Consider the following 101,214-nt stretch of genomic DNA (forward strand, 5'->3'; position numbering starts at 1 on the left):
CGCGGCGTGCGGTCGCGCGAGGGGGACTGACCGCCGTCAGGACCCCGTGCTGGCCTCCTCGAACGGGGTGAGCAACGTGCTGAGCTCCTTCTGGTACTGCGACTCGCAGGTGCTCGTCGCGCTGATCGTCAGAGCCCCCTCGAGGCACTTCTGCTGCGCCAGCAGTGCGGGCCAGGTGTAGGCCATCACGCCCAGGGCGGTGGTCCACAGCAGCGCGACCACCACACCGGCCGCGAGCAGGGGCACGAGCCCACGCGTCCGGGCACGGGCGGCCACGCCCAGCGCCCTGACGCCCACGACGAGCGCAGGCAGGGCGAACAGGAGCGCGGGCGCCTGCCAGGGCAGCGGCAGGGTGGCCACCAGCACGGACGCCAGGACGAGGACGCCGAACAGCCGTGTGAGGCCCGCAGCGCGCGCGGTGAGCACCGGGTCCGGCGGCTGGGGCTCGGGTTCGAGCGCGACCGGCGTCCGGGGCACGGGCATGGGCATCGGTGGCGGCCACGAGGGTCCGTCCTGGGGGGCCGGCGCGTCCGCCCTGTCGCCGTCCGGCGTGCGCGGACGGTCCTCCGGGGGCGCGTAGGGGTTGCTCACGGGAGCCATTCTCGCCCACGGAGCCGTGACGGCGACCGCACACCGGGCGCCGGTAGGGTCGGCCCGTGACGCACGAGACACCTCACCGCCCCACCCCGGCCACGCGCGACTCGGGCCGGCTCGTGGTCCTCGTCTCGGGCACCGGCTCGAACCTGGCGGCCCTGCTCGCCGCGCACGACGACCCCGCCTACGGGGCGCGCGTCGTCGCGGTGGTGGCGGACCGCAGCGGGATCCGGGCCCTGGACATCGCGCGCGAGGCCGGCATCCCGACCGCGGTCGTCTCGCTCAAGGACTTCGACGACCGCGCCTCGTGGGACGCCGCGGTCACCGAGACCGTCGGCGTCTTCTCGCCGGACCTCGTCGTCTGCGCCGGGTTCATGAAGCTCTTCGGGGCGACGTTCCTCGGCCGGTTCGGCGGGCGGATCGTCAACACCCACCCCGCGCTGCTGCCGTCGTTCCCCGGTGCGCACGGCGTGCGGGACGCGCTCGCCCACGGCGTCAAGGTGACCGGGTGCACGGTGATGGTGGTCGACGACGGCGTCGACACGGGCCCGATCCTCGCGCAGGCCGCCGTCGCGGTGGAGCCCGGCGACGACGAGGCCACGCTGCACGAGCGGATCAAGGCAGTCGAGCAGGGGCTGCTGGTCGAGTGGGTCGGCCGCATCGCGCGCGAAGGGCTGCGCGTCGAGGGTCGGCACGCGATCGTCGGCTGACGCTCGGCTAGACTCGGCCACGGTCGTGACTGGCGCAGGTGGGTGCAACCACCGGGGAGCGACCGCAGTGCCCCGCCACGCACCGCCCGCCTGGGTGCATGGGTCCGCCTAGCCGACCCTGCATCACGGGAGCCGTCATGCCAGCCACCGATACCCAGCGACCTGTTCGCCGCGCGCTCGTCAGCGTCTACGACAAGACGGGCCTGACCGAGCTCGCCGCAGCCCTGCACGACGCCGGCGTCGAGATCGTCTCCACCGGCTCGACCGCCTCGACGATCGCGGCCACCGGCGTGCCTGTCACCCGCGTCGAGGACCTCACCGGCTTCCCGGAGTGCCTCGACGGGCGCGTGAAGACGCTGCACCCGCGCGTGCACGCGGGCGTGCTGGCCGACACCCGGCTCCCCGCCCACCTCGCGCAGCTGGAGGAGCTCGGCATCGAGCCGTTCGAGCTGGTCGTCGTCAACCTGTACCCGTTCACCGCGACGGTCGCGTCCGGCGCCGGTCCCGACGAGTGCGTCGAGCAGATCGACATCGGCGGACCGTCGATGGTCCGCGCCGCGGCGAAGAACCACCCGAGCGTGGCCGTCGTGGTGGATCCGGCGCGGTACGACGAGGTGGTCGCGGCCGTCGGAGCCGGCGGGTTCACGCTCGCCGCGCGACGCCTGCTCGCGGCCGACGCGTTCGCCCACACCGCCGCCTACGACGCCGCGGTGGCCAGCTGGTTCGCCGCCGAGTACGCGCCCGACGAGCAGGCCGCCGACTCCGGCTTCCCAGCGTTCACCGGGACCACGTGGGTGCGCGGAGAGGTGCTGCGCTACGGCGAGAACCCGCACCAGCAGGCCGCGCTGTACCTGACGCCCGACGGCGCCGCGGGCCGCGGTCTGGCCGGTGCCGAGCAGCTGCACGGCAAGGCGATGAGCTACAACAACTACGTCGACGCGGACGCTGCCTGGCGCGCCGCGCACGACCACACCGACCCGGCCGTCGCCATCATCAAGCACGCCAACCCGTGCGGGATCGCGGTCGGCTCGGACGTGGCCGACGCGCACGCGAAGGCCCACGCGTGCGACCCGGTGTCGGCGTTCGGCGGTGTCATCGCCACCAACCGGACCCTCACGGCGGCGGCCGCGGAGCAGATCGCGCCGGTGTTCACCGAGGTGGTCGTCGCGCCCGCGTTCGAGCCCGAGGCCCTCGAGATCCTCGGCCGCAAGAAGAACATCCGCCTGCTGCGGGTCGCCCCCGTGGACGGCGTGCGCACGGAGCGTCGCGCGATCAGCGGAGGCCTGCTGGTCCAGGAGCTCGACCAGGTGGACGCCCCCGGCGACGACCCCACCACGTGGACGCTCGCGGCCGGTGCGCCGGCCGACGACGCCACGCTCGCCGACCTGGCGTTCGCCTGGCGGGCCGTGCGCGCCGTGAAGTCCAACGCGATCCTGCTGGCCGACGCCGGCGCCTCCGTGGGCGTCGGGATGGGCCAGGTCAACCGCGTCGACTCGTGCCGGCTCGCGGTCGAGCGCGCCAACTCCGGGGACGCCGAGCGCGCCCGCGGGGCGGTGGCCGCCTCGGACGCGTTCTTCCCGTTCGCCGACGGCGCCCAGGTGCTCATCGACGCCGGGGTGCGCGCCATCGTGCAGCCGGGCGGGTCCGTCCGCGACGAGGAGGTCGTCGCCGCGGCGCAGGCCGCCGGGGTGACGCTCTACCTGACCGGGACGCGCCACTTCGCCCACTGATCAGGCGAGCTGATCAGCCGAGCTGATCAGACGAGTGCAGCGGACCGCAGGGGACGCCCCGGGTCGCCCGCCGCCGCGCGGTCGAGCCGGGGCAGCGCCGCGCCGGTGAACAGCCGGCGCGCGGCCCCGACGTCGCGCGGGCGGTCGACGGTGAGGATCGCGGAGACCTCGTCGGAGCCGCGCCGGAACCAGAGCGCCGCCCAGCCCTGGCCGGCCGGGTCGCCGCGGAGCACCACCTCGTCCGGCGTGCGCGGGTGCCCGAACAGGGCCAGCTCGTGCCCCAGCTGGGTGGAGAAGACGTAGGGCGCGATGTCGGCCGGGGTGTCGTCGGGGGTGCCCAGCAGGTCGGCGACGAGCCCGGCGGGTCCGCGTAGCGCACCGTCCCAGTGCCCACCGGGGATCCACCCGTGCCGCGGGGAGCGCCGGAGCGCGACGTCGCCCACCGCGCGGACCGATCGCGGCGCGCCGAGCACCGCGTGGTGCTCGTCGACCCGCAGCGAGCCGTCGTCCTCGCGGGGGAGCGCCCCGGCGAGCCAGTCGGTGGTCGGGCGCGCGCCCACGGCTGCCAGGACGACGTCGGCGGCGATCAGCTTGCCGTCGGCCAGGCCCACGCCGTTGGCGCCCACCTCGACCACGTGCTCGCCCGTCAGCAGCCGCACGCCGGCCGCGGCGTACCACGGGGTGGTCAGCTCGCCGACGGCCTGGCCGAGCGCCGCGGCGAGCGGCGCGCCCGTCGCCTCGACCACCACCACCTCGACGCCGGCAGCGGCGGCGACCCCTGCCACCTCCGCGCCGATCCAGCCCGCGCCGATCACGACGAGGCGCGCCCCCGGGACCAGCGCCGCGCGCAGCCGGTCCGCGTCTGCCGCGGTGTGCAGGGTCAGCGCGGTCTCCCACCCGGCCGGGCGCACCGCGTGCGCGCCGCTGGCGACGACGAGCGCGTCGGCCGACATCGGGCCGTCGTCGGTCAGCACCTCGGGGCGCGCGCCCGAGAGGGACAGCGCGCGGGCGGGGGTGCTCAGGTGGACCTCGTCGGCGAGGGCGAGCAGGTCGACGCCGATCTCGTCCGTGAGCCAGGTGGGCGTCGGCCGGTCGAGCAGGTGCTTGGACAGCGGGGGGCGGTCGTACGGGGCGATGCCCTCGGCGCCGAGCACGACGACCCGCCCGCCGAACCCGCGTTCGCGCAGGCCGGCGACGGTCTGGGTGGCCGCGAGTCCCGCGCCGACCACCAGCACGTCCCGCGGTACGGAGGGGTCCAGGTGCTCGTCGTCGGTCCGGGCGCTCACCTCGCAACGGTAGTCTCCCGTCGGTAGGCACGAGCGAGATGGTGAGGGAGCGCATGAGCGGGGGAGCCGGGGTGCATCGCGCGGCTCCCGCTCACCCCGGATCCGCGAAGCGCTCCGAGCCCGCGGTGCCGGACGTGCCGGATGTGCCGCCCGCGCGACCGGCCGACCCGACGCCCCCGTCGACCGGTCCGATCCCCGTCGAGCAGGCACCGCTGGACCCTCGGGCCATCGCGCGCGCGTCGCTCGACGCCGCCCGCAACGTGTCCCTCTGGTGGACCTGCTCGGGCATCGTCGTCGCCACGCTGGTGGCCCTCGTCGTCGGCACCCGTGAGGGCGCGTGGGTGCTCGCCGGGGTCGCCCTCGTCGGCGCGCTCGTCCGGGCGGTCCTGCCGTCGCCGGGTCCCGTCGCGCTCAGCGTGCGCGCCAAGGCCATCGACGTCGTCGTCCTGGTCCTGTTCGGCACCGGCATCGCGCTGCTCGCCCAGATCCTGCCCCGCTGACGCACGGACGCCCGGCACCACGAGGGTGCCGGGCGTCCGGGCGTGCAGGGGTCAGGCGGAGGTCAGCGCTCCGTGACCACGAGGACGTCGTCCGTGGTGACGTACGCGTCGTCCTCCTCGAGCAGGTTGTCCTCGACCGGCTCCGCGGCGAACGCGCGGTAGACCAGGCCGGCCAGCGCGGCACCGACCAGCGGGGCCACCCAGAACAGCCAGAGCTGGCCCAGGGCCCAGCTCTCCGAGAAGACTGCGGCGGCCGTCGAGCGGGCCGGGTTGAGCGACGCGTTCGTCACGGGCATCGCGACGAAGATCAGCACGGCGAGCGACAGGCCGATGGCGAACGGCGCCTGCACGTTGGCCGACCGGCGGTCGGTGGCGCCCAGGATGATGCCGACGAACACGGCGGTGACGACGATCTCGACGAGCAGGCCGATGACCAGCGAGAACTCCACCGTGCCCTGCGAGGCGGTGGACAGCGGCGAGTGCTCACCGAAGCCGTTGGCGACGCTGCTGAAGAAGGACTTCGCCGTGGACGCGGGGTCCTGCGTGATGGCGCTGGGGAGAGCCGACGGGACGGTGATGAACAGGACCGCGGCCGCGAGGATGCCGCCGACCAGCTGCGCGAGCCAGTAGGGCAGGACGTCCTTCCACGGGGTACGCCCGCCGATGGCCGCACCGAGCGTCACGGCCGGGTTGAAGTGGCCGCCCGACACGTGGCCGACGGCGATGATCGCCGCGACGACCGCGATGCCGAAGCCGAGACCGACGGCGAGCGCGCCGAGCTGGCTGATGCCGTTGTAGAGCGCGATGCCCAGGCCCACGAGCACGAGCGCGAAGGTGCCGAACGCCTCGGCGCCGAGCCGGGAGACCAGGCTCGGCCCGGTCACGACGACGGTGCCGGCGGGGACGACGTACGCGTCGAGCTCCTCGACGACGACGTCCTCGTCCGCGGGCTCCGCTGCGACGACGGGCTCCTCGACGACGGGCTGCTCGACGACCGGGTCGGCCGCGGCGGCGGCCGTCGTCTCCTCCGGGGCCGGAGCCGGTGCGGCGGCGGGGGTCGTGTCCGGCTCCGGGGAGCCGGCGGCCTTCTCGGGGTTGTCCTGTGACATGTCGATCCTGTCGTGAGTCATCGTCGATGGGCGATCTGGTGCGCGGGGAGCCTGCCACGCCCGGCTGTGCGGTCGTGACGACGCGGTGCTCGGCGTCGTTCCCCTGACGTGGGCCAGCATGCCAGTCCCGCGCGGTCCGGTCACGGCAAACGCGGGGTTCGGCTTCTGCCGCCACACATGGATCTCTCGACGTCGAGTAATCTTGTCCGCGGACCCGCGCCGGCAGACGCTCCATCGTGCCGTGCCCCCACCCGTCCCCAGCATCAGGAGATCCCCGCATGGCGAAGATCAAGGTAGTCGGACCGGTCGTCGAGCTCGACGGTGACGAGATGACCCGCATCATCTGGCAGTTCATCAAGGACCGCCTGATCCACCCGTACCTCGACATCGACCTGCGCTACTACGACCTGTCGATCCAGAACCGGGACGCCACGGACGACCAGGTGACCGTCGACGCGGCGAACGCGATCAAGGAGCACGGCGTCGGCGTCAAGTGCGCCACGATCACGCCCGACGAGGCCCGCGTCGAGGAGTTCGGCCTGAAGAAGATGTGGGTGTCGCCCAACGGGACCATCCGCAACATCCTGGGCGGTGTCGTCTTCCGCGAGCCGATCATCATCAGCAACATCCCGCGCCTGGTGCCGGGCTGGAACAAGCCGATCATCATCGGCCGTCACGCGTTCGGCGACCAGTACCGCGCGACCAACTTCAAGGTCCCCGGCGCCGGCACGCTGACCATGACGTTCACGCCCGCCGACGGCTCCGAGCCGATCCACCAGCAGGTCGTCACGTACCCCGACGGCGGCGGCGTGGCCATGGGCATGTACAACTTCAACGACTCGATCCGGGACTTCGCGCGCGCCTCGTTCGCCTACGGCCTGCAGCGCGGCTACCCCGTGTACCTGTCGACGAAGAACACGATCCTCAAGGCTTACGACGGCTCGTTCAAGGACATCTTCCAGGAGGTGTTCGACGCCGAGTACGCGGCGGACTTCGCGGCCGCCGGGCTCACCTACGAGCACCGCCTCATCGACGACATGGTCGCCGCGGCCATGAAGTGGGAGGGCGGCTACGTCTGGGCGTGCAAGAACTACGACGGCGACGTCCAGTCCGACACGGTCGCGCAGGGCTTCGGCTCGCTCGGCCTGATGACGTCCGTGCTCATGACACCCGACGGCAAGACGGTCGAGGCCGAGGCCGCGCACGGCACCGTGACACGCCACTACCGCCAGCACCAGGCCGGCAAGCCGACGTCGACCAACCCGATCGCGTCGATCTACGCCTGGACCGGTGGCCTGAAGCACCGCGGCAAGCTCGACAGCACCCCTGAGGTCACGCAGTTCGCGGAGACGCTCGAGCAGGTCGTCGTCGAGACGGTCGAGTCGGGCGCGATGACCAAGGACCTCGCGTCGCTGGTCGGCCCGGACCAGGCGTGGCAGACCACCGAGGAGTTCCTCGCGACGCTCGACGCCAACCTGGCGGCCAAGCTCGCCTGACCTCGAACGTCACGGACGGCGTCCACCCTCGGGTGGGCGCCGTCCGTCGTCTGCGGGGTAGCGTGAGGGCGCCGTCGTCGTCGATCGAAGGAGCCCGTTCCGTGGCCAGCTCGCCCGTCACCGTGACCGTCACCGGAGCCGCCGGCCAGATCGGCTACGCGCTGCTCTTCCGCATCGCGTCCGGTCAGCTGCTCGGCCCCGACACCCCGGTCCGGCTGCGTCTCCTGGAGATCCCGCAGGCGGTCAAGGCGGCCGAGGGCACCGCGATGGAGCTGGACGACTGCGCGTTCACCACGCTGGACAGCGTCGAGATCTACGACGACGCCACCGCCGCGTTCGACGGGGTCAACGTGGCGCTGCTCGTCGGCGCCCGGCCGCGCACCGCCGGCATGGAGCGCGGGGACCTGCTCTCGGCCAACGGCGGCATCTTCAAGCCCCAGGGCGAGGCGATCAACGCCGGTGCCGCCGACGACGTGCGCGTGCTGGTCGTGGGCAACCCGGCCAACACCAACGCGTTCATCGCGGCCTCGCACGCCCCCGACGTGCCCAGCGAGCGGTTCACCGCGATGACCCGCCTGGACCACAACCGCGCGCTCTCCCAGCTGGCGACGAAGACGGGGTCGACGGTCGGCGACATCGCGCGGCTGACCATCTGGGGCAACCACTCCGCCACCCAGTACCCGGACCTCTCGCACGCGACGGTGGGCGGTCGGCCCGCGCTCGAGGTCGTGGGCGACGACGCCTGGGTGCGCGACACCTTCATCCCGACGGTCGCCAAGCGTGGCGCCGCGATCATCGAGGCGCGCGGCGCGTCGTCGGCTGCGTCGGCGGCGAACGCGGCCATCGACCACGTGCACACCTGGGTGCACGGCACGCCCGCGGGCGACTGGACCTCGGCGGGCATCGTCTCCGACGGCTCGTACGGCGTGCCCGAGGGGCTGATCTCGTCGTTCCCCGTCACCTCCGTCGACGGTCGCTGGCAGATCGTGCCGGACCTGTCGGTCGACGAGTTCTCGCGGACGCGGATCGACGCGTCGGTCGCGGAGCTGGTCGAGGAGCGCGACGCGGTGCGGGCGCTGGGCCTGCTCTGAGCCGGGTGCACTGACCGTGTGGGCCGAGGAGGTCGCGGTCGCACGCCCGGGCACGGGGGTGGGGGCGTTCCTCGGGTGGGCGCTGCTCGGCGCGGGGATCGGGGTCGGCTTCGGGCTCGGTCGTGACGTCGGGACCGTCGGGCTCTTCGGCGCGCTCGGGCTCCTGCTCGTGGTCGGCGTGCTCGTCGTGCGCCAGGGTCCTCGCCCCGCACAGCTCGGCATCGTCACGGGGCTCGGCGCGCTGCCCCTGTCCATCGGCTGGCTCAACCGGTTCGGTCCCGGCGAGTTCTGCACCGGTGGTGTGACCGGGGCGTCGGAGTGCATCGCCCAGGCGAACCCGTGGCCGTTCGTCCTGGTCGGGGTCGTCGTCGCCGTCGTCGGCGTGGTGCTGTTCGCGCGCGCCCGCCGCGCACCAGGCCGGCTCGTCGCGCCGCCGCGGGCCTGACGTGCGGGTCGCCATCCGGGTCCGGCCCGGCGCGTCCCGCACCAAGGTCGGCGGCACGCGCGCCGACCGGCTGGTGGTCGCCGTGAGCGCCCGGGCGGTCGACGGCGCCGCCACGCAGGCCGCGCTCGATGCCCTCGCCAAGGCGTTCGGCGTGCGGCCGCGGCAGGTCCGGCTGGTGTCGGGGGCGACCAGCCGCGACAAGCTGGTGGAGGTCGACGCCGACGAGGTGGAGCTCGCCGGGCGTCTCGCGGAGCTCCGCGGCTAGAGGACCGACCGGATCGCCTCGACCAGCGCCCCCGGGTTGTCGTGCTGGACGAAGTGCCCCGTCGCGGGCAGCACCCTGACCTCGACGCCCAGCCGGTCGTGCAGTGCCCACGCCGCCTGGTGCCGCGCTGGCGGGGACAGCTCACCGACGGTGACGAGGACGCGGCCCTGTCCGGGGCTCGGCGCGGACGGCTCGAACCGGCGGAACATCGCGAGGTCGCGGCCGACGGCTCCCGGATCGGCAGGGGCCATCGTCGGGTCCCAGGACGGTCCGTAGAGCGCGGCACCGAACCCGGGCACACCGTCGGCCGCGTACCCGGCCACGACGTGGTCCAGCAGGCCCGGGACCAGGGAGCCGACGGCCGGCTCGTGCAGGACGGCAGCCGCCAGCATCCGGTCGGACGCCGCGAGGGCGAGCCCGAGGGTGGCGCCCCCGCTCACCCCGACGACGATCGCGCCCGCGGCGTCGTCGGCCAGGGCGGCGAGCTCGACGGCGAGGTCGCCGCTGCTCGCGCGGTCGGGGGCGACGACGTCGAGCTCGTCGGCGCGCAGGAGCTCGGTCACCGGGTCCCAGATCCGCGCCGTCGTCGCTGCGCCGTGCACGAGGAGCACGCGGGTCCGGGGCATGGCGCGAGCGTAGGTGGAGCGTCGAGCACCGGCGCGCCGCAGACACGCAAGCGTTACGTGTGCCGCGAATGCCCGAAACATCACGCTCCTAGTCTCCCCGCATGGATACACGAGCGGATACCGCTGTGGATACTGTCGCTCGGCCGAGCCGGCCATGAGCACCGACGCCGTCGCCCGCGCACGCGGCCGGGTCGGCAAGCCGGCCGCGCTCCTCGAGGTGCGCAGCCTGTCCAAGCGCTTCGGCGAGGTGCAGGCCAACTGGGACGTCGACCTCACCGTCCTGCCGGGCACGGTGCACGGGCTGATCGGCGAGAACGGCGCCGGCAAGAGCACGTTGCTGAAGATGATCTACGGCGTCTACACGCCCGACGAGGGCCGGATGTTCGTCGACGGCGCCCCGGTGGCGCCGGGCAGCCCGGCCGACGCGCGTGCCCTCGGCATCGGCATGGTGTTCCAGGACCTGCGGCTGGTGCCCGCCCTCACGGTCGCCGAGAACATCGCGCTCGCGCTCCCGGAGGGCCCGAGGCTGCGCCTGACGCAGCTGGCGGCGCGCATCACGGAGGCGTCGGAGGCGTACGGGCTGGCGGTCGACCCGTCCGCGCAGGTCCGCCACCTGTCCATCGGCGAGCGGCAGCGCGCGGAGATCCTCAAGGTCCTCATGACCGGTGCGCGGCTGGTCATCCTCGACGAGCCGACGAGCGTGCTCGCGCCGCAGGAGGTCGAGGCGCTGTTCGGCGTCGTGGCGCAGCTGCGCGACCGCGGGCTGGGAGTCGTCCTGGTGACGCACAAGCTGGGGGAGGTCCGCGCGATCGCCGATCAGGTGACCGTGCTGCGCGGCGGGCAGGTGATCCTCAACGCGGAGGACCCCGGCAACTTCTCGGACGCCGAGCTGGTCGAGGCGATGGTCGGGCGGCGGGTGCCGCCGCTCGCGGTGGAGCGTGCCGCGGTCCCGCCGCGGGATCACCCGGTGCTCACGTTGGCGGGCGCCACGGCCCTCGGCGACCGCGGGCACGTGGCGCTCAAGGGCGTCGACCTCGCCGTCTACCCCGGGGAGCTCGTCGGCGTGGCGGGTGTCGCGGGGAGCGGCCAGAAGGAGCTGTGCGAGGTCGCGCTCGGGCTCCGGCCGGTCACGTCGGGGTCGGTCGACGCCGGCGACGGTGCCGCGGTCGCGGTGCCGGAGGACCCCGTGGCGGACTCGGTCGTGCCGGGGCTGACGGTGCTGGAGCACATGGTGCTCGACGGCCGCGCGGTGCCCCGACGGGGGCTCGGCGTCGACTGGCCGGCCGTCGGTGCGCGCACCGCGGTGCTGGACGAGCGCGTCGGTCTGCACATGGCGCCGACCAGGCGCACGCTCTCGTCGCTGTCCGGAGGGAACATCCAGCGCGTCCTGCTCACGCGCGAGCTGGGTCAGGACGCCGCTCTGGTGGTCGCGGCCTACCCGAGCCGCGGCCTCGACGTCGCGAACACCCGCCGGACGCAGGAGCTGCTGCTCGAGCACCGGGCCCGCGGGGCCGGCGTGCTCATGGTCTCGGAGGACCTGGACGAGCTCATCGCCGTCGCCGACCGGATCGCCGTGATGCACGACGGCCACGTGGTCGGGGTCGTCGACACCGCCGGCGCCGACCGGATGTCGATCGGACGACTGATGCTCGGAGGTGTCGCATGAGCCAGGAGGTGACCAAGGAGGCCCCCGCGTCCGCTGCGGCCGCGCCGCCCGCCGAACCCCCTCGGCGCGTGCGGGTCCGGGGTGCCGCGCTCCTGCGCTGGGTGGGTGCCCTGATCGCCGGTCTCGTGGTCTTCGGGGCGTTCGTGCTGGCCAACGGCGCGGACCCGTTCGCGGTCTACGCCGACATCTGGACCTCGACCCTGACGCAGCCCGGGCAGTTCCAGCAGATCGTGCTGCGCGCGGCGCCCATCGCGCTGGCGGGTCTCGCGGTCGTCGTGCCGGCGCGCGCGGGGCTGGTGAACGTGGGCGGCGAGGGGCAGCTGATCATCGGGGGCGTGGCCGCGGCGGGCGTCGCGCTGTGGCTCACGCCGGTCGCCTCGCCGTGGCTGATCATGCTGCTGATGATCCTGGCCGCGATGGCCGCAGGTGCGGCGTGGGCCGGCATCGCCGCCGCCATGCGCCTCGTCGTCAAGGTCAACGAGGCCGTGACCACGCTGCTGCTCAACTACGTCGCGCTCTACTCGATGCTCTTCCTCATCCTCGGCCCGTGGAAGGACCCGGCGGCGCTCGGGCAGTCCACCAGCGTCGAGCTCAACGACGCGATGAAGCTGCCGGTCTTCGCCGGGACCGCCATCCACGTCGGGGTGGCGCTGGCGGTGGTCGCCGCCGGTGCCGTCTGGTTCGCGCTGACCCGCACCACGTGGGGCTTCCGGCTCTCCGTGGTCGGCGGCAACGCGGAGGCCGCCCGCCGCGCCGGACTGCCGGTGGTCACGCTGCTGCTCACCGCGCTGCTGCTCGGCGGCGCGCTGGCCGGGCTCGCCGGGTTCATCCAGTTCGCGGGGATGGAGTACAAGCTGCGGCCGACGTTCGGTCTGACCATCGGCTACGTCGCGTTCCTGGCCAGCTGGCTCTCCCGGCACAAGCCGCTGCCGCTGCTGCTCGCGTCGCTGGTGCTGGCCGCGATCGCGGTCTCCGGCAACAGCCTCCAGATCGGCTCGGGCCTGCCGGCGGCGAGCGTCAACATCCTCATGGGGCTGGTCCTGCTGGCCGTCCTCGGCTGGACCGGCCCGCGGAAGGTGCGCTCGTGATCATCGACATCCTGGCGGGGGCGGTCCGCGGCGGCACGTCCATCATGTACGCGGGCCTCGGGGAGACGATCTCCGAGCGGGGCGGCGTCATCAACCTCGGCACCGAGGGCGCGATGCTGCTCGGTGCCCTCGGTGGGTACGCGGTGACGGCGGAGACCGGGAACCCGTGGCTCGGCGTCCTGGGCGGCGCGCTCGCGGGTGCCCTGCTCAGCCTGGTGCACGCGGTCCTCGTGGTCAGCCGGCGCGCCAACCAGTTCGCCAGCGGGCTCACCCTCTACTTCCTGGCGCTCGGCGTCACGTCACTGTTCGGCGTCTCCTACGTCAGCCGCCAGATCAACGCGTTCACACCGGTCCCCGTGCCGGGGCTGAGCGAGATCCCCGGGCTCGGCCCGATCCTGTTCGACCACGACCCGCTGGTCTACGTCGCCTACGTCGCGGCGCCGGTCATCTGGTGGGTGCTGTTCCGCACGCGCGTCGGGCTGCTGGTGCGGACGGCGGGCGAGCGGTCGGAGGCGCTCGAGGTGAACGGGTACTCCGTCCGGGCCGTGCGGTACTGCGCGACCGTCGCGGGTGGTGCGCTGGCGGGGATCGGCGGCGCCCACATCTCCATCGCCTACGCCAACAGCTGGTTCGAGAACATGATCGCCGGCCGCGGGTTCATCGCGGTGGCCCTGGTGATCTTCGCGATGTGGAACCCCGTCCGCATCATGGCCGGCGCGTACCTGTTCGGCGCGGCGCTGTCGCTCGCCTCCGTCCTGCAGACCTCCGGCATCGCCGTCAACCAGTTCGCGCTGAACGCCGTGCCGTTCGTCCTCACGCTCGTCGTCCTGGCGATCCTGGGCCGCCGCACGATGCTGGCCGCCCCGGACGAGCTGCTCAAGGTGTTCGACAACAGCCGCACCACCTGACCCCCTCCTGTCCCGTCCCGGAAGGATCACCATGCGCCTCACCCGAACAGCACGCGTGTGTCTCGTCGCGGCGGTGGTCGCGGTCCTCGCCGCGTGCAGCCCCGCCGTCAGCACCCCGGAGGCCGACGGTTCCGCTCCGGCCGGCGACTCCGCACCCGGGGCGGACGCCACGAAGGTCGGAGTCATCGCCGTCGGGCCGAAGGACGACTTCGGCTACAACCAGGCGGTCTTCCAGGGCGTCGAGGCGCTGCGCGGCGAGTTCCCCGACCTCGAGGTCCTCGAGGCGTACAACATCCCCGAGGACGACACGGCCGCGACGACGATGGAGAGCATGGTCGCGCAGGGGGCGACGATCATCTTCGCCACCAGCTACGGCCACCTGGACGCGGCCAAGCAGGTGGCCGACGCCCACCCCGAGGTCGTCGTGGTCCACCAGGGCGGCCTGCTCGACCCGGCGCCGGCGAACATGGGGACCTACTTCGGCAGCGTGTTCGAGCCGGTCTACCTGGCCGGCATCGCCGCGGGGGCCGCGACGCAGACCGGGAAGCTGGGCTACATCTACGCCATCCCGATCCCGCAGACGCTGGCCAACATCAACGCGTTCACGCTCGGTGCGCAGTCGGTGCGGCCGGACGTCGAGGTGACCGCGGTGTCGACCACGAGCTGGTGCGACCCGGCCACGCAGGCCGACCGCGTGGCGTCGCTGCTCAGCTCCGGCGTCGACGTGATGACGCAGCACCAGGACTGCACCAAGACGATCATCGAGGCGACCGAGGCCGCCGGTGCCTTCACCGTCGGCTACCACGCGGACGCGTCGTCGCTGGCACCCGAGGGCTGGCTCACCGGTTCCGAGTGGAACTGGGGCCCGCTGTACACGGACATCGTGCAGACGGCGATCGGCGGCGGCTTCACCGGCAGCGAGTACAACGGCAACTACCGCGCGAACATGGCCAGCGGCGAGAACCCGTTCGTCGCCTCCGCGTTCGGGCCGAGCGTGTCCGACGAGACGAAGGCCCTCATCGCCGCGGCTGCCGAGGAGCTGGAGGCTGGTGGCAGCCCCTTCACCGGACCTGTCACCGCGCAGGACGGGACCGTGACGGTGGCCGACGGCGAGACCCCGCCGATCGAGACCATCGAGCAGATGGACTACTTCGTCCAGGGCGTGACCGGCACCGTCTCCTGACCGTCCCCGGGGCCGGCTCGTGCGAGCCGGCCCCGGGCTTCCACCCGAGGGGACCCCATGCACGTCACCGGCACCACGCCCTACCCGTGGCCGTTCGACGGCGACCTCGACGGCACCCGCACCGCGCTGCTCGTCGTCCTGCCGGCGGGGGACTGCGTGCTCGCCGCGCCGGTCGAGCCCCTCGCCTCGGCGGTACGGGCGGCGGGAGGCAGGGTCATCGTCGTCCGCACGACGGCGCCGGCTCCGGACTCGGATGCGGGCCCCCACCCGCACGGGCTCCCGGCCGACCTCGAGATGCAGGCCGGTGGGATCGACGGCTTCTACGCCAGCGACCTCGACCTGGTCCTGCGCACCGGCCGCACCCGACGGCTCGTCGTCGTCGGCGTCGGCCTGGAGACCTGCGTGCACTCGACCCTGCGCGATGCGAACGACCGCGGCTACGAGTGCCTGCTCGTCGTCGACGCCTGCGTGCCGATCGACCCGTCCCTGGTGGCCGCGTCGATCTCCAGCATCGAGATGTCCGGCGGGATCTTCGGCGCGGTGGGGTACTCCACCGACGTCGTCGAAGCGCTCGCACCCCAGCCCGCCCTGCGCTGACCCGAGGAGAGCACGATGACCGACCAGCTCACGACGACGACGGTGGCGTACGGGCCTGTCGTCGCGGACCCCTACTCCTGGCCCTACGACGGCACGTTCACCGCCGAGACGACGGCCGTCCTCAACATCGACTGGCAGCAGGACTTCTGCGGCCCCGGGGGATACGTCGCCGCGATGGGCTACGACCTGGAGCTGACCCGGGCGGGCCTGGCGCCCACGGCGGCGATGCTCGAGGTGGCACGTGAGCTGGGCTTCCACATCATCCACACGCGTGAGGGCCACCGTCCCGACCTGTCCGACCTGCCCGCCAACAAGCTGTGGCGCTCGCGGCGGATCGACGCCGGCATCGGGGACCTGGGCCCGTGCGGCCGGATCCTCACCCGCGGCGAGCCCGGGTGGGAGATCGTCCCGGAGGTGGCGCCCCTGCCTGGCGAGGTGGTCATCGACAAGCCGGGGAAGGGCTCGTTCTACGCGACGGACCTGGACCTGATCCTGCGCAACCGGGGGATCACGCACATCATCCTCACGGGCATCACCACCGACGTCTGCGTGCACACCACCATGCGCGACGCCAACGACCGCGGGTACGAGTGCCTGCTCCTGTCCGACTGCACGGGCGCCACGGACTACGGCAACTACCTGGCCGCGCTGAAGATGGTGACGATGCAGGGCGGCGTGTTCGGCGCGGTCGCGGACTCGGCGGCCCTGCTGGCCGCACTGGCGAACCCGGTGACCGTCTAGCCCGAACCATCCCAAGACTGCGGAATCGCCCGTATCTCTTGCTGCAAGTTGCTGCAAGCGGATACGGTCGGCGACACCTGCCTCGCACATCGACGTGCGGGGAGACGAAGGAGTCGCCATGTCGCCCGCCGACGCCCCCGTCCGCCCCCTGTCTCGAGCCTTCGCCGCGCTGACTGCCCTCGCGGTCGCGGGCATCGGGCTCGTCGCCGCCGTCGGAACCCCCGCCGCAGCCGCCGACCGCACCGTCGCCCTCGTCGGCAGCCTGCAGAGCGAGCTCGGCTGCCCGGGGGACTGGCAGCCCGACTGCAACGCCACGGACCTCGCCCCCACCACTACGGCGGGGGTGTACGCCGCGGACTTCACCGTGCCGGCCGGTGAGTACGAGTACAAGGTCGCGATCAACGACAGCTGGGACGAGGCGTACGGCAAGAACGGGACAACGGGAGACAACAACAACATCCCGCTCGTGATCGCCGGCCCGTCGACGCTGCGGTTCACCTACGACGACACCACGCACCGGATCGCGCTGACCCCGCTGGACCTGGGCGCGGGCTACACGCCGGCGGACGACGCGCTCGTCGCGACCCCCGTGCGCGACCCTGGAGCGAACCAGCAGTTCTACTTCGTGATGACCGACCGGTTCGCCGACGGCGACGACGCGAACGACACCGGCGGGCTCACGGGCGACCGGCTGACCACGGGGTTCGACCCCGCGGACAAGGGCTTCTACGAGGGCGGTGACCTGGCAGGCCTGCACAGCAAGCTGGACTACATCGAGGGCCTGGGCACCACGGCCATCTGGCTGACCCCGTCGTTCAAGAACCGCGCGGTGCAGGGCACGGGCGCGAACGCGTCCGCCGGGTACCACGGGTACTGGATCACCGACTTCACGCAGATCGACCCGCACCTGGGCACCAACGCCGAGTTGGAGGCGCTGATCGCCGACGCCCACGCGCGCGGCATCAAGGTCTACTTCGACATCATCACCAACCACACGGCCGACGTCATCGACTACACCGAGGGCCAGTACGGCTACATCGACCAGGCCACCAGCCCGTACACGGACGCCGGCGGCACGGAGTTCGACCCCGCGACCTACGCGGGCACCGACTCGTTCCCGACGATGGACGCCGCGACGAGCTTCCCGTACACGCCGGTGATCGCGCCCGAGGACGAGAACGTCAAGGTTCCCGGCTGGCTGAACGACCCCACCCTCTACCACAACCGAGGCGACTCGACCTGGGTCGGGGAGTCCGTCACGTACGGCGACTTCACCGGGCTCGACGACCTCATGACCGAGCACCCCGCGGTCGTCGACGGATTCGTGGACGTCTACAACGACTGGGTGGACCTGGGCGTCGACGGCTTCCGCATCGACACCGCCAAGCACGTGAACTTCGAGTTCTGGGAGAAGTTCACGACCGCGGTGCGCGACCACGCGACCTCGGTCGGCAACCCCGACTTCTTCATGTTCGGCGAGGTGTACGACGCCGACCCCGCCAAGCTCTCCCCGTACCTGCGCGACAGCGACATGAACGCGGTCCTCGACTTCACGTTCCAGTCGGCTGCCGCCAACTACGCCAAGGGCTTCTCGGCGGGCGGCCTCAAGGCGCTCTACGCGGGCGACGACATGTACACCACCCCGACGACGAACGCGCAGGCGCTGCCCACCTTCCTGGGCAACCACGACATGGGCCGCATCGGCTACGTCGTCAAGGACGCCGGCAACCCGGAGCAGCGCTCCGAGCTGGCGCACTCCCTCATGTACCTCACGCGCGGGCAGCCGGTCGTGTACTACGGCGACGAGCAGGGCTTCGCGGGGGTCGGCACCGGCGGCGACAAGGACGCGCGGCAGTCGCTGTTCGCGACGCAGGTGCCCGAGTACGCCAACCAGACGCTGCTCGACGGCACGACCGTCGGCTCCGTGGACCGGTACGGCACCGACACCGCGCTGTACGACCACATCGCCGAGCTGGCCGCCCTGCGGTCCGCGCACCCGGCGCTCCAGGACGGTGCCCAGATCGAGCGGTACGCCGACGGCGCGGTCTACGCGTTCTCCCGCGTCGACGCCGACGACAAGGTCGAGCACCTCGTGGCGACGAACAACGGGACGACCCCGGCGACGGTCACGATCGACACCCTGACGCCCGGCGCGACGTTCGCCCCGCTGTACGGCACGTCGACGAGCCTGACGGCTGCCGCTGACGGCACTGTGTCGGTGACGGTCCCCGCCCTGAGCGCGGTCGTGCTCCAGGCCGGGACGACCGTGGCTGCGCCCGCCACGGCGGGACCGATCACGCTCACCGCCCCCACCCCGGGCGCCGGGCTGACGGGGCAGGCCGCCGTCGGCGCGGACGTGGCCGACGACGTCTGGAGCCAGACGTCCTTCGCGTACCGCGTGCTCGGTGACGACGCGTGGACGCCGCTCGGCACGTCGGAGACGACGTCGCCGCGGGTGTTCCACACGGTCTCCGGCCTGCCGGACGGTGCCGTGGTGGAGTACCGAGCGGTGACCGTGGACGCCGCCGGGAACGCGTCCGCCGCGTCCACCTACGCGAGCGTCGGCGTCGCCATCGACGGCGTGGTCCCCGACACGGGGCCGGTCAGCCCGACGTCGGTGTCCGTGCCCGGCAGCCACAACAGCGAGATGGGCTGCGCGGGCGACTGGGAGCCCGCCTGCGAGGTGGACCAGCTGACCAAGCGCGCGGACGGCGTGTGGTCCGGCACGTTCGACCTGCCCGTCGGCACCTACGAGTACAAGGTCGCCATCAACGGCTCCTGGGACGAGAACTACGGCGCCGGCGGCGCACCGGGCGGCGCGAACGTGACGTACAGCGTCACGACGGCCGGACCCGTGACGTTCTACTACGACGAGACGACGCACTACTTCTCGTCCACCGCGCAGGGCCCCATCCTCACGGTGCCGGGCTCGTTCAACAGCGAGGTGGGCTGCGACGAGGACTGGGCCCCGTGGTGCATGGCGACGTGGCTGCAGGACCTGGACGGTGACGGGACCTTCACCTACACCGAGCCGGACCTCCCGGCCGGCTCGTACGAGGCCAAGGCGGCGCACAACCTCAGCTGGGACGAGAGCTACGGCGCCGGCGGTTCGCCGACAGGGGGGAACATCCCGTTCTCGGCGCCGGGCGGCAAGCCCGTCACGTTCTCCTACGTGCTGGCCACGCACGTCCTGACCATCACGGTCACCGACCCGCCGCTGCCCGGTACCGGGCTGGCGCAGGCGCAGTGGATCGACCGCGACACGATCGCGTGGCCCGCGGCCTGGGCGCCCGACGCCGCCGCGAGCACCTTCGCGCTGCACGCCTCGCCCACCGGCGGCTTGAAGGTCCAGGACGGCGCAGTGGTGGGCGGCGACGGCGACCCCGTCCCGCTGACCTACGACCCGGCCGGGCTCACGGCGGAGCAGCTCGCGAGGTTCCCCGCGCTGACCGGCTACCTCGCGCTGCACCTGCCCGACGGCGCGCCGACGTCCGACCTGCTGCGCGGTGCGCTCCTGGTCACCCAGGCGGCGTCCGACGGCACCTACGAGGCGGCCACGGGGGTGCAGATCCCGGGCGTGCTCGACGACGTGTACGCCGGTGACGCCCAGGAGCGGACCCTCGGCGTCACCTGGAAGAAGGGCGTCCCGTCGCTGGCCGTCTGGGCGCCGACGGCACAGGAGGTCGCGCTGCTGGTCTGGCCGGGGACCTCGTCGACCGAGCAGCGCGTGGCCGCCACGCGTCAGGCGGACGGCACCTGGACCGTGCCCGGGAAGAAGTCCTGGACCGGTGCGCGCTACCTCTGGGAGGTCACGGTGTACGCGCCGACGACCGACCAGGTGGAGGTCAACCGCGTGACGGACCCGTACTCGGTGGCGCTCACGCTCAACTCGACGCACTCGGTGCTGGTGGACCTGGCCGACAAGGCCTTCCGCCCGACCCAGTGGGAGAAGGCGAAGCAGCCGGTCGTGCGGCCCGTGGACCAGACGATCTACGAGCTGCACGTGCGGGACTTCTCCATCAGCGACCTGACCGTCCCGGCGGCCAAGCGCGGCACGTACCTGGCGTTCGCCACCAACGGCGCCGGACGCACGCACCTGCGTGAGCTCGAGAAGGCGGGCCTGACGACGATCCACCTGCTGCCGACGTTCGACATCGCCTCTATCCAGGAGGACAAGGCGCTCCAGGAGACCCCGGACTGCGACCTCGCGTCGTACGCACCGGACTCCGACCAGCAGCAGGCCTGCGTGACCGCCGTGGCCGACGCCGACGGGTTCAACTGGGGCTACGACCCGCTGCACTGGACGGCCCCCGAGGGCTCGTACGCGGTGAACGCCGACGGTGGCGCACGCGTCGCCGAGTTCCGCACGATGGTCGGGGCGCTGCACGCCGACGGCCTGCAGGTGGTGCTCGACCAGGTGTTCAACCACACGACGGCCAGCGGTCAGTCGCCGCAGTCCGTGCTCGACCGCGTGGTGCCCGGCTACTACCAGCGGCTCAACGCGATCGGGAACGTGGAGACCTCGACCTGCTGCCAGAACATCGCCACCGAGCACCAGATGGCGCAGAAGGCGATGGTCGACTCCGTGGTGACCTGGGCCCGTGACTACAAGGTCGACGGCTTCCGGTTCGACCTCATGGGCCACCACTCGGTGGAGAACATGGAGGCCATCCGGACCGCTCTCGACAGGCTGACCCCGAAGAAGGACGGCGTCGACGGCAAGAAGGTCTACCTGTACGGCGAGGGCTGGAACTTCGGCGAGGTGGCCGACAACGCGCTGTTCACGCAGGCCACGCAGGGTCAGCTGGGCGGCACGGGCATCGGCACGTTCTCCGACCGCCTGCGCGACGCCGTGCGCGGAGGGGGACCGTTCGACGAGAACCCCCGCATCCAGGGCTTCGGTTCCGGTGGCGGTACCGACCCCAACGGTGACGCCATCAACGGCTCGGAGGCCGTCCAGCTGGCCCGGGCGGCGCACGATGCCGACCTGGTCCGCCTCGGCATGGCCGGCAACCTGCGCGACTACGCGTTCCTGACGAGCGCGGGGACGGTGCAGACCGGCGCGGAGCTCGACTACAACGGCCAGCCGGCCGGGTACGCCGACTCCCCGGAGGAGGTCATCACCTACGTCGACGCCCACGACAACGAGACGCTGTGGGACTCGCTCACGTACAAGCTGCCCACGGACACCCCGATGGCGGACCGCGTGCGCATGAACACCGTCTCGCTGGCGACGACGGCCCTGGCCCAGACGCCCTCGTTCTGGCACGCGGGCGCCGACCTGCTGCGGAGCAAGTCGCTCGACCGGAACAGCTACAACTCCGGCGACTGGTTCAACCTGCTCGACCTGTCCGGCCAGGACAACGGCTTCGGCCGCGGTCTGCCCCCGGCGGCCGACAACTCCGCGAAGTGGCCCATCCAGCAGCCGCTGCTGGCCGACCCGGCGCTCAAGCCGACGCCGGCCGACATCGCCACGGCCTCCAAGGCCGCGGACGACCTGCTGCGGCTGAGGTTCTCCACGCCGCTGTTCCGGCTCGGCTCGGCGGACCTGATCGAGCAGAAGGTCAGCTTCCCGGGCTCCGGCCCGGACGCCGACCCGGGTGTCGTGGTCATGGCCATCGACGACGCGCCCGGCTGGGACCCGACGACCCGGCGCTGGACCAAGGACGTGGACCGCACGCTCGACGGCGTCCTGGTCGTGGTCAACGGGTCCGACGAGGCGACGACGCAGACGGTGCCCGACCTGTCCGGCCACCGGTTGACACTGTCGTCGGTCCAGGCCAAGGGGAGCGACCCCGTGGTCAAGGGCACCACCTGGGACAAGGCCACCGGCACGGTGACCGTCCCGCCGCGCACGGTCGCGGTGCTCGTCGAGAAGGCGGGCCACGGCCACGGTGGGTGGCACTGGGGGCGGTGACCGCCTGAGGTGACGACGGGGCGGGGCCGGGTGCCGGTCCTGCCCCGTCGTCGTGCGGACCCGCCGGACCTCCCCCTACGGTGAGCTCGTGTGCGGATGCCGCACGCGCGGCCCGGCAGCCCGCGACCACGCCGGCTCGGCCCTCAAGGAGGAGGCACATCGTGGCAGCCCTCGACGACCTGACAGCGGCGATCCCGATCGACCAGCTCGCCGCCAAGCTGGGGGTGGACACCGCGACCGCCCAGAGCGCCGTCGCCGCCGCCCTCCCGGCCCTGCTGGGCGGGATCGAGGCGAACGCGCAGGACCCGGCCGGCGCCGCGTCCCTCTCGAAGGCGCTCGGCACCAAGGACCCGGCGCTCGTCGAGGGCGGCGTCGACCTGGACCAGGTGGACACCGACGACGGCGCCAAGATCGTGCGCAACGTGTTCGGCTCGAACCAGGACCAGGTGGTGGCGGCGCTCGGCTCCGACTCGCGCACGCCCGACCAGTCCATCATCGCCAAGGTGCTCCCGATGCTCGCCCCGATCGTCATGGCGTTCCTGGCCAAGCAGCTGGCCGGGCGGTCGGGCTCGACGACCAGCGGCGCGGCCGAGGGCGGTGGGTCCGGCGGCGGCGGGCTCGGCGACGTGCTCGGGGGAGTGCTCGGTGGGGGTGGCTCGGGCGGCGGCCTCGGGGACGTCCTCGGCGGACTGCTCGGCGGGTCCTCGGGCGGGATCGGGGACGTCCTCGGCGGTCTGCTCGGCGGCGGCAAGCGCTGACCCCCAGGCACACGAAGGGCCCGCGACCAGTGACTGTCGCGGGCCCTTCGTCTGTGCCGGGTTGCGGAGACCGCGGCGGGTGGTCACGCCAGGGGCGTCAGCCCTTGACCGACCCGGACATGAGGCCGCCGATGAAGTACTTCCCGAGCAGGATGTACACCAGCAGCGTCGGCAGCGACGCGAGCAGGGCGCCCGCCATCGAGATGCCGTAGTTGGTGAGCAGCGCACCGTTGGCCAGGTTGTTGAGCGCCAGGGTCACCGGGCCGTTCTGGCTGGAGGAGAAGAAGACCGCGAACAGGAAGTCGTTCCACGCCGAGGTGAACTGCCAGATGAGGACGACCACGAAGCTCGGGATCGAGATGGGCAGCACGACGGACCAGTAGGTCCGCAGCATCCCGGCACCGTCCACGCGGGCGGCCTCGACCAGCTCCTCGGGGATGGACATGTAGTAGTTGCGGAAGATCAGCGTCGTGATCGGCAGCCCGTAGATCACGTGCAGGATGATCAGCGACGGGACGCCCGAGGGGATGCCGGCGCCCAGGATGAGCTGGAGCAGCGGGATCATCACGGCCTGGTAGGGGATGAACATCCCGAACAGGATCAGGGTGAAGACGATGTCCGCACCCTTGAAGCGCCAGCGCGCCAGGACGAAGCCGTTCATCGACCCCAGGAACGAGGAGATGATCGCGGCCGGGATCACCATCTGGAAGGTGCGCCACAGCGACGGCGACAGCGCCGTCCAGGCGGCGGTCCAGTTCTCCGTGGTCCACACCTGCGGCAGGTTCCAGGCGCGCGCCGGGGTGGCGTCGCCCAGGCCCTTGAAGCTGGTCACGATCAGCACGTAGACCGGGATCAGGACGAGGAGCGTGAAGAAGATGAGCAGCGCGTACTTGGCCGTGCGGCCCCTCGAGAACCTGCTGCGGGTCACCGCGGCGGTGGGGCCGGCCGGGCGGCCGAGGGGAGCGGTGAGCTCCGCGGGGGTGACGGTGGTCATCAGTGCTTCTCCGTCCGGTTGAGGTGCACCAGGTACGGGATGATGAGCACCGCGACGATGACCAGCAGGATCGCGCCGACGGCCGCGGCGTTCGAGTAGTCGAAGCTCGACTTGAACACGTACATGTCGATCGCCGGCACCTTCGTCTGGTAGTTGGCCGGCTTCGAGATCGACATGATCAGGTCGAACGCCTTGAGGGACATGTGGCCGACGATGATCACCGCGGACAGGGCGACGGGGCTCAGCTGCGGGAAGATCACGTGGCGGTACGTCTGCCAGCTGCTGGCACCGTCGATCTGCGACGCCTCGCGCAGCTCCTCCGGGATGCCGCGGAAGCCGGCGAGGAACAGGGCCATGACGTAGCCGGACAGCTGCCAGATGGCGGGGATCGCGATGGCCGCGATGCCCACGTCGACGTTGTTCCACCAGTTGTTCTGGAGGAACGGCAGGCCGATCATCTGGAACAGCCGGTTGAGGCCGGAGGCGTTCTCACCCTGGTTGGAGTTGAGCAGCCAGCGCCACACCACGCCCGAGGCGACGAACGAGACCGCCATGGGGAACAGGTAGATGGAGCGGAAGACGCCCTCGAAGCGCACGGGCCGGTCCAGCAGCCAGGCCCAGACGAACCCGAAGAACATCGTGCCCGCCAGGAAGACGACGGTGTACAGGACCAGGTTGCGCAGCGAGTGCTGGAACGAGTCGGACCCGAACAGCGTGAAGTAGTTCTCGAGGCCGACGAAGCTCACGGGCGCCTTGCCGTTGGCCTGCGCGGCGTTGTGGATGTCCCGGAACGACGTGTTCGCGTTGACCGCGAGGAGGCCGTACACGAAGACACCGAGCAGGATCAGGGTCGGCGAGATGAGCAGGAGGGGAGGCCCCCACTTACGGATCTGTCGGGGCACGCGTGCCTCCTGGAGTCGTGACGAGCGTTCGGACGGGTCGGGCGGTCGGATCAGCCGACCCGGGTCGAGCAGGCGCTGCACGCGGCCCCGCCCCGGCCCTGGGATCGCCAGGGCCGGGGACGGGACCGTGTCATGCGGTGAGCCGGATCAGCCGGCGTTCGCCTCGGCGGCCGCGACCAGGTCGGCCTGGAAGCCGGCGAGGTCGCCACCACCGGTGGTGAACTTGCTGGTGGCGTCCGAGATCGCGTTGGCCCAGGCGGCCGGGGCCGCTGCGCCGTGCGCCAGCGAGGAGACGATGGTGTCCTGACCGAAGGACGTCATCGCGGACTGCTGGTACTCCGAGAAGTCCTCGGGCTTGGCGTCGTTGCGGGCCGGGATGGAGCCCTTCGCCTTGTTGAACGCGACCTGGCCGTCGAGCGACCCGATCGTCTTCAGCCACGCCTTGGCGCCGGCCGGGTGCGGGGCACCGACGGGCAGCGTGAAGGAGTCGGCGAGGAAGTCGAAGACGCCGTCGGTGCCGGGGACCGGCATGTAGACGTAGTCGGCAGGAGCCTTCTTGCCGGCCTCCTCGAACGCGGCCACGGCCCAGTCGCCCATGACGTTGAACGCGGCGTTGCCGTCGATGACCTGCTGCGTCGCGTCGGGCCAGTCGAGACCGTCGCGGTCCTCGTTCGTGTAGCTCATGAGCTTCTCGAAGTCGGTGAGCGCGTCGGTGACCTCGGGGCTGGCCCAGTCGGTCGACCCGTCCCAGAGACCGTTGTAGCCGTCGGCGCCCAGGCTGGACAGGAGGATCGTCTCGAACAGGTTGACCTGGGTCCACGTGGTCGCCACCGAGAGCGGCGTGCGGCCCGTCTTCTCCTTGACGGCGTCGAGCGCGACGAACCAGTCGTCGAGCGACGCGTACGTCGCGGCCGGGTCGAGGCCCGAGTCCGTGAGGAGCTGGGTGTTGGCCCAGACGACGTTGGCGCGGTGGATGTTCGACGGGATGGAGTAGATCTTGCCGTCGACGGTGAGGCGCTCGACCAGGTCGGCCGGGAAGGCGTCGCGCAGACCGAACTCGTCGTACAGGGCCGAGACGTCCTCGACCTGGCCGGCGTTGATGTAGTCGGTCAGCTCCGCGCCCGCGTGGGCCTGGAACGTGTCCGGCGGGTCGTTGGCCTGCAGGCGGGACTGGAGCAGGTCCTTGGCCGCGGAGCCGGCGCCACCGGCGACCGCGCCGTTGATGAACGTGACGTCGGGGTTCTGGGTCTCGAACACGCCGACGAGGGCATCGAGGCCGAGCTTCTCGGACCCGCTGGCCCACCAGGTGAAGACCTCCACCTCGTCGCCGCTGCCGGTGCCGCCGGTCTCGTCATCGCTGCCGCTGCCGGTGCTGCACGCGGCCAGCGCGAGGCTGGCGACGGCGAGACCTGCGGCCATGGCGGTGAACTTGCGTGCTGTACGCATGTGACTCCTACGCCTTCTTTGCCGTGGATATGGGTGCTGCTGGCCGGGGGTGGGGTCCCGCGGCCCGTGTGCTCGCCCGGCGGAGCGGGAGCGTCTGCCGGACGATCGGTCGGAGGCCCTGCGTTGCGCCTCGCCCCGATCCGGGTCACATCACATAGCCGGGGCGACTTTGAAGTCAAGAAGTGAACACATGAGTGGCCAAATCGTGATCTGGTGTTCACCCGCTGGAGACGTCACGTCGTCCGGGTCGCCGCAGACCTCCTGGTCTGCGGCATTTCTGCGCCGTCGCCGCAGGTCGGGGCCGGGAGCGGCACGGTCGCGGCGGTCGGCCCGCCGGTACGCGCGCAGGTCCACCCGAGGTGCGGCGGACGGCTGTGTATCCTGCGCCGGTGGGCAATGACCGGGTCACACCGGGCTCGCAGACTTCACTGCGTGAAGCCAACCGGGCGCGGATCGTCAGCGCCGTCCAGCAGCGTGGCTCGCTCACGCAGGTCGAGCTGGCCGGCGTCACCGGCCTGTCCCCAGCCACCGTGTCCAACATCGTCAAAGAGCTGACGAGCGCCGGCGTCCTGCACACGGCCCCCACGTCGCGCAGCGGCCGACGGGCCCAGCAGGTGACGCTCGCCCGCAACCTCGGGCTCGTCGCCGGGATGCACTTCGGCACGCGATCGCTGCGCGTGGCCCTCTCGGACGTGGCGCACCGCATCGTCGCCGAGCAGCGCATGCCGCTGCCGCCCGACCACCGCGCCGACCAGGGCCTCGAGCGGGCCGCCATGCTGCTCACCGAGATGGTCGACTCGGTCGACGCCACCCTGGCCGAGGTGCTGGCCGTCGGGGTCGGCGTGCCCGCGCCCGTCGACGTGCGGACCGGCCAGCTCTCCTCCCTGGGCATGCTGCGCGGCTGGGACGGTGCACCGGTGCCCCAGATGCTCGGCCAGCTCCTCGGCCTGCCCGTGTACATCGACAACGACGCCAACCTGGGCGCGCTCGCGGAGGTCCGCCTCGGCGCCGCACGCGGGAAGCAGCACGTGGTCTACGTGCGCGCGTCCCACGGGGTCGGCGGCGGTCTGGTGCTCGGCGGCGAGGTGTTCCACGGTCGCGTGGGCGCCGCGGGCGAGATCGGGCACACGACGATCGACGACCAGGGACCCGTCTGCCGCTGCGGCAACCGCGGCTGCCTCGAGATGTACGTGGGCGCCCCCGTGCTGCTGGAGATGCTGCGGCCGAGCCACGGCAACCTCACGCTGCGCGACGTGATCGCCCGCGCGCAGGCCGGCGACACCGGGTGCCGGCGCGTGATCGCCGACGCCGGGCACCACCTCGGTGTCGCCGCCGCGAGCGTGTGCAACCTGTTCGACCCCGAGCTCCTGGTGGTCGGCGGGGAGCTGGCGGACGCGGGCGAGCTGCTGCTCGAGCCCCTGCGCGTCGCGCTCGCCCAGCGCACCATCCCCAGCACCGCCGGTCCGGTCCCCGTGGTCGGCGCGGAGCTGGGCGCCGCGGCCGAGGTGCGCGGCGCGCTCGCGGTGGCGCTCGACACGGTGACGATCGCCGGCGCCGGGGCGGTGGTCGTGTGACCCGCGCGCTGACGGCGTCGCTGGCCGTGGTGCTCGCCCTCGCGGGGTGTGCGGCCGCGCCGACGGTCGCTGCTCCCTCCGACCAGGTCATCGCCCTGCTGCTCCCGGAGTCGAAGACTGCCCGGTACGAGGCGGTGGACCGCCCCGAGTTCGAGAAGGTGGTCCGCGACCGGTGCCCCGAGTGCACGGTGGTGTACGCCAACGCCGCCCAGGACGCGGCCACCCAGCAGCAGCAGGCCGAGTCGGCGCTCACGCAGGGCGCGGGCGTGCTGGTGCTCGACGCCGTCGACGCCGCCGCGGCCGTGAGCATCGTCGGTCAGGCGCACCGCCGAGGCGTGCCGGTCATCGCGTACGACCGGTTCATCTCCGACGCCGACCTCGACTACTACGTCTCCTTCGACAGCCGTCGGATCGGCCGGTACCAGGGCGAGGCGCTGGTCCGAGAGCTCGCCGCCGGCCGGACCGGTCCCGACGACCCGCCCCAGGGCGTCCTCATGGTCAACGGTGCGGCGACCGACCCGAACTCGGCGGCGCTCGAAGCCGGCGTCGCCGACGCGTTCGCCGACGCGCCCATCGAGATCCTCGCCTCGTACGACACCCCCGACTGGAGCCCGGACAAGGCGCAGGAGTGGGTGACCGGGCAGCTCACGCAGTACGCGGGCCGGGTCGATGCCGTGTACGCCGCCAACGACGGGACCGCCGGCGGCTCGATCTCGGCCATGAAGGCGGCCGGGCTGGACCCCGTGCCTCCCGTGACCGGGCAGGACGCGGAGCTCGCGGCGATCCAGCGGATCGTCACCGGCGACCAGTCGATGACCGTCTACAAGGCGATCAGCGAGCAGGCGCGCACCGCCGCCGAGCTGGCCGTCCGCGTGCTGCGCGGCGAGGTGCCGGTCACGACCGCCCGCGTGGCGGGTGTGCCCTCCTTGCTGCTCAGCCCCGTGCCCGTGACCCTGGACAACCTGCACCGCGTCATCGTCGACGGCGGCGTCTACACCACCGAGGAGATCTGCGTGGATCCCTACACCGACGCCTGCGCCGCTGCGGGCCTGCTCGACGGAGGTGCGCCGTGAGCGAGCCGATCCTCGCCCTGCGCGCGGTGTCCAAGAGCTACGGAGCGGCGCGCGCCCTCGTCGACGTCGACCTGCAGGTGCACGCCCACGAGGTGGTCGCCGTCATCGGGGACAACGGTGCGGGCAAGTCGACGCTCGTCGGCGCCCTCACCGGCGCGCTCGCCCCGGACACGGGCGAGGTCCTGGTCGACGGGCAGCCCGTGACGCTCTCGGACCCGTCGGTCGCGCGCGGGCTGGGCATCGCGGCGGTGTTCCAGGACCTGGCCCTGTGCGCCAACCTCGACGTCGTCGAGAACCTGTACCTCGGGCACGAGGCCGAGCGCGGGATGCTGCTCGACGAGGTCACCATGGAGAAGCACGCGTGGGAGCTGCTCAACCAGCTCGCCGCGCGCGTGCCGTCCGTGCGGGTGCCCGTCGCCGCGCTCTCCGGCGGTCAGCGGCAGGCGGTCGCCATCGCGCGCTCGTTGCTGGGGGAGCCGCGGGTGATCGTCCTCGACGAGCCGACCGCCGCCCTGGGGCTGCGCCAGACGGCGGAGTTCCTCACGCTCGTCGAGCGGCTGCGCGAGCGCGGGCACGGGGTGGTGCTGACCAGCCACTCGCTGGCCGACGTGCAGGCCGTGGCGGACCGGATCGTGGTCCTGCGGCTGGGTCGCGTCAACGGCGTGTTCGACGCCGCGCGCACCAGCTACGAGGAGCTGCTGGCGGCCGTGACGGGGATCGCGAGATGACGGCCGTGGTCGCGGACTCGGGCCTCGTCGCCACCACCTGGCAGCGCCTGCGCACGGGTGACCTCGGCGTGCTGCCCGTCGCGGTGGTGCTCGTCCTGATCGGTCTCGTGTTCCAGCTGCTCAACCCGCACTTCCTGTCCAGCGACAACCTGGTCAACCTCACGCAGCAGTCGGCCGCCACCGGGGTGATCGCGCTCGGCGTGGTGCTCACGCTGCACGTCGGGCAGATCGACCTGTCGGTCGGGGCCGTGTCCGGGCTGGCCGCGGCCGTCGTCGCCGTCGGCTCCGTGCAGCTGGGCTGGCCGCTGTGGCTCTCGGTCCTGGCCGCCGTCGCCGTCGGTGTCCTCGTCGGGTCCATCTACGCCGCCCTGCACACCCGGCTGGCAGTGCCGAGCTTCGTGTTCACGCTGGCCGGTCTGCTGGTGGTCACGGGTCTCCAGATGCGGGTGCTCGGGCCCACCGGGTCCGTCAACCTGCCGTTCGAGTGGTGGCTGGTGCGGTTCTGCCAGACCGCCTTCCTGGCCCCGGCGACCTCGTGGGTGATCGTCGCGCTCGTCGTCCTGGGATACGCGGCGGGTCGGGCGACCGACCGGGTGCGCCGCCTGCGGGTGGAGCTGCCGGTGGCGCCCCTGTGGCAGGTCGTGGCCAGGGTGGTCGCGCTCGCGGCCGTGCTGTCCGTCGTCGTGGCCTATCTCGGCACCAACCGCGGGGTGGGGGCGGTCTTCGCGCTGTTCGTCGGGCTCGTCGCCCTCACCGACCTGCTGCTGCGCCGGACGCGCTGGGGCCGGTTCGTCCGGGCCGTCGGCGGTGACGCGGAGGCTGCCCGCAAGGCCGGTGTGCCCGTCCGTCGCGTGTTCGTGTCCGTGTTCGTCGCGTGCTCCACGCTCGCCGCGCTCGGTGGCGTGCTCGCGGTCGGTCGCCTCGCGGCGGCGAACCAGGGCAGCGGCGCCGGGGACACCAACCTCACCGCGATCGCCGCGGCCGTCATCGGCGGGACCAGCCTGTTCGGGGGGCGCGGATCGGCGTGGTCGGCGCTCGTGGGCATCCTCGTCGTGCAGTCGATCTCCACGGGGCTGACCCTGCTGAACCTGGACCAGTCGGCACGGCTGGTGGTGACCGGCCTGGTGCTGGCCGTCGCGGTCACCATCGACGCCCTCCAGCGCCGCGCCCGCGAGTCCTGACTCGCTCGACGCGCCGTGGGCCACCACCGGCCCCCGGTCCGCGTGAAGACCTCGTTCCGCTGAACGCGACAACGTCTTCACGCGAACCGCCGGAGGGGGGCCGCACCGCGCGCCGCACGCGGTCGCGATCGTGGTCGCTCGCGTGAAGACCTCGTTCCGCGGAACGCAACGAGGTCTTCACGCGAACCGTGCGCTGGGCCGAGTGTGAGGTTGCGGGCTGTGGATGGCCCGGTTCGTCCGTCCCGCTTCTGCGGGACGCTCGAGCGTGAGCGACGTCCGACACGATGCGCCGCGTCCGGCGCGGCTCCCGCATCGGCTAAGTGCCGCAGCGCGGGACACCGTCGTGCGGCAGGAGGCCGTGGTGACGTCCGCGCAGCTCCATGCGTGGGGAGTGGGTCGTGCGGTCGTGTCACGACGAGTGGCCCGCGGTGACTGGCAGCAGCTGTGGCGCGGCGTCGTCGCCCTGCACTCGGGCACGCTCACCTGGCGGCAGCGCGCGCGTGGCGCCCTGCTCTACGCCGGTGACGGTGCCGCACTCTCGCACGCCTCGGCCGCGTTCGTGCACGGGATCGTCTCGACACCCGGACCGCGGATCGTCGTCAGCATCCCGGTCCGCCGCGCAGTCTCCCCGCAGCCGGGCCTCGAGATCCGACGCCGGCGGACGATGCCGTATGCAGGTGGGCGAGTCCGTGCCCTCGGCGTCGACGACACGGTGCTGGATCTCGTGCACGAGCTCGAGTCCGAGGATGACGTCGTCGGCCTCGTCTGCGAGGCGGTCCGCGTCGGCGTCCTGCCGGGCCGCCTCCTGCTCCAGGCGGGCGATCGGCGGTTCCTCCGGCACCGCGGTCTCGTCGTGAGCCTGCTCGGGGAGGAGGGGACGGGAGTCGAGTCCCCGCTCGAGCACCGGTACGTGCGGGACGTCGAACGGCGCCACCGGTTGCCGGTCGCGCGCCCACAGGTCCGCGAGCGGACGGGCGGTCGCTGGATCCGCGCCGACCGCGTGCACGTCGGGCTCGGAGTGCGGATCGAGCTGGACGGGCAGCTCGCGCACCCGTCCGGCCGCACAGCCCTCGACACGTGGCGCGACAACGCCGTGCTGATCGAGCGATCCGAGATCACCTTGCGCTACCGATGGCAGCACGTGGTGGCCGAGCCCTGCCAGACGGCCGGTCAGGTGGCGACCGCACTGCGCTCCCGGGGGTGGGAGGGCCGAGCCACGCCGTGCTCGCCGACCTGCCCCGTTCTCGCGTAACGAGCTGTCCCGTTCTCGCGTGAGGACTTCGTTCCGCCGAGCGCAACGAAGTCTTCACGCGAACGCGAACTCGAACGCCAGCGGCTGCCGCCGGCCGGGGGCGTCAGGCCCGCGTGCAGATGGTGCCGTTGAGCGCGAAGTTCGTCGGGGCCGTGTTGGTGCCCGAGTAGGCGCCGTTGAGGCCGAACTGGGTGGAGCCGCCCGCGGGGATCGCGCCGTTCCAGGCGGCGTTCTTCGCGGTCACCACCGACCCGGACTGCGTCGTGACCGAGCTCCACGCCTGCGTGACGGTCTGACCCGACGGGTAGGTCCAGGTCAGCGTCCACCCGTTGAGCGCCACCGCCGACCTGACCGTGATGTTCGCCGTGAAGCCGGTGTTCCACTGGTTCACGGAGTAGGTGACGGTGCAGGCACCCGAGGACGTCGGCGTCGGTGCGGGTGTGGTGGGTGCGGGGGTGGTGGGAACCGGGGTGGTGGGAGCCGGCGTGGTGGGCGACGGGATGCTCGTCGTGTCCAGGCCGAAGAAGTGGATCGCCCCGGCCGCGTCCACGGGCAGGTTGTGGCCGACGCCCTGGAGGCTGATCGCCTCGAGCGGCGCCCGGTCCCCGGTCGCGCCGTACCGGGTGCGGGTCTGGCCGCTGGCGGGGGAGTCGGTCGACGCCGGCGTCGCGCTCACGCCCAGCACGTTGGTCCACTGCTTGATCGCCTCGCCGAAGTTCACGTAGCTGAGAGTGGTGTCCTCGGACCCGTGCCACAGCTGGACCCGCGGTCGGGCGCCGGTGTAGCCGGGGTAGGCGGCGCGCGCCAGGTCGCCCCACTGCTGGGCGGTCAGCACGCGGCGACCTCCCGAGCAGTCGCTGTTCCAGGGTGCCTGCGAGGCGGTTCCCGGCGGGGGCGAGGTCGTCGAGAAGCAGGTGGCGGGGACGCCCGCGAAGGCCGACCCCGCGGCGAACACGTCCGGGTAGGTGGCCAGCAGCACCTCGGTCATCATCGCGCCCGACGAGACACCGGTGACGAACACCCTGCTGGTGTCGGTCACGTACCGCTGCTGGACGTGCTGGACCATCGACACGATGCTCGCTGGATCGCTGGCGCCGCCGTGCGTGAGGGCCTGCGCCGAGCTGACGTCGAAGCAGCTGCCGCTCCTGTTGGCCTGCGGGTAGATGACGATGTAGCCGTAGCGGGTGGCCAGCTCGTCGAACTGCGCGCCGTCGTACATCGCCTGCGCGGTTCCGGTGCAGTAGTGCACCACCACGAGCACGGCGGGCTTGGCGGGCAGCGAGTCCGGCACGAACAGGCTCATGCCCAGCTGCCCGGGGTTGCTGCCGAAGCTGGCGACGTTCACCAGCGAGGCGGCCTGCGCGGCGGGCGCGGTGGTCAGTGCGGCGACCGCGAGGCCGACGACGCCGAGGGCGAGGGTGGTGGCGGCCGCGACGGCGCGACGCAGGGACGGCTTCATCGGTGTCCTCCGGAAGGTGCGACCGATAGTTGCGAGAGCTCTATCGGAATCGTCCCTCGGAGCATGTCGAACCGTGCCGCCGCAGGTCAGGGCGCGAAGCGTTTCAGCGGAAGACGATCGTGCGGTGCCCGTCGAGGAGCACCCGGTGCTCCGCGTGCCACCGCACTGCCCGCGCCAGTGCACGGCGTTCGACGTCCTGGCCCAGGGCGACCAGGTCCTCGACGTGGCGGGAGTGGTCGACGCGTTCCACGTCCTGCTCGATGATCGGGCCCTCGTCGAGGTCGCCGGTCACGTAGTGCGCGGTGGCGCCGATGAGCTTGACGCCGCGGTCGTGGGCCTGCGCGTAGGGGCGCGCGCCCTTGAACGACGGCAGGAACGAGTGGTGGATGTTGATCACCCGGCCCTGGAGTGCCCGGCACAGGTCGTCGGACAGGATCTGCATGTAGCGCGCCAGCACGACCAGCTCGACGTCCAGCTCCTCGACCAGCTCGAGCAGCCGCGCCTCGGACTGCTGCTTGGTCGCGGCGGTCACGGGCACGTGGTGGAACGGGATGCCGTAGAAGTCGGCCAGCGGCTCGAGGACGGTGTGGTTGGACACCACGGCGACCAGCTCGATCGGCAGGTTCTCGGACCGCTGGCGGAACGCGAGGTCGTTCAGGCAGTGCGCGGCGGTCGAGCCCATGACGAGCGTCCGGACCGGTCGGCCCACCACGTCGAGCGACCAGTCCATGGCGAACTGCCGCGCGACCGGCGCGAACGCGGCCTCCAGCTCCTCGCGCGGGGTGCTCGCGGTGACCTGCACCCGCATGAAGAACAGCCCCGACAGCGGGTCCCCGAACTGCTGCGACTCGGTGATGTTCCCCCCGTGCTCGGCCAGCAGCCCGGCGACCGCGTGCACGATCCCGGGGCGGTCGGGGCAGGAGAGGGTGAGGACCCAATGGGTGCCGCCAGGCAGATCGGGCTGGGTGGAGTCGAGTGAGTCGGAGGACACGAGGTCCGAGAGTAGTGGTCGTGCGGATCGGCTGACACGATGGGCCGCATGACGCAGCCCGACCTCGAGATCCGTTCGGTCACCGTCGACGACGCCGGCGAGCTGCTCACGCTGCGCCGCGCGGCGTTCGTCACGGAGGCTCAGCAGTACGGCGACCCGCACATCCCGCCGCTCACGCAGACGCTCGAGGAGCTCGAGGCGGACCTGCAGCGCGAGGGCGTCATCACGCTCGGCGGCTGGTACGGGCACCGCCTGGTCGGCTCGATCCGGATGCTCATCGAGGGTACGAAGGCCACGCTCGGCCGGTTCGCCGTGGCCCCCGACCTGCAGGGACAGGGCTTCGGCACGCAGATGCTCATGGCGATCCTGCCGCACCTGCCCGAGGGCATCGAGGAGGTCTGGGTGTTCACCGGCCGGGACTCGGTGCAGAACCTCGCGCTCTACGCCAAGCACGGGTACGAGCACCAGCACGACCAGACCGCGGGCGACCTCACGTACGCGTACCTGCGCAAGATCCTGGGCGACGGCGAACCGACCGACTGACGGCGCCGATCTCCGGGTTCACTCGCCGGGGAGCTCCACCGAGTCGTCGGGATCGGTCACGCGTCCTCCTCGGGCAGGCGGGCGACCGGGTGCCGTCGGGGCGGGACGCTGGAGAGATCGGGGTGCCGATCGTCGAGGCTGTGCACAGGCCGGAGCCGCCCACAGCACCTGCCGCACGCCGGTGGTGAGGCTTGCTATGGTGTGCCCGTCGCGACTGGCGAAACGGGTGGGTCACCACCGGGGAGCGACGCAGCAGCAGACCAATGGGTCGGACGCCTGGGCCCCCGGTCACCACACACGAGTGTGCGGGTGCCGGACGCGCGTACACGCTGACTGCCGACAGGAGTGCCACATGAGCGCCGACCAGATCCCTCTGATGGATCAGAACATCTCCCAGCTGGACCCGGAGATCGCTGCCGTCCTCGACGGTGAGCTCGCCCGCCAGCAGGGCACGCTCGAGATGATCGCGAGCGAGAACTTCGTGCCGCGCGCCGTCCTGCAGGCGCAGGGCTCCGTGCTCACCAACAAGTACGCCGAGGGCTACCCCGGCCGCCGCTACTACGGCGGCTGCGAGCAGGTCGACATCGCCGAGAACATCGCGATCGCCCGCGCCAAGTCCCTGTTCGGTGCGGAGCACGCCAACGTCCAGCCGCACTCGGGCGCCACGGCCAACGCCGCCGTGCTGCACGCGCTGATCAACGCGGGCGACAAGATCCTCGGCCTCGAGCTGGCGCACGGTGGCCACCTCACGCACGGCATGAAGATCAACTTCTCCGGCAAGCTGTACGAGGTCGGCGCCTACGGCGTGGACCCGCAGACCTTCCTGGTGGACATGGACGTCGTCCGTGAGAAGGCGCTCGAGCAGCGGCCCGACGTGATCATCGGCGGCTGGTCCGCGTACCCGCGCCAGCTGGACTTCGCGGCGTTCCGGTCCATCGCCGACGAGGTCGGCGCCAAGCTCTGGGTCGACATGGCGCACTTCGCGGGCCTGGTGGCCGCCGGCCTGCACCCGAACCCCGTGCCGCACTCCGACGTGGTGTCCTCGACGGTGCACAAGACGATCGGCGGCCCCCGCTCGGGCTTCATCCTGAGCCGCGAGGAGTACGCCAAGAAGATCGACTCCGCCGTGTTCCCGGGTCAGCAGGGCGGCCCGCTCATGCACGTGATCGCCGCCAAGGCCGTCGCGTTCAAGGTCGCGGCCACCGAGGACTTCAAGGACCGCCAGCAGCGCACGCTCGACGGCGCCCGCCTCATCGCCGAGCGGCTGTCGGCGCCGGACGTCGCGAAGGCCGGCGTCTCGGTGCTCACCGGCGGCACGGACGTGCACCTGGTGCTCGTCGACCTGCGGCACTCCGACCTGGACGGCCAGCAGGCCGAGGACCTCCTGCACTCGGCCGGCATCACCGTGAACCGCAACGCGGTGCCCTTCGACCCGCGCCCCCCGCGCGTGACCTCGGGCCTGCGCATCGGCACGCCGGCGCTGGCCACCCGGGGCTTCGGCGACGCCGAGTTCACGGAGGTCGCCGACATCATCGCGAACGCCCTGATCAACGGCGCGTCGACCGACCTCGAGGCGCTCAAGGCCCGCGTGCTGAAGCTCACCGACGCGTTCCCGCTGTACTCCGACCTGCAGCAGTACTGATGACGGCGCAGCTCCTCGACGGGACCGCCACCGCGGCCCGGATCAAGGCCGAGCTGACCGAACGCGTCGCTGCGCTCGCGGCGCGCTCGGTCCGGCCCGGGCTGGGCACGCTGCTCGTCGGCGACGACCCCGGGTCGCGCTGGTACGTGGCCGGCAAGCACAAGGACTGCGCCGAGGTGGGCATCGCCTCGATCCGGGAGGACCTGCCGGCCACGGCCACGCAGGACGAGATCGAGGCGGCCGTCCGGCGGCTCAACGAGGACCCGGAGTGCACCGGGTTCATCGTCCAGCTGCCGCTGCCCAAGGGCATCGACACCAACCGGGTGCTGGAGCTCGTCGACCCCGAGAAGGACGCCGACGGGCTGCACCCGACCAACCTCGGCCGCCTGGTGCTGCGCGTCAACGAGCCGGTCACGTCCCCGCTGCCGTGCACGCCGCGGGGCATCATCGACCTGCTGCTGCGGCACGACATCGACCTGCGCGGGGCGGACGTCGTCATCGTCGGGCGCGGTGTCACCGTGGGTCGGTCGATCGGGCTGCTGCTCACGCGCCGGGAGATCAACGCGACGGTCACCCTCACGCACACGGGTACTGAGGACCTCGCGGAGCACACCCGGAACGCCGACGTGGTCATCGCGGCCGCCGGGGTGCCGGGGATCATCACGGCGGACATCATCAAGCCGGGCGCGGTCGTCATCGACGTCGGCGTCTCCCGGTCCACCGACCCGGAGACCGGCAAGAGCCGGGTCGTCGGCGACGTCGATCCCGGCGTGCGCGAGGTCGCCTCGTGGGTGTCGCCGAACCCGGGCGGAGTCGGGCCGATGACGCGCGCGATGCTGCTGACCAACGTCGTCGAGACCGCCGAGCGGCTCCTGGGCTGACACCGCCACCCGGTCGGGGCCAGGCTGTCCGTGAGGACGGTCGGCCCCGACCGTCGGAGGGGAGCTCAGTCATGGGTGTCGTCCGTCCGCACCTCTGGTTCGACGACCAGGCCGTCCAGGCCGCCCGGTTCTACGCCGACGTCATCCCGCGCACGACGATCCACTCGGTCGTCACGGCCCCGCCGGGCACGCCGGACGTCGCCGAAGGGGCGGAGTTCATCGTCGAGCTGACCCTCGACGGCCTGCGCGCCACGTTCCTCAACGGGGGCCCGCACTTCGCGCTCGACGAGGCCTTCTCGTTCGTCCTGGACTGCCAGGACCAGGCCGAGGTCGACCACTTCTGGGAGGTCCTGACCGCCGACGGCGGCCGACCGAGCCAGTGCGGCTGGTTGGTCGACAAGTTCGGCGTCTCGTGGCAGGTCACACCCGTCCAGCTGGAGGACATCATGTCCCGCCCCGACGCCGAGGGGGTCGCCCGGGCCATGGCCGCGATGCTGACGATGGGCAAGCTCGACGTCGACCTGCTCGAGCGCGCGTACCGCGGGGAGTAGGTCCGGACCTGTCGGTGACGTGCTGTTGGATGGTCCGGTGCTGACCATCGCGAGCGTGAACGTCAACGGCATCCGGGCCGCCTACAAGCGGGGCATGGGTGCCTGGCTGGAGGCCCGCACGCCGGACGTCGTGCTCCTGCAGGAGGTGCGGGCGTCGGACGAGATCCTTGCCGACCACCTGCCGGCGGGGGAGTGGCACCTGGCGCACGAGGCGAGCGAGACCAAGGGTCGCGCCGGCGTCGCCATCGCGAGCCGGCTGCCGATGACTGCCGTCCGGATCGGCCTGAAGACCGGTGTCACCGGCGACTCCGGCCGCTGGGTCGAGGCCGACCTGGAGCTCCCGGCGCACGAGGGCGCACCCGCCAGGAGCATCACTGTGGTGTCCACCTACCTGCACTCCGCCACGGTGGGCACCCCGTCGATGGAGGACAAGTACGCGTTCCTCGACCACGTCACCGGGCGCCTGGCGGACATCGCCGAGCAGGGTGGCTACGCGGTCGTCGCGGGCGACGTGAACATCGCGCACCGCGAGGCCGACCTCAGGAACTGGAAGGGCAACCTCAAGTCCGCGGGCTTCCTCCCGCGCGAACGTGCGTACCTGGACCGCTGGTTCGACGACCTCGGCTGGCACGACCTCGGCCGCGAGCTCGGCGGCGAGGGACCCGGTCCGTTCACGTGGTGGTCCTGGCGGGGGAAGGCGTTCGACAACGACGCCGGCTGGCGCATCGACTACCAGCTGGCCACGCCGGACCTGGCCGACGCCGCGGTGCGGGCGACCGTGGACCGCGCGGCCACCTACGCCGAGCGGTTCTCCGACCACGCGCCCGTGGTGGTCGAGTACGACCTCTGACCTCGGGCGGCGCATCCACGGTCCCCTCGGTAGCGTGTGGGAATCCGTGGGACGGGGGTCGGCATGGGGCGCGGGGCGGTGGCGTGGCGGGTACCCCGTCGCGCGTCTGCGCTGCTCGTGCTCCTGCTCGCCGTGGTCGTCCTGGGCCCCACGACCGCCGTGCGGGCCGACTTCGCAACGCAGTGTGCGACCCCTGACCGGACGGTCGCCGCGGGCGACACCTCGATCGCCGTGGCGCCGGGAGAGACGGTTCTCGTCGCGACCGGGTTCACCGGCGGGATCGACGCCCTGCCGGCGGGCGGCACCCTCTGCGTGGCACCGGGCGCCACCCTGACGGGCCTGTACCTGAACAACGCTGCGGGCGCTGTCGTCGTGGCCGCAGGCGGCGCGCTCGAGCTGCCGTCCGTCGCGGTCTCAGCCGGCTTCTCGCTCGAGCTCGAGGGCACCGCGTCGTTCGCGGGCCTGAACGTGAACGGGGCGGCCTTCGTCCATGTGGCCGCCGGTGCGGAACTGACGGTCCTCGGCTCGTTCAGCCCGGCAGCAGGGACCTTCCTGAACGAGGGGACGTTCCAGGTCGAGGGGGCGATCATCCTCAACGGCCCTGTCGCGTTCGAGAACACGGGGACGCTGTCCGTGCTCGGCTCGGCCACGGTGAACGGGCCGCTGGTGAACGCCGGCCTGGCCACGTTCGCGGGTGGACTGACGGTCAACGGCAGCGGCGCCCTGCACAACACGTGCACGGTCGAGGTCACCGGCGACCTGGCGCACAACGGCACCGGTTCCACGAACGGCGGGCTGGTCGAGGTGAGCGGGAATCTCGCCAACAACGGCACCTGGTCCCAGACGCACGACGGGCTGGTCGGTGCGGTGGGGCTCACCGACGACGGAGCCGTCACCGGGTACGGCGGGTTCCGGTTCTCGGGCTCCACCAGCGTGCAGGGGAGCTTCGTCGGTGACTCGCCCGACGACCCCGTGCGGGTGCAGTCCGTCGCGCCGCCGGGTCAGGTCTTCGACGTGCAGACCGGCACGGTCGCGAACGCCTCCCGGTCCACGGTCGACCTGCCCTCCTCGCTGCCGGCGTGCGCGGCGCTCCCAGGACCGGGGGAGTCCGCGGACGTCGAGGTGAGCAAGAGCGGACCGGCGACCGTGCTCGAGGGTGGTGTGGTGACGTACGCCGTGACCGTGCGCAACGGCGGCCGGGCGGCGGCGGCCGACGTCGTCGTGACCGATCCTCTGCCGGCGGGCTTCGCGCTGGACCCGGCATCGACCACCGGCTCCTTGGTCGGCGGGTCGCTCGTGTGGCAGCTGGGCACGCTCGCGGCGGACCAGGTGGTCACGCTGACGTTCTCGGGCGCGGCCACGGCGGCGGCCGGCTCGACCCTGCTGAACGTCGTGAGCTCGACGTCGACCACTGTCGACCCCACGCCCGCCAACAACGACGGGTCGTCCGGGTCGAGCCGGGTGAGCACCGAGGTCGTCGCCGCGCCACCCCCGCCCAACCAGCCGCCGGTGGCGGACGACCTCACGCGTGACACGACGACGGGCGTGCTCGTCGTCGGCGCGGTGACCGCGTCCGACCCGGACCCGGGTCAGACCCTCCGGTTCACACTGGCCACCGCACCGGCGAACGGCACTGTCTACCTGAGCCCGAGCGGCGGGCTCGTCTACGTCTCGGACCGCGACTTCGCCGGCATCGAGACGTTCATGTTCGAGGCGTGCGACAACGCGTCGCCGACGCCGGCGTGCGACACCGCCACGGTGACGGTCAACGTCCGACCGCGTGCCACCGACGACGTCGCCGTGACATCCGCGGACACCCCGGTCGTCGTGCCCGTCGTCTCCAACGACACGGCCGGCGCACCGCTCGACCCCGTCGTCGTCACCTCGCCGGCCAACGGGTCCGTCACGCTCGACCCCGCCAGCGGCGCGGCCGTCTACACCCCGACCGCGGGCTTCACCGGCACGGACACCTTCGTCTACCGGATCTGCTCGCCGACCGAGCCCACGTTCTGCGACACCGCCACCGTGGTCGTCGACGTGCTCCCGCCGAACCTCCCGCCGACCGTGGCCCCGCTGACTCTGACCACGACCGTGGGGGCGCCGGTCGCGGGGACGCTCGACGTCGCGGACTCGAACGCCGGCGACGTCGTCACCACGTTCGTCGGGGTCCCGCCCCGCACCGGGACGGCCAGCGTGGGTCCGGACGGGTCGACCGTCTACCGGCCGCGCGCGGGCTTCGCCGGCCGGGACTTCTACGGCGACGTCGTGTGCGACGACGGGATCCCGCAGCTCTGCACGACGGGCAGGGTGACTGTCGAGGTGCTGCCGGTGGCCGTGGCGGACGCGGCGACCACCCCCGAGGGGACCCCCGTGGACGTCGAGATCGGTGCCAACGACCAGGGCGCGGTCGTCCGGCCGACCTGGCCGCGAGCCCGGCCCACGGGACGGTCACCTTCTCCGGGAGCACGGCGCGGTACGTGCCCGCCGCGGGGTTCTCCGGCACGGACACGTTCGAGTACGCGATCTGCGCGGCGACCGCACCGGACCTCTGCGCGACCACGAGCGTGACGATCACCGTGTCAGCCGCGCCGCCGCCGCCCGACCCCGTCCCGGCACCGGACACCGACGACGTCCTCGCGGTCACGGGCGCCGACCCCGCGCCCGTGCTGGTGCTCGGGCTCGCTCTCGTCCTGGGCGGCGTCGTGGTGGTTCTCACGGCCCGGCGACGACGGCGGTAGTCCCCCGGGAGCGGGCGCGGCGCTCCGTACGGACCACGCGGCGGGCGTTGCCCGCTGGCTACGGTGGGCGGGTGACGAGCGCGCCGTGGACCGGGCCACCCTGGGGGCGCGGTCGACCGGGCTGGATCGTCGTCCCGGCGACGTTCCTGGCGATGGTCACGGTCCTCGGCTGCGCGGCAGCCAGCCGGTGGCATCCGCAGGTCAGGGAGTTCGACCTGCTCGCCGTGGTGCTCCTCCTGCTCGCTCCCGCCGGGCTCGTCGCCGTGGTGCAACGTGGACCGGTCGCGGCGTTCGGCGCGGCGCTCGCGGTCGCCGGTCCGCTGACCTACCTGGCGCTCGGCTACGAGCCGGGACCGGTGCTCGTGCCCCTGGCCGTGGTCGTGGTGGCTCTCGGTGCGACGCGGCAGCGGTGGCTCTCCTGGGGCGCAGGCACGGCCGGGTCGCTCGGTGTCGCGTTGCTCGCGGCGGCGACCGAGTCGCCGCGGCCGGTCTACGCCACGCTCGCGGTCACCGGGCTCGTCGTCGCGATGCTGGTGGGGGAGGGCGCGCGTGGCCGTGGGGAGCGGATGCAGGCGCTGCGGGCTGCGCGGCTGTCCCGGGAGGAGTCGGCGGTCGCCGCCGAGCGGCTGCGGATCGCCCGGGAGCTGCACGACGTGCTGGCGCACTCGCTGTCCGGGATCACCGTGCAGGCGGGGGTCGGGCTGCACCTGATGGACCGCGAGCCGGACGCAGCCCGCCGCGCGCTCGTGGAGATCCGCGAGGCCAGCCGGGACGCGCTCGACGAGGTCCGGGACGTGCTGGGCATCCTGCGTGCGGACGGTGAGGCGCCGCGCGAGCCCGCGCGCACCAGGAGCCTGCAGGGTCTGGTGGAGCGGGCGCGCGACGACGGTCTGCGCATCGAGGCGCACGGGCTCGACGCGCAGGTCGGCGACCAGGTCGGCACCGTGGTGCTCCGCACCCTCCAGGAGGCGCTCACCAACGTCCGGCGGCACGCTCCGGGCGCATCCGTGCAGGTCAGCCTGGCTGTCGGTGAGACGGTGGTGCTCGACGTCCGGGACGACGGACCCCCGGTCGGCACGCTCGTGGAGGGACACGGCCTGCGCGGCATGCGCGAGCGGGCGGAGGCCCTCGGCGGCACGGTGACCGTCGCGTCCGGGCCGACCGGCTTCCACGTCCGGCTGGAGGTCCCGCGGTGATCCGGGTGCTGCTGGCCGACGACCAAGGTCTGGTCCGGGGCGGTTTCCGTGCCCTCATCGATGCCGAGCCGGACCTGACGGTGGTCGGTGAGGCGTCGACCGGGGACGACGCCGTCCGGCTTGCGCTCGAGCTCCTGCCCGACGTCGTGCTCATGGACATCGGGATGCCGGGCACGGACGGCCTGACGGCGACGCGCCGCATCGTCGACGACCCGCGCGCAGCCGCGGTGCGGGTGGTGGTGGTGACCACCTTCGAGCTCGACGAGTACGTCGCGGAGGCGATCCGCGGGGGAGCATCGGGCTTCCTGGTCAAGGACACCGAGCCGGCCGACCTGCTGCGCGCCGTCCGGGTGGTGGCGGCCGGCGACGCTCTCCTGTCGCCGACGGTCACCCGACGGCTGCTGGCCACTGTCGCGCGCGCGACGCGGGAGGTCGCGGAGCCGGCCGCGCTCTCCGACCTCACGCCGCGCGAGCGCGAGGTGCTGGTGCTGGTGGCCGAGGGGCTGTCCAACGACGAGATCGGCGCGCGGCTGTTCCTCAGCCCGCTCACCGTCAAGACGCACGTGCTCCGGGCGGGCACGAAGCTCGGCGCCCGCGACCGGGCCCAGCTGGTCGTCGTGGCCTACGAGTCCGGGCTGGTGCGTCCCGGCTGGTCCGGCTGACTCCGGCCGGAGCGACCGGGACGCTCCGGGTGGACGACGACGGGCGGCAGGCCGTCGGGAGACGGTGGCGTGGCGGTCGACGGTCGGCCGCCACGTCCTCGGAGGTCGTCATGCTCGCCACGCTCGTGTCCCACCCGGTCGGCTACGGCTGGGGTTGGGGACCTGGACCCTGGTTCCTGCTCGTCCCGTTGTTCTGGTTCGGGTTGATCGCCCTGCTCTTCGCCCTGGGTGGCCGCCGACGCCGGCGCTACTGGGCGGCCTGGGACGGACAGCGCGACGGGGGAGGCGCCCGGACCGTGCTCGCCGAGCGCTACGCCCGCGGGGAGATCGACGAGACCGAGTACCGGGCGCGCCTCGAGGTGCTGCTGCGGCCGGACGATCGGGAGGGCTGATCAGCCGGCGTCGAGGGCGTATGCCTCCACGAGCGCCTCGAGCTCCTCGCGGTGGGCGTCGACGAACTCCTGCTCCATGACGTGCTGCGCCGCGAGCATCGAGGTCTGGTAGTCGGTCTCGATCTGACACGTGAGGTCGGCGACCGCGGTGTCGATCTCCCTCTTCTGGACCTCCGGGGTGATGATCACGCCCGAGCTGCCCCCCGACAGGCTCTCCTGGGCGTCGCTCGGCGTGGCCACGTCGTACCCGGCGTCCGCCATGCACGCGGACCACTCGGTGGCTGCCTCGGTCATCCGGGGGTCCTCGAGCATCGCGAACAGCCAGGTCTCGTACTGCGCGTGCAGCTCGGCGAACGCCGGGTCCTCCTCCCATCGCCCGTCCTGGTACACGGTGGTCTGCGCGTCGCCTGCACACCCGCCGGGGTTCTCCGGGTCGCTGAAGTCCCACATCGCCTGGTCGTACGCGGTCCTGGCGCTCGACGAGAGCGACTCCAGGTACTCCTCGTTGGGGTCGGCGGGCTCCGTCGTGTCCGGGGGTGGGACGGTGGTGGTCGAGCCGTACCCGTACTGCTGGGCGTACTCGAGGGTGAACTGCTCCCACTCGTCCCACTCGGGGGCAGGCCCGCGCGGCCAGTACTCGAAGCCCTCGTCGGCCATGCAGGCGGCGACGAGCTCCTCGACGCGCTTCTCCCGCTCGACGCGGTCGGCCTCCCCGTCGGCGCCGACCTGCTGGAGGTAGCTGAACAGCGGTCCGGGGGGACGGGGGCCCTGGGCGGCGGTCCTGGTGGTGGGGGACACGGACGGCCCAGCGGTCTCGGCGGTGTCGGGCTGGGGAGAGCAGGCGCCGACGAGCACCGCGAGCATCGCCGCGAGGACTCCGGCTCGTGCGCGGTGCGGCATGTGGCGTCCTCGGTGGATCGTCGGCGAGCGGGTGCCGTCCGAAACTAGCGGGAGTCGGCCTGGCCCGTCCGGCGCTTCACGCGTCGAGCACAGGGGAGCCCGGCAGGTCGCGCATCCCCAGCAGCGGCGAGACGACCACGGGCACCGCGGCGAGCGCCATGATCCCGACCGACACCCAGAGCGTCGGCAGGACGCCGAGGTGCGTGCCGAGCCCGCCGCCGAGCAGCCCGCCGATCGGCACCGTGCCCCACACGATGAATCGCACCGACGCGTTCATCCGTCCGAGCAGCGGTGGCGGGCACACGCGCTGCCGGAAGCTCACCTGACCGACGTTGTAGACGATCACGGCGAAGCCGAACGCGGCGCCGCCGGCGATGAGCAGCACCGGGGCGGGGACCACGCCGGTGGACGCGAGGGGCATCAGGGCGGAGGCCGGCGCCATGACGAGCGCGGACAGCGGGATGATCCGGCCCTCGCCGATCCACTGCGCGAGCCTTCCCGCGGCGACGGCGCCGAGCAGCCCACCGATCGCTCCGGCCGACACGATCGCGCCCCACGTGGCGGTGCCCAGGTTGAGCGTGCGCAGCACGTAGATGACGGTCACGGCGCCGGCCATCGCGCCCGCGAAGTTGCCGAGCGCCGTGCACGCGACGATCCGGCGCAGGTACGGCTCGTGCACGACGAACCGCAGCCCCTCGGCGATCTCGACCCGCAGCGGCCGGCGGGTGTCGGGGTGCGGCGGGGTCTCGACGTGCCGGATGCGGCCCACGGCGAAGGCGGAGACGAGGTAGGTGACCACCGTGACGGCGATGAGGGCGGGGGCCGCGATCACCCGCAGGAGCAGGCCACCGATCGCCGGGGCCGCGACCTGCGCCACCGACGCGGTCGCCTGGAGCTTCGAGTTCCCCTCGACCAGGTGCTCGAGCCCGACGAGGCCGGGGATGTAGCTCTGGTGCGAGACGTCGAAGAACACGGTGGCGGCGCTGACCACCAGGGCGGCGACGACGAGCAGCGGGATCGACGCGTGCCCGGTGGCGGCGGTCACGACGACCGCGGCGAGCACGGCGGAGCGCACCAGGTCCGCGACGATGAGTACGCGGCGCTTGCGCATCCGGTCCACCCAGGCGCCCGCGGGGAGGCCGATCACCAGGAACGCGGCGAACTCCGCGGCGGTGAGCACCCCCATCTCCCACTCGGTCGCGGCCAGCTGCTGCACCGCGAAGATCGGCAGCGCCAGTGCGGTCAGCTGCGCTCCGAGCTGGCCGAGAGCGTCGCCGGTCCAGAGCCGACGGAAGTCAGGGTGGTGCACCAGGGAGCGGGGTCGCCCGGGTGCCAGAGTGGGAGGGTCGGTGCTCACGGGCCCAGGATGGATCGACTGATTGGGAAATGTCAATCACTATGGGAGGATGAGCGCATGCCCGACCACGCAGCCGACGACGCAGCGACCGCGGACGTCGACGCCGATGCCAGGGCCCTCGCGAGCACGTTGCGCATGCGGATCCTTCGCCTGTGCCTCGACGAGGCGCTCACCAACCGGGAGATCGCCCAGAGGCTCGACCGCAACCCGGCGACCGTCCTGCACCACGTGCGTACGCTGGTCGACCGGGGGTTCCTCGTCGCCGGACCGACGCGCAGGGGCGCCCGCGGGTCACGCGAGGTGCCGTACCGGGCCACCGGGAAGTCGTGGCGGACGCGGCGCGTCCCGGGCATGAGCCGGATCCTCATCGACACGTTCCTCGAGGAGGTGGCCCTCGTCGACCCGCAAGAGGTGCTGACCACCCGCCTCGGCCTGCGGCTCGACCCAGCGGGCCTCGAGGAGCTGGTGTCGCGCGTGCAGGCTGTCTTCGAGGACTTCGCCGCACGCGCGGCCACTCCGGACGGGACGCCGTACTCGGTCTTCTGGGCGCTGCACGAGGACGTGACGCGTCAGACGCCCCCGCGCAGCGCGGCGATGGGCTCGATCGACGCAGCCTTGAGTGACGGGTAGAGCCCCGCGAGCAGTCCGATGACACCGCCCGCCAGCGCCGCGACGCCGACCATCCGCAGGTCGAGGATCGGGGTCCACTCCTGCGCGGCGCTGACACCGACGACGACGGCCACCCCCAGGGCGGCGCCCAGCATGCCGCCGAGCAGCCCGACCACCACCGACTCGACCATGAACTGCGCGCCGATGTCCCGCCGGGTTGCCCCGAGCGCCCGCCGCAGACCGATCTCCCCGACGCGTTCCAGCACGGACAGCAGGGTCACGTTCGCGATGCCGACGCCACCGATGAGCAGCGCCACGCCGCCGAGCGCCAGGAAGATCGTGTTCACGTCCGCCTGCACGCTCTGCCGCACCTTCGAGGTGGCCGGCGGGGTCTGGACGTCGATCGTCTCGGGCGCGTTCGGGTCCAGCGCGGTCGCCAGCTGGCTGCCCACCACCGGTCCGGCGCCGACGGCGAGGTGCAGGTGGAGCTCGCCGGGAGCCGCCAGCGCGAAGTCCGCGCGCGCCGTCCCCTCGGGCATCAGCACGCCACCCAGGACGTCGGAGCGCCGCACCACGTCGTCGACGATGCCGATGACCTGGTAGGCGCGGTCGCCGATGAAGATCGACGGCTGGCGGTCCACCCGGACCACGCCCAGCCGCCGCGCGGCGTCCACGCCGAGCACCACCACGCGGTCCGCGCGAGCGTCGTGACCGGCGTCGAAGTAGCGGCCCTGCACGACCCGGCCGCCGACGGCGTCGAGTGCCCCCGGCGAGGTCGCGATCACGTCGGGAGCGGCCGTACGGGCGGCGGACGGGTCGTGCACCGGCACCGCGGTGATCTCCGCGTCACCGACGTCCACGGTGGAGAAGGTCCCCGCAGCCTCGACACCCGCGAGGCGCTCGGCGCGGGCGGGTGCGTCCCAGGGGAGCGTGCCGATCGCGCGCTCGGAGCCGTCCCAGCCGCTGCTGGTCTCCGGCTCGGCCACCGCCTGCGTCGCGGCGACCGCGTCGAACTGCTTGTTGATCTGGCCGGACGCGGTCTGCGCCAGGCCCACGGTGACCACCACGGACGCGATGCCCAGCACGGTGCCGAGGATGGTCAGCAGCAGCCGGCCCGGGCGGGCGCCGATGCCCGCGGCGGCCTCCGCGAGCAGGTCTCGCAGCCCGAACCGGTCGGTGCGCGCCACCCGCTCCGTCACGGCGGTCACGGGATCTCCCGCAGGTAGCCGTCGGCGATCCGCACCCGGCGCTGCGCACGCGCCGAGACCTCGTCGTCGTGCGTGATGACCAGCAGCGTCAGCCCGCCCGCGTGCAGCTCGTCGAACAGGTCGAGCACGCTGGCCGAGCTCTCGGAGTCGAGGTTCCCCGTCGGCTCGTCGGCCAGGAGCACCCGCGGCTGCGCGACGACCGCCCGCGCGACGGCTGCCCGCTGCCGTTCGCCACCGGACAGGACGGTGGGGAGGAAGTCGACGCGGTGGCTCAGCCCGACCCGGTCGAGTGCGGCCAGCGCCCGGTCGCGGCGCTCGGACCGCGGCACCCCGCTGTACAGGGTGGCGAGCAGGACGTTCTCGAGCACGGTCCGGTGCGGCATGAGGTGGAACGCCTGGAACACGAAACCGATGTGACCCGCCCGCAGCGCCGCCCGGTCGCGCTCCCCGGCGCCGGCGGTCGGGATCCCGTCCAGCAGGTACTCGCCCTCGGTCGGCTTGTCGAGCAGGCCGAGGAGGTTGAGCAGCGTGGACTTGCCCGAGCCCGAGGGGCCGACCACCGACAGGTACTCGCCCGACGCCACCGCGAGATCCGCCGGGTGCAGGGCGTGCACCGGCGGGTCGCCGGGGAACTGGCGCGCGGCTCCCCGCAGCTCGAGCACCGGGGCGGGAGGCTCGAGGCGCTCGGGGGCGTCGAGCAGGTCGAGGACGGTCACCCGTCGCCCTCCGCGTCGGCCGTCTCCTTCTCCTCGGTGTCGGCGACGCCCACGACGACCAGATCACCCGCCACGAGGGGGCGCTCGGCCTTCGAGATCTCCACGTAGCCGTCGGCCGCCAGCCCGGTGGTGACCGTCACCAGCGAGCTGGCCTTCCCGTCGGCACCGGCGAGCTCGACCCGCGACTCCCCGCCCGGACCGGCGGTCAGCGCGGCGAGCGGCACGGCCAGCACCTCGCCCTGCGTGGAGCTCACGGGCACCCGCACGCGCACGTTGGTGTTCTGGAGCGCGAGCACCTGCTCCTGCGTGAGGCTCCCCAGCGTGAACACGACCGCCCGGCGGTCACCCTTCGGTGCCGAGGGCTCCTCGGGCTCCTCGCCCCCCGGCGTCCCCGGGTCCGCGGGCGTCTCGACGGAGTCCTTGACGGCCGCGACGGTGACCGGGAGCTCCTGGTCGTCGAGAGTGATCGTCCCGGCGGTGCCGACCGCCAGCAGCTCCGCGTCCGCGCGCGTCGCGCTCCCCGTGATCTGGATGGTGGCGCCGGACACGCTCATGAACTCGCCGGTCACGGTGCCGCCGCGGGTGGCGCTGACGACGTCCACCCGGCGGGGGAGCGTCGGCACGAACACGACCTCGCTGGCGGGCAGGGGGGTGAGGGTGGCCGCCTGCGCCTGCGCCTGGGACTCGCGCGCCGACGTCAGCTGGGTCTGCGCCGACGTCACCGCGGCGCGCTCCGACGCGACGTCCTTCGCCGCGCCGGCCTCCGCGCGCTCCGCCTCGGCCTGGGCGAGCGTGCCCTGGGCCTGGACCACCGCGGCCTGGCTGCACGGTGCCTCCTCGGTCGGGGCCGCGCACCGCGCCTGCTCGTCGGCGAGCGTCTGCCGGGCGACCGCCACGGCGGTGTCCAGCCCGATGATCACCGACCGCGCCGGGCCGGTCGCTGCGCCGGCCAGCTCGCGCTGCGCGGCTGCGAGGGAGTCCTGGGCCGACCGGACACCCTCGCGTGCCGCGGCCGCCGCGTCCTGGAGGTCCTTGCCGGCGGCGGGCGGCTCGTAGCCGACCCTCTGGTACAGGGCGCGGACGCCGGCCGCGGTGGCCGAGTCGTACGTGTCGGTGGCCGGGTCGCCGCCGTCGATGCCCAGCGAGGCCAGCGCGGCCTTGAGCTGGCGGACGTCCGGGCCGGAGACCCCGGCCCGCAGGGACCGGTAGGTGGGCAGGTCGCCCGGCAGCACGATGAGGGGCCGACCGACGATCTCGAGGACGACGGACGCCGCACCGATCTCGGCGCCCACCTGGGGCACCTGGCCCGTGACGACCGCGGGACCGCCGAGGTCGCCCGTCTCGACCCGCAGGGCCACCGGGTCGTCGTACCCGACGTCGCCGCGGATGACCAGCTCGTTGGCGATGACCCGGCTCTCGACGGGCACCGTGATGGGCCCTGCCGTCGGGGGCGCGGCGTCGGCGGCGGCCTTGCCCGGCGACACGATGAACTGGCTCAGCAGCAGCCCGGCTGCGAGGCAGACGACGGCGACGACGGCCATCACGACGATCGTGCGTCGCCCGCCGGTGACCTGGGTGCTCACGACTTGTCCGCCTGCGCCGCCTTCTCGACCATCGCGTCGAGCTCGTCCTTGTGGGCGTCGATGAAGTCCTGCTCGACGGCGAACTGCGCCTCGAGGACCTTGCGCGCCGCCCCGGTGCTGTCCTGGCACGTGCGGTCCGCCGTGGCGGTGGCGATCTCGTCGTCGCGGAGCTCGGCCAGCGCGGCCGGGTCCTGCGAGCCGTCCTCCTCGTTGTACGGGATCTCGTTGACCGCCTCGTAGATGCTGTTCTGCGCCTCCTGCGGGTTGGCGAAGTCGTAGCCGGCCTCCGCCATGCACTCCGCCCAGTCGCGGTACGCGGCGATGGTCCGCTCGTCCTTCTCCATGTCCGTGTAGAGCTCGGACATGCCCTCCATCAGGTCCTTGAACTCCGGGTCGTCGTAGACCTGACCGTCCTCGTAGACCTCGTGCTGGGCCTTGCCCTGGCAGCCGGCGGTCGTCCAGTCGTACTCCTGCTCGACAGGCGTCTCCTCGTCGGTGGGCTCCTCGGACATCGTCTGCTTGCCGTACAGCGCCTCGTAGAACGCCGTCTGCTCGCTCTCGCTCATGGTCGCCAGGTAGTCGGCGTTCGGGTCGACGAACTCCTCGCCGGCCTTGTTCATCGGCATCTCGGACGACGTGGTGGCGCCGTACCCGTACTGCTCGGCGAACTCCAGGGAGTCCCAGGCGGGCATGTCCTCGTCCTCGAAGCTCTGTGTCATGGTCGAGGTGTCCTGCGGGGTGTACTCGAAGCCCTCGTCCTGCATGCAGGCAGCGACGATCTCCTCCGACCTGACCATCTGCGCGTCGGCGTCCTCGGGATCCTGGGACCCGCCCAGCTGCTCCCAGTACGCGGCGAGGGGGCTGTCCTCGTACGTCAGGGTGCCGTCGTCCGTGGGACCGCTCCCGCCACCGGAACACCCGGCCAGCAGCGTCAACGCGACCACTGCGGAGGCGATCGCGGTGGTGGTGCGTGTGGTTCTCATCGTGTCGGCCCCTTCGGCGGGTGGAGTCACAGTCGGTCTCACCGGTGTGTGCGCGACGACCATAGCGGCCCAAACCGACGCAAAGATCCACCACAAGGGTGATCTCCGGACGGGGTTCCGACCGACGCCGGGCCTCCGCCCCTCCGCGGATGCCCGGCGTCGTGGTGTCGCGCACCCGACGCTAGGGAGTCGGGGTGCCGGGCACATCCACCGCAGGTCGCACAACCTTTTCGTCGTGTCAGACGTCAGTAGCGGATGGCGTCGATCACCTTGACCCGGACGGCGACGATCGCGGGGATGAGTCCGGCGAGCGCGCCGACGCAGACCGCCGCCGCCATCCCGACGAGTGCGGCGCTGACCGGGAACGGCGGCATGTCCTGGATCCCGCCGCCGAACACCCGCTCGACCGGGATGTTCTTGATGATCGCGACCGCGAGCACGACGCCCACGAGCCCCGCCACGACGGTCGCGACGACCGACTCGAGCATGACCCCGAAGAACACGCGCCCGGACGTGGCGCCGAACGAGCGCCGGATCCCGATCTCCCGGATCCGGTAGCGCACGGTCACCAGCGCGATGTTCACCAGGCCGAGCCCGCCGAGCAGCAGCGCGAACGCTCCGACGCCGATGCCCACCCACTTGGTCGCCCGGTCGAGCCCGCCGGTGTTGTAGTTGTTGTCCTGCACATCCACCTGCCAGCCGGGGGCGACCGCCTGCATGTCGCGCTTGATCTGGTCGCCGAGGTCCGTCGACAGCTCCGTGGGCACCCACAGGTACATCGACGGCACCTGCGCTGACATCGGGCCCTGCACCGCGGGACCGGAGCCCCCGGACTGCATGCCGGAGCCGTCCGGGCCGATCCACCGGTGGAACTGGTCGTACAGCACGTAGGCGACGGGCTCGGCGTCCGCCCACTCGTCGCGCAGCACGCCCACGACGGCCGCCCTGACCGGCGCGCGGTCGCCCAGCTGCACGGTCGGGTGCGACGAGAGGTCGGACAGCCCCTGCGCCTCCAGGAACGCCTCGTTGACGACCAGCGTCGGCGCCATGGCCTCCTCGTCGGCGTCGGTGAACCAGCGGCCCTGCTCGGGCACGATCCGGTTGATCGTGCCGAGGTCGGCGTCGACGGCCTGCACCTGCGTGGTCCGGGTGCCGTCGGGGTAGCGGATCATCGCCTGCGTCCACTCGTTGCGGCTGGCGTAGGTGATGTCGTAGCGCTCGAGCACGCGCTCGAACTCGGCGTCCCACCCGGTCGGCGGGGTCGCGTTCTCGCCCATCGACCACGCGTTGACGTTGAGCGTGACCACCCGGCCCGACTGGCGCTCGGTCTGCTCCTTGAACGACTGGTTGAGCATGGAGACCAGGGCGGTGACGCCGGTGATGGCGGTGACCGCGCAGGCCACGCCGATGAGGGCGAGCAGCACGCGGAGCTTGTGGATCCGCAGCTCTCCCCACGCCTCGACGATCGCGCCGACGACGCCGGTCATGCCGGCACCCCCGCCTCGTCCGTGGGCTCCGGCAGGCGTCGCTCGGTGCGGGCCGACCGGTCCGCCACCAGCGTCGGCACGTCGCCCACCCAGTCGGAGGTGGTGTCCAGGCTGATCGGCACCAGCACCCCCTCCGTCAGCCGGTACTGCCGCTCGGCGCGCGCCGCCACCGCGAGGTCGTGCGTGATGGTCACCAGGGCCGCGCCGGTCTGCGACGCGATCTCGTCGAGCAGGTCCATGACCTCCCCGCCGGTCTCCACGTCGAGCGCCCCGGTCGGCTCGTCGGCCAGGATCACCCGCGGCCCGCGCACGAGCGCCCGGGCGATGGCGACCCGCTGCTGCTCGCCGCCGGACAGCTTGTCGGGCATGGTGTCCACCCGGTCGCCCAGCCCGACGCGCTCGAGCATCTCCGCGGCCAGGCGCGTGCGCGACCAGAACTGCCGGCCCCGCGCGTAGAGCAGGGGGGCGGACACGTTCTCCAGCGCCGTGCGGCCGGGCAGCAGGTTGAACTGCTGGAACACGAACCCGAAGTCCCGCCCGCGGCGCTTGGTCCGCGTGCCGTTCGAGAGCTTGCCGATGGGCACGCCCTCCAGCAGGTACTGGCCGGTGGTGGGGGCGTCGAGCAGGCCGAGGATGTTGAGCAGCGTCGACTTGCCGGTGCCGGAGCGGCCGACGATCGCGACGTGCTCGCCCGCGTCGACCGCCAGGGTCACGCCCTGGAGGATGTGCAGGATGCGATCGTCGGGCAGCCGGACCGACCGCGTGACGTCGGTGAGCTCGAGGAGGCTCATCCGCCGCACACAGCCGGGTCGTAGTTGAGGCTGCAGTCCACGGGCTTGCCGGCGCCGCCGGGCACCGGGATGAACTCCAGGATGGTGTCGCCGGCGACCAGGCCTTCGGTGACCTGCACGTTCTCACCGTCCGTCAGGCCCAGGCCGACCGGCCGCTTCTCGTTGGTGCCGTCCGCGGCCACCACCCAGACGTTGCCCTTCTGGACGGTGCCCTGCACCGCCGTGATCGGGACCACGACGACGTCCGCGGCGGTGCCGTTGGTGATCTCGACGTTCGCACCCAGCCCGGGGAACGCGGTGACGCCCGCCGGGATGGCGCAGGTGACCGTGCCGGACGTGCTGGTGGTGCCGGTCTCGGGCTCCGTGCCGGTGGCGGGGGCGGCGCCGACGCGCAGGCCGGTGCAGTCGAACGGGGCCGGTCCGCCGTTGAGCGTCACGGTCGCCTGCGTCGGGGCGCCGACGAGCCGGTACTGCTGGTCGGGCGTCAGCGTGCCGGTGACGGAGAGCGTGCCGGGTGCGACCTTGCCCACCTCGTCGCCGACCGAGACCACCTGGTCCTTGAGCGTCGGCAGCGACAGGGTCCCGGCGACCGGCGCCTTGACGGTCTCCACCACGACCTTCGGCTTGCGCTCCGTGGTGGTCACCTCCCCGGTCTCCGGGTTCGTCTTGACGATCGGGTCCTGCGGGGTCTCCTGCCGGATCTCGAGGATCGGCGTCCCCGCGGCGACGGCCGCGCCGTCCGCGGCGAGCAGCTTGGACACGGTGCCGGCCAGGGTGGCCCGCACGACGACGGCTGCGTCGGACGTGACCGACGCCTGCACCGTCACGGCGTTGGTCACCGTGCCGGTGGCCACCTCGACGGTCGGCTCGACGATCGCCCCCGTGGGCTGGAGCGACGTGTCGACCGTGCTGACGTCCGCACCGGCGAACGCGATCTTCACCAGGGCGGCCGCGATGACCGCCCAGAGGATCAGGCGGATGGTCGGGAAGATGATCCGGCGGGTGACCCCCACGGTCGGGCTCCTCGTTGTCGTCGGGACGTGCGACGGGAACGTATCGACCTCGCGGCGCCCGGAGGATCCGTCCCGAGGATGATGTGTCCCTGATACTGCGGGGCAGACACTACTGCGCGATGCGTACTAGAGGTCAAGGACTGCTCCGGCGTGTCACGACGACGGAGACGGTGCGGGCAAGGTCAGCTCCCACGCGTCGAGCTCGTCGGGGTGCTCGTCGACGAACGTGCGCTGCGCCGAGGCGACCAGCCTGTCGCGGGTGCGGGTCAGGCCGACCTCGTCGTCGCACTCGCGCTCGGCGGTGGCCAGCTCGATCTCCCGCGCCAGGAGCCGCGGCTCCTGAGCGGCGGGGGGGGCAGCCGTCGACCTCGGCGAGCGGGTCGTCAGCTGCCGCGCCGAAGAGGAGCGCGCCGCCCTCCGGGGTGGCGTTCGTGCCCGTGCACCCTACGAGCAGGAGGAGGCCGCCCACTGCCACCGCCCGACCACCGCGCATGTCGCAGGACGCCCCGAGCCCCGTGCCCACGACCGCATCCGGTGCAGGGCGGACAACGAGACCCGTCCGCCGGTCGTCAGGTCAGGACGCTGGGCCAGACGCGGTCGCGACCAGGAACGCCGGTGCCCCCAGACCCTCGGCCGCGAACGCGTCCGCGACGGCCTGCGCCACCCGGTCCACCTCGTCCGCGCCGACCAGCGCGATCGCGGACCCGCCGAACCCCCCGCCGGTCATCCGCGCACCCGTGGCGCCCGCGGCCCGAGCGGTGTCGACGACGAGGTCCAGCTCCCGGCAGGACACCTCGTAGTCGTCGCGCAGGGAGGCGTGCGACTGGTTCATCAAGGTCCCGACCAGACCGACCTCGCCGGCGTCGAGCAGGGCGACGAACCAGGTGACGCGATCGATCTCGTTCACCACGTGCCGGACGCGGCGCACCTGGACGTCGTCGTCGAGCTTGTCGAGCGCCCACTCCAGGCCGCGGGGGTCGTCGGAGATCTCGCGCAGCGTGCCGACGCCGAGTCGCTGTGCCGCCGCCTCGCACGAGGCCCGGCGTGCCGCGTACTGACCGTCCACCAGCGCGTGCTCGGCGCGGGTGTCCACCACCAGGAGCGCCAGGCCGTGCGCGGAGAGGTCGAACGGGACGTGCCGGACGGAGCCGTCGAGGCAGTCGAGCAGCAGGGCGTTCCCCGCCTGCGCGCGCAGGGCGGCCGCCTGGTCCATCCCGCCCGTGGGCGCCCCGGCGATCTCGTTCTCGGCGCGCACGCACAGCGCCGCCAGCGTCGCGCGTCCGTCGTCGGACCCCGCCAGGTCGAGCGCGAACGCCGCGTCGAGCGCGACGGCCACCGACGCCTCCAGGGCGGCCGACGACGAGAGCCCGGCGCCGTAGGGCACGCAGGAGTCGACCGCGACGTCGAACCCGGAGACGGTGTGCCCGGCCTGCCGGAGCGCCCACGCGACACCGACGACGTAGCCCGCCCAGCCGTCGACCGTGCCGGGTGCGACGTCACCGAGCTCGATCGTCCGCATTCCGGCGGGCTCCTGGGCGGACACGAGCCGCACCGTGTCGTCGTCGCGCCGCCGCAGTGCCACGTAGGTGCGGTGGGGGAGCGCGATCGGCAGGCAGAGGCCGCCGTTGTAGTCGGTGTGCTCACCGATCAGGTTCACGCGACCGGGCGCGGACCAGGTGCCGTCCGGGTCCGCCTCGAACCGCGCCCGGAACTGCGCGGCGGCACGGTCGGCGCCCTCGGTGGGGGTCCAGGCCTGAAGCCACTCGGGGGTCATGCCAGCTCCTGCAGACGGGTCGCGATGCGCTCGGGGGTGGTGTCGCTGATCCAGGCGCCCATGCCGGACTCGACGCCGGCCAGGTACTTGAGCTTGCCCGGCGCGCGCAGCACCGAGAACAGCTGGAGGTGCAGGCGGGAGTCGTCGCGCCCGTCGCGCACGGGGGCCTGGTGCCAGCCGGAGATGTACGGCAGCGGGATCGCCTCGCCGTCCGGGCCGACGAAGAACCGGTCCAGCCGCTGCAGCAGCGACAGGTACACGGTGGACAGGTCCTCCCGCTCCGCGTCGGTCAGGGCCGGCAGGTCGGGCACGTCGCGTCGCGGCGCCAGGTGCACCTCGACGGGCCAGCGCGCCGCGAACGGCACGTATGCCACCCAGTGCTCGGACTCCAGCACGATCCGCTCGCCGTGGGCCAGCTCGGCGTCCAGCACGTCGCGGCCCAGCAGGCGGCCGGTCTTCTCCCGGTGCGCGCGGGCCTGCGCGAGCATCGCGGTCGTCTTCGGGGTGAGGTACGGGAACGCGTAGATCTGCCCGTGCGGGTGGTGCAGCGTGACGCCGATCTCCTTGCCGCGGTTCTCGAACACGAACACCTGCTCGATGCCGGGGAGCGCGTGCAGGGCCTCGGTCCGCTGCGCCCAGGCCTCGACGATCGTGCGCAGCCGGCGCGGCGTCACCGTGCTCAGCGACGCGGTGGAGTCCGACGAGAAGCAGATGACCTCGCAGCGGCCCGCCGCCGGGCGAACCGTCCAGAGGGGCTCGCCGTCGCGCTGCACGGGGACGTCCGGGAGCCCCGGCACGGCGAGCAGCGACGGGAACCGGTTCTCGAACACCACGACGTCGTAGTCCTCCGCCGGGATCTCACCGTCCTGGTAGACGGCGCCGGGCTTGGCGGGGGCCAGCGGGTTGGCGTCCGCGGGCGGCAGGAACGTGCGGTTCATGCGCTGCGCCGCCATGGGGATCCACTCGCCCGTGAGGGGGTCGCGGCGCAGCTCCGGGCCGGTGACGGGCTGCGGGACCCCGTCGGCGTCGGGGACGGGCGCGAACCGGTCGACCAGGGGGCGTGCGTCCTCGAGCGTGCGCGTGGCGGCGCCGGACACGTACGGCTCGGAGTCGTCGAAGTAGAGCAGCTCCCGGCCGTCGGCGAGCGTGGTGGTGGTCAGGCGGACGGTCACGGGGTTGCTCCAGAGGTGTCGACCGTGACCAGGGCGGTCTCGGTCAGGTGTCGTCGGGCGTCGGCGGGCAGGGCGTCGTCGGTGAGCAGGGTGTCGACGTCCTCGAGCGGGGCGATGCGGGCCAGGCCCACCACCCCCCACTTCGTGTGGTCGGCGAGGACGGTGGTCGCCGCGGCGCAGGCCATCAGCGCGCGGTCGGTAGCGGCCTCCGCGAGATTCGGGGTGGTCAGGCCCTGAGCGTCCAGCCCGTGCACCCCGAGGAAGGTGCGGTCGACGCGCAGGCCGGCCAGCGTGGCGTCGGCGACGGGTCCGACGAGCGCGTCCGACGGCGTGCGCACCCCGCCGGTGAGGATCACCTCGATGCCGACGACCCCGTACAGGGCGTCCGCGATGCGCAGCCCGTTCGTCACGACCGTCAGCGGGCCGATGCCCGCGCCGGCGAGCAGCTCGGCGAGCAGGAACGTGGTGGTGCCCGCCGAGAGAGCGATGGCCTGCCCCGGCTCGATCGTCGCCAGCGCCGCGCGGGCGATCGCCGCCTTCTCAGGGCCCGCCCAGGAGCGCTTGGCCTCGAAGCCCGGCTCGTCGGTGGGCCGTCCGGGTGCGTCGGGGGCGACGGCGCCGCCGTGCACCCGCCGGACCAGGCCGGCCCGGGCCAGCTCGGCGATGTCGCGCCGGACGGTCATGTCCGAGACGTCGAGGCGCTCCACCAGGTCGGCCACGCGCGCGGCGCCCTCGGAGCGCACGGCGGCGAGGATCCGTTCCTGGCGCTGGGAGGCGAGCACCCGAACAGCATCGCACCAAAACAAACAAAGTTCAACATCTGCCGCTGCCCCCCCTGTGGCGCCGGAATGCTCCTCCGTACGGACGCCGGAGCCGTGACGTGCTGTTGTCAGCGGCCTGCCGGCGTGAGGCCCAGCGAGCGGCCCGCGAGGCCCCGGCGGCGGGCGGCCAGGGAGCGGGCTACCTCGCGCAGGGCCTGTGCGGCGGGGGAGTCCGGGGCGCTCAGCACCACCGGGGTCCCGTCGTCGCCGGCCTCGCGCAGCCGCACGTCGAGCGGCACCTGACCGAGCAGCGGGACGTCGCCGCCCGTGATCCGGGTCAGGTTGTCCGCGACCCTCTGGCCGCCGCCGGAGCCGAAGATCTCCAGTCGTGAGCCGTCGGGCTGCTCCAGCCACGACATGTTCTCCACCACGCCGACCACGTGCTGGCGGGTCTGCACGGCGACGGACCCGGCGCGCTCGGCGACCTCGGCGGCGGCGACCTGCGGGGTGGTGACCACGACCAGCTCGGAGCTCGGCAGCAGCTGCGCGACCGAGATCGCGATGTCGCCCGTACCGGGGGGCAGGTCGAGCAGGAGCACGTCGAGGTCGCCCCAGAACACGTCGGCGAGGAACTGCTGGAGCGCGCGGTGCAGCATCGGGCCGCGCCAGACGACCGGCTGACCGGGCGGCACGAACATGCCGATCGAGACCACGAGCACGCCGAAGGCCTCGGGTGGCAGGAGCATGTCGTCGACGCGCGTCGGCTGCCGCGTGACGCCGAGCATGCGGGGGATCGAGAAGCCGTAGATGTCGGCGTCGACGATGCCCACCTTCAGCCCGTCGGCCGCCATCGCGACCGCGAGGTTGGCCGTGACCGACGACTTGCCGACGCCGCCCTTGCCCGACGCGATCGCGTACACCTTGGTCAGCGAGCCCGGCTGCGCGAACGGGATGACCGGCTCGGTGTCCGTGCCGCGCAGCAGCGTCCGGAGCGCGGCCCGCTGCTCGGCGGACATCACGCCGAACACCACCGCCACCTCGTCGACCCCGTCGACGGCGGCCGCCGCGGCGCTGACGTCGCGCGTGAGCGTGTCCTTCAGCGGGCAGCCCGGGGTCGTCAGGTCGATCCCGACGGTCGCGCGCGTGCCGTCGACCTCGACGGAGCGCACCATGCCGAGCTCGGTGATGGGGCGCTTGATCTCCGGGTCGAGCACGCGGGAGAGCGCGTCGCGGATGGCATCGAGCAGCGGGTCGGTGGGGTCCGGCATGCGGCCCATCGTAGGCGTCGCGCGGACTAGCCCCGGGGGGCCTTCCGTCCCCGCTCGGTCGGCTCCGGGTGCTTCTCGGCCTCGGCCTCGCGCTCCGCGGTGAGGTCCTCGAGCATGTTGCGCAGCTCGGAGCGGACGAAGTCGCGCGTGGCCACCTCGGACAGGGCGATGCGCAGCGCCGCCATCTCGCGCGCCAGGAACTCGGTGTCCGCGAGGTTGCGCTCGGACCGCTGCCGGTCCTGCTCGGCCTGGACGCGGTCGCGGTCGGTCTGCCGGTTCTGCGCGAGCAGGATCAGCGGGGCCGCGTACGACGCCTGGAGCGAGAGCATGAGGGTCAGCGCGGTGAACCCGTTGACCGCCTTGTCGAACCGCAGGTCGGCGGGCGCCCACACGTTCCAGGCGATCCAGACCAGGCAGAACAGCGTCAGGTAGATGATGAACCGCGGCGTGCCCAGGAACCGGGCGATGCTCTCCGAGATCTTGCCGGACGCGTCCTCGTCCAGCTGCGGCTTCCGGATGAACCGGCGCCGCGTCTCCAGCGGGGTGTCGAGGCGCTCAGCCACGGGTCACCCCCGGTCGTGGGCTGCCGAGCACGCCCGTGCCCGAGAAGTTGCCCTCGTCGTCGGTCTCGCGCCAGTCCTCGGGCAGCAGGTGGTCGAGGACGTCGTCGACCGAGACCACGCCCAGCAGGCGCTTCTCGGAGTCGACGACCGGCAGGGCGAGCAGGTTGTAGGTGGCCAGGTTGCGGGTGACCGCGAGCAGCGGCGCATCCACGGGGATGGACTCGATGTCGGTGTCCACGATCGAGCCGATGGCCTCGTGCGGGGGCTCGCGCAGCAGCCGCTGCAGGTGCACGACGCCGATGAACCGGCCGGTCGGCGTCTCCAGCGGCGGGCGCGCGACGAACACCATCGACGCCAGCGCGGGGGTGAGGTCCTGCCGGCGCACGTGGGCCAGCGCGGCGGCGATGGGGGTCTCCGGGCCGAGGATCACGGGCTCGGTGGTCATCAGACCGCCCGCGGTGTTGTCCTCGTAGGCGAGCAGGCGGCGGACGTCCTTGGCCTCGTCGGGCTCCATGAGCTCGAGCAGCTCGGCGGCCTGCTCGTCGGGCAGCTCACCCAGCAGGTCGGCGGCGTCGTCGGGCTGCATGGCCTCGAGCACGTCGGCGGCGCGCGTGCGGGCCAGGCCCTGCAGGATGCCCACCTGGTCGTCCTCGGGCAGCTCCTCGAGCACGTCGGCGAGCCGCTCGTTGTCCAGCGCGCTGGCCACCTCGAGGCGGCGGGTGAGGCCGAGGTCGTGCAGGACGTCCGCGAGGTCGGCGGGCTTGAGGTCCTCCCACTGCGCGAGCAGCAGCTCGGCGCCCTGGGCGGCGCTCGCCTGACCCAGACCGGTCACCTCGTCGACGGACACGAGCAGCGTCTCGCCGCGGCGGCGCAGGAGGCCCCGGCCACCCGCGGGCTGGCGTCGGACGAAGATCTTGGAGATCACCCAGTCGCCGTTGCGCTGGAGCTCGATGGCCACGTCCTCGATGGTGGCCGGACCGGATCCGTCGACGAACTCGACCGTGCGGTCCAGCAGCTCGCTCACGGCGAGGGTCTCGAACGCGCGCTGCTCGAACCGGCGCATGTTCACCAGGCCGGTCGAGATGACCTGACCGGAGTCGATCGACGTCACGCGCGTCAGCGGCAGGAACACGCGGCGGCGGGCGGCCACCTCGACCACCAGCCCGACGGCGCGAGGCATGCCTTTGGGGCGCACCAGCACGACGACGTCGCGCACCCGTCCCACCTGGTCACCGAGGGGGTCGAACACGTTGGTCCCGGCAAGGCGCGCGACGAACACCCTGGTCCCGACGCTGCTCACGTCGGTCAGCCTAGACCGGCACCTGCCCCGCGGCGGTCGCCCCGCCGGTGGACCGGGCCTGGCGATCCGCACGGCGCTGGGGGAGGATCGCCGCATGTCGTTCTCCGGTAACGCTCGTGCCCCGCGCACCCCCACGCCGCCGCAGGGTGAGACCGTCGCGTCCTACGCCACCTATCTCGAGGCGCAGAAGGCCGTCGACCACCTCGCGGACAAGGCCTTCGCCGTGCAGCTGGTGACCATCGTCGGCGCCGACCTGAAGATGGTCGAGCGCGTCACCGGGCGCCTGTCCTACCCGCGGGTGGCGCTCGGCGGCTTCCTGTCCGGCGCCTGGTTCGGACTCTTCGTCGGCCTGCTGCTCAGCCTGTTCACCACGCCAGGGACGCAGAGCCCGCTGGTGCCCGCGATCTTCATCGGTGGCGCCTTCGGCCTGCTCTTCGCGATCCTCACGTACTCGTTCTCGCGCGGGAAGCGGGACTTCACGTCGACCAGCCAGATCGTCGCGTCGTCCTACGCCGTGCTGTGCCGGGCGGAGCAGGCGCACAAGGCCCGGGAGCTGCTGCGGGAGATCGGCGGCGTCCAGTCCGGCTGGCCCGCGCGGCCGGCCGCGCCGCTCACCACCACCAGCCCGTCGGATCCGTCGGCTGCGTACCCGCCGGCTGCGGCCCCCGCCGACCCGTGGGGCTCTCCGACCGTGCCGCCGGTCGCGCCGCCCGGACCACCCGCTCCGCCGACCGGACCGCCGTCCGACCAGCCCGCTGCGCCGCACGCGCCGAGCGGGCCTCCGCCCGCGCCCTGAGCCGAGCGGCCCGGCGCTCGCGGAAGGTCGGCTCGGGGTCGACCTGCGGGGCGTCGGGGAAGCCGCTGCGGGCCTCCCGGAGCGTCGCCGCCTTCGAGAACAGCAGTGCGAGGTGGGCGCCGTCCATGTCTGCCTCCTGTGTCGGGGGATGTCCCTCTCACAGGTGGTGACGCGGGCGCGCGCGCCCGATCGACACTCAGCGGCCGAGCAGTCCTGCCATCCACGCCTCGATCGCGTCGGGCTCGCGGGGCAGTGCCGCGGACAGGTTCTCGTTGCCGTCGGCGGTGATGAGCACGTCGTCCTCGATCCGCACGCCGATGCCCCGGTACTCCTGCGGTACCAGCAGGTCGTCGGACTTGAAGTACAGGCCGGGCTCGATGGTGAACACCATGCCGGGCTCGAGGACGCCGTCGAGGTACAGCTCCGCGCGGGCGACGGCGCAGTCGTGCACGTCGAGGCCGAGGTGGTGGCTCGTGCCGTGCACCATCCAGCGGCGGTGGTGCTGGTTCTCGGGCAGCAGGGCCTCCTCGGCCGTCACCGGCAGCAGGCCCCACTCCTCGAGCCGTGCGGCGATCACCGTCATCGCCGCCTCGTGCACGTCCCGGAACCTGGCGCCGGGCACCGCGGCCACGAAGCCGGCGTCCGCGGCGTCGAGCACCGCCTGGTAGATCCGGCGCTGGACCTCCGTGAACGTGCCGTCCACGGGCAGGGTGCGCGTGACGTCCGCCGTGTAGAGCGAGTCGACCTCCACGCCGGCGTCGATCAGCACCAGCTCGCCGGGCGTCACCCGGCCGTCGTTGTCGATCCAGTGCAGCGTCGTCGCGTGGTCGCCCGCCGCGGCGATGGTCTCGTAGCCGACCGCGTTGCCCTCCTGGCGGGCGTGGCCGACGAACGTGCCCTCGATGACGCGCTCGCCGCGGCGGTGCGCGACCGCATCGGGCAGTGCGCGGACGATCTTCTCGAAGCCCTCGATCGTCGTGTCGACCGCCAGCCGCATCTGCTCGATCTCGTGCGCGTCCTTGACCAGCCGCAGCTCGGACAGGGCCTCGGCCAGCCGCTCGTCGCGCTGCCCGGCGGCCTCGGTGCTGCGGATCTCCTCCACCAGCTCCTCGATCGCCTCGTCGGCGTCGGGCACCACCCGCACCTGCACGCCGTCCGCGCCGACGTCCTTGGCCAGGGCGTCGCGCAGGTCGTCGAGGTGCGCGGTGCGGATCCCGGTGAGCGTCTCCACGTCCTCCAGCGTCGGGCGGGCGCCCACCCAGAACTCGCCGGAGCGCGAGTCGGAGAAGAACTCCTCGGTGTCCCGGCCGGCGAGCGGGCGCATGTACAGGACGGCCCGGTGGCCGCCGCCGTCGTCGCCGGTGCCGTCCTCGACCGGGTGCAGGACCAGCACCGCGTCGGGCTCCTGCTCCGACCCCAGGCCGGTGAGGTGCGCGAACGCGGAGTGCGGCCGGAACCGGTAGTCGGTGTCGTTGGAGCGCGGCTTGTACGTCCCGGCGGGCAGGACGAGCCGCTCGCCGGGGAACTCGGCCGAGAGCGCCGACCGGCGTGCGGCGGTGTGGTCGGCCGCGGCGCCGCGCGCGACCGTCGACGCGGGACGGGGACCCCAGCCCGAGGTGATGAACCGCACGAACTCCGCGGAGCTCGGGCGCTGGGACCGGTTGCTGCCCCGGTCGGCGAGCGGCTGGGTGGGAGTGGTCTCGGGCGTCAGGTCCTCACTCATGGCGCCATCCTCGCACCCGGCCCGACTACCGTGACCCCGTGCGCATCGACCTCCACACCCACTCGACGGCGTCGGACGGCACCGGTGCACCTGCCCAGGTGGTGGCGGACGCGGCGGCTGCGGGCCTGGACGTGGTCGCCCTGACGGACCACGACACGACGGCGGGCTGGGCCGAGGCGGAGCTGGCGGCACGCGTGCACGGCGTCGCGCTGGTGCGCGGGACCGAGGTGTCCGCCCGGTCCAGCGGCATCTCCATCCACCTGCTGTCCTACCTCCAGGACCCGACGCATCCGGCGCTCGTCGCCGAGCTGGACCGGACGCGCGACGCGCGGCTGAACCGCGCGCGGCAGATCGTCGAGCTGCTCGCGGCCGACGTGCCGATCACCTGGGACGACGTGCTGGAGCAGTCGCGCGACGCCGTCGTGGTGGGTCGCCCGCACATCGCGGACGCCCTCGTGGCCCGTGGCGTCGTCGGGGACCGGGACGACGCGTTCGTGCACCTGCTGGCCTCGGACGGGGCGTACCACGTGCCGCACTACGCCCCCGACGGTCCCACGGCCGTGCGCGCCATCCGCGCTGCCGGCGGCGTGCCCGTGTTCGCGCACCCCGGGGCGGACGCCCGCGGACGGATCGTGCCGGAGCGTGTGTTCGACCGTCTCGCCGCCGCCGGCCTGGGCGGCATCGAGGTGGACCACCGCGACCACTCGCCCGCGCAGCGGACGCGGCTGCGGGGAATCGCCGACCGGCTCGGCCTGCTGGTCACGGGGTCGAGCGACTACCACGGTGACGGGAAGGCCAACCGCCTGGGGGAGAATCTCACCGCGCCCGAGGTGCTCGCGGCGATCGAGGAGCAGGGGACGACGGGCGTGATCCGACCATGAGTGACGTGTTCGACGCCTATCTCTTCGCGTCGGTGTTCATCACGCTGTTCGTGATCATGGACCCGCCCGGTGTGGTGCCGATCTTCCTCGGGCTCACCGGCGCGATGACCCGCCAGCAGCGCAACCGCGCCGCGCGGCAGGCCGTGCTGGTGGCGCTCGGGGTGATCGTGGCGTTCGCCCTGTTCGGGCAGTCGCTGCTCGACTACATGCACATCACGCTGCCCGCTCTTCAGGCCTCCGGCGGGCTGCTGCTGCTGCTCATCGCCATGGAGCTGCTGACCGGGAAGATGGAGGAGCCGCAGCCGTCGGGGAACGGGAAGGTCAACGTCGCCCTGGTGCCGCTGGGCACCCCGTTGCTGGCCGGCCCCGGCGCCATCGTCGCCACCATGGTGTTCGTCCAGCAGTCCGACAAGACCGTCGCCGACTGGGTGGCCATCGCGGCCGGCGTCGTCGCCGTGCACGTGGCGCTCTACCTGGCGATGCGGTTCGCCAACGTCATCCACCGGATCCTGGGCGACTCCGGCACCATCCTGGTCACGCGGATCGCCGGCCTGCTGCTGGCCGCCATCGCGGTGCAGCTGGTGGCCGACGCGGTGACCGCCTTCATCCAGGCGGCCTGACCGGCCTCACCAGTCCGCCAGGTCTCCCAGCGGGATCGGGTCGAGGGGGTACGGCGGGGGCGGGGGCGAGCCCGCCGACCGCGCGAGCAGGTGGGGCATCGCGACGTCCCGGACGAGCAGCAGCACCTCGGCGGCCACGGCGGGGGCGTCCTCGGGGTGCCGCAGGACCCACCACCGGTCGAGACCGGGGTCCAGCAGGGCGCCGATCCGGCTCGACCAGCCGCCCGCCCACTGGCCGAACCAGGCCGGCGGCCGGGCCGGCACGGAGGGGTCCTGCGCCCGCCGCTCGGCCAGCCGCTCGGGCGTGATGTGGGCGATCTCGAACGTGAACATGGTGGCGGTCGGCGACGTGTGCATCGTCGCCTGGAACGACAGGAGCGCGAGGTCGCCCGACGCGACGGGCAGGTGGAAGTGCGGCGCGGAGCCTCGCCACCCGAGCGTCCGCAGCCCGGGCACCACCGTCGACCGCATCATCTCCAGGCGCACGTCCTTCGCGTTCACGCGGACACCCTCGCAGCACGCGCGGGCGTGCGGGTGGTCGGACGTGGAGATGCACCCGTTCAGCCGCCGGGACGACGGACGGGTGCGTGCTCCGCGGAGCACGCACCCGTCCGGTGAGGAAGGCTCAGGCCTCGGTGGCCGACGCCTGCGGGGCGCCGCCGCCCTCGGCCGCCTGGCCGCTGCGGGTGCGACGACGGCTCCGGCTGCGGCTGCGACCGGTCGACCCGCCCTCGGTGCCCTGCTCGGTGGACGGGCCGTTCGACGGCGCCTCGGACGGCGACGTCGCGTTGCCCGTCACGTTCTCGGTCCCACCCTCGCCGCGACCGCGACCGCGGCCGCCGCGACGACGACGAGCACCCTCGCGGGCCTCGCCGGTCTCGTCGGCCGGACGCTCGGCCGCCGGCGCGTGCGTGCGCGCGGGCGGCTCCTCGGTCCGGCGCGGTGCCGACCCTCCGGAGCGCTGGTCGCTGCCGCGACGCGCGTCGCCGCGGCCGTTGCCACGGATCTGGTCCGAGTGCGAGCCACCCGCCGGGCGCCCGCCGCCGCGCTTGCCGGTCTCGCCCAGGTCCTCGAGCTTCTCCGCGTCCAGCCCCTCGCGGGTCTGCTGCGACTTGGGCAGGCGCCCCTTGGTGCCCTCGGGGATGTCGAGGTCCTCGTACACGTGCGGCGAGCTGGAGTACGACTCGATCGGCGCGGGGATGCCGAGCTCGAGCGCCTTGTCGATCAGGCCCCAGCGCGGGATGTCGTCCCAGTCGACGAACGTGACCGCCGTGCCCTTGGCGCCCGCGCGGCCGGTGCGGCCGGTGCGGTGCAGGTAGGTCTTCTCGTCCTCGGGGCACTGGTAGTTGATGACGTGCGTGACGGCCTCGACGTCGATGCCGCGGGCGGCCACGTCGGTGGCGACCAGGACGTCGACCTTGCCGTGCCGGAACGCGCGCAGCGCCTGCTCGCGGGCGCCCTGGCCCAGGTCGCCGTGCAGCGCCCCGGCGGCGAAGCCCCGCTCGACCAGGTCGTCGGCCACCTTGGCGGCGGTCCGCTTGGTGCGGGCGAACACGATGGTCAGGCCGCGACCCCGGGCCTGCAGGATGCGGGCCAGCATCTCGACCTTGTCCAGCGCGTGCGCGCGATAGGCCACCTGCTTGATGTTCTTGACGGTCTTGCTGTCGTCCTCGGGGTCGGCCGCGCGGATGTGCGTCGGCTGCGTCATGTAGCGGCGCGCCATCGCGACCACGGCGCCGGGCATGGTGGCCGAGAACAGCATCGTGTGACGGCTCGCGGGCGTCGAGGACAGCAGGGTCTCGACGTCGGGCAAGAAGCCGAGGTCGAGCATCTCGTCGGCCTCGTCGAGCACGACCACCTGGACGTGCGAGAGGTCGAGGTGCTTCTGCTTGAGCAGGTCGATCATGCGCCCGGGCGTGCCGACGACCACGTCGACGCCGGTGGCCAGGGCGGAGACCTGCGGCTCGTACGCGCGGCCGCCGTACACCTGGAGCACGCGGACCTTGCGGCGCGAGCTGGCGGTGGCCAGGTCGCCGGCCACCTGGACGGCGAGCTCACGGGTGGGGACGACGACGAGGGCCTGCGGCTTGCCGGCGTGCGGCATCTGGTCGTAGCCCTCCTCGCCGGGCGCGACCACGCGGTGCAGCAGCGGGACGCCGAAGCCGAGGGTCTTGCCGGTGCCGGTCTTGGCCTGGCCGATGATGTCGTGGCCGGACAGGGCGACCGGCAGGGTCATCGCCTGGATGGGGAACGGGTGCGTGATGCCGGCGTCGGCCAGCGCCTGGACGATCTCCGGGCGGACGTCGAAGTCCGCGAACGAGGCCTCCACCGCCTGCACGGAGGACCAGGTGTTCTTCAGGGGGCGGGTCATGGGCTCGGCCAGAGCAGAGACCTGCTCCGGCGTCTCGTCGGTGGTGGTCACGAGGACTCTTCACTGCGAAGGGTGGTGTGCCGCGCGCTGCCGGGGCCGACGGGTGTCGGAGCGTCCCGGGCGACAGCGGAGTTCACCACGCGGGTTGGCCGGCAGCCGATCGTGCAAGTCGACTCGCGAGCGTCTTCCGGACGAGGTCCGGGGCTGCGCGAGAATGGGTGTGATCGTCGAACAGATGGGGAAACCGAGACGACCGGGCAACCGAATTACCTGCACAGTCTATCTGACGCCTCCCGCAGGCCGGTCGCCGCCCCGCCGGGGCTACGATCCTCGGATGACGACGACGCACGCAGGCACCGGTGCCGAGGCCACGATCCCTCCCGTCGGGTCCCTGGAGCACGCGGACGCCGTGGAGCTGCTCGGCCTGGTCGCCCAGTTGGAGCACGTCGCGTTCGCCCGCCTCGCGGCCGACTCGGCCCTCGCGCCGACGATCGAGCAGCGCCTCGAGCTCAGCCGGTTCGCCGCCGCCGCGGTCGCTCGCCGGGACCGTGTGCTGGCCCGCATCACCGAGATCGGCGCCGACCCCGTGGCGGCCGTCCGGGCGTACGACGCCGTGCTGGACGACTTCGACGCCCGCACCCCGCCCGGCTCCTGGTGGGAGCGGCTGCTCAAGGCCTACGTCGGGTACGGCGTGGCCGACGACTTCTGCCGCCTGGCCGCCGAGGGCCTCGACGCCGGCTCCCGCGCGGTGGTGCTCGAGGTGCTGGACGACGCCTCGCACGCGGAGCTGGCCGTCGCCGAGCTGGATGCCGCGGGCTCCGCGGACGGCGTGCTCACCGCGCGTCTCGCGCTCTGGGGCCGACGACTGGTCGGCGAGGCGCTCGGGGTGGTGCAGCGTCTGCTGGTCCAGCGGCCCGCGCTCGTGCGGCTGGTCGCGCTCGGCTCCACGAGCCAGCCCGACGCCCCGCCGAACGCCCCGACCAAGCTCTTCGGTGAGCTGACCGCCCAGCACACCCGCCGGATGGCACGCCTGGGCCTGACCGCCTGACTCACCGCGAGAGCCCCGCCCGGACGGATCCGGGCGGGGCTCTCGCGTACGTCGGTCAGATGTTGCCGAAGCCGACGCGACCCTTCGACTCCGAGCCGATCTCGACGTAGCCGAGGCTCGCCGTCGGCACGATGACCCGGCGTCCGCGGACGTCCACCAGCTCGAGGGCCGGCCGGCCGCTCAGTGCGGCGGCCACGGCGGCAGCGACCTCGTCCGGCGTCTGGTCGGACTCGAGGCTGATCTCCCGAGGCAGGTTCTGCACGCCGATGGTGATCTCCACCGTCATCTCCTTCACGTCCTTACTCCACGCTGTGGTTCTCGGGGTCGTACCCGTGCCTGCATCAGCCCGGGTGGGCCGTGGCACGTCGTCCGATCCTAGGCGTCCTCGTAGACGAAGTCGGGCCGGATCAGCGCGGACACCCCGCCCCAGGCCAGCTGCGTGACCAGCTCGACCGTGCGTTCGGGCCCGACGTCGCTCGGCTGGCGGAGGCGGTGCGTCGCCGCGCCCTGCGCCATCGCGATCAGGGAGACGGCCAGCATGCCCGCGTCGTCCAGCGGCAGCGCTGTGACCTGCGACAGGACGGCGGTGATGCGACCGGCCGCCTCGGAGGACGCGTGCTCGACCCGGGCCCGCACATCGGCGTCGTGCGTGACGTCGGACTCGAAGAGCAGCGCCGACGACTCTCCTGCGCCCTCGACGAACATGATGTACGCCTGCACGATCGCGGCGATGACGTCGCGTCCGTCCCCGCGCCGCACGGGCCCCTGCTCGATGCCGGCCACGGCCTTCTCCACGGCGACGAGCAGGTCGGCGCCGTTCTGGTCGACGACCGCGAGGTACAGGTCGAGCTTGGAGGGGAAGTGGCGGTACAGGACCGGCTTGCTGACCTCGGCGCGTTCCGCGATGTCGTCCATGGAGACGTGGTGGAAGCCCTCGGACGAGAAGAGCTCCTGGGCGACGCGCAGCACCTGGGCGCGCCGCTCGTCACGGGCCATCCGGGGGCTCCGGGGCCTCGGGGTCGAGTCGTCTGTCCCGTCCGTCATCCCGCGATGGTAGCCACGGGATGTGTCCGGGATGCGACGATGGCCGGGTGACAGCCCCGGAACCGCTCCGGACGGACCAGGGACCGACGCGTGCGTCTCGACGCTCGTCGGTCTCTCGTCGTCGTCCGTCGGCGGGGCACCGGCACCGGTCGGGCACCGTGCCGAGCCTGGTCCCGGGCGTCGTCGCGGTCGTGCTCGGGCTGACGCTCGGTGCGGGCGGCGGGTTCTGGGCGGTGAGCGCACCGGGTGCGGCCGCGATGGTCGACGACGTGCTGGGCACCTCGTCCGCCGCCCCCGCCGAGCCGGTCGAGCGCGTGGGCTCGCAGAGCCGGGCGTTCGCCGGACGCTCGTCGATCGTGCCCGACCCCGTGGAGGTGCCGCGCGGGACGCTCCCGACGGAGCAGCCGCCCAGCATCGTCGCCCTCCCGCCCGGGCTGACCGCCGCCGACGTGGCCGCCGGGCTCCTGTCGAGCGAGATCCCCGAGTCCGCGTCGGGCATCTTGACCGTGGTCCCCGGGTCGGATCCGGGGCCGGGCACGGGTGCGGTCCGCACCGTGCGCGTGGAGGTCGAGGGTGGGCTGGCCGTCGACGGTGCCGCGTTCGCGGCGACGGTCATGGCCACGCTGAACGACCCCCGCGGGTGGGGCGCGGACGGCTCGTTGTCGTTCGCCCGCACGGACGGGGTCGCGGAGCTCAGGGTGGTCCTGGCATCGCCCTCGACGGTCGACGATCTCTGCGCGCCGCTGCGCACGGGCGGCGAGGTGTCGTGCGGGCGCAGCGGGCATGCCGTGCTGAACCTGCGCCGGTGGGTCCTGGCGACCACCGAGCTGGCGGACGACAAGGTGAGGTACCGGCAGTACCTGGTCAACCACGAGGTGGGCCACCTGCTCGGGCACGGGCACGAGCGGTGCGGCGGCGCAGGCCAGCTGGCGCCCCTGATGCAGCAGCAGTCGTACAAGGCAGCGCCGTGCATCCCGAACGCGTGGCCGTTCCCCTGAGCACCTGAGCGCCGCGCGCGGGTCGTGCGCGGCGGTGTCGGTGGCTCGTGATGGGATCGGCTCCGTGACCAGCTCTCCGCACGCCCTGCGCCTCGTGCGCCCGGCGTTCGCGGACGTCCCCGAGCGTGGTCCGGGGACCGTCGTGGAGCTGGATCCCGACCAGTCGGCGGCGGTGTTCGCCACCGACCGCGCGCTGCTCGTGCTCGGCGCGCCCGGCACCGGCAAGACGACGGTCGCCCTCGAGGCGGTCGTCGCCGCGGTCGAGGCGGGCATGTCGCCGGAGGACGTGCTCATCCTGTCGTCGGGCCGGCGCGCCGCGGCGGACCTGCGGGACCGGCTCTCGGCGCGGCTGCGACGGACGTCCGGGCGGCCGCTGGTGCAGACCGCAGCCGCGGCGGCGTTCTCGGTGCTGCGCGCCCGGGCCTCGCTGCTGGGCGAGCCGCCGCCGACCCTGGTCTCCGGCGCCGAGCAGGACCTGCTGATCGGCGACCTGCTGGCCGGGCACGCCGCCGGGGAGGGCGTGCCGCTCGCGTGGCCGCCCGAGGTCCGGCCGGACGTTCTGGGCCTGCGCCCGTTCCGCGACGAGCTGCGCGACCTGCTGATGCGCGCGGCCGAGCGCAGCCTGACGCCGGTGGACCTGGCCGCGCTCGCGGACGCCCACGGTCGGCCCGCCTGGGCCAGCGCCGCGCGGCTGTACGAGGAGTACCTCGACGTGGTCCAGCTGCGCACCGGCACGCCGGACCTCGGTGCCCGGCTGGACCCGGCGGTCGTGGTCGACGAGGCGGCGCAGGCGCTCCTGACCTGGGAGGACGAGGTGCCCGGGGCGGTCCGCCCGCGATGGCGGCTGGTGGTGGTGGACGACCACCAGGAGAGCACGTCGGCGACGGCCCGCCTGTTGCGGGTGCTCGCGGACGACGGGGCGCGCGTGCTGCTGCTGGCGGACCCGGACGCGGCCGTGCAGACCTTCCGGGGCGCGACGCCGTCGCTGGTCGGCCGCGCGGGCCTCGACGGTCCCGGTCCCGGGGAGCTCGGTGCCCGCACGGTGGTGCTGCGCACCGCCTGGCGGCACGACCCCCAGCTGCGCGACGTGGTCGGTCGGATCGCGGAGCGCGTGGGGGCGGTCGGGGGCGTGCAGCACCGGCGCGCGGTCCCCGCCCGGCCCGGCGGCGGCGAGGTCCGGGTCGCGGTGCTGCCCAGCACCGCGCAGGAGGCGGCGTTCGTCGCGCACGCGCTGCGCAGCGCGCACGTGGAGCGGGGCGTCCCGTGGGGCGAGATGGCGGTCGTCGCGCGGTCCGGCGCACAGGTCACCGCGCTGCGCCGTGCCCTGGCCGGAGCGGCGGTGCCGGTGAGCGTGCTCGGCAGCGACGTGCCGCTGCGCGAGGAGCCGGCCGCGCGGCCGCTGCTCGACGCGATGCGCGTGTGCGTCGGCGCGGCGGTGCTCGACGCCACCACGGCGGCGCGGCTGGCGTGCTCGCCGCTCGGTGGCCTGGACACGGTCGGCCTGCGCCGCGTCCGTCGCGCGCTGCGCACCCACGAGCTGGCCCAGGGCGGCGGCCGCACCAGCGACGCGCTGCTCGTCGAGGCGCTCTCGTCGGTCGACGGAGCGGCCTCGCTGCCCACCGCGGTGCGCCCGATCGCCCGGCTGGCGCGAGTGCTGACCGAGGGGCGTCGGGCCGCAGAGCTCCCGGCTGCCGACGCGCAGACCGTGCTGTGGGCGTTGTGGCGCGCGGCCGAGCAGGCTGAGCCGTGGCGCCGTTCCGCGCTCGCCGGGGGAGCCGCGGGCGAGCGCGCGGACCGTGACCTCGATGCGGTCCTGGCCCTGTTCCGCGCGGCGGAGACGTTCGTCGACCGGATGCCGCGGTCGTCGCCCGCCGCCTTCGTCGACTGGCTCCAGGCGCAGGACCTGCCCTCGGACTCGCTCGCGGCCCGCGCCCGGCGCGCCTCGGTGCAGGTGCTGACCCCGGCGGGCGCGGCGGGGCGGGAGTGGGACGTGGTCGTGGTGGCCGGCGTGCAGGAGGGCTCGTGGCCGGACCTGCGGCTGCGCGACTCCCTGCTCGGCGCCCAGGCCCTCGTGGACCTGGTCGCCGGCCGCGCGGTGCCCGGCACCTCCGACGACGCCGAGGCGGCCGGGGCCGCGCGGGACGCGGTGCTGGCGGACGAGCTGCGCTCCTTCGTCGTCGCCTGCTCGCGTGCCCGTCGCTCGCTGCTGGTGACGGCCGTGGACGACGCCGACCACCAGCCGTCACCCTTCGTCGAGCTGGTCGACCCGTCCGACGACGAGGGCGACGCCCGCCGCACCAGCGTCCCGAGCCCGCTCGACCTGCGGGGGCTGGTTGCCCAGCTGCGGGCGCACCTGGAGCAGGCGGCGCTCGACGGGGTCGAGCCGGACCCGGTCGCTGCCCGCACGCTGGCGCGACTGGCGACGGCCGACGTCACCGGCGCCGACCCGGACCAGTGGTACGGCCTGGCCGAGCCGTCCAGCGAGGCGCCGCTGTGGGAGGCGGACGAGCGTGTGCCGGTCTCGCCGTCCAAGGTCGAGACCGCGCAGCGCTGCGCCCTGCGGTGGGCGCTCGAGGCCGCAGGCGGGACGTCGTCGGCCAGCGGCGGGCAGAGCCTGGGCACGCTGCTGCACGCCATCGCGCAGGAGCACCCGCGCGGCACGGAGCAGGAGCTGTCGGCGGCGCTCGACCGCCGCTGGGGCGAGCTCGGACTCGGCGCCGGCTGGCCCGCGCTCGCCACCCGGCGCAAGGCGGACGCGATGGTGCACCGGCTCGCCGTCTACCTGCGGACCGCCGGGGAGCCGCTGCTGGTGGAGGGGTCGTTCGCCGTCGACACCGAGCGCGCGTCCCTGCGGGGGTCGGCCGACCGCATCGAGCTCGTGCAGGACGACGCCGCCGGGCCGGTGGTGCGGGTGGTGGACCTGAAGACCGGCGCCAGCCCGCCGAGCGTCAGCAAGGCCACGGAGAACCCGCAGCTGGGCGCCTACCAGCTGGCGGTCGACGCGGGCGCGTTCGACGGGCTGCCCGAGGGCGCCACGAGCGGGGGGGCGCAGCTGGTCTTCCTCGGCACGGGCGCCACCGCCACGACCCGGTCGCAGGACGCGCTCGGTCCGGAGGTGGACGGACCCAGCTGGGCACGGACGATGGTCGACCAGGTGGCGGACAAGATGGCCGCCTCGACGTTCCAGGCCACCACCAACGACCTGTGCGACCGCTGCCCCGTGCGGCGTTCCTGCCCGGTCCGCGGCGAGGGCGGACAGGTGGTCGCATGACGCTGACCGCCGCACAGATCGCCGCCCTCGTCGGCCAGCCGCCGCCGACGCCCGAGCAGCGGGTCGTCATCGAGGCACCCCTCGCGCCGTCGCTGGTGGTGGCCGGTGCCGGGTCCGGCAAGACGGAGACCATGGCCGCACGGGTGGTCTGGCTGCTGGCCAACGGCATCGTGGCGCCGGATCAGATCCTGGGCCTGACCTTCACGCGCAAGGCGGCCGGCGAGCTGTCCGAGCGGGTGCGCAAGCGGCTGCGCACCCTCGCCCGGGCGGCGGCGGCCGAGGGCGTGGTGCTCGGCGGCGAGGTCGACCCCGAGCGCGGCGCGGGCCTGGCCGGACTCGCGCGGCCGACGATCTCCACCTACAACTCCTACGCGGCGTCCCTGGTGTCGGACCACGCGCTGCGCCTCGGGCTCGACCCGTCGGCCCGGCTGCTCGGCGAGGCGGCGCAGTGGCAGCTCGCGTCCGAGGTGGTCGAGGCGTGGAGCGACGACCTGGACACCGACGCCGCCACGTCGACCGTGATCGAGGCGGTGCTCACCTTGTCCGGCGCGCTGGACGAGCACCTGCTCGACGCGGCCGGCGCGCGCAGCGGGATCGAGGGCATCATCGAGGCCCTCGTCGCGACGCCCGCGGGCACCCCGCCGCGCGAGCCGTACGCCGAGATCAAGCGGCTGCTGCGGTCGCTGGGGGAGCGCGTGCGGGTGCTCGACCTCGTCGCCGAGTACCGGACGCGGAAGAGGGCGAGCGACGCGATCGACTTCGGCGACCAGGTGGCCCTGGCCGCCCGGCTGGCCCTCGACGTGCCCGAGGTGGGCGCCGGTGAGCGGCAACGGTTCCGGGTCGTCCTGCTCGACGAGTACCAGGACACGTCCTACGCCCAGCTGACCCTGCTCGGCGCGCTGTTCGGTTCCGGGCACCCGGTCACGGCCGTCGGGGACCCGCACCAGTCGATCTACGGCTGGCGCGGTGCGAGCGCGGGCGGGCTGGAGGGCTTCCCGACGTCGTTCCCGCAGGTGCACCCGGACGGGTCCCGGTCGCCGGCGGACGTCCACCTGCTGTCCACCTCGTGGCGCAACGACCGGCTCATCCTCGCGGCGGCCAACCACGTGGCGGCGCCGCTGCGGGCGTCGGCCACCCGGGTGGCCGTGCCGGTGCTGGCCGCGCGGCCCGGTGCGGGCGAGGGCCACGTCCACGCCCACGTCGCCGAGACGGTCGAGGACGAGGCGCGGGCGGTCGCGCAGTTCGTCCGCGACCGCTGGCGGCCCGCCGGACCGGGACACGACCGGGTCACCGCCGCGGTCCTGTGCCGCAAGCGGTCCCAGTTCGAGACGCTGCGTCGCGCCCTGCGCGACGCCGGCCTGCCGGTCGAGGTCGTCGGGCTCGGCGGCCTGCTGTCGGCTCCCGAGGTGGTCGACCTGGTCGCGCTCCTCCAGGCCGCGCACGACCCGTCCCGCGGCGACGCGCTCATGCGACTGCTCACCGGCGCGCGCACCCGGCTCGGAGCAGCGGACCTGCACGCGCTCGCGGCGTGGTCCGGCGAGCTGGCGGCGCGGCACGGCGGTGACGCGCGGTCCCGGGGGCGCGCGCCTGCAGCCTCGGACGACGTGGTGGTCGAGGCGGACGCGGTCGACGAGCGCAGCATCGTGGACGCTCTCGACGCGATCACCGAGCTCCCCGTGCAGGGGTGGACCAGCCGCGGTGGCCGGACGCTCAGCGCGGTCGGCCGGGCGCGGCTCGCCGACCTCGCCGTGACGCTGCGAGCGCTCCGGGCGCACACCTACCTGTCCGTGCCGGAGCTGGTCGGGGAAGCGGAGCGCCTGCTCGGGCTCGACATCGAGGTCGCCGCACGCGCGCGCACGTCGCCGGGCCGTGCGCGCGCGCAGCTGGACGCGTTCCGGGACGTGGCCGTCGAGTTCGCCCGGTCCGCCGACCACCCCAACCTGGGCGGCTTCCTCGCGTGGCTCGAGGCGGCGGACACCCGCGAGAACGGCCTGGACATGCCGGTCTCCGAGCCCGACCCGGACGCGGTGCAGCTCATCACGGTGCACGCGGCCAAGGGCCTGGAGTGGGACGTCGTCGCCGTCGCCGGCCTGGTGGACGGCGGGCTGCCCGCCACCGCGACGCAGGGCAAGGACGGACCGAAGGACTCGGCCTGGCTCACCGGGCTCGGCTCGCTGCCCTACCCGCTGCGCGGCGACCGCCACGACCTGCCCGAGTTCGCGTACTCCGGCGCCGAGGACCCCAAGGAGCTGGAGGACCGGCGCAAGACGTTCCTGCTCGCGGCCGGCGACCACGAGGTCGCCGAGGAGCGGCGGCTCGCGTACGTCGCGCTCACCCGTGCCCGGTCCGACCTGCTGCTCACCGCCGCCTGGTGGGGCGACGGCTCCCGCGTCCGCAAGGTCTCCCTGTTCCTGGACGAGCTGGCCGAGGCCGGCCTGGTCGAGCCGGGCGGGTGGGAGCTGGCGCCCGAGGACGGCGGGACGAACCCCCGCGACTCGCTGGTGCTCACGGCCACCTGGCCCTCGGACCCGTTCGGCACCGACGCGGGCACGACCCGTCGACGGCACGTCGAGGAGGCGGCGGGACGCGTCCGCGCGGCCATGGCCGAGCACGCCGACCCGCAGGTCGCGCTCCCCGAGAACGCGCAGACGGACGCGCCCGACGCCCATCCGTGGGACGTGCTCGCCGACCGCCTGCTGGCCGAGCGCGAGCGGGTCCGGACCCCGTCGGGCGAGGTCGAGCTGCCCGCGCACCTGTCTGCCTCTGCGCTCGTGCGTCTCGACGGCGACCCGGCGGAGTTCGCGCAGCACCTGCGTCGCCCGGTGCCGGCCGAGCCGTCGCCGCAGGCCCGCAGGGGCACGCGGTTCCACGCCTGGGTCGAGGGCTGGTACGGCAGCGCGTCGCTGGTGGACGTCGACGCGCTGCCCGGTGCCGACGACGACTCCGCGGTGCTCGACCTGGACGAGCGCGCGCTCCGCGACGCGTTCCTCGCCACCGAGTGGGCCGACCGCTCGCCGGCCGCGGTCGAGGTGGACATCGAGATCTCGGTCGACGGGTACGTGCTGCGCTCCCGGATCGACGCGGTCTTCCCCGACCCCGCCGGGACGACGGAGGAGCCCGGCGTCGTCGTCGTCGACTGGAAGACCGGGTCACCGCCGAAGGACGAGGCCGCACGGGCGTCCCGCGAGCTCCAGCTGGCCGTCTACCGGCTGGCCTGGTCGCGGTGGACCGGAACGCCCCTGGAGCGGGTGCGCGCCGCGTTCTGCTACGTCGGCGCGGGCGTGACCGTCTACCCGGAGCGGCTGCTGGACGAGGCGGAGATCGCGGGCCTGCTCAGCGCGGCCACCCGCGGCCCGCAGGCCCCGGGAGAGGTCACACCGCGGGTCAACCGACGCGGCGCCCGGACCAACGCCCCCACCCGCCGCCGTGCGGGATGGGAGGGCTCCAACGCGGCCCCTGCCCGACGTGCCACCCCCCGGCCGTCGGCGCCCACGCTCTTCGACGGCGACTGACGCCCGCAGGATCTCAGGGTCAGTCGACGAGCCCGCCGAGGTCGCGGGCATGGTGCAGACCGCTCCAGGAGGCGGAGCGGTCCGTCACGCCATCAGCGGTTCGGCCTCGGCATCCCGGTCCTCGCGCGTGTGCGCGTCGAGCTCCTCGAGCATGGCGACCGCGTCGTCGATGATCTCGGCGTCCTGCGTGCGCACCCCGTAGAGCAGCCACCGGGCGAGCGCGAGCTCCCCGGCGAGCAGGGCGCGGTCGGCCAGGTGCGGGTCGGTGAGCTCGGTCCGGCGCAGCTGGTACGCCTCCATGATCGAGTCGGTGGCGTCCGGGTGGGCCGCGACGAGCAGCCAGGCGAGGTCGTCGGCGGGGTCGGCCACGCAGGCGTCACCCCAGTGCAGGATCCCGGTGACGGTGTCGCCCCGGACGAGCACGCGGTCGCTGGTGAGGTCGCCGTGCACGACGGTCGGGCGGAAGCGCCACATCGCGACGTCCTCCAGCCGTTCCTCCCAGCGCCGCAGCAGCGCGGGCGGGACCTTGCCGGTGCGCGCGGCCTCGTCGACCTCGGCCTGGCGGCGCTGGCGGTACTCGCCGGCGTCGTACGCGGGCAAGCCGGCGTTCTCGATGATGACGGTGGGCAGCTCGTGCACCGCGGCGATCGCGCGGCCGAGCGACGCGGCGAGGCCGGGCCCGGGGCCGAGGTGCTCGAGCCGGAGCGGCTCGCCGGGGATCTCGGCGTGCACGGCCGCGCGCCCGCCCTCCGGCAGGTGCGCGAACCCGGCGGGGGCGGGCACGGCGAACGGCAGCTTCCCGCGCTCCGACTCCCCGGCCAGCATCGCGAGCAGGACGACCTCGGCCTCGAGCGCAGCGCCGGCCGCGGCGTGCTGCGGGGCGCGCACCACCCAGCGGTTGCGGTGGGCGTCGATGACGACAGCCGTGTCGAAGTCGGACCCGGGCTGAGCGGGCCGTCGGACGTCGAAGGCGTCGAGTCCCGGGACGGCGACGGTCGCCAGCGCGGCCAGGGCGAGGGGGGATCGGACCACGCGCTCAGGATAGGCGGGCCGCGGAACCGTCCCGGCCCAGCCGCTCGGCGTGTCTTCGTCCGATTGGTCCCGTCGCTCCCACTTTCCGCGGGCCCGGTGGGCCGCCGCCGCGTACGGTGACCGGCGTGATCGTTCCGGATGACCTCCCGCTGTCCCGTGCCGGCGTCGACCGGGCCGCGCTGCTGCGCACCGAGGAGGGGTTCGTCCGCACGGCCCTCGCCGACCCGGCCACGCGCGTGCTGCTCGTCTGCGATGCCGCGGTGGTGACCACGCCGGGGCCGACGGTCGCGCTGCTCGCCCCGGCGGACGTCGCCCGCCTGCTGCCCGCCGACGACGAGTCCTGGCTGCTGCTCGGCAGGGGCGACGACGGCGAGGTCTACCTGGCGCGGCGGGTCGCGGACCGCCGACCGGCGCCCGCGGTGGGGGAGGCGTCCGACGTGCTCGTGCACACCTCGCCCACGAGAACCGGACCCGCGGTCGCGCCAGCGCTGCCCGACGGGCTGACCTGGACGGGCCTGCGGGACATCGGCGCGGACATGTCCGCCCAGGAGGCGGGGCTGGCCACCACGGCGGTCGCGCTCGACGCCTGGCACGCCCGACACCCCCGCTGCCCGCGCTGCGGTGCCGAGACGCGGGTCGCGCAGTCGGGCTGGACGCGGGTGTGCGTGGTGGACGGGTCGGAGCACTACCCGCGCACCGATCCGGCGGTGATCATGGCCGTGGTCGACGCCGACGACCGGATCCTGCTGGGCCACGCCGCCCACTGGCCGGCCGGGCGGTGGTCCACCCTCGCGGGGTTCGTCGAGGCGGGGGAGTCGCTCGAGCACGCGGTGCGGCGCGAGGTCGCGGAGGAGACCGGCGTCGTCGTCGGCGACGTGTCCTACCGGGGCAGCCAGCCGTGGCCGTTCCCGGCGTCGCTGATGATCGGGTTCCGCGCGCGGGCCGAGTCGACGGACGTGAGCGTCGACGGCGTCGAGCTCACGGAGGCGCGCTGGTTCTCGCGTGGCGAGCTCGCCGACGCGGTGCGCACCGGGGAGGTCATCCCGCCGGGGCGCGCGTCGATCGCGCGGGCCCTCGTGGAGGAGTGGTTCGGCGGACCGCTCAGCTGAGGCGGTCGCGGACCTGCGCGAGCGACGGGTTGGTCGCGGCGGACCCGTCGGGGAACACGACCGTGGGGACCGTCTGGTTGCCGCCGTTGAGCGACTCGACCAGCGCCGCCGCGTCGGCGTGCTCCTCGATGTTCACCTCGGTGTAGCCGATGCCCGCGGAGTCCAGCTGCGTCTTGAGCCGACGGCAGTACCCGCACCAGCTGGTGGAGTACATCGTGAGGGTGCCGGTCTCGGGCAGGGTCTGCGTGGTCATCGGTCCTCGTCGGTCGGGTGTCGAGCACGGTCGTGGCGAGATCGTCGCCCAGGGCAGCAACGTCCGCAAGCTCGCGACTCTTCCCGGATCCCTCGAGCGGGTGTTGTCCACCGGCCGCGGCAGGCATGTGGGCCGGTGCTGCGAGACTGTGCCCGATGTCCGCCGAAGCCCTCCTGGACGCCCTCGACCCCGAGCAGCGTGCCGTCGCGACGACCCTGCGGGGACCCGTGCGCGTGCTCGCGGGCGCCGGCACGGGCAAGACCCGGGCGATCACCCACCGCATCGCGTACGGCATCCAGGTGGGTGCCTACCGGCCGGCCAACGTGCTGGCCGTGACGTTCACCGCCCGCGCCGCCGGCGAGATGCGGACGCGCCTGCGGCTGCTGGGCGCGTCCGGTGTCCAGGCCCGGACCTTCCACGCGGCCGCGCTGCGCCAGCTGGGGTTCTTCTGGCCCAAGGTCGTCGGAGGCCCGCCGCCGCGCATCCTCGAGCAGAAGGTCAAGCTCGTCGCGCACGCCGCGCAGCTGGTCGGCATCGAGACGGACCGGGAGAGCGTGCGGGACCTGGCCTCCGAGATCGAGTGGGCCAAGGTCTCGCTGGTCACGGCCGACGACTACGCCAAGGCGGCTGCGGCAACCGACCGGCCCGGGCCGGGGGGCATCGACCCGCAGTCCGTCGCGCGGCTCATGGCGGCGTACGAGTCCGCCAAGGACCAGCAGGGCGTCATCGACTTCGAGGACGTGCTCCTGCTGCTCGCGGCCATGCTGGCCGAGCGGCGGGACGTCGCGGACTCGGTCCGGGAGCAGTACCAGCACTTCGTGGTCGACGAGTACCAGGACGTCAGCCCGCTCCAGCAGTACCTGCTCGACATGTGGCTCGGCGGCCGGCAGGAGCTGTGCGTGGTCGGCGACCCGAGCCAGACCATCTACTCGTTCGCCGGCGCCTCCGCCCACCACCTCACCTCGTTCACCGCCACGTACCCCCGCGCCACCACCGTCGAGCTGGTCCGGGACTACCGCTCGACGCCGCAGGTCGTCGGCCTGGCCAACCACGTGATGCACGCGTCCCGCAAGGCGGGCGGGCCGGCACCGTTGGAGCTGCGGGCGCAGCGCGCCGACGGGCCGGACGTCTCCTACACGACCTACGCGGACGACGATGCGGAGGCCGCCGGCGTGACCGCGGCGATCGCGGAGCTGATCCGGGGCGGAGTGTCGGCCGCCGACATCGCGGTGCTGTTCCGGACCAACGTGCAGTCCGAGGCGTTCGAGGCCGCCCTGTCCGACCGGGGCATCGCCTACCAGGTGCGGGGGAACGCCCGGTTCTTCGCGCGGGCGGACGTGCGCAAGGCCATGGTCCTGCTGCGCGGCGGTGCCCGCGCCGTGGATCCCGACCTGCCGATGCCGGACGCGGTCCGGGACATCCTGCGCAACGCGGGCTGGACGGAGAGCCCGCCGGAGGGCCGTGGCGCCGCTCGCGAACGCTGGGACGCCCTGCAGGCGCTCGTCACGCTGGCCGAGTCGCTGGCTGCGGCGCCGCCGACGGGCAGCGGGCCACCGACCGTCGCCGACCTGGTCGCCGAGCTGGACGAGCGCGCGTCCGCCCAGCACGCCCCGACGGTCGAGGGCGTGACCCTGGCGTCCCTGCACGCCGCCAAGGGCCTCGAGTGGGACGCGGTGTTCCTGGTGGGGCTCTCCGAGGGGCTGCTCCCCACGGTCCAGGCGCAGACGGACGCCGCCCTGGCCGAGGAGCGGCGCCTGCTCTACGTCGGGATCACCCGGGCGCGCGTGCACCTGCACCTCTCGTACTCGCGTGCCCGGCACCCGCGCGCGCGGGCGAGCCGCACGGTCTCGCGGTTCCTCACCGACCTCTGGCCCGACGAGCGCCGCCGCCCCGGGGTGCCGCGGCGTGAGCTCGACGACCGCCAGCAGGCTGTCGTCGACGCGCTCACCGCGTGGCGCGACGCCCACGCCGCCGAGCTGCGTCGCCAGCCGGCATCCGTCCTGACCAGCGCAACCATCCGCGCGATCGCGGAGCGCTGCCCCGGCACGCTGGAGGAGCTGGGCTCGGTCCGCGGGGTCGGGCCGATGACGCTGGCGGACGTCGGCGAGGACGTCCTGGAGACCGTTCGCGTGACCGTCGTCCAGCCGGCTCGCTGAGCCGATCGGGCGTTGGCGGAAACTCGTCGAGATTTCTTCATTTATTCGGTTGTCCGCTGTGCAAGCCCGGTCCTAGTCTGGGCGACGTCCTTGTTGAGGGATCACGCCGAGAGGCGGAGGTCCGAGCCGGAGAGGGGGTGGGTGCACCGATGAACACAAAGATCCAGACGCCGGACGCATATGCGTTCCTGCCGCGATCTGTCGCGCCCACCATGTTCCGGTTCCAGGGGATCGCTCTGCCCATCGGCGGCAGCGCCCTCGAGCCCATCGGCGGGTCGAAGCGTCGCACGGCGACCGATCCCCGCACGCAGCTGATCCGGACTCCCATGATCTGACCTCGACAGAGGCATCAGGCCGCGGAGTCCGAACTCGGACCCGCGGCCTTTCTGTTTCTCCCGATGATCCGGGTGGGACGGGTTGGCAGTCGGTCCGGCACCGACGCAACACGCTCACCAGCAAGGACATCAGGAGGACATCGTGCGGCTCACGACGCTGCTCGACACGGTGAACCAGGGCGGATCCGGCGCATGGCCCCTCACCGACAGCACTTCGGCGACCGACGACCGCCAGACGTTCGACCAGCTCGTCGCCGACTTCATCCCGTGCCGGGCGGGCGACCCCGAGCTGTGGTTCGCCGAGCGGACCGCGGACGTCGAGAAGGCCAAGGCGCTGTGCCGCGAGTGCCCGCTGATCGAAGGATGCCTGGCCGGCGCCATCGAGCGTGCCGAGCCGTGGGGCGTCTGGGGCGGCGAGGTGTTCGTCGGTGGTGTGGTGGTCGCGACCAAGCGTGGTCGCGGTCGCCCGCGCAAGAACGCAGCACCGGCGGCCTGAGGTCGACCGTCACTCGGCCCGGCGAGCGCCCACCAGCGACGCCGGGAGGGCGGTGCACCCGCACTCGGGGTGCACCGCCCACGCGCGTCTGCGCGGCACGGCGTCCGGCAGCGACACCTCGTACGTGACGCCGGGACCCAGGCCGACCAGCCCGTCCAGGTGGGCCAGCACGGCCGCGGCGCCGATCCCCGCGCAGACCGCGGCCGTCACGGCCGGCTCGCCCGGCGTCGCGCCCGTGCTCAGCTGGGCGACCAGTGAGGGCCAGGAACCGTCGGCGTCGGTCCGGTGCAGGTCCAGGCACCGCAGGCAGGCGCCCTTGCCCGGGACGACGAGCGGACCGACGACCGTGTCCGCCTCGCGGACGACGACCCCGAGGTGCGGGGTGGCCCCGGAGACGAGCGCGGGACCGCGGGCCGGGTCGGCCACCCGGTCCTCCACCAGCACCACGAGGTCGGGCCGGCGGTCCGTGGCCGTCGACACGTGCGGTGCCACGTCCCGCAGCAGCCGCGCCGCGACCTGCTCGCGCGCCGACCCGGCGTCGGACCACCGGTACCCGCAGCCGCCCACGTCCGACGAACGCACGGGGCGCTCGTCGTCGAGCAGCAGGGTGCCGACGCCCGCGGCTGCGAGCCCGACGGCGATGCCCAGCCCGGTGGGCCCGAGCCCGAGGACGGCGACCACCCGGTCCGCTCGCGCCCGGACCAGCCCGGCGCCGTCCCCGTCGGCGCGCAGCAGGGACCAGACCTCCGCGTCGACCGACGCCGGACCCCGCAGGGCGGCCACGGGCGACCGCTGGTCCGTGAGCTGCGCGTCCACGAGCAGCGCGACGAGCACGGTGGCCCTCTCCGGGTCGACCCCGCCGACGGCTGCGCCGCTGACCAGCGCGGTCAGGTCCGTCCGTGGGTCGACGGACCCCAGCAGGTCCGCCTCCGCGGCGGTCAGGTCGGTTAGGCGGACCGCCCAGCGCGGGTCGGTGCCCACCTGGACCTCCGTGGCGGTGCATCGCAGCACGCGCAGCCCGGCGCGCAGTCGCATGGGTCCCCTCTCGGCGTCGGGGTCACTCTGGCAGCGCCGCCGTCCGCCCCGCGGGCGTCGTCCACAGCCCCGGACATGCCGAAGGGCACCGTCCGACTCGGACGATGCCCTCGGGCGGGGTGGTGGTGCTCAGGCCTTGCCGAGGATGCGGTTGAGCTTGGTGCCGCAGACCGGACAGACGGCCTTGGCCATCCTGCGGCCCGACTCCGAGATCACGACGTCGCCCTCGGCCTCGCGCTTCTCCTTGCACTTCACGCAGTAGAACTCGCCTGCATACGTCTCAGCCATTGGGGCCCTCCCTCGGTGTCCGTGCACCGGACCGGGGAACCGCCGGCCGGCGGCTCGGACGTGCTGGTGCAACAACGCCCTCGCGACCTCCACGGTAGTGCTCCAGACGCCCACAGCCCGCGGAATCGTGCAGGACGCGCCGTGCGCCGACGGGTGAACCGGGGCCTGTGGGCCCTGCGCGCTAGCGTGCACCTGTGCAGCCCACGCAGGACCTGTCGCAGGTCGAGATCCGTCGCTCACGCAAGCGCGTGCGCACGGTGACGGCCTGGCGCGAGGGCGATCGGACCATCGTGGCCATCCCCGCCCGGTTCACGCGGGCGCAGGAGCGCGAGTGGGTACGGCGCATGCTCACCCGGCTGGCGGCGCAGGAGCGACGACGGCGACCGTCCGACGACGAGCTCATGTCCCGCGCCACGGAGCTGTCGAGCAAGTACCTCGGCGGTCGCGCGGCGCCGACGACCGTGCGGTGGTCGACCAACCAGGGTCGCCGCTGGGGCTCGTGCACGCCGTCCGACGGCACCATCCGGATCTCCGACCGAGTGCGCGGCATGCCGCGGTGGGTGCTCGACTACGTGCTGCTGCACGAGCTCGCGCACCTGCTGCACGCCGGGCACGGCCCGGAGTTCTGGGCGGAGCTCGACACCTACCCCCGGACGTTGCGCGCCCGAGGCTTCCTCGAGGGGTATGCGTACGCCGCCGAGCGAGGGGCGCAGGCGTCGCCGGGGGAGCCCGACGACGACGTGGACCGGCCGGCCGACGAGGTGGACGACGGCGGGGTCGACGAGCCGGAGGACGTCGTGTCCGACGAGGTCGACGTCGACGAGCTCACGGCCGATGCCGACGACGAGGCGCTCGGGCAGCTCGAGCTGGACTTCGACGACCCGGGAGCTCGCGAGACGCAGTGACCCTCGCGCCGGCGACCCCCGCGGGAGCGCTCGAGCCGCCGACCGACGGCCGTCGATCGGAGCGGTCAGGTCAGGCTTGCTTCCCCGCGTCGGGGTCCTCGCCGAGGATCTCCGCCAGCGCGCGGTCCACCTCGGCGGCGTCGTCGACCGCGGTCGCGCGGCGTGCCGCGTAGCCCGACGGGTCGTCGAGGTCCTCGGTGCCGGGCAGCAGGTCGGGGTGGTCCCACACCGCGTCGCGCGCCGTGGCGCCGTTGTCGCGGGTGATCTGCGCCCAGAGCGCGGCCGCGTCACGCAGTCGCCGGGGTCGCAGCTCGAGGCCGACCAGGTTGGCGAACGTCTGCTCGGCCGGCCCACCGGCGGCTCGGCGGCGGCGGATCATCTCGCGCAGGGCCATGGTGTGCGGCAGGTGGGGGAGCGCCGCGGTGGCGGTGACCTCGTCGACCCACCCCTCGACGAGCGCCAGGGCAGTCTCCAGCCGCTCGAGCGCGGCCTTCTGCGCGGGTGTCGTGTGCGGCGCGAAGACGCCACCGGAGAGGGCCTGCTGGAGCGCGGCCGTGTCGGTGACGTCGATCGAGCGGACCGCCTCCTCCAGCTGGTCGGCGTCGATCGTGATGCCGCGCGCGTACGCCTCGACGGTCGCGAGCAGGTGCGAGCGCAACCACGGCACGTGGGTGAACAGCCGGGTGGCGGCCGCCTCGCGCAGGGCGAGGAACAGTCGGACCTCCTCCGCGGGGGCGTCGAGACCCTCGGCGAACGCGTCGACGTTGGCGGCGACGAGCGCCGGGGCGGGCTTGTCCAGCAGGGGGAGCCCGATGTCGGTGGTGCCGAACACCTCGTGCGCGAGGGTGCCCGCGGCCTGACCCACCTGCATGCCGAAGACCGCGGAGCCCAGCTGGCGGAGCAGCTGCGCCGGCTCGATGCCGCCGGGCAGCGCGAGCCCGCCGTCCGACCCCTCGGGCAGGGCGCCGCCGAGCGCGCCGACGAGGGCGACCGACAGCGAGGACGCGACCGGTTCGGTCAGCGTGCGCCACGTCGGCAGGGTCGCCTCGACCCACTCGGCGCGGCTCCAGGCGCGGGGCGTGCCGGTGGACGGCGGCAGGTCGGTGGCGGCGTCGAGCCAGAGCTCGGCGACCGCGAGCGCGTCGATCACCTGTCGCGTCTGCCCGGGGCTCAGGGCAGGGTCGCCGCCCGCGGCGGCCTGCTGGCGCGCGAGGTCGTGGGCCATCTGCCAGTTGACGGGGTCGTCGCCCGAGGCGGCGAGCAGCGCCTGGACCTGCGCGAACACCTGCTGGAGCGCGGCAGGGTCGTCCGGCAGGCCCGATGCGGCGGCCATCGCGCCAGGGTCGAAGCCGCGCTCCTGGAGCTCGCGGATGGCGTCGTCGGCACCCTCGCCCAGCATGGCGCGCATGACCTGCTCCCAGGCGGGCACGCCACCATCGGCTCCGGGGACAGCGGAGTTGTCGGGGCTCACATGGACCTCCTGCGACGATAGGGCCGGCTGCGAACCACGGTAACCACGCAGCACAGGAACGAGGGATGGTGGCCGGGCAAATTCGCTCAGGGCGCAGCGCGCGACCGGGCGCCGCAGCAGTCGCGCCCGGGACCCCCGACGAGGTCGTCGTGATCGGGCGTGGACCGATCGCGACCTCGGTCGCGTCCGCGTGGGACGGGAACGTGCGCACCCTCGACGAGGTCCCGGAGCAGAACCCGCAGGACGCGCTGGCCGGAGCGACGGTCGTCGTGCTCGTGGCGCACTCGGGCGATCTCGTCGCCGCGGTGGTCAAGGGCCGCCGCGAGCGGGAGGCGGCGGTCGTCGCGCACACCCAGCGCGTCCTCGGTGCCGCGCGCGCGGTCGGTGCACGGCACGTCGTCGCCGTCGGGTCCGCGGTCGTGCACGGGGCCTGGACCGACCGCCCGCAGATCTACGACGCCGACCCGTTGCCCCGCACGGACGACGCCGCGCGGGACGGGCTGGTGGGTGACCTGCTCGCCGTCGAGGCCGTGCTGGAGCGCGGGGGTCGCCGTCGGTCGCCCCTCGTCACGGTGCTGCGGCCGGCCGCGGTCGTCGGCCCGGGCGTCGACACCTTCGTCACCCGGCACTTCGAGGCACCGCGACTGCTCACGGTGCGCGGCGCCGTCCGCCCGTGGCAGTTCGTGCACGTCGACGACCTGGCCGCCGCCGTGCGGTTCGCCGTGGACCACGCGCTCGCGGGCGTGCTCACCGTGGGTGCGCCGGACGTGCTCGATCCCGCGCAGGTCGAGGCCGCCTCGGGGATGCGTCGCGTGGAGCTGGCGGCGGCCACCGCGTTCGGCACCGCCGAGCGGCTGCACCGCGTCGGCGTGCTGCCGGCGCCCGCGTCGGAGCTCGCCTTCGTCGTCTACCCGTGGACCGTCGCGACGGACCGGCTGCGCGCGGCCGGGTGGGAGCCGCGCTGGTCCAGCGCCGCCTGCCTCGACGTGCTGCTCGAGGGGGTCCAGGGCCGGGTCGCCGTCGCCGGACGCCGGGTGGGCACGCGGGACGCCGCCACGCTCGGTGCGGCGGGGGCCGCGGTCGCGCTCATCGGCACCGCGGCGGTGTGGCGTCAGGCGCGGGCGCGTCGCCGGGGGTGAGTGCGACGGGGGATGATGTGGGCGTGCTCGACCAGCCCACCTCCCCGTTCGACGTCGACGCGCCCCTGGGCGAGCCCGAACGCGTCAGCCTTCGCTCGATCACGCTCTCGGCCGGCATGCTGGTCACCGCGCTGCTGCTCGGTGTGCTCGTCCTCCTGCCGGTGCCGTACGCGATCAGCAGCCCGGGTCCCACCCGGGACGTGCTCGGTACGCACGACGACACGCCGCTGATCCAGATCGAGGGCGCCGAGACGTTCGACTCCACGGGCGAGCTGCGCCTGACCACCGTGTCCGGCACGGGCGGTCCCGGCTTCCCGTCGAGCGCGGTCGGCGTGATCCAGGGCTGGCTGTCGCGCTGGGCGGTGGTCCAGCCCGTCGAGCTGCTGTACCCGCCGGACCGCACCCAGGACGAGATCGACGAGTCCAACACCGCCGAGATGGTCTCCTCGCAGGAGAACGCCGCGGTCGCTGCGCTCACCGAGCTGGGGTACGAGGTGCCGGCGACGCTCGTGGTGGCAGGTGCCGTCGAGGGGACCGACGCGGAGGGAAAGGTCGAGGAGGCGGACGTCATCGTCGCGCTGGACGGCGTCGCCGTGCCGAACTACCAGGGCCTGATCGCCCAGCTGGACGAGGTCGAGCCGGGGGAGACCGTGACCTTGACCGTGCGTCGGCACGGGCAGGCGGTCGACGTCCCGATCGTCACCGGGAAGAAGGCCGACGGGCGCGCCCAGATCGGGGTGTTCATCGACCCGTCGTTCGACATGCCGGTGGACGTCACCATCGACATCGACGACATCGGCGGCCCGAGCGCGGGGACCATGTTCGCGCTGGGGATCATCGACAAGCTGACTCCGGAGGACGAGGCGAACGGCCAGGACATCGCAGGGACCGGCACCATCGACGTCACCGGCGAGGTCGGGCCCATCGGCGGCATCCGCCAGAAGCTGGCCGGAGCGACGCGCGACGGGGCCACCTGGTTCCTGGCGCCGGCGGCGAACTGCGACGAGGTCGTCGGTCACGTGCCGGACGGGCTGCGGGTGGTGCGCATCGAGACGCTGCACGACGCCCGCGAGGCGATCACCGCGATCGGTGCGGGCACGGCCGAGGACCTGCCCACCTGCCGCTAGTCAGTCGAGCGTCGAGCGCACCGCGGCGACCAGGCCCGGCACCAGGTCCGGACCCTGCCCGACCTGCTCGGCGGTGTCGTTGGCCCGGCTGCGGACGGCGCACCACGACGGTCCGTCCCGCAGCGCCCCGACGACGAGCCGCACGTCCTGCCGCTCAGGGTGGGCCAGCAGGTACTCCAGCGCGGCGTCCGTGTCCTGCGGCATCGCCTCCTCGGCGGCCGGCGGCAGGACGACGCGCTCGATGGTGACCGCCATCCCGTCCACGGTCGACGGCCACGACAGGCCGGCGAGCAGGGTCTCCAGGTCCGGCGCGGCGGGCAGCTCCTCCTGCTCGACGGACGTGAGGTGGGCCGGGTCGGACGTCGCCGCGGCGAGGACCTCGGGGTCCAGCTGGGCGGCGAGGCCGGGCTCCGTCTCGAGCATCGCCTGCGTGCGGACGAGCGCGAAGACGCGCACGGGGCCGTCCCAGCCGGCCTCGGCCACGTGCTGCTCGATCTCGCGGACGGATCCGGCCAGTGCGGCCAGGGCAGGGGTGGGTTCACTCACGGGCTCATGGTCGCATTCCTGTGGGAACCTGTGCCTCGACCGGCACGTTCAGCGTGCGAGTGGTGTGCGTCCTGCGCGTGCTCCGCTCCCGCTACCTGTCAGCACCCTGTTACCGACGACGAGGACCGCCACGCCGTGACATTCGGAAGCCCGCCGCCGCCCCGCACCAGCCCGCCCCGCGCGCGCCGGCGCGGAGCGCTCGCACCCACGCTGGTCGTTCTCGGCGTCCTCGTCGTCCTCGTCCTGCTCCTGGCCCAGGTCTGGACGGAGGTGCTCTGGTACCGCCAGCTCGGTTTCGGCGGCGTCATCGCCACCGAGTGGGGCACGCGCGCCGTCCTGTTCGCCCTCGGCTTCCTCGTCATGGGCGGGGCGGTGTTCTGGAGCCTGAACTTCGGCTACCGGTCGCGCCCCGTGTACGCGCCCTCGACGCAGGAGCAGGCGAACCTCGACCAGTACCGCGAGGCCATCGAGCCGCTGCGCCGCCTGGTGATGATCGTCGGCCCCGCGGTGCTCGGCCTGTTCGCCGGCGCTGCCGCGTCCCAGCAGTGGCAGACCATCCAGCTGTGGATGCACGGGGGGACCGTCGGCAAGACCGACGCCCAGTACGGCATCGACCTGGGCTTCTACCTGTTCACCCTGCCCGGTCTGCGGTTCGTCGTCTCGTTCCTCATGGCCGTGACGGTCCTCGCCGGTATCGGCGCCGTGGCCACCCAGTACCTGTACGGCGGCCTGCGCGTGGGCGGCCCCAGCGGTGGCGCACCGCGCACCACCCGCGCCGCCCGCATCCAGCTGACGAGCATCGCGGCGGTGCTCATGCTGCTCATCGCCGCGAGCTACTGGCTGGACCGGTACTCGATCCTGATGAAGTCGGGGCAGAAGTTCGTCGGCGCCTCGTTCACGGACGTGCACGCGGTGATCCCGTCGAAGGCGATCCTCGCCGGTATCGCGATCTTCGTCGCCGTGATGTTCATCGTCACCGCGATCCGCGGCAACTGGCGGCTGCCCGCCATCGGCGTCGGCCTGATGATCGTCGCCGCGATCGCCGTCGGCGGGATCTACCCCGCCGTCGTGCAGCGGTTCCAGGTGCAGCCGAACCAGCAGGACGCCGAGGCCGAGTACATCCAGCGCAACATCGAGGCCACGCTCGACGCGTACGGCCTCGACGACGTCAAGACGACCGAGTACAACGCGGAGGTCACGGCCGAGGCCGGTGCGCTGCGCGAGGACGCCGACACCACGGCGTCGATCCGCCTGCTGGACCCGCAGATCGTCAGCCCGTCGTTCAAGCAGCTCGAGCAGATCCGCGCGTTCTACGACTTCCCCGACTCGCTGTCGGTGGACCGGTACGAGATCGACGGCGAGAGCCGGGACACCGTCATCGCGGTGCGCGAGCTGTCGCTCGAGGGCCTGGACGCGCAGCAGCGCAACTGGACCAACGACACGACGGTCTACACGCACGGGTTCGGCGTCGTCGCCGCCTACGGCAACACGACCGCCGGGCGGGGCGCGCCGGCGTTCTGGGAGCAGGGCATCCCCTCGACGGGCCAGATGGGCGAGTACGAGCCGCGCATCTACTTCAGCCCCAAGGCGCCGACGTACTCGATCGTGGGAGCCCCCGAGGGCGCGCGGCCGTGGGAGCTGGACTACCCGTCCGACGGCGGCACCGGCGCGGAGAACAGCACGTTCCCGACGCAGGACGTCTCCGCCGGGCCGTCGATCGCCAACCCGTTCACCAAGCTGCTCTACGCGCTGAAGTTCGGCTCCGAGCAGATCGTGTTCTCGGACCGCGTGACCAGCGACTCGCAGATCCTCTACGACCGCGACCCGCGTGACCGCGTCCAGAAGGTCGCTCCCTACCTGACGCTCGACGGACGCGTGTACCCCGCGGTCGTGGACGGCAAGGTCAAGTGGATCGTCGACGGCTACACGACGACGGACCAGTACCCGTACGCGGCGTCGCGATCCCTCGACGACGCGACGACGGACTCGTTGACGGAGACCTCCGAGACGGTGCAGGCGCTCCAGCCGAAGACCGTCAGCTACATCCGGAACTCCGTGAAGGCCACCGTCGACGCCTACGACGGGTCGGTCACCCTGTACGCCTGGGACATCGAGGACCCGATCCTCAAGGCCTGGGACAAGGTGTTCCCGTCGACGCTGGAGCCGCTCTCGTCCATCGACGGCGCGCTCATGAGCCACCTGCGCTACCCCGAGGACCTGTTCAAGGTCCAGCGCAACCTGCTCGCCCGGTACCACGTGACCGATGCCGGTCAGTTCTTCTCCGGCAACGACTTCTGGGCCAACCCGAACGACCCGACCAGCAGCGTGGCCGTGCCGCAGCCGCCGTACTACCTGACGCTGCGGATGCCCGACCAGGACGAGGCCCGCTTCTCGCTCATGTCGTCGTTCATCCCCACGGGCAACAACGCCCGCAACGTGCTGACCGGCTACCTCGCGGTCGACGCGGAGGCCGGCAACGAGGACGGGAAACCGTCGGCGGACTACGGCACGCTCCGGCTGCTCGAGCTGCCACGGGACTCGACCGTGCCCGGTCCGGGCCAGGTGAACAACAACTTCGTCGCCGACCCGGACGTGTCCAACGAGCTCAACATCCTCGGGCGCGGCGACTCCCAGGTGGTCCGCGGCAACCTGCTCACCCTGCCCATGGGCGGCGGTCTGCTCTACGTCCAGCCGGTCTACGTCCAGGCCCGGTCCGGCACCACGTTCCCGCTGCTCCAGCGGGTGCTCGTCGCGTTCGGTGACGACATCGGGTTCGCGGACACGCTCGACGGCGCCCTCGACCAGGTGTTCGGCGGCGACTCGGGTGCCGACGCCGGCGACGCGGGGACAGATCCCGACACGGGCACGCCGCCGACCGACGAACCGACGACGGATCCGACGGCGGAACCGACGGCTCCGCCGACCGACCCCGGGACGGGGACCGGCACGGACGCGACCGCCCGTGCCGACCTCGACCGCGCGCTCCAGCAGGCCTCCGAGGCCATCTCCGACAGCCAGTCGGCCCTGTCGCGCAACGACTTCGCGGCCTACGGCGAGGCGCAGCAGCGACTCGACGACGCGGTGCGGGCCGCCCTCGACGCCGAGGCGCGACTGGGCGAGTGACGTGGTCCGGCCGGTGGTGACGCACGCCACCACCGGCCGGGCGCCCACGATTAGGCGGCCCCTCAGGCGTGGGGTAAGTTGTACTCACCGACGCGGGGTGGAGCAGCTCGGTAGCTCGCTGGGCTCATAACCCAGAGGTCGCAGGTTCAAATCCTGCCCCCGCTACAAATGAAGTTGCAGGTCAGAGGCCCTTTCGCTCAGCAGAGCGAGAGGGCCTCTCTTGTTGATGTGGGCAGAATGTGGGCAGGAACTGCCCCTGAACGTCCGTGGACTTGGTGGGACGAGCCCGTACATCACCTCTGGCCGTGCGTGGTGCACGGTGCGGTGAAGGCGGCTGTAGCAGCGCGGCGCTCCACCTGGCTCTGCGGATTCAGTTGTCGCGTGTGGCCGGGTCTACGGCTTCGGCGCTGTGGTGGAGCCGCGTCCCGGGCGCAACCCCCGCCTCCTCCAGCCGCCAGATGAGCACACCAACGCTGCGCTGCACCTCGCGCCATTGCGATTCGGGGTGCGTCTGGCCGCCGTCACGTGCACGGTGCGCGTCGAAGGACGTCAGGTAGGCCTTCAACCCTGCCCGTAGCAGCATCAGCTCGCGGCTGGTGAGCGTCATTGTGTGCTGGGCGTCGTTGTCCACGCGATCTCCTCGGGTTGCCCCGCGATAGCCGGGACGTCGATGGTAGGTGCCGCCTCGCACGGTTGGAGATAGAGGCCAGAGGGCTTTGGCACCTGGTACGGAGCACCCTCAGGAGGCGTGGAGTCGGCGGACTTCATCGAACTTTGATGCGACGACAACGAGGGATGGCTGCCGGTCAGGCGAGGCTTGTCCGGCGGGCGTGCCTACCGCGCGCGTTACGTGCCCCGCCCGGGGCCCCCGACCTGGGCGGGGCACCGGCACGTCGAGAGACAAGAACAGAGAGTTATCTTCCGCCGAGTCGTCCTGTGATGGGCTGGCTAGGGGTGGTGACCTGATCGTCTGCGGTGCGCGGCGGCGGGCACCGACTCGATGTGACGAGGGCGCTCGTAGCGTCGATTGGCGTCGTCGCGCCTTCGATGGCTCGAGGCTCGATGCGACTGAAGGCGAAAGCAGCGACGCCACCAGTGCGGCCATCAAGCGGCCTGAGAGCTCGGAAGGGCCATACGAGGTCGACCGTGTTGTCGACGGTGACACGGTGCGCGTCCTCGTCGACGGGTCCAGCAGATCCGTTCGTCTGGTCGGGATCGATACTCCGGAGACGAAGGACCCGCGCAAGCCGGTGCAGTGCTTCGGTGATCAGGCGTCGGCGCGCGCGCACGAGCTGCTGGACGACCAGCGGGTGTGGCTGGAGTTCGATCCGACGCAAGGACGCGAAGTCCGCTACGGCCGGCTGCTGGCGTACGTCTGTTCGGCGATTCGACGATGATGAACGAGGTGATGGTGCGCGAAGGACTCGCTCACGAGTACACCTACGACTCGGCCTACGAGTACCAAGGTCTGTACGTCGCGGACGAGCACGCCGCCGATGCTGCGTCCGCAAGGCTTTGGTCGCCGGACGCGTACGCCGGCGACACGGAGCAGTCAGCGACGTAACGTGCTGCGGCCGGCTTCGACGCCCGTCTTCAGTCCTTGGGCGCGGCACCGCCGGCTGCGCGTTCCCACCCCAGTACGTTCGGGTTCGTGAACGTACTCGCGGCGCTCTCGATCAGGGGCACCCAGTGACTGACCAGCTCACCGAGATGAGCCCTCTCGCGTTCCAGCAGCTGGCCGCGGCGCTTGCGATCCGCTCGCTCGGCGCCAAGGTCCAGGCCTATGGGACGGGCCGGGACGGCGGCCGCGACTTCACCTCGCGAGGCATCCTGCAGTGGTCGGCCAATGACTACGCCCGTCAGGACTTCTGGGACGGCTATACGGTCTTCCAGGTCAAGAAGAAGGAGACGCTTGCCGCGACGCCTTCGGTGAATGCAACCTGGCTGATCAGGGAGATCCTGGCCGAGCTCGATACGTGGACGGACCCCGATGGCAGTCGTGGGGAGGCGCCCGACTACCTGGTGTTCGTGAGCAACGTGCCACTCACACCGGTTCCGGCGACCGGCGGTTTGGACTTGCTGCACGAGAAGGTCAGCGAGCACCTGCGAAGGCTGAAGGCCTCCGACAAGGAGGACCCCCCCGACAAGAAGGCGCGTGCTGCCCTTGCGCGCCGCATCCGCGCGTGGCACGTGTGGGACGGCAACCAAATGTGGTCGCTGCTGGACGCGTATCCCGAGATCAGGCGCGGGTACCGCGGCCTGCTCACGGCAGGAGACGTCCTGGCCACGCTCCGGACCGATTCCCTACCCGACACCGACCTGGAGGACGCGCTTCGTCGTCACGCGATGGGCCGGCTCATCGCAGACCGGTATATCTACTTCGACGAGGCCGGCGCGGACGTGGCCGACAAGACCCAGCTTCAAGACATCGTCATCGATCTGCCGGTTGTGGGCTCCGACCTCACGGCGGAGCGCATGATCCTTCGCCACGTAGTGGAGCACGGCGAGCGGAACCTTCGCGCGGGTGGGGCGCTGGTGCCTGCCAGACGGCACATCGTCGTCGCGGCCGGCCCAGGCAACGGCAAGTCGACCGTGAGCCGGTTCCTCGCCCAGATCTACCGCACCGCGATGCTCGACAGCTCTAGCCTGGTGACGGCCCATGCCACCGTCGCCTCGGGCGTTCGCACGGCCTGCGGACGCCTCCGCGTGCCGATGCCGACCAACCGTCGATGGCCCCTCCGGATCGACCTCGCCGAGTACGCGGCGCGATACTCGGGCGAGAAGGAGTCAACGTTGCTGCGTTGGGTCGCAGAGAAGGTCAACGAGACCTCGGCCCTGGGTGACGTGAAGGCGCACCACATGGACTCCTGGCTTCGACGCTGGCCGTGGCTGCTGATCCTGGACGGACTCGACGAGGTCACCTCGGCCATCGTCCGTCGCCGCCTCGTGCAGGACATCGAGGCGTTCGTCGCGGACGCAGACGCTGCTGACGCCGACGTCCTGATGGTCGTCACCACGCGCCCGACGGGCTACGACGAGGCCATCGATCCGGAGTCATTCGAACGACTCAACCTGGCGCGGCTTTCGCCCTCGCAGGCGCTGGCCTACGGGTCCCTGGTTACGGGTGTCCGGCTCCGTGACGAGGCCGAACGTCTGCGGCTCGTCCTCGCCAGGCTGAAGGACGCGGTAGAGAACGAGACCCTTCGACTGCTAATGCAGACGCCGCTGCAGGTGCTGATCCTGACGTTCGTGCTGGAGTCGACGGCCAACTTGCCCACCGACCGCTACGGGTTATTCGACCACTACTACGACACCGTGTTCCGGCGAGAGACCAACAAGTCGAACGACCTGTCGCGACTGCTGCAGCAGCACAAGCCCCATGTCGAGGCACTCCACGAGCTCGTGGGCTTCGAGCTGCAGTGTCGAAGCGAGCGGGCCGACGGCGCAATGGCATCCATGACGCTTCCCGAGCTCGAGGGCCTTGTCCGACAGATCCTGCAGCCGGTGGGCTTCGACGTCGACGGAGACGACGCCACCGTAGTCCAGGGGATTCTCAACGCGGCCACGCTCCGGCTCGTGCTGCTGGCACCCCGCCCCGACGAAGGCATCGGTTTCGAACTGCGATCGCTGCAAGAACTCATGGCTGCTCGATACCTCACCTCGGCCAGCGACACGCTCCTGCCGGCCCTGCGCGTCGCGGCACCCAACCCGCACTGGCGCAACACCTGGATGTTCGCCGCGGGTCGCGTGTTCGCGGGCAGTGATGAGCGGCTGCGAACCGGCATGGTGGACCTCGTGGGGCAGCTGGACAAGGACGCATCGGGACGACTCGCGGAGATCTTGCCGATCGGTCCGACGCTCGCCCTGGACCTGGTCGACGATGGGCTGGCCCGGAGCTTTCCGAACCACCAAGAAGCGCTCCTGAGACAGGGAATGGGCAGCTTGGGCGAGCCGCGGCCTGACGCGCTGGGCATCGCGCGGGCGCTGGTGAGGGCAGCCGACGAGTCGCACCGGCTGCGCGTCATCGTCGCGAACGGGCTCCGCTCGGCGCTAAGCGCCTCCGAGCCGACGGCCAGCTCAGCCGCCGAGGTATGCCAATGCATCGGGCCAGCGGTCGCTGAACTCGGACTCGCCGATGATCTTCGGGGGCTCGCCACGGTCCAGGCCGACCAGGTCGGGCGTAGCGCTGCGACGTTTCCCGAGCGAGGCGACCTTGAGCTCGAGGCAGCGAGCCTCGCAGGTCCGGCCCACGAGAGCCGGCTTCGAGCAGCCGCCAAGGAGCTCCTCGACATGAGCGACCGGCAACACCCCGAGGCGTTCGCAGCGGTGTACGAGGTCTTGAGCGACCTCGAGACCGCCATCGCCCTCGAGTTGGCACTGGAGACCGTGGGCGACTCCGACCTCATCGCCGAGATCCGCGACCATGTCCTTCCCCGGATCCTGCGAAGCCCTGTCGGTAGTGAACTCCGGCGGTTGCTCCAGGGCGCTTAGCCCGAGCGGGTGCGTCGGCGGTGCTGGCTGACGCAGATCCGGAACCCGACCGTCACCACCACGCGACGTCGCCGAATGCCCGCTCGGCGGCGATTACCTGATGGTCCAGCCCATCACGGATGGCGCCGATCGGTGCGCGTCGTCGCTCGATCGTGCGGTCCACCATGCCCACACCCACGGTCCCAGGCCGACTGCGACGACGAGTGCGGGCAGAGCGAGGAGGCCCGCGCGCCCGACCATCGTCTTCTCGTAGGTGTCGATGGGCTGCACCATGGCAGACACCTTGTGCTGCTCTGCGAAGGTGACGAGTCGGGTACGCATCGTGCTTCCGCCGACCGCCGTTACGTCGTACCCGATCGGTCCTCCCACGGCTTTTCGCGATGCCCGGGGCGCCGACCGGAACGAAGACGCCCGGCGGCCGAGTCGAGCCGTGGAATCTTGCCTGGGTCGCGGCGTCATCCGCGGTGATCTTCTGCGGAGCGATGGGCATGGTGATCGACCCGCCGGGTCCGTTGATCGTGATCTCGGTGGGCAAGTTAGCCAGCGCCCACCACGTGAAGGCCGGTGAAGGGCTGGGCCGTTGCGGTCAGCTCGTTTGCGCGCGGCCCATCACGAGCGTTTCGGGCGAGGGCCCGAACGTGGGGAGCGGCGGGGAAGACGCTTGGGCGTTGCTGATCCGTTCGGCCGCGTCGCGATAGTGCTCGAGAGTGCGCTGGTGCAGCGCCGGAGTTACCGAAACGCTCGTGCCACGCAGCTTCGCCGCCGCGTACTCCGGGAGGTCAGTGATCTGTTCTCCGGTCAGATTGGCGGCTCGGATGCGAACGTGCCCCGAGCTGGCGAGTCGGTCGTAGGTCATTGCGTTCCAGGCCCCGATCTGCGCCATCGTGTCGACCGCCCCGTTGAGCACTTCGCCTGTGGATCGGCTGGTGCGAGAGCGGCCAGCGGATTCCACGAGTGGCGCGATCTCCGCAAGGAGGTGCCGCGCGGCCGTCGTGTCAGTGCGGACTATCGAGTCACCCGGTCCGGGGGAGATGACGTCGTGGAGATCGCCAAGCACGCGCTGCCATGCTCTGGCGCGGACGATCTGCGGAACGCGCGCGAGTTCCGGGCTGTCCGCCACGTGACGCAGGTCGACGCCGTGGAAGGCGGCACAGTGCGCGTTGACGGCGAGCCCAATGCTGGCGAAGTCGTGCAGGGTCGCAAGGGAGTAGTCGGGATGCGTGAGGGACCCCCATGCCGATCTGCGCAATCTGGTGATCCGATCCGACAGCTCGGTGATCGGGTCGAAGAGGCGCACCGGTGGGTTCGCCAGCCCGATGTCGTCGAGCGGCCCGGCGCCCGTCCGATCCTTCGACCGGTGCACGGCCTGTGCCGCCCACGCCCTCGACTCCTCGAACGCCGGGAGCCAACGTCGCACGTTCGACCAGTGAGCGCCGGCTTGGCCCGCACGTAAGCCGAGTGTCTCGGAGCAGCTCAGCGCGGCTCCAGTCAGGTCGGCGACGCGGCCTAGCGCACGTCGTCGAGCGCCAAAGTCCCACACCACGGGGCCGTCGGGAGAGCGCGAGATCCCCTTGCCATCGGTATGGGTCGCCAGGAGGTCGATGGCTGCGCCGAGCGCCTTGGCGGCGTACGCCCACGGGTGGTCGATAGGCGTCGGTGTCGACGGCAGCCGGTGGTCCTTGTCCTCGAGGGTCGGGATGGACGTGACCATTCGTAGGGCGGCGTACTCGACGGGGTCAGTGCCGTCTCGCGCTGAGCTGGTGCCATAGATCGTGGAGACCCTCGCAGGGTCGACCAGGTGCCAGACGTGCCTCTCAATCGCGTCCAGCAGTCCATGGAAGGACGCCACCGCCAGGTGAGCCTCGGTGAGGTCGTTGTACGGATGTGCCTGCGTCTGAGCTGCCCCGTCATGGACGTGCCGCGCGGCCTGCTGCATGAGTGTTCCGTACGTGGTCACAACCGGAGCCCGGAAATCGTCGCGCGAGCGCTTTGCAGGCGATGCTCGACGCGCGTCAGGCACGAGAGCTCGGCGCTGTCGATCTGCCGTTCCGCGAGGACGTGGCTGACTTCAAGCGCGGTTCCGACCAGTCTCAGGACTACGCCGCACGCCGCATCTCGGTCCTCGCCCGGCCGCAGCGGACCGAGATCCGCCGCCGGTGCGCCCGCGCCCACATCGTCGTGCAGCCATTCCAGCTCATCGCGTGCCTCACGTAGGTCCATCGCGACGAAGGCGAGCTGGACACTCTCGGCGAACTGACCGACAAGGCTGAGCCGCAGCGCCGAGTGACCGGCGGTGTAGAGGAGCGACCACAGTCCCGCCCACGTTGCGGGCGTCCGTCCGAGCAGCGCACCCGCTGGTGCATCCCATCCCATGGACATCGTTCCTCCCGACATGTGCACTGGTCCGCTTCACTTCGCGAGCCTGCTGCGCCGCCGGGTGGCTCAACGTGCTCGGCACCCAGCTTGTTGACGACCGGTCACAAGCAGGTACGCGGGACGGTCTGCAAGACGCGGTCGGAGTCGCGCCCGACGTAAGCGTTCAGCCGGGTCCGCACCCCGAACCAGTCCGGCCTACTTGATGCGACTCCGACTGCGGCGTTCGCAGGCCGCGGCCGGGTCCGACGGTGGCGACGGTGGGCAGGCACGGCAACGACCCCCGGATCCCCGTGCGCGGGCAGCAGGCGGCCACCCCGTCGATGAAGTTTCGATGCAGGTTGCCCTCTAGGACCTACAGGTCCCAGGTGTGAGGCCCTCAGCACGTCGACAGTTCTGACGGAACCGTTCTCGAGGAGCTCGCATGCATCCCGCCCTTGTCCGACTGCCCGCCGTCGTGGCGCTCGCCGCGTCCCTGACCGCCTTCCCGGCTTTGGCCTTCGCGACGCCGCCCAGCGTCGGCGCCGTGCCCCAGGGCGCCAGTTCAAGCTCGGACCCCGGAGCGGAGCCTCACGACCCCGCGACACCGTCCACACACGACATGGAGGGCATGGAGGCCACAGACGACATGGAGGGCATGCCGGACATGGAGGGGATGGACCACGGTGGCGCGGACGTGGGGACCGGCGACGAGCCGGCCGGCGAGCACAGCGAGCACAACCCGAGCACTGAGGACGGCGGTGGCCACGCAGACGCGGCCCCGCCGACGTCCCGCCCGCGCGTGGCCGTGCTGTCGGCCTTCGCCGGCGTGAACGCGGTTGTGCTGGTCACCGCTGCGGTGCTCCGCCGCCGGGACGGCGATCGCCCCCGCCACCGGCCCCGCCCGGCCGCCACCCCCACCGCTGCCTGACCCTCGCGAAGGACACCCCGATGACCACGCTCACTCCGCCGCCACCCGAGCTCGACGTCGTCGACCCGGACGTCACGCCGGGCCCGGACCTGACCCCGCCGCCGGTGGGCCGCAACCTCATGACGATCCCGTGGATCGCCCGGTCGCTGCGGTCCGGCTGGTACCCGAAGATCTTCCAGATCCCGGTCGCTGCGGTCTTCGGACTGGTCGCCTACCAGCTGCTCGTCGGACCCGACGTGGCCCACGAGAACGCCGGCACCGCGTTGATGTGGGTGCTGTGGTGGCCGGTCATCCCGATCGTGTTCGTGCTGCTCGGCCGGTTCTGGTGCGCCGTGTGCCCGTTCGGGGCGATCTCGGACTTCGCGCAGAAGTGGGTCGGGGTCAACCGGCCTGTGCCGAACTTCCTGAAGAACTACGGCATCTGGATCATCGACGCCTCGTTCCTCGCCATCACGTGGGCCGACCACGTCTGGGGCGTCGTCGAGTCGCCGTGGGGATCCGGCGTGCTGCTCCTGCTGCTGACCACCGCCGTCATCGCCTCCGGGGCCCTTTTCCAGCGCCGCACGTTCTGCCGGTACCTGTGCTTCCTCGGCGGGCTGTCCGGCAACTACGCCCGCACCGGCATGGTCGAGCTGCGCGCCGACTCCGGGATCTGCAAGACGTGCAAGGCCAAGGCCGTCTGCTACAACGGCAACGACAAGGTCGCCGGCTGCCCGTTGTTCACGTTCCCCCGCACGATGGAGGACTCCGCGAACTGCAACCTGTGCGCGAACTGCATCAAGTCCTGCCCCAACGACGCGATCCAGGTGCGGCTGCGCAAGCCCACCAGCGAGCTGTGGTTCATCACCAAGCCCAAGATCGAGCAGTCGATGCTCGCCATGGCGATCATGGGCATCGTCCTGATCCAGAAC

General features: G+C 72.9%; 89 protein-coding genes, 1 tRNA gene, 1 pseudogene and 2 riboswitches (1 of these 93 cut by a window edge). Of the genes and pseudogenes, 53 read left to right on the forward strand and 38 right to left on the reverse strand.

Features of this window, described 5'->3' with window-relative positions; translation table 11 throughout:
* Positions 1-30, forward strand: partial view of a cell division protein PerM gene (locus HP550_RS13195; RefSeq protein WP_175348118.1) — the final stretch only. Its footprint begins 1,245 nt before the window's first position; the window shows 30 of its 1,275 coding nt (coding positions 1,246-1,275); its start codon lies off the left edge, out of view; it ends in the stop codon at positions 28-30.
* A 6-nt stretch (positions 31-36) separates the two neighbouring features.
* On the opposite strand, the gene HP550_RS13200 is transcribed toward HP550_RS13195, so the two are convergent.
* Positions 37-591, reverse strand: a complete 555-nt coding sequence (locus tag HP550_RS13200) for a hypothetical protein (RefSeq protein WP_175348119.1) — start codon at positions 589-591, stop codon at positions 37-39.
* Positions 592-656: 65 nt separating this feature from the next.
* Between HP550_RS13200 and purN the strand changes: the two genes are divergently transcribed.
* Together purN and purH are read left to right on the forward strand one after the other, a co-directional pair.
* Positions 657-1,304 carry a phosphoribosylglycinamide formyltransferase gene (purN, locus tag HP550_RS13205; protein ID WP_175348120.1) on the forward strand — a complete coding sequence of 216 codons (648 nt, stop codon included), beginning with the start codon at positions 657-659 and terminating at the stop codon, positions 1,302-1,304.
* Between the two features lie 15 nt (positions 1,305-1,319).
* Positions 1,320-1,407, forward strand: a riboswitch (ZMP/ZTP riboswitch).
* A gap of 34 nt (positions 1,408-1,441) precedes the next feature.
* Entirely contained in the window at positions 1,442-3,034 is a 1,593-nt protein-coding gene (purH, locus tag HP550_RS13210; protein ID WP_246280833.1) for a bifunctional phosphoribosylaminoimidazolecarboxamide formyltransferase/IMP cyclohydrolase, read from the forward strand.
* A 26-nt stretch (positions 3,035-3,060) separates the two neighbouring features.
* Here purH and HP550_RS13215 read toward each other — a convergent pair whose 3' ends face one another.
* A complete protein-coding gene (locus tag HP550_RS13215) occupies positions 3,061-4,320 on the reverse strand; it encodes an FAD-dependent oxidoreductase (RefSeq protein ID WP_343048161.1) in 1,260 nt (419 codons plus the stop codon).
* A gap of 53 nt (positions 4,321-4,373) precedes the next feature.
* Here HP550_RS13215 and HP550_RS13220 point away from each other — a divergent pair, with 53 nt between their 5' ends.
* Complete coding sequence (locus tag HP550_RS13220; RefSeq protein ID WP_175348122.1) at positions 4,374-4,820, forward strand: DUF3017 domain-containing protein; 447 nt, start codon at positions 4,374-4,376, stop codon at positions 4,818-4,820.
* Between the two features lie 62 nt (positions 4,821-4,882).
* On the opposite strand, the gene HP550_RS13225 is transcribed toward HP550_RS13220, so the two are convergent.
* Complete coding sequence (locus HP550_RS13225) at positions 4,883-5,929, reverse strand: aquaporin (protein WP_175348123.1); 1,047 nt, start codon at positions 5,927-5,929, stop codon at positions 4,883-4,885.
* A 278-nt stretch (positions 5,930-6,207) separates the two neighbouring features.
* Between HP550_RS13225 and HP550_RS13230 the strand changes: the two genes are divergently transcribed.
* The 4 genes from HP550_RS13230 to HP550_RS13245 all read left to right on the forward strand — a co-directional run bounded on the left by HP550_RS13230 (position 6,208) and on the right by HP550_RS13245 (position 9,226).
* On the forward strand, positions 6,208-7,425 hold the full coding sequence (locus tag HP550_RS13230; RefSeq protein WP_175348124.1) for an NADP-dependent isocitrate dehydrogenase: 1,218 nt from the start codon (positions 6,208-6,210) through the stop codon (positions 7,423-7,425).
* Positions 7,426-7,526: 101 nt separating this feature from the next.
* Positions 7,527-8,516, forward strand: coding sequence for a malate dehydrogenase (locus HP550_RS13235; RefSeq protein ID WP_175348125.1), 990 nt, complete (start codon positions 7,527-7,529; stop codon positions 8,514-8,516).
* A 16-nt stretch (positions 8,517-8,532) separates the two neighbouring features.
* A complete protein-coding gene (locus tag HP550_RS13240; protein ID WP_175348126.1) occupies positions 8,533-8,961 on the forward strand; it encodes a hypothetical protein in 429 nt (142 codons plus the stop codon).
* A gap of 1 nt (position 8,962) precedes the next feature.
* A complete protein-coding gene (locus tag HP550_RS13245) occupies positions 8,963-9,226 on the forward strand; it encodes a DUF167 family protein (protein WP_175348127.1) in 264 nt (87 codons plus the stop codon).
* Here the strand turns inward: HP550_RS13245 and HP550_RS13250 are convergent.
* Positions 9,223-9,852: an alpha/beta fold hydrolase gene (locus tag HP550_RS13250; RefSeq protein WP_175348128.1), complete on the reverse strand. Its 630-nt coding sequence runs from the start codon at positions 9,850-9,852 to the stop codon at positions 9,223-9,225. The two genes, HP550_RS13245 and HP550_RS13250, sit on opposite strands and share 4 nt — an antisense overlap.
* Positions 9,853-10,006: 154 nt before the next feature.
* Between HP550_RS13250 and HP550_RS13255 the strand changes: the two genes are divergently transcribed.
* The 8 genes from HP550_RS13255 to HP550_RS13290 all read left to right on the forward strand — a co-directional run bounded on the left by HP550_RS13255 (position 10,007) and on the right by HP550_RS13290 (position 22,710).
* A complete protein-coding gene (locus HP550_RS13255; RefSeq protein ID WP_175348129.1) occupies positions 10,007-11,518 on the forward strand; it encodes an ABC transporter ATP-binding protein in 1,512 nt (503 codons plus the stop codon).
* Positions 11,515-12,606 carry an ABC transporter permease gene (locus tag HP550_RS13260; protein WP_175348130.1) on the forward strand — a complete coding sequence of 364 codons (1,092 nt, stop codon included), beginning with the start codon at positions 11,515-11,517 and terminating at the stop codon, positions 12,604-12,606. The genes HP550_RS13255 and HP550_RS13260 overlap by 4 nt, the downstream gene beginning before the upstream one ends.
* Positions 12,603-13,514 carry an ABC transporter permease gene (locus tag HP550_RS13265; protein ID WP_210768027.1) on the forward strand — a complete coding sequence of 304 codons (912 nt, stop codon included), beginning with the start codon at positions 12,603-12,605 and terminating at the stop codon, positions 13,512-13,514. Before HP550_RS13260 ends, HP550_RS13265 begins: the two co-directional genes overlap by 4 nt.
* Before the next feature lie 31 nt (positions 13,515-13,545).
* Positions 13,546-14,697: a BMP family ABC transporter substrate-binding protein gene (locus HP550_RS13270; protein WP_175348131.1), complete on the forward strand. Its 1,152-nt coding sequence runs from the start codon at positions 13,546-13,548 to the stop codon at positions 14,695-14,697.
* Between the two features lie 57 nt (positions 14,698-14,754).
* The gene (locus HP550_RS13275; protein ID WP_175348132.1) at positions 14,755-15,294 is read left to right on the forward strand and encodes a cysteine hydrolase family protein; all 540 of its coding nucleotides are present in this window, start codon (positions 14,755-14,757) and stop codon (positions 15,292-15,294) included.
* A gap of 15 nt (positions 15,295-15,309) precedes the next feature.
* Complete coding sequence (biuH, locus tag HP550_RS13280; RefSeq protein WP_175348133.1) at positions 15,310-16,035, forward strand: biuret amidohydrolase; 726 nt, start codon at positions 15,310-15,312, stop codon at positions 16,033-16,035.
* Positions 16,036-16,153: 118 nt separating this feature from the next.
* Positions 16,154-21,952: a pullulanase-type alpha-1,6-glucosidase gene (gene pulA, locus HP550_RS13285; RefSeq protein WP_175348134.1), complete on the forward strand. Its 5,799-nt coding sequence runs from the start codon at positions 16,154-16,156 to the stop codon at positions 21,950-21,952.
* 161 nt (positions 21,953-22,113) lie between these two features.
* A complete protein-coding gene (locus HP550_RS13290) occupies positions 22,114-22,710 on the forward strand; it encodes a DUF937 domain-containing protein (RefSeq protein WP_175348135.1) in 597 nt (198 codons plus the stop codon).
* Between the two features lie 97 nt (positions 22,711-22,807).
* Here the strand turns inward: HP550_RS13290 and HP550_RS13295 are convergent, their stop codons facing one another.
* The 3 genes from HP550_RS13295 to HP550_RS13305 all read right to left on the reverse strand — a co-directional run bounded on the left by HP550_RS13295 (position 22,808) and on the right by HP550_RS13305 (position 26,052).
* Positions 22,808-23,704, reverse strand: a complete 897-nt coding sequence (locus HP550_RS13295) for a carbohydrate ABC transporter permease (RefSeq protein ID WP_175348136.1) — start codon at positions 23,702-23,704, stop codon at positions 22,808-22,810.
* The gene (locus HP550_RS13300) at positions 23,704-24,606 is read right to left on the reverse strand and encodes an ABC transporter permease subunit (RefSeq protein ID WP_175348137.1); all 903 of its coding nucleotides are present in this window, start codon (positions 24,604-24,606) and stop codon (positions 23,704-23,706) included. Before HP550_RS13300 ends, HP550_RS13295 begins: the two co-directional genes overlap by 1 nt.
* A 147-nt stretch (positions 24,607-24,753) precedes the next feature.
* Positions 24,754-26,052, reverse strand: a complete 1,299-nt coding sequence (locus HP550_RS13305) for an ABC transporter substrate-binding protein (RefSeq protein WP_175348138.1) — start codon at positions 26,050-26,052, stop codon at positions 24,754-24,756.
* 389 nt (positions 26,053-26,441) lie between these two features.
* On the opposite strand from HP550_RS13305, the gene HP550_RS13310 reads away from it, so the two are divergent.
* The 5 genes from HP550_RS13310 to HP550_RS13330 all read left to right on the forward strand — a co-directional run bounded on the left by HP550_RS13310 (position 26,442) and on the right by HP550_RS13330 (position 31,860).
* Positions 26,442-27,626 carry an ROK family protein gene (locus HP550_RS13310; protein WP_175348139.1) on the forward strand — a complete coding sequence of 395 codons (1,185 nt, stop codon included), beginning with the start codon at positions 26,442-26,444 and terminating at the stop codon, positions 27,624-27,626.
* Positions 27,623-28,699, forward strand: coding sequence for a substrate-binding domain-containing protein (locus HP550_RS13315; RefSeq protein WP_175348140.1), 1,077 nt, complete (start codon positions 27,623-27,625; stop codon positions 28,697-28,699). The genes HP550_RS13310 and HP550_RS13315 overlap by 4 nt, the downstream gene beginning before the upstream one ends.
* Positions 28,696-29,427 carry an ATP-binding cassette domain-containing protein gene (locus tag HP550_RS13320; protein WP_343048163.1) on the forward strand — a complete coding sequence of 244 codons (732 nt, stop codon included), beginning with the start codon at positions 28,696-28,698 and terminating at the stop codon, positions 29,425-29,427. Before HP550_RS13315 ends, HP550_RS13320 begins: the two co-directional genes overlap by 4 nt.
* The gene (locus HP550_RS13325; protein ID WP_175348141.1) at positions 29,424-30,608 is read left to right on the forward strand and encodes a sugar ABC transporter permease; all 1,185 of its coding nucleotides are present in this window, start codon (positions 29,424-29,426) and stop codon (positions 30,606-30,608) included. The genes HP550_RS13320 and HP550_RS13325 overlap by 4 nt, the downstream gene beginning before the upstream one ends.
* Positions 30,609-31,014: 406 nt before the next feature.
* Positions 31,015-31,860 (forward strand): hypothetical protein, encoded by an 846-nt coding sequence (locus tag HP550_RS13330; protein ID WP_210768028.1) that lies wholly within the window; start codon positions 31,015-31,017, stop codon positions 31,858-31,860.
* 103 nt (positions 31,861-31,963) lie between these two features.
* On the opposite strand, the gene HP550_RS13335 is transcribed toward HP550_RS13330, so the two are convergent.
* Both HP550_RS13335 and purU read right to left on the reverse strand, forming a co-directional pair.
* Positions 31,964-33,319 carry an extracellular catalytic domain type 1 short-chain-length polyhydroxyalkanoate depolymerase gene (locus HP550_RS13335; RefSeq protein ID WP_175348143.1) on the reverse strand — a complete coding sequence of 452 codons (1,356 nt, stop codon included), beginning with the start codon at positions 33,317-33,319 and terminating at the stop codon, positions 31,964-31,966.
* Positions 33,320-33,422: 103 nt separating this feature from the next.
* The gene (gene purU, locus HP550_RS13340) at positions 33,423-34,310 is read right to left on the reverse strand and encodes a formyltetrahydrofolate deformylase (protein WP_343048164.1); all 888 of its coding nucleotides are present in this window, start codon (positions 34,308-34,310) and stop codon (positions 33,423-33,425) included.
* Positions 34,311-34,358: 48 nt separating this feature from the next.
* On the opposite strand from purU, the gene HP550_RS13345 reads away from it, so the two are divergent.
* From HP550_RS13345 to HP550_RS13390, 10 genes are all read left to right on the forward strand, one after another.
* On the forward strand, positions 34,359-34,853 hold the full coding sequence (locus HP550_RS13345; protein ID WP_175348144.1) for a GNAT family N-acetyltransferase: 495 nt from the start codon (positions 34,359-34,361) through the stop codon (positions 34,851-34,853).
* Positions 34,854-35,053: 200 nt separating this feature from the next.
* Positions 35,054-35,142, forward strand: a riboswitch (ZMP/ZTP riboswitch).
* A 63-nt stretch (positions 35,143-35,205) separates the two neighbouring features.
* Positions 35,206-36,495 (forward strand): serine hydroxymethyltransferase, encoded by a 1,290-nt coding sequence (glyA, locus tag HP550_RS13350; RefSeq protein WP_281362194.1) that lies wholly within the window; start codon positions 35,206-35,208, stop codon positions 36,493-36,495.
* Positions 36,495-37,376 carry a bifunctional methylenetetrahydrofolate dehydrogenase/methenyltetrahydrofolate cyclohydrolase gene (locus HP550_RS13355; RefSeq protein ID WP_175348145.1) on the forward strand — a complete coding sequence of 294 codons (882 nt, stop codon included), beginning with the start codon at positions 36,495-36,497 and terminating at the stop codon, positions 37,374-37,376. Before glyA ends, HP550_RS13355 begins: the two co-directional genes overlap by 1 nt.
* Before the next feature lie 71 nt (positions 37,377-37,447).
* Positions 37,448-37,927 carry a VOC family protein gene (locus HP550_RS13360; protein ID WP_175348146.1) on the forward strand — a complete coding sequence of 160 codons (480 nt, stop codon included), beginning with the start codon at positions 37,448-37,450 and terminating at the stop codon, positions 37,925-37,927.
* Between the two features lie 37 nt (positions 37,928-37,964).
* Positions 37,965-38,777 (forward strand): exodeoxyribonuclease III, encoded by an 813-nt coding sequence (locus tag HP550_RS13365; RefSeq protein WP_175348147.1) that lies wholly within the window; start codon positions 37,965-37,967, stop codon positions 38,775-38,777.
* Between the two features lie 63 nt (positions 38,778-38,840).
* Positions 38,841-41,345 carry an Ig-like domain-containing protein gene (locus tag HP550_RS13370; protein ID WP_175348148.1) on the forward strand — a complete coding sequence of 835 codons (2,505 nt, stop codon included), beginning with the start codon at positions 38,841-38,843 and terminating at the stop codon, positions 41,343-41,345.
* Entirely contained in the window at positions 41,255-41,515 is a 261-nt protein-coding gene (locus HP550_RS13375) for a hypothetical protein (RefSeq protein WP_425484450.1), read from the forward strand. The genes HP550_RS13370 and HP550_RS13375 overlap by 91 nt, the downstream gene beginning before the upstream one ends.
* A gap of 71 nt (positions 41,516-41,586) precedes the next feature.
* Positions 41,587-42,711 carry a histidine kinase gene (locus HP550_RS23080; RefSeq protein WP_175348149.1) on the forward strand — a complete coding sequence of 375 codons (1,125 nt, stop codon included), beginning with the start codon at positions 41,587-41,589 and terminating at the stop codon, positions 42,709-42,711.
* Entirely contained in the window at positions 42,708-43,373 is a 666-nt protein-coding gene (locus tag HP550_RS13385; protein WP_175348150.1) for a response regulator, read from the forward strand. Before HP550_RS23080 ends, HP550_RS13385 begins: the two co-directional genes overlap by 4 nt.
* Before the next feature lie 110 nt (positions 43,374-43,483).
* Entirely contained in the window at positions 43,484-43,765 is a 282-nt protein-coding gene (locus HP550_RS13390; RefSeq protein ID WP_175348151.1) for an SHOCT domain-containing protein, read from the forward strand.
* Here HP550_RS13390 and HP550_RS13395 read toward each other — a convergent pair whose 3' ends face one another.
* Together HP550_RS13395 and HP550_RS13400 are read right to left on the reverse strand one after the other, a co-directional pair.
* Positions 43,766-44,665, reverse strand: coding sequence for a hypothetical protein (locus tag HP550_RS13395; RefSeq protein ID WP_175348152.1), 900 nt, complete (start codon positions 44,663-44,665; stop codon positions 43,766-43,768).
* A 76-nt stretch (positions 44,666-44,741) separates the two neighbouring features.
* Positions 44,742-46,022 carry an MFS transporter gene (locus HP550_RS13400; protein WP_175348153.1) on the reverse strand — a complete coding sequence of 427 codons (1,281 nt, stop codon included), beginning with the start codon at positions 46,020-46,022 and terminating at the stop codon, positions 44,742-44,744.
* Positions 46,023-46,079: 57 nt separating this feature from the next.
* Here HP550_RS13400 and HP550_RS13405 point away from each other — a divergent pair, with 57 nt between their 5' ends.
* Positions 46,080-46,652, forward strand: a complete 573-nt coding sequence (locus HP550_RS13405; protein ID WP_175348154.1) for an ArsR/SmtB family transcription factor — start codon at positions 46,080-46,082, stop codon at positions 46,650-46,652.
* On the opposite strand, the gene HP550_RS13410 is transcribed toward HP550_RS13405, so the two are convergent.
* The 13 genes from HP550_RS13410 to HP550_RS13470 all read right to left on the reverse strand — a co-directional run bounded on the left by HP550_RS13410 (position 46,592) and on the right by HP550_RS13470 (position 61,250).
* Positions 46,592-47,839, reverse strand: a complete 1,248-nt coding sequence (locus tag HP550_RS13410) for an ABC transporter permease (RefSeq protein ID WP_175348155.1) — start codon at positions 47,837-47,839, stop codon at positions 46,592-46,594. The two genes, HP550_RS13405 and HP550_RS13410, sit on opposite strands and share 61 nt — an antisense overlap.
* Positions 47,836-48,555, reverse strand: a complete 720-nt coding sequence (locus HP550_RS13415; RefSeq protein ID WP_175348156.1) for an ATP-binding cassette domain-containing protein — start codon at positions 48,553-48,555, stop codon at positions 47,836-47,838. Before HP550_RS13415 ends, HP550_RS13410 begins: the two co-directional genes overlap by 4 nt.
* Complete coding sequence (locus HP550_RS13420; protein ID WP_210768029.1) at positions 48,552-50,138, reverse strand: peptidoglycan-binding protein; 1,587 nt, start codon at positions 50,136-50,138, stop codon at positions 48,552-48,554. Before HP550_RS13420 ends, HP550_RS13415 begins: the two co-directional genes overlap by 4 nt.
* Positions 50,135-51,121: a hypothetical protein gene (locus tag HP550_RS13425; protein WP_175348157.1), complete on the reverse strand. Its 987-nt coding sequence runs from the start codon at positions 51,119-51,121 to the stop codon at positions 50,135-50,137. The genes HP550_RS13420 and HP550_RS13425 overlap by 4 nt, the downstream gene beginning before the upstream one ends.
* Before the next feature lie 245 nt (positions 51,122-51,366).
* Positions 51,367-52,608, reverse strand: coding sequence for an ABC transporter permease (locus HP550_RS13430; protein ID WP_175348158.1), 1,242 nt, complete (start codon positions 52,606-52,608; stop codon positions 51,367-51,369).
* Complete coding sequence (locus HP550_RS13435) at positions 52,605-53,399, reverse strand: ABC transporter ATP-binding protein (protein WP_175348159.1); 795 nt, start codon at positions 53,397-53,399, stop codon at positions 52,605-52,607. The genes HP550_RS13430 and HP550_RS13435 overlap by 4 nt, the downstream gene beginning before the upstream one ends.
* Complete coding sequence (locus tag HP550_RS13440; protein WP_175348160.1) at positions 53,396-54,412, reverse strand: permuted SH3 domain-containing protein; 1,017 nt, start codon at positions 54,410-54,412, stop codon at positions 53,396-53,398. Before HP550_RS13440 ends, HP550_RS13435 begins: the two co-directional genes overlap by 4 nt.
* Positions 54,413-54,986: 574 nt before the next feature.
* The gene (galK, locus tag HP550_RS13445; RefSeq protein ID WP_175348161.1) at positions 54,987-56,186 is read right to left on the reverse strand and encodes a galactokinase; all 1,200 of its coding nucleotides are present in this window, start codon (positions 56,184-56,186) and stop codon (positions 54,987-54,989) included.
* On the reverse strand, positions 56,183-57,358 hold the full coding sequence (gene galT, locus HP550_RS13450) for a galactose-1-phosphate uridylyltransferase (RefSeq protein WP_175348162.1): 1,176 nt from the start codon (positions 57,356-57,358) through the stop codon (positions 56,183-56,185). The genes galK and galT overlap by 4 nt, the downstream gene beginning before the upstream one ends.
* Positions 57,355-58,140 (reverse strand): DeoR family transcriptional regulator, encoded by a 786-nt coding sequence (locus HP550_RS13455; protein WP_175348163.1) that lies wholly within the window; start codon positions 58,138-58,140, stop codon positions 57,355-57,357. The genes galT and HP550_RS13455 overlap by 4 nt, the downstream gene beginning before the upstream one ends.
* Before the next feature lie 107 nt (positions 58,141-58,247).
* Entirely contained in the window at positions 58,248-59,387 is a 1,140-nt protein-coding gene (locus HP550_RS13460; protein WP_175348164.1) for an Mrp/NBP35 family ATP-binding protein, read from the reverse strand.
* A gap of 26 nt (positions 59,388-59,413) precedes the next feature.
* On the reverse strand, positions 59,414-59,950 hold the full coding sequence (locus HP550_RS13465) for a DUF1003 domain-containing protein (RefSeq protein WP_175348165.1): 537 nt from the start codon (positions 59,948-59,950) through the stop codon (positions 59,414-59,416).
* Positions 59,943-61,250, reverse strand: coding sequence for a magnesium transporter MgtE N-terminal domain-containing protein (locus HP550_RS13470; RefSeq protein WP_175348166.1), 1,308 nt, complete (start codon positions 61,248-61,250; stop codon positions 59,943-59,945). Before HP550_RS13470 ends, HP550_RS13465 begins: the two co-directional genes overlap by 8 nt.
* 94 nt (positions 61,251-61,344) lie before the next feature.
* On the opposite strand from HP550_RS13470, the gene HP550_RS13475 reads away from it, so the two are divergent.
* Positions 61,345-62,046 carry a general stress protein gene (locus HP550_RS13475; protein WP_175348167.1) on the forward strand — a complete coding sequence of 234 codons (702 nt, stop codon included), beginning with the start codon at positions 61,345-61,347 and terminating at the stop codon, positions 62,044-62,046.
* 196 nt (positions 62,047-62,242) lie between these two features.
* Here HP550_RS13475 and HP550_RS13480 read toward each other — a convergent pair whose 3' ends face one another.
* Positions 62,243-63,769 (reverse strand): aminopeptidase P family protein, encoded by a 1,527-nt coding sequence (locus HP550_RS13480; protein ID WP_175348168.1) that lies wholly within the window; start codon positions 63,767-63,769, stop codon positions 62,243-62,245.
* A gap of 38 nt (positions 63,770-63,807) precedes the next feature.
* Between HP550_RS13480 and HP550_RS13485 the strand changes: the two genes are divergently transcribed.
* Both HP550_RS13485 and HP550_RS13490 read left to right on the forward strand, forming a co-directional pair.
* On the forward strand, positions 63,808-64,650 hold the full coding sequence (locus HP550_RS13485; protein WP_175348169.1) for a PHP domain-containing protein: 843 nt from the start codon (positions 63,808-63,810) through the stop codon (positions 64,648-64,650).
* Positions 64,647-65,270 carry a MarC family protein gene (locus HP550_RS13490; RefSeq protein ID WP_175348170.1) on the forward strand — a complete coding sequence of 208 codons (624 nt, stop codon included), beginning with the start codon at positions 64,647-64,649 and terminating at the stop codon, positions 65,268-65,270. Before HP550_RS13485 ends, HP550_RS13490 begins: the two co-directional genes overlap by 4 nt.
* A 6-nt stretch (positions 65,271-65,276) precedes the next feature.
* On the opposite strand, the gene HP550_RS13495 is transcribed toward HP550_RS13490, so the two are convergent.
* Positions 65,277-65,771, reverse strand: coding sequence for a DUF4304 domain-containing protein (locus HP550_RS13495; protein ID WP_175348171.1), 495 nt, complete (start codon positions 65,769-65,771; stop codon positions 65,277-65,279).
* 124 nt (positions 65,772-65,895) lie between these two features.
* Positions 65,896-67,641, reverse strand: a complete 1,746-nt coding sequence (locus HP550_RS13500) for a DEAD/DEAH box helicase (protein WP_175348227.1) — start codon at positions 67,639-67,641, stop codon at positions 65,896-65,898.
* Positions 67,642-67,975: 334 nt separating this feature from the next.
* Here HP550_RS13500 and HP550_RS13505 point away from each other — a divergent pair, with 334 nt between their 5' ends.
* The gene (locus tag HP550_RS13505) at positions 67,976-68,689 is read left to right on the forward strand and encodes a ferritin-like fold-containing protein (RefSeq protein ID WP_175348172.1); all 714 of its coding nucleotides are present in this window, start codon (positions 67,976-67,978) and stop codon (positions 68,687-68,689) included.
* 55 nt (positions 68,690-68,744) lie between these two features.
* Here HP550_RS13505 and HP550_RS13510 read toward each other — a convergent pair whose 3' ends face one another.
* Positions 68,745-68,975, reverse strand: a complete 231-nt coding sequence (locus HP550_RS13510) for a DUF3107 domain-containing protein (protein WP_210768092.1) — start codon at positions 68,973-68,975, stop codon at positions 68,745-68,747.
* An 89-nt stretch (positions 68,976-69,064) separates the two neighbouring features.
* Positions 69,065-69,733, reverse strand: a complete 669-nt coding sequence (locus HP550_RS13515) for a TetR/AcrR family transcriptional regulator (protein WP_175348173.1) — start codon at positions 69,731-69,733, stop codon at positions 69,065-69,067.
* A 158-nt stretch (positions 69,734-69,891) separates the two neighbouring features.
* Between HP550_RS13515 and HP550_RS13520 the strand changes: the two genes are divergently transcribed.
* The 3 genes from HP550_RS13520 to HP550_RS13530 all read left to right on the forward strand — a co-directional run bounded on the left by HP550_RS13520 (position 69,892) and on the right by HP550_RS13530 (position 77,514).
* Complete coding sequence (locus tag HP550_RS13520; RefSeq protein ID WP_343048165.1) at positions 69,892-70,731, forward strand: DUF3152 domain-containing protein; 840 nt, start codon at positions 69,892-69,894, stop codon at positions 70,729-70,731.
* 64 nt (positions 70,732-70,795) lie between these two features.
* Entirely contained in the window at positions 70,796-74,002 is a 3,207-nt protein-coding gene (locus HP550_RS13525; RefSeq protein WP_175348174.1) for a PD-(D/E)XK nuclease family protein, read from the forward strand.
* The gene (locus HP550_RS13530) at positions 73,999-77,514 is read left to right on the forward strand and encodes an ATP-dependent helicase (protein ID WP_175348175.1); all 3,516 of its coding nucleotides are present in this window, start codon (positions 73,999-74,001) and stop codon (positions 77,512-77,514) included. Before HP550_RS13525 ends, HP550_RS13530 begins: the two co-directional genes overlap by 4 nt.
* 84 nt (positions 77,515-77,598) lie before the next feature.
* Here the strand turns inward: HP550_RS13530 and HP550_RS13535 are convergent, their stop codons facing one another.
* Positions 77,599-78,546: a phosphotransferase gene (locus tag HP550_RS13535; RefSeq protein ID WP_175348176.1), complete on the reverse strand. Its 948-nt coding sequence runs from the start codon at positions 78,544-78,546 to the stop codon at positions 77,599-77,601.
* 125 nt (positions 78,547-78,671) lie between these two features.
* Here HP550_RS13535 and nudC point away from each other — a divergent pair, with 125 nt between their 5' ends.
* Positions 78,672-79,655 carry an NAD(+) diphosphatase gene (gene nudC / locus HP550_RS13540; protein WP_343048166.1) on the forward strand — a complete coding sequence of 328 codons (984 nt, stop codon included), beginning with the start codon at positions 78,672-78,674 and terminating at the stop codon, positions 79,653-79,655.
* Here nudC and HP550_RS13545 read toward each other — a convergent pair.
* Positions 79,648-79,908, reverse strand: a complete 261-nt coding sequence (locus HP550_RS13545; RefSeq protein WP_175348177.1) for a mycoredoxin — start codon at positions 79,906-79,908, stop codon at positions 79,648-79,650. The two genes, nudC and HP550_RS13545, sit on opposite strands and share 8 nt — an antisense overlap.
* Positions 79,909-80,063: 155 nt before the next feature.
* On the opposite strand from HP550_RS13545, the gene HP550_RS13550 reads away from it, so the two are divergent.
* The 3 genes from HP550_RS13550 to HP550_RS13560 all read left to right on the forward strand — a co-directional run bounded on the left by HP550_RS13550 (position 80,064) and on the right by HP550_RS13560 (position 82,895).
* Positions 80,064-82,064, forward strand: a complete 2,001-nt coding sequence (locus tag HP550_RS13550; protein ID WP_175348178.1) for an ATP-dependent helicase — start codon at positions 80,064-80,066, stop codon at positions 82,062-82,064.
* 149 nt (positions 82,065-82,213) lie between these two features.
* On the forward strand, positions 82,214-82,399 hold the full coding sequence (locus HP550_RS13555; RefSeq protein WP_175348179.1) for a hypothetical protein: 186 nt from the start codon (positions 82,214-82,216) through the stop codon (positions 82,397-82,399).
* A gap of 142 nt (positions 82,400-82,541) precedes the next feature.
* Entirely contained in the window at positions 82,542-82,895 is a 354-nt protein-coding gene (locus HP550_RS13560; protein ID WP_175348180.1) for a WhiB family transcriptional regulator, read from the forward strand.
* A 9-nt stretch (positions 82,896-82,904) separates the two neighbouring features.
* Here the strand turns inward: HP550_RS13560 and HP550_RS13565 are convergent, their stop codons facing one another.
* Together HP550_RS13565 and HP550_RS13570 are read right to left on the reverse strand one after the other, a co-directional pair.
* Positions 82,905-83,930, reverse strand: a complete 1,026-nt coding sequence (locus HP550_RS13565; protein WP_175348181.1) for a thiamine biosynthesis protein ThiF — start codon at positions 83,928-83,930, stop codon at positions 82,905-82,907.
* 129 nt (positions 83,931-84,059) lie between these two features.
* The gene (locus HP550_RS13570; RefSeq protein WP_175348182.1) at positions 84,060-84,218 is read right to left on the reverse strand and encodes a DUF5679 domain-containing protein; all 159 of its coding nucleotides are present in this window, start codon (positions 84,216-84,218) and stop codon (positions 84,060-84,062) included.
* Between the two features lie 194 nt (positions 84,219-84,412).
* On the opposite strand from HP550_RS13570, the pseudogene HP550_RS13575 reads away from it, so the two are divergent.
* A pseudogene (locus HP550_RS13575) lies at positions 84,413-84,991 on the forward strand (SprT-like domain-containing protein); the annotation flags it as partial.
* A 202-nt stretch (positions 84,992-85,193) separates the two neighbouring features.
* Here HP550_RS13575 and HP550_RS13580 read toward each other — a convergent pair.
* Complete coding sequence (locus tag HP550_RS13580; RefSeq protein WP_343048169.1) at positions 85,194-86,594, reverse strand: zinc-dependent metalloprotease; 1,401 nt, start codon at positions 86,592-86,594, stop codon at positions 85,194-85,196.
* Between the two features lie 149 nt (positions 86,595-86,743).
* Here HP550_RS13580 and HP550_RS13585 point away from each other — a divergent pair, with 149 nt between their 5' ends.
* Positions 86,744-87,733 carry an NAD-dependent epimerase/dehydratase family protein gene (locus tag HP550_RS13585; protein WP_343048170.1) on the forward strand — a complete coding sequence of 330 codons (990 nt, stop codon included), beginning with the start codon at positions 86,744-86,746 and terminating at the stop codon, positions 87,731-87,733.
* 23 nt (positions 87,734-87,756) lie between these two features.
* The gene (locus tag HP550_RS13590) at positions 87,757-88,860 is read left to right on the forward strand and encodes a YlbL family protein (protein ID WP_343048171.1); all 1,104 of its coding nucleotides are present in this window, start codon (positions 87,757-87,759) and stop codon (positions 88,858-88,860) included.
* Here the strand turns inward: HP550_RS13590 and HP550_RS13595 are convergent, their stop codons facing one another.
* Positions 88,861-89,406 carry a PPA1309 family protein gene (locus HP550_RS13595; RefSeq protein WP_175348184.1) on the reverse strand — a complete coding sequence of 182 codons (546 nt, stop codon included), beginning with the start codon at positions 89,404-89,406 and terminating at the stop codon, positions 88,861-88,863.
* Between the two features lie 135 nt (positions 89,407-89,541).
* On the opposite strand from HP550_RS13595, the gene HP550_RS13600 reads away from it, so the two are divergent.
* Both HP550_RS13600 and HP550_RS13605 read left to right on the forward strand, forming a co-directional pair.
* Positions 89,542-92,529: a UPF0182 family protein gene (locus HP550_RS13600; protein WP_175348185.1), complete on the forward strand. Its 2,988-nt coding sequence runs from the start codon at positions 89,542-89,544 to the stop codon at positions 92,527-92,529.
* A gap of 91 nt (positions 92,530-92,620) precedes the next feature.
* Positions 92,621-92,694: transfer RNA gene (locus HP550_RS13605), tRNA-Met, on the forward strand.
* A gap of 205 nt (positions 92,695-92,899) precedes the next feature.
* Here HP550_RS13605 and HP550_RS13610 read toward each other — a convergent pair.
* Complete coding sequence (locus HP550_RS13610; protein WP_175348186.1) at positions 92,900-93,160, reverse strand: hypothetical protein; 261 nt, start codon at positions 93,158-93,160, stop codon at positions 92,900-92,902.
* Positions 93,161-93,695: 535 nt separating this feature from the next.
* On the opposite strand from HP550_RS13610, the gene HP550_RS23085 reads away from it, so the two are divergent.
* The 3 genes from HP550_RS23085 to HP550_RS13625 all read left to right on the forward strand — a co-directional run bounded on the left by HP550_RS23085 (position 93,696) and on the right by HP550_RS13625 (position 97,020).
* Positions 93,696-93,926, forward strand: coding sequence for a thermonuclease family protein (locus HP550_RS23085; RefSeq protein WP_175348187.1), 231 nt, complete (start codon positions 93,696-93,698; stop codon positions 93,924-93,926).
* On the forward strand, positions 93,923-94,093 hold the full coding sequence (locus tag HP550_RS22750) for a thermonuclease family protein (protein WP_175348188.1): 171 nt from the start codon (positions 93,923-93,925) through the stop codon (positions 94,091-94,093). Before HP550_RS23085 ends, HP550_RS22750 begins: the two co-directional genes overlap by 4 nt.
* A gap of 125 nt (positions 94,094-94,218) precedes the next feature.
* Positions 94,219-97,020 (forward strand): NACHT domain-containing protein, encoded by a 2,802-nt coding sequence (locus HP550_RS13625; protein ID WP_175348189.1) that lies wholly within the window; start codon positions 94,219-94,221, stop codon positions 97,018-97,020.
* 586 nt (positions 97,021-97,606) lie between these two features.
* On the opposite strand, the gene HP550_RS13630 is transcribed toward HP550_RS13625, so the two are convergent.
* Both HP550_RS13630 and HP550_RS13635 read right to left on the reverse strand, forming a co-directional pair.
* Positions 97,607-98,956 carry a hypothetical protein gene (locus tag HP550_RS13630; RefSeq protein ID WP_175348190.1) on the reverse strand — a complete coding sequence of 450 codons (1,350 nt, stop codon included), beginning with the start codon at positions 98,954-98,956 and terminating at the stop codon, positions 97,607-97,609.
* A gap of 17 nt (positions 98,957-98,973) precedes the next feature.
* The gene (locus HP550_RS13635) at positions 98,974-99,399 is read right to left on the reverse strand and encodes a hypothetical protein (protein WP_175348191.1); all 426 of its coding nucleotides are present in this window, start codon (positions 99,397-99,399) and stop codon (positions 98,974-98,976) included.
* Positions 99,400-99,817: 418 nt separating this feature from the next.
* Between HP550_RS13635 and HP550_RS13640 the strand changes: the two genes are divergently transcribed.
* A complete protein-coding gene (locus tag HP550_RS13640) occupies positions 99,818-100,303 on the forward strand; it encodes a hypothetical protein (RefSeq protein ID WP_175348192.1) in 486 nt (161 codons plus the stop codon).
* Between the two features lie 20 nt (positions 100,304-100,323).
* The coding region (locus HP550_RS13645; protein ID WP_175348193.1) for a 4Fe-4S binding protein at positions 100,324-101,214 on the forward strand (891 nt) is incomplete at its 3' end.

Origin of the sequence: Cellulomonas humilata (assembly GCF_013359775.1) — a bacterium.
Lineage (GTDB): Bacteria > Actinomycetota > Actinomycetes > Actinomycetales > Cellulomonadaceae > Cellulomonas > Cellulomonas humilata.

Bases quoted from the DNA above. Each gene is read 5' to 3' on its own strand.
- purH (WP_246280833.1), top strand. From the start codon at position 1,442: ATGCCAGCCACCGATACCCAGCGACCTGTTCGCCGCGCGCTCGTCAGC.
- HP550_RS13220 (WP_175348122.1), top strand. From the start codon at position 4,374: ATGAGCGGGGGAGCCGGGGTGCATCGCGCGGCTCCCGCTCACCCCGGA.
- HP550_RS13225 (WP_175348123.1), bottom strand. From the start codon at position 5,929: ATGTCACAGGACAACCCCGAGAAGGCCGCCGGCTCCCCGGAGCCGGAC.
- HP550_RS13230 (WP_175348124.1), top strand. From the start codon at position 6,208: ATGGCGAAGATCAAGGTAGTCGGACCGGTCGTCGAGCTCGACGGTGAC.
- HP550_RS13250 (WP_175348128.1), bottom strand. From the start codon at position 9,852: ATGCCCCGGACCCGCGTGCTCCTCGTGCACGGCGCAGCGACGACGGCG.
- HP550_RS13255 (WP_175348129.1), top strand. From the start codon at position 10,007: ATGAGCACCGACGCCGTCGCCCGCGCACGCGGCCGGGTCGGCAAGCCG.
- HP550_RS13260 (WP_175348130.1), top strand. From the start codon at position 11,515: ATGAGCCAGGAGGTGACCAAGGAGGCCCCCGCGTCCGCTGCGGCCGCG.
- HP550_RS13270 (WP_175348131.1), top strand. From the start codon at position 13,546: ATGCGCCTCACCCGAACAGCACGCGTGTGTCTCGTCGCGGCGGTGGTC.
- HP550_RS13275 (WP_175348132.1), top strand. From the start codon at position 14,755: ATGCACGTCACCGGCACCACGCCCTACCCGTGGCCGTTCGACGGCGAC.
- biuH (WP_175348133.1), top strand. From the start codon at position 15,310: ATGACCGACCAGCTCACGACGACGACGGTGGCGTACGGGCCTGTCGTC.
- pulA (WP_175348134.1), top strand. From the start codon at position 16,154: ATGTCGCCCGCCGACGCCCCCGTCCGCCCCCTGTCTCGAGCCTTCGCC.
- HP550_RS13295 (WP_175348136.1), bottom strand. From the start codon at position 23,704: ATGACCACCGTCACCCCCGCGGAGCTCACCGCTCCCCTCGGCCGCCCG.
- HP550_RS13305 (WP_175348138.1), bottom strand. From the start codon at position 26,052: ATGCGTACAGCACGCAAGTTCACCGCCATGGCCGCAGGTCTCGCCGTC.
- HP550_RS13325 (WP_175348141.1), top strand. From the start codon at position 29,424: ATGACGGCCGTGGTCGCGGACTCGGGCCTCGTCGCCACCACCTGGCAG.
- HP550_RS13335 (WP_175348143.1), bottom strand. From the start codon at position 33,319: ATGAAGCCGTCCCTGCGTCGCGCCGTCGCGGCCGCCACCACCCTCGCC.
- HP550_RS13345 (WP_175348144.1), top strand. From the start codon at position 34,359: ATGACGCAGCCCGACCTCGAGATCCGTTCGGTCACCGTCGACGACGCC.
- glyA (WP_281362194.1), top strand. From the start codon at position 35,206: ATGAGCGCCGACCAGATCCCTCTGATGGATCAGAACATCTCCCAGCTG.
- HP550_RS13355 (WP_175348145.1), top strand. From the start codon at position 36,495: ATGACGGCGCAGCTCCTCGACGGGACCGCCACCGCGGCCCGGATCAAG.
- HP550_RS13360 (WP_175348146.1), top strand. From the start codon at position 37,448: ATGGGTGTCGTCCGTCCGCACCTCTGGTTCGACGACCAGGCCGTCCAG.
- HP550_RS13370 (WP_175348148.1), top strand. From the start codon at position 38,841: ATGGGGCGCGGGGCGGTGGCGTGGCGGGTACCCCGTCGCGCGTCTGCG.
- HP550_RS13390 (WP_175348151.1), top strand. From the start codon at position 43,484: ATGCTCGCCACGCTCGTGTCCCACCCGGTCGGCTACGGCTGGGGTTGG.
- HP550_RS13395 (WP_175348152.1), bottom strand. From the start codon at position 44,665: ATGCCGCACCGCGCACGAGCCGGAGTCCTCGCGGCGATGCTCGCGGTG.
- HP550_RS13405 (WP_175348154.1), top strand. From the start codon at position 46,080: ATGCCCGACCACGCAGCCGACGACGCAGCGACCGCGGACGTCGACGCC.
- HP550_RS13425 (WP_175348157.1), bottom strand. From the start codon at position 51,121: ATGAGAACCACACGCACCACCACCGCGATCGCCTCCGCAGTGGTCGCG.
- HP550_RS13430 (WP_175348158.1), bottom strand. From the start codon at position 52,608: ATGACCGGCGTCGTCGGCGCGATCGTCGAGGCGTGGGGAGAGCTGCGG.
- HP550_RS13435 (WP_175348159.1), bottom strand. From the start codon at position 53,399: ATGAGCCTCCTCGAGCTCACCGACGTCACGCGGTCGGTCCGGCTGCCC.
- galK (WP_175348161.1), bottom strand. From the start codon at position 56,186: ATGACCCCCGAGTGGCTTCAGGCCTGGACCCCCACCGAGGGCGCCGAC.
- HP550_RS13460 (WP_175348164.1), bottom strand. From the start codon at position 59,387: ATGCCGGACCCCACCGACCCGCTGCTCGATGCCATCCGCGACGCGCTC.
- HP550_RS13475 (WP_175348167.1), top strand. From the start codon at position 61,345: ATGTCGTTCTCCGGTAACGCTCGTGCCCCGCGCACCCCCACGCCGCCG.
- HP550_RS13480 (WP_175348168.1), bottom strand. From the start codon at position 63,769: ATGAGTGAGGACCTGACGCCCGAGACCACTCCCACCCAGCCGCTCGCC.
- HP550_RS13490 (WP_175348170.1), top strand. From the start codon at position 64,647: ATGAGTGACGTGTTCGACGCCTATCTCTTCGCGTCGGTGTTCATCACG.
- HP550_RS13500 (WP_175348227.1), bottom strand. From the start codon at position 67,641: ATGACCCGCCCCCTGAAGAACACCTGGTCCTCCGTGCAGGCGGTGGAG.
- HP550_RS13505 (WP_175348172.1), top strand. From the start codon at position 67,976: ATGACGACGACGCACGCAGGCACCGGTGCCGAGGCCACGATCCCTCCC.
- HP550_RS13510 (WP_210768092.1), bottom strand. From the start codon at position 68,975: ATGACGGTGGAGATCACCATCGGCGTGCAGAACCTGCCTCGGGAGATC.
- HP550_RS13515 (WP_175348173.1), bottom strand. From the start codon at position 69,733: ATGACGGACGGGACAGACGACTCGACCCCGAGGCCCCGGAGCCCCCGG.
- HP550_RS13530 (WP_175348175.1), top strand. From the start codon at position 73,999: ATGACGCTGACCGCCGCACAGATCGCCGCCCTCGTCGGCCAGCCGCCG.
- HP550_RS13545 (WP_175348177.1), bottom strand. From the start codon at position 79,908: ATGACCACGCAGACCCTGCCCGAGACCGGCACCCTCACGATGTACTCC.
- HP550_RS13550 (WP_175348178.1), top strand. From the start codon at position 80,064: ATGTCCGCCGAAGCCCTCCTGGACGCCCTCGACCCCGAGCAGCGTGCC.
- HP550_RS13555 (WP_175348179.1), top strand. From the start codon at position 82,214: ATGAACACAAAGATCCAGACGCCGGACGCATATGCGTTCCTGCCGCGA.
- HP550_RS13565 (WP_175348181.1), bottom strand. From the start codon at position 83,930: ATGCGACTGCGCGCCGGGCTGCGCGTGCTGCGATGCACCGCCACGGAG.
- HP550_RS13570 (WP_175348182.1), bottom strand. From the start codon at position 84,218: ATGGCTGAGACGTATGCAGGCGAGTTCTACTGCGTGAAGTGCAAGGAG.
- HP550_RS22750 (WP_175348188.1), top strand. From the start codon at position 93,923: ATGATGAACGAGGTGATGGTGCGCGAAGGACTCGCTCACGAGTACACC.
- HP550_RS13630 (WP_175348190.1), bottom strand. From the start codon at position 98,956: ATGCAGCAGGCCGCGCGGCACGTCCATGACGGGGCAGCTCAGACGCAG.
- HP550_RS13635 (WP_175348191.1), bottom strand. From the start codon at position 99,399: ATGTCCATGGGATGGGATGCACCAGCGGGTGCGCTGCTCGGACGGACG.
- HP550_RS13640 (WP_175348192.1), top strand. From the start codon at position 99,818: ATGCATCCCGCCCTTGTCCGACTGCCCGCCGTCGTGGCGCTCGCCGCG.